The sequence below is a fragment of the Celerinatantimonas diazotrophica genome, from assembly GCF_004339545.1.
Taxonomy (GTDB): Bacteria; Pseudomonadota; Gammaproteobacteria; order Enterobacterales; family Celerinatantimonadaceae; genus Celerinatantimonas; species Celerinatantimonas diazotrophica.
In genome coordinates, this window is sequence record NZ_SMGD01000002.1 from 1 (window position 1) to 115,343 (window position 115,343).

Genomic DNA, 115,343 nt, shown 5'->3' on the forward strand with positions numbered 1-115,343 from the left:
TTCTTTGTGGAGAATAACTACACGGCACAACGTTTGCCTTGCCTAAATCCCTCTCAGATTTCTGCAAAACTAATCACAAAAGGTCAACAGTCCCTCGTGAAAGATTCAATCAGGGCATCATTACAATGTACTCGATACGCAAGTTCAGACTCAATTTATTTGAGATTTAGCTGATTCGCTATGATTGTCTACTAAAACAGCAAAAAAGTTGGTTACAACGATTGAATTAGCGCATTTTTGACTGTATAAAGCACTCGCCCATTGAGCGGTTAAAAAATCGGTTTTGCGCTCAACAGTACGGAGACACTTTATGAAACGTTCTGCTTTTATCTGGTCACTATCGATTGCGATGCTGACATCATTGACAACTTTCGCAACGCAAGCGAAAGATGAACCGGTTGTGCATATTTATAACTGGTCAGATTACATTGCCAAAGATACCTTGCCTAACTTTCAAAAAGCCACCGGTATTAAACCGGTTTATGATGTTTTTGACTCAAATGAAGTCTTAGAAGCCAAGATATTATCCGGCCACAGTGGCTATGATGTCGTTGTGCCCAGCAATGAATTTTTGGCCCAACAAGCCAAAGCGGGTGCCTTTTTAAAATTAGATAAAAGCAAACTGAGCAATTATAAAAATCTTGACCCTAAATTGATGAAACTGCTCTCTGAGGCTTCAGATCCAGGCAATCAGTATGCTATTCCGTACATGTGGGGAACCACTGGCATCGGCTATAATGTCAAAAAAATCAGAGAAATTTTAGGTCCGAATGCTCCGGTGGATAGCTGGGATCTGGTATTTAAACCCAAATACATGAAAAAACTACAGAAATGCGGCGTGTCATTTTTGAATTCACCCAACGAAATCATGTCGGCGGCTCTGAATTATCTGGGTAAAAATCCGAGCTCCACGAACCCAGACGATTACACAAAAGTTGCGCTACCGATGCTCAAAAAAATCCGCCCATATATTAGTGACATTAATTCATCACAATATATTAATGACTTAGCCAATGGCGACATCTGTGTTGCGATCGGTTGGTCCGGCGATATTTTGATGGCGGCAGAACGAGCGGAACAGGCCAAAAACGGCGTACAGATCAAATACTCGATCCCCAAAGAAGGAGCGATGATCTGGTTTGATTTGATGGCTATCCCTAAAGATGCCAACAACCCGAATAATGCACTGAAATTTATCAACTATATCTTGCGGCCTAAAGTCGAAGCAGCCAACAGTAACTTCGTCTGGTATGCCAACCCGGTTCCAGCATCCAAAAAATATCTCGACCCGGAAATAGCTAACGATAAAGGCATTTATCCAAGTGCCAGTGTTCGCGAGAAATTATTCGTCGCCAAAATGATCCCACTGCGGGTGGCTCGTGTGAGAACCCGTGCCTGGACCGACTTTTTACAAGATTAATTAATATTCTAAGGCCAGCCATGCTGGCCTTACCTGGAGTGTGCCGATGGTTTCAGCTACAACAACCCGTTCCTCAACAAACACTCCCCTGCTAGAGATTCGTGGATTAAGTAAATTATTCGATGGTCAGCCGGCCGTCGATGACGTCGATCTAACGATTGAACGGGGAGAATTATTTGCCCTGCTCGGTGCATCCGGCTGTGGAAAATCCACATTGCTACGAATGCTGGCTGGTTTTGAACGCCCCAGTCAGGGACAGATTATTCTCGATGGTGAGGATTTGGCTGATGTTCCGCCCCACCGTCGCCCAGTCAACATGATGTTTCAGTCCTACGCGCTGTTTCCGCATTTGAGTGTGGCGGGCAATATCGCGTTTGGCTTAAAACAGGATGGTTTAAACCGCAGCGAAATCGAAATATCCGTTAATAAAATGCTCAAACTGGTACGGATGGAAGATTATGCCAACCGTAAACCCCATCAACTCTCGGGCGGACAACGCCAGCGTGTTGCGCTCGCGCGTTCTCTGGCGAAAAAACCCAAGCTGTTGCTGCTGGATGAACCGATGGGAGCATTGGATAAAAAGCTGCGCGAACAAATGCAGTTAGAAGTCGTTGATATCCTAGAAAGTGTGGGTGCAACCTGTGTGATGGTAACCCATGACCAAGAAGAGGCCATGACCATGGCAACCCGACTCGCCGTCATGGATCGCGGTCAATTCATTCAAATTGGCACCCCTGAAGAGGTTTACGAATACCCAAACTCTCGCTACAGCGCGGAATTTATCGGCACAGTCAATATCTTTGACGGTGAGCTGCTCGAAGGATTACCCGATCAGGCCACGATCTGCTGTCATGACATCGAGCATCCGATCATTCTCAATCATGGTTTATCTGATGCGCCTGGATTACCATTAATGATTGCCATTCGTCCCGAAAAAATCGAGCTTTCAAGAACGTGTGAGCAAACGAACAACGTCTGTTATGGCATCGTTGAAGACATCGCTTACATGGGCGATATTTCGATCTACCATGTGCGCCTGCCGAGCAACTTATTGGTGCGCGCAACCGTCCCTAATACCTCACGCCATCGAGAAAACTTGCCTACTTGGGAAGAGCAGGTCTATCTCAGCTGGGATCCACAAAGTTGCGTGGTATTGAAGATATGAGGTTGGCTCGCTTTATCAAACATCATAGTCATTATGCACTGATACTGCCGCCTTATATCTGGCTGTTGCTGTTTTTTCTATTGCCGTTGGCTATTGTTTTAAAAATTAGCTTTTCGCAGGCGCAACTGGCGATCCCCCCATATACCGAGCTGATGCATTATGCCGACCAGCAATTACAGATTGTGCTGAACTTTGGCAACTATCTGTTTATGGTAAGCGACAGCTTGTATATCAACTCGTACCTGCGCTCGCTAGAAGTGGCCGCGATCTCAACTTGTTTGTGTTTGATTATCGGTTATCCAGTTGCCTGGGCGATTGTGCATTCTAAACCAGCGACGCGCAATATTTTGCTGATGCTGATCGTATTGCCATCGTGGACCAGTTTTTTAATTCGGGTATATGCCTGGATTGGCATTTTAAAAAACAATGGATTATTAAATAATGCGTTGATGATGGCTGGCGTGATTGACCATCCACTGCATATTATGCACACCAATTTGGCTGTCTACATTGGTATTGTGTATACCTACCTGCCCTTTATGGTGCTACCGCTCTATACCGCTTTAATGCGGGTGGATTACTCATTATTAGAAGCCGCTAGTGACCTCGGTGCTAAACCAGCCACCATTATCTGGCGTATTTTACTGCCACTGACGCGCGGTGGCATGATCGCCGGCTCAATGTTGGTCTTTATTCCAGCGGTTGGCGAATTTGTCATTCCAACCCTGCTCGGAGGCCCTAACTCTATCTTGATCGGCAAAGTGCTCTGGCAAGAATTTTTTAATAATCGCGACTGGCCAGTGGCATCTGCGGTAGCGATAGTTATGCTGCTGATTTTGATGGTGCCGATCTTAATCTTCCAGCACTTTCAAAAACGCGAATTGGAGACTTAACAATGAGTAATATTCCGGTCTCTAAAAGCAAATGGAAATGGCTGATCCTCTCACTGACGATGGCGTTTTTATATCTGCCAATCCTAATATTGATTTTCTACTCATTTAATGCCAGCCGCTTGGTGACTGTCTGGGCAGGCTTTTCAACCAAATGGTACGGAGCCCTGTTTCATGACTCAATGCTAATGCATGCAGTGCAACTGAGTCTGACTATCGGGGTACTCTCCGCCAGTGCGGCGGTGGTGTTGGGGACATTGTCAGCATTTGTGTTGGGGCGGTTCAATCGCTTCCCCGGTGACCAAGCATTTAGTTTTATGATCAGTGCTCCATTGGTCATGCCTGATGTCATTATGGGATTATCAATGCTGCTCATGTTTATTGCATTAGGACAGGTTTTTGATCTGTTTTCCGAGCGCGGCATGCTAACCATCTGGATTGCCCACGTCACTTTTTGTACATCCTATGTGTATGTGGTCGTCAGTTCTAGACTCAAAGAGGTGGATCGCTCTATCGAAGAAGCGGCAATGGACTTAGGTGCACCGCCGTGGAAGGTATTTGTGCTGATCACACTACCTAGTATTTTTCCGGCCATTGTCGCCGGCTGGTTATTGGCCTTTACCTTATCTCTTGACGATCTGGTCATCGCCAGTTTTGTCTCGGGACCGTCGGCAACTACGCTGCCGATTGCAGTATTTTCCAGCGTACGAATGGGAATAAGTCCAAAAATTAATGCACTGGCAACGATCATTGTCGCCGTTGTCTCGATCGCAACGTTGATTGCTTGGTGGCTAATGTCACGGGCTGAAAAACGCCACCAGCAAGCCATAAGAGCCGCCAAACAAGATGAACAACTAATGGCACCAGAACATCATCCGGATGTACTGTAATCTAATCAAGCCAAGCCTGCGCTTGGCTTGATTCAATTTAAGCTTGTGTCAAACGCGCTGAACTTTGCTCAGTCAAGTGCAGTTCTTTAAAGCGCAGTCCTACATTGCCCGCGATCAGTAAAACAGCACCTAAAATCTGATACATCGACAGACTCATCGACAAAAATAGCCAATTAATCAATGCCGCAAAAATAGGGAAGGTTTGCTCAGCGAGCGTTGTCACCTGAGCAGGAATTCGATTGAGCCCTTGATAGTAAAACCACATTCCTGCCAGACCACTTAACAGCGCCATTAAAATGAGCATCAACAGAGGCTTAGCAGCCATCTCTTGCAACTGACTGGTGTGCAACAAAGCTAACGGCACTAATACCACGAGTCCCATTAAAAAACGTCCCGACATAATCGCGTTAGCATCCATCTTTTGCACAGATAAATACTTACCGCAGACGGTCGCCGCGCCCCACGCGATCACAGCTATTAGCGTTAATCCATAACCATACCAAGATGCCATAGACGTCTTGCTAATCACCAATGATTGCGAGAACATCGCTCGTAAATCAGGCCAAATCATCACCACTGATCCCAGCAAAATCAACCCAGCCCAGCGAATAAAATAACCGTGAATCCGCTCGTTTAAAAACCAACTCGCTAACACAATCGCTACCACGGGTTGCAGTTTTTGCAGCAAGATCACAACCGTCGGGTTGAGATAATGAAAGGCTTGAGTAAAGGCTAATGTCCCAATTGCGGAACCAATCCCACCAATAAAGAATAGGGCGCCCCAAGAACGGACATTGAGCTGAAAAAACTGCTGACGATAACGCCATAACAGCGGTGCCGTGACGATTACTAGGGTTAAGTGCTCCATCAGCACAATTTGCAGAGTGCTAAAACCAAGGCCAAGTAGCGGGTAACGGATTAATGTGTCTAGTGCCCAAGTCAGGCACGCAAGCATAATAAAGAATATTCCTGTCATCTTAATTGCAGTCCATACAAAGTTGCAGATGTACAGGGACGATGATTGAATAGCCAAGCTCGCACAACTCCCCACTAGTAGGGTGCACGAATGGACAAATTGCAAAGCTTGGTCGATCTTCTTTCATCCGGACTGTAACCGTCGGCTCTGGAATCTCACCAGATCTGCTAGACCCTTAAAATCTGTGTTTTAAGGCGCTCGCGGGCTGTCTGTCGAGTAACAGAGTCACCGCCGGTGGGGAATTTCGCCCCGCCCCGAAGTTCGATATAATTTTTTACATACACTTATATTTAATCACGAAATTAAATAAAAGCAACGATTTCAATTGTTGTGATGCGCAATCTCTCAGACTTTAAACTGAGACAACATTTGGTCAAGATCATGAGCCTGCGATCTCAAATTTTCACTATCGCCAGCAATATTCTCCAGCTGTTCATCGATCACTTGGAGACGATGCATCGCTGAATTAACATTTTCACTCATCGACTGCGCCACAGTGCTCTGCTCAGAGGTCGCTGTAGCAATAGCACTATTGCGATCATTCAGATCGTTAACATTCTGTAGAATCGAGTTAAATTGCTCACCCGCCTGGCTGACCGCTTCATTACATTGCTCACCCACTTCAATCCCTTTTTGACTGCCATCAACCGCGGTTTGTGCTTGCGACTGCAATTGGAGGATCAACTGTTCAATATCATCGGTGGCTTGCTGGGTACGAGCTGCCAGTGCTCTAACCTCATCCGCAACAACAGCAAATCCACGACCAGAGTCTCCCGCTCGAGCGGCTTCAATAGCGGCATTGAGCGCCAACAAATTGGTCTGTTCAGAAATCCCATGAACTGTCACAACCATCTCTTGAATCGACTTGACCCCGTCACTAACCGATTGTACTGAATCACTTCCCTGACTGAGTTGCTCTTGTAGCTGAGAAATATTTTTCACCCCATCGAGAATAAGTGTCTGGCCCGTTTCACTATCACGACGAGTCTGGTCTGATTGTTGAGACGTTTCTTCAGTTGAAACATGCACCTGCTGGACACTAGCCACCATCTGTTCCATCGCACTGCCTAATTGTTCGACCTCATTCAACAGTTCAGTGACACTCTCATTGGTAATATTTAAACGCTGATCAATTTGTGATGAAGCCGCGCTCACCTGCTCACTCATATTCATTTGGGTTTTGATGGAGTCGCCCAGCTTCTGCTGGCAGTTTTGCAGATACGTCGAGAGTTCGGCAAACTCATCTTTACCCGGCAACTGACATGGATGGATAAAATGACCTTGCGCGAGATTTTCAATAGTGCTTCGCAACTGGCCCAAACGAGATTTGATATGCCGTGAGAGTAAAACAATGACAACCAAAATAAATACTGCACATAAGATGACGCCAGCAAAAATTTCAATCGACAACTCATATGATAACTGGTGCGCCAAATTCATATAAGAACCACCGACTAGCACTGCTTTACCAACGCCAAGTGGATAGAGATAAGAAGCTTTACGCTCACGCTTATTGCTTCCCGGACGCTGATACTCATATTCTACATATTTAGGCTCCCCTGTTTCGCTAGCTTGATGAGCTGCCTGAGTCAGGGTCATGCCATTGGCATTCAGCAGATGGACATTACTAGTAGGTTGATTCTTCCTCGAGGGATCAGCTGGATAAACAAGTAGTTTCTTTCCATCGGAGGAGAGCAAAAAGAAATAGCCGGAGTTATCTTTTCCCCAGCGTGCAGACATCATCATTTTTTCTAACGTCGCCGGATCATCTCTCACATTTCTGAGCATTTTTCCAGCAACAGAGACTTGGCGAATCAAATAATCTTTTTGAAACTCATAAGCTCGGTTACCCAATTGATTAACGGCCACAAGACTTGAAGCTAAGAGCAACACTACCAAAATAATATTAAACACAGCAATTAACGACGTTAATCGCAAACGATTGAACAAGGCCCAGATCATAAAAACGGCTCCATGTTATTGTGAAATACTTTACGAACTATGGTTCATTGCAAAAACAACAATAGGTGCATATTCAATCGCGCCAATGTGTTCTAGTGAACGGCTATATATATGAAATGAAGCATCTATTTTGAGCAAAAAAACATCCCATCTATTGCGTAATATAACATTACTATTTTTTAGATTGAAAAAGAATAAATAGATAAATAACTGATCAAAATTTAACTAAAAATCACGCAATTATGGGTTGCTCATCCTTCGCTTGTAGTGTTTAATCGCAACGCTTAACCAGCATTTTATATGGAATAAATACACAAGGTTTTTATGGTTCTCAAGGCATAAGCCGTGTGTGTCATTACTGACCACACGGGATAATGAAAGGTTACAAACAGATGATTCATACAATGGTAAAAAAACCTCTTTTTTACTCGCAGCTGTATTGCCCAGCATGCCCCGGTATAACACCGACCTCTTTTTTTCTTCCTCAATTTGCCTTAAGCGCTCTTAGTGCATGGGCCAGTATTGTATTTACAACTGACTATGCTTAATAAAGTCACTGCCTAGCAGCAGAGATAATGTTGATCTAAAAACTAGGAACTTGCTATGACATCTCGCTATTTTGAGACGCTCCATAATGGCTATGGACAATACTTTGATATTGACGATATTTTGTTTGAACAGAAAACCACGCAGTGGCATCTGATCATTTTCTCAAACCAGACGTTTGGCCGGGTAATGGCACTCGATGGAATCATTCAGACCACTGAGAAAGATGAGTTTATTTACCATGAAATGCTCACCCATGTCCCTCTATTTGCCCATGCTAATCCACGCCGAGTATTAATCATTGGCGGGGGCGACGGAGCGATGCTCAGGGAAGTCGTCAAGCATCAAACCGTTGAAGAGATCACGATGGTCGAGATCGACCAGTCGGTCGTCGATATGTGCCGCACCTATTTACCGAATCACAGCCGCGGTGCTTATGACGATCCGCGCGTCAATTTAGTGATTGATGATGGCGCCCAGTTTGTTGCCAACTGTGCTGATAGATTCGATGTCATTATCTCAGATTGCACCGACCCGGTAGGTCCCGGTGAAGTTCTATTTGCCAGTGAGTTTTACAGTCACTGCCAAGGGGTACTGAATCCTGGCGGAATTTTCGTTGCGCAAAATGGCGTGCCATTTATGCAACCCAGCGAAGTAACAACCACTGCGAAGCGGCTGAACTTAAGCTTTACAGACAGCACCTTTTATAGCGCCGCCGTTCCAACTTATGTGGGCGGAATGATGACGTTTGCCTGGGCCAGTGATGACCCGCAACTGCGTGAGGTCAGCTTTGATACATTGTGCCAACGATTTGCCAAAGCACAACTGACAACACGTTATTACACGCCACACATTCATCACGCGAGTTTTGCCTTGCCACGCTATCTGCTTGATGAACTCGGCAATCAATAGATTCATTTTTTTGAGAAGGATTAAACCTGTGGTTAAAGACCCTAACTGGAGTGCACAACAAAGTCGCCAACTCTATAACACGGCTTATTGGAGCCAAGGGTATTTTGATATCAACGAACAAGGACAGGTTGTTGTTTGCCCGAACCGACATCAGAGTGAAAATAATATCGCCTTAGACAATTTAGCCAATGAACTCACTCGTCAGGGCGTCTCACTGCCAGCATTAGTGCGTTTTCCGCAAATTCTCCATGACCGTGTCGATACTCTGTGTCACGCCTTTAATCAGGCCATTGAAAACTACCAATACGATAATAGTTATTTGGCGGTGTATCCGATTAAAGTCAATCAACAATGCAGTGTTGTTGAGGAAATCCTACGGAGTCAGGCTGCCAAGCAGAATCGCCAGTTAGGACTTGAAGCCGGCAGTAAGCCAGAACTGATGGCCGTGCTAGCCATGGCGCAACAAGCAAGTTCAGTCATTATCTGTAACGGCTATAAAGACCGCGAATATATCCGTCTGGCCTTGATCGGGGAAAAACTCGGTCATCGGGTGTATATCGTGCTGGAAAAACTCTCTGAGCTAGACATGGTGTTAACCGAAGCACGTAAGCTCAAAGTGACTCCTCGCCTAGGGCTTCGTGCCCGGCTTGCCTCTCAAGGCAAAGGCAAATGGCAATCCAGCGGTGGAGAGAAATCGAAATTTGGTCTGGCAGCAGCTCAGGTTCTCGAAGTCATTGATGTTTTGACCCAGAAAAATATGCTCGCCAGCCTACAGCTCTTGCATTTTCACCTAGGATCACAGATTGCCAACATTCGTGATGTTCGCCAAGGCGTCAGCGAAGCCGCACGTTTTTATTGTGAGCTGCGCACACTCGGCGCGTCGATTGAATGCGTCGATGTCGGTGGAGGGCTAGCGGTTGATTACGATGGCTCTCGCTCGCAAAGCAGCAGTTCGATGAACTATGGGCTAAGAGAATACGCCAACAATATTGTCTATTGCGTTGGGGATATCTGTTCACAGTACGAACAGCCAGTGCCAAAGTTAATTTCGGAATCAGGTCGCTCACTGAGCGCTCACCATGCGGTATTAATTACCGAAGTATTGGGTACTGAACGCTATCAACCCGCTGAGATCCAGTCCCCTGGCGAAGAAGCACCACAGCTATTAACCAATATGTGGGAAACTTGGCAAGAACTGAATTTGCGTAACGATCAAAAAGCCCTGGTTGAGATTTATCACGACACCCAAAACGACCTGCTGGAAGTACACACGCAATTCAATCTTGGGCTGTTGACACTGCGTCAGCGCGCTTGGGGAGAGCAACTCAATTTACGGATCTGTTATGAACTGCAATCCCGGCTAAATGAAAATAACCGGCGTCATCAACTCATCTTAGATGAACTGCGTGAACGCCTTGCAGATAAGTTCTTTATTAATTTTTCACTGTTCCAGTCGATCCCAGATGCTTGGGGAATTGATCAGGTCTTTCCAATCCTGCCTTTATCTCATCTGAACCGTCTAGAGCAAAACCGAGCGGTACTGCTCGATATCACCTGCGACAGTGATGGCGCAGTCGAACGCTATGTCGATGAAATGGGAGTCGAACCCACCATGCCCGTTCCGGCCTGGGATCCTCAGCAACCTTATATGATGGGCTTTTTCCTCGTCGGAGCCTATCAGGAAATTCTAGGTGATCTGCATAATCTATTTGGTGACACCGATTCGGCTGTTGTGACCCTATCGCCAACGGGGGATATGGTCATTGAGCAGATCACTCCCGGAGACACGGTTGAAGATGTCTTAAGCTATGTCAATTTAAGCAGCGACAGTTTTGTTCGCACCTATCGTGAACTGGTTCGCAAACACATCGATAAATCCCAGCAACGAGCCATTCTAGCAGAGCTTGAAGCAGGCGTGCGTGGTTATACCTATTTAGAAGATTTTTAACAGGAGCGAATCGGCTATGTTATTTTTTGAAGGCTCGGAAAAAAAACTGGAAATTGTCATGCGCCCGAAGAGCGACTCGCTGCGCGCTCTCGGGCACAAATACTGGCAGAAAATGGTCACGAAAGCTCGAGCAGATATTCTCTGCTCGATGTCGAATGATCAATGCGACGCATATTTGCTCAGTGAATCCAGTTTGTTCGTCTGGGATAATCGTTTTTTAATGTTAACCTGTGGCACGACCACGTTAGTGGATGCCGCAGCACATTTTATTCATGACCGCGGCCAACAAAATCTAGATTTTGTCAGTTATCAGCGCAAAAACGAATATCTACCACATCGCCAGCGAACCACCGTGAACGATGACCTGAAAAAATTTCGGACCCTGCTGGATATTAAGGCGCACCAGTTAGGTTATCTGGATACTCATCATCATTTTTTGTTTCATTATGCACACCCGGATTATCGTCCGCCCAGCCACGATATTACCGCAGAGCTATTGATGTACCATATTAGTGAACAGGCGGCTAACAAATTGCTTCATCCCCGTTCGATTGAATCTATCCGAGAGTTTTTAGCGCTCGATAAACTACTTGATGGTTTTATATTGGATGACTATCTCTTTGAACCGTTTGGCTATTCCGTTAACCTGCTCAAAGGTGATGACTATGCAACCATTCATATCACACCACAACAGTGCAGCTCCTACGTTAGCTTTGAAACCAGCCTCGATTTGAGCGGCAAGTATCGTTTCATTGTCGATGAGCTCTTAAAAAAACTACGTCCACGAGCTTGGGATTGCATTGGTTTTAATACCAAGCCTCAGGTTCCAGAACAACGCGATTACCTTCTGCTGGGTGAATGTCAGTTACCGCTTGAATGTGGTTATCAAGTTGATTTTAATTATTTTCTGGATGGTCATCAGACGCCGCTGACCATCCGTGAGCTGTAATACAACTCACAGTTGTTCATAAGGATAATACATGGCAACACTTGCAAATTTTACCGATTACTCTTTGTATTCAAATGCTTTTGGTTTTATGCGCCAAGCTCTTAACTTTGAGCCTCAAGCAAGCGATGCCGATGTCGTGATTACTGGTCTGCCATTTGATTTGGCGACTTCAGGTCGCAGTGGTTCCCGTCAGGGCCCCGGGGCTATCCGTCAGGCATCCGTGCACCTAGCTTGGGAGGAACCCCGCTGGCCATGGACATTTAATCTCTTTGAAAAGCTCGCGGTTGTGGATGCAGGCGATCTGGTGTTTGACACCGGCGATGCGGCACAATTTTGTCAACGGCTGAATGATTACAGTTTGGAACTGGCAAGAAATAATAAATTTCAGTTAAGTTTGGGAGGGGACCATTTTGTCACTTTACCACTGCTTCGCGCCCATGCGGCACACTACGGGAAAATGGCACTGATCCATTTTGACGCCCATACCGATACCTATGCGCAAGGCAGCCGTTACGATCATGGCACAATGTTCTATCATGCTCCCAACGAAGGGTTGATTGATCCGGCGCATTCTATCCAGATTGGTATCCGCACCACTTATAACGCAACCAACCATCCGTTTGCAGTCATTGATGCTAACCAAGCGAACGACATGTCGGTCCCAACCATTGTGCAGCAAATTGTTGAGCGAGTTGGCAATCTCCCCGTCTATCTAAGCTTTGACATCGATTGCTTAGACCCTGCTTTTGCGCCAGGGACAGGGACGCCAGTCTGTGGCGGTTTATCGAGCCATAAAGTGTTGAGTATTCTTCGCCAACTTGTTGGCCTAAATTGGGTGGGGATGGACATTGTCGAGGTCTCCCCAGCTTACGATACCAGTGAGATCACTGCTCTTGCTGCCGCCACAATTGGCTGTGAGTTGCTGCATGTGCTAGCTGCCACTCGCTCGTAAGAATACAGATTCTTCCGACCTATCAGGCTAGAGAACCCCTAGCCTGATTATTTTTTATCCAACCTATTGAAACAATTGCCAACAGCGGTTGACACTGCTATCAGTAATCGCGATGATGCCCCCCAAATTGGAGAAACTTAAAGATAAAGATGGCCAAAGCCATCCGAGAGAGCCGTATGACGAAAAAGTTTGGTTATTATGCCTTGTTGTTGTTGGTCATTCTCATTGTCTGCCAGATCATTAAATTTGCTTTAACCATTACCTTGTTTACTATGGCAGCTATTTTTATTGTGGCGATTATGGTTCGCATGCAGCTCAAACGGCTCAAAGCACGTTTTTCACGGCGCTCATAGTTCTTTTCATCCGGCTAACGCTCTAAAACAACTTCATTTAACAATCTGGCACTGGATTTGCTCTCAGTTATTTATCATTTATAAACGCACTGAATTTGTTATGCAGATCCAAGCCTACCAGCAACCCCACGTTCTGGCCGATAACGCTGAACCAACACAATACAAAGCCCCGCAATCGAATGCTGCACAAACCAGCTCAACTACAACACCTACGACTGCAACAAAGCCTGCTCAGCCAGTACATCAAGAGACCCGCATGGGGCAATTACTGGAACAACTAAAAGGGAATCGACAGGTTCAGCAATACGTCAAACAGATGATAGCAGCCATCGATAGTGGCAACTTTGATACGCAAAAATTTGCTCAAAAAGCTCCGGCAGCAATGCAACAACTTGCCAGCCAGTTCGGCATTAATTTGCCACAACAACTGAATACATTCCATCAGCAATTACTGCATGGTAGTGAGCCGCAAAGGCAAGTGCCACACTCCCCACAATTACGCTTTATTAAATTTGATGGCACTCACTCAGGGATTATGCACCAATTAGCTGGCGTCAATACCAACGCCTGAATCGCACACGCCCAACCAGGAATTTCGTATCTGTCAGATTGTTTCGCTGCACCGTCCGTGGTAAGTATATGAGTATTCGAACCGAACGTTGATACCATCTGATGACCAACCGTTGGATGGCAACACATATTCAGGAATCATCATGACTCTGCAGCTGCATAATTTTGTCAATGGCCATTTCCAACCCAGTAACAGTGGTCGATTTGGCACAGTTTACAACCCTGCCACGGGTGAAGTCTGTGCCGAGGTCGATTTAAGTAGCGCAGCTGAGGCAAATAGCGCGGCCGAAACCAGTGCTGTCAGCCAAAAGGCCTGGGCGAAAGTCACAGTGGATGAGCGCCTAGCCGTTCTTAAGCAATTTGGCCGATTACTCGCGCAACACCTGCCACAATGCGTCGAGCTAATGGTACAAGAGCACGGTAAACCGAATTCTCAGGCCGAACAAGAACTAACCCAAGCGTTGCAGATAATCGACTCATTAGAGGCTTTAATTCAAACCTGTAACTGGTCAGACCAAACCGATAACAACCAACCTTATACCCAACCGCTGGGGGTGTGTGTCGGGATAACAACCAGTGTATTACCCGCATTATCTGCGTTTTGGCTGTTTCCAATTGCGCTGTGTTGTGGCAACAGCTTCCTATTAAAACCATCTGAGCGAACCCCATCTATCGCGTTGAAATTTGCAGAATTATTGCAACAAGCTGGTTTACCTGATGGTCTGTTTCAAGTGATTCAAGGTGATAAAGAGGTCGTCGATGCTTTAATTTGCCACCCTCAAGTGATGGCGGTGAGCTTTATTGGCTCGACACAAATTGCCAAAGAAGTCTATCGTAAAGCCAGTGAAGCGGGCAAACGGGTCCAAGCGCTTGGTAGCGCGAAAAATCACTTACTGGTTGCAGATGATGCCGATTTACAGCAGGTCAGTGATGAGCTAATGAATGCTGCCTTTACCATGAGCGGCCAAAATTGCATGGCTGCTTCAGTAGTCGTCACGACCAGCGATGCCACCGCAGATGCTTTGATTGAGCGCCTGATCCCACGGATTGAAGCACTTAAAATTGGCCCCGGTAACGCTCACCCAGAAAACGATATGGGACCAGTCATCAGTGAAGCGCAGCTACTTAAAGTAAGGGGGTACATTGAACAAGGTGAAAAAGATGGTGCTCAGTTGCTGCTAGATGGTCGGCAGTTAAACTATGAAACAGGTTACTTTGTAGGAGGCAGCTTATTTGATCGGGTAACCCCTCAAATGCGTATCTATCGTGAGGAGATCTTAGGACCCATCGTTTTAGTAATGCGTGAGCAAAATTACGAACAAGCACTAGCTGTGATTAATGCTCACCCATTTGCCAATAGCAGTGCTATCTTTACTAACACAGAGCAGTTAGCAGCCGACTTTTGTCAGCGAGTTGAAACCGGTAATGTCGGGCTCAATGTTGCGTTAGCAGAACCGACCATCAATCAAAGTATCGGTGGTTGGAAGCAGTCATTATTTGGTCCTTTGGGAGTTTGCGGACCAGATGGACAACGATTTTTCACACGCCAAAAAGCAATCACCAAGCGATAAGGTAGAAAAATAGAGGCGTGCAGTGTGAATGGAGTTCAGAATGGAAATTGCGATTTTAAATTGTGACAAAGTTGACCGTGATTTAGCAGCGAAATACGGCGAATACGGTGACATGTTCGTCACGACTCTCAGTGAACGTCAAACAGGGCTTAAATTCACCCATTATGATGCTTTGCACCGACAACTACCCGATGAACAAAAGTACTTTGACGGTTATATTATTACCGGTAGTCGCCATAACAGTTATGACAATGATCCGTGGATTATTGAGCTGATAGAGTGGGTTCGCTCAGCTGACCGCTTAAAAAAACATGTCGCAGGAATTTGTTTTGGACATCAACTGATTGCACGAGCGTTAGGTGCAACAGTCAAAAAATCAGAAAAGGGCTGGGGCCTTGGCAGTACGACCGTGCAACTGCAGCATCGCCCCGACTGGTTAAACGAGATGCCACAACAACTCAAGCTGTGGGTCTCCCATCAGGATCAGGTGCAAAACTGCCCACCACAATGCCAAGTCATTGCCAAGAGTGATTTTTGTCCGATATTTATGCTCGCCAAACAATCCCACATATTTACCGTTCAAGGCCACCCTGAGTTTATCGAAAGCTATACTGAAGTATTATTGGAAAAACGCCGACCCTTTTTAACCAGCCAGCAATATAATAAGGCCAAGCAAAGTTTAAAGACTCAAGTTGATTCATCTGTGGTTTTAGACTGGATATTAGCAATGTTTGCGCAAAATGCTCCAAATGCTGGACAAAACTAAATCGGATCAGTACTTTTACGGCTTCTAGCCGATAGGCCGATATAGGACCTGTGACGTGTGGCAACTAAAAAGCTTATCGACGCGTAAGTTATTTATCCTCTACATCAGCCTGAGCGCCTTACTCATGGGCGGGGTTGGTGGTGTTGTTATTTATCGCCAGAGCGTTAAAGTCGTCGCCCAAATCCAAAAAGAGACCATTCAGGTCGAACTACAAACAGCCAAAAGTTATCTGCTTCAGTATATTAACAATCAAGAGATTGCTTATCGACGGATGACCTCGCTGCCAGAGGTTATCAACGCAGTCAGTGGCGCTCAGAAAATCGATACCCGCACCTTAACCGAGCGGTTGGCTCAGGCGCAAATTTTTACCCAAAAAGCGCAGCTGGCACTGTTTAACAGCCATAGCCAAGCCATTATTAATCAGCTGGATTTACCCAAAAATCAGGTCCTGAAAGTCGTTGGGCGAATTCTGACAGGGGTTCCTAGTGATGCGATATTGCAATTGGTGCAACGCGACCAACACCAGTTTTTTACCCTTTATCTGCCGGTAGTCGCCAAGCAGCGCATCATGGGCGTGATGGTCGCTAAACTTGATTTTAATCTGGCCTATTTTTTCTCGACCATTACCTCAAGCCATAATCGTTGGATCGGTTTAAGTCAACCATCGGCTGGGATCGATCTGTTTCCGCGTGATCGCAGCAAGTGGCAAGTCTATGAAGTCCCGCTGGGCTACTCTGATCTGATCATGAATTATGCAGTCAGCACGCATGCGCGCATCACTCAGCGTAACAATCTCCTTTACCGACTGGGGTTAATGCTTGCGCTCAGTGCACTTTTAGCTCTCGTTTTAATTTATCTACTGGGCCAACGCATGTTAGTGCGCCCCTTCCAAGAACTGGCCCGTAGCCGTGAGCAATTGGCCCGCCACAGTCAACTATTGGTTGAACGAGAAGCGGAAGCTAAGCAATTGGCTCAGGTTGCTCAGCACGCCCATGATGCCATTGTCATTTGTGATCCAAAGGGTCGAATCACATGGGTTAATGCAGCGTTTACTAATCTCACTGGCTACAACTTTGAAGAGGTGTACGGTAAATATCCAGGAACTCTTTTACAAGGCCCTGATAGCGATTATCAAACTCGTCAACGTATTAGCGAAGCACTTACCACGCACCAAAGCATCCGTACTGAAGTACTCAATTATCGCAAAGATGGGCACAGCTACTGGGTGGATATCGACATCACTCCGGTACTCAATAGCGAAGGGACATTAGAGAGCTTTATCGCCGTTCAGCGTGATATCACCGAGCAACGCCATCTCGAAGAATCCCTACGCCAAGCTTTAAGCCGAGCTAAAGATGCCAACACGGCCAAACTGCGGTTTTTAGCTCAAATGAGCCACGAAATTCGCACCCCAATGAATGGCGTACTCGGCATCGCTCAGTTACTTGAACAAACTGATCTTAACCCCCAACAACGCCATTACCTGGATGATTTGTACCACTCGGGCCAGCACATGATGGTGCTACTCAATGACATTCTGGATTTCTCGAAGATTGATGCCCAACAGTTACAACTAGAAGCAGCGCCCTTTTCACTGCCCGAGGTTCTTGATTGTGTAAGAAGCACTTATGCCGCTCTCTCGATACAGCAGGGCATTAAATTCACGGTAAAAAGCCAGATTAAAGAACCGAATATTATTGCCGATCGTTCTCGCATCCGGCAGATCATCTTAAATCTGGTGAGTAATTCAATGAAATTTACCCAGCAAGGATTCGTTGAGCTCACCGTGAAAGACATCTACATCCATCAACAGCTATATTTGGTGATCCGGATTAAAGACTCCGGAATAGGTATTGAGCCTAACCGGCAGGAGCAAATATTCGAAGCATTTACTCAAGCTGAGTCTTCAACGACTCGCCTCTATGGTGGTTCTGGGCTAGGACTAGCGATAGTTCGTCAACTCTGCCAAGCGATGGGAGGCGATATTCGGGTTCGTAGTAAACCGGGGAAAGGGGCGATATTTACGGCAACGTTGCAGGTCACACCAAGTAGTGCCTCACCAGAGCCAGAAAAAATCATAACCAGTCAATTTCAAGTGAACCAGATACCATTGCTCATTGCAGAAGATAATCGTACAAACGGCATGATTATCGAGGCCTTCTTCGCAAAACGTGGCTTTCAATGCACGCTCGTGATGAATGGCGCTCAGGCATTGGAAATCATACAAACACAAAATTACCCTATTATTTTAATGGATAACCACATGCCTGAGATTGACGGGATTGATGCAACTCGTCAGATTCGCCGTATGAAGGCGCCGGAATGCTATGCGCTAATCATTGGCTGTACCGCCGATGCCTATAGCGATACCCGCACGGAAATGCTCAGCGCCGGAGTAAATGATGTCTTAACCAAACCCCTGCAAAATGATGCTATCGATATTTTACTACATCGCTATGAACCGCACTTCCGGAAGTGGCAAATATGGCTCGAAAATACCCCCGAGTTAGGGCTCGCTGATTTGGCCGAAGCACCAGATTGGCTGACACGTCGTCCCTATTCATTTCGCAATATCGCTCTCAACTTTTTGCAACAACACACCTATCTGTGGGATCAACTCAACGCTGCGATTATTGATGAAAACTGGTTAGCCATTGATGAACGGCTTCGCGAACTCAACCATCAGGCCCAATTACTAGATGCAGAACAGCTTATGCAAGCCAGCCAACACTTTATACGGCATATCAGCAAACAGAAATTACCAGAGATGCACTGGCTGCGACAATTCCAGCATCTACAGCAGAATATCCACCAGAGACTTCATCAATGGCTTCAGCAAATTGAAAACGAATCGACTGATCCGTCTGAGACTTAACAAATTTAAACCATAAAAAGGGGCTGATGATCTCCATCAGCCCAACCACAACTGCAAACAAACTCTTTAGAATTCAAATGTGTCGCGCATCATTGCTTCAAATTCGGTACAACCACCAATCGGTTGCTTGTCAACAAATACCTGAGGAACTGTTTTAACCTCTTTACCGACAGACTTAGACAAATCGGCTTTCGTGATCCCTTCGTCATGGATATCAACATAACGATAGTCAAAATCGCCATGGCGGTTGGTGAGCTGCTCAGCAAGTTGTTTTGCTCGAGTACAAAAAGGACAACCAGGACGACCAAAAATCACAACGTGCATTATGAACTCCTATTAATATATAAATCAATATTTATGTAACTTTGTATTTACTATACCCTTTACGATGAACTGTTGATAATTGGATTTCTCTTGCTCATCTATTGACTACGCCTATAAATAATATAAGGACAAAAACGCAAATAAAAACCCCCGATAATATATCGGGGGGTGGAAAATTCAGGCTTTAGCCTGTTGTGGTTCAGGCTCTTCTGGCTGCTCATCAGGTGCTTTCACCGGAATACGAACAAAGAATCCCTGACCTGTCGCATAGCATCGATAATATTTTTTTGTCTCTTCCATAGTCTATGTTGCCTCCATTTTAATCGTGAAATCCTTGAAAAAGGTTCATCTAGGGGCTTACAAAAAAAGATCCCAACGACACAACGGGTAAATAGACTATTGTTTAGTGAATATCACAGAGATAAACATAAAATGGCTGGTTTTGCTAAAAAATAACCAACCATTTTGACAGAATCACCTGAACCGGGCACGCAAGCCATGATTTAGATCATGATATAAATATCTTTATGGCGAATCACCTCGCAGTGGAAATCGCTTCACGCCATATCGATATTAAATGCTGTTATCCAATTCTCCAGCAACCATCAACATTCGCATCAGGTGAGCAAGGCTACGAGCTTTCATTTTCGACATAATCCGAGAGCGGTGAATTTCAACTGTCCCTTGGGCAATATTCAAATCAATTGCGATCACTTTATTCGCTTTCCCTTGAGCCACCAACTCCATAACTTCTTTCTCTCGTTTGGTTAACGATTCAATACGCTCGCAGATTTCCTGCTTCATCGTCAAATCAACTCGGTTTTGCTCATCCAGCTCAAGTGCTTTTTCAATCTTGCTCAGCAGGTCAAATTCACGAAATGGCTTTTCCATGAAATCAAAGGCACCACGTTGCATCGCCTCGACGGCCATGGTGATATCGCCATGACCGGTAATAAAGATGATCGGCATGATACAGCGCTGCTCATTCAGTCGTTCCTGAAGCATCATTCCTGACATTCCCGGCATACGAATATCCAGTAATAGACAGCCATGAACATCTTGATAGGCTTCAAGAAATTCACTCGCATCAGCAAAACTCTGATAATCGTAGCCAACACTATCAACCATCAATTCAATCATATCGCGAATCGATGGGTCATCATCGACAATATAAATTAGCGGTTTTGCTTCTTCATTCATCTTTATCACCTTTATTATGGGCTATGACCCTTTATTCATGATTTTTTGCCGCAAGGGTGAGTTCAAAGCAAGCTCCCCCGTGAGAACAATTATAAGCAGTGAGCTGACCGTGATGCGCTTCCACAATCGCTCGACTAATCGCCAGTCCAATGCCCATGCCATCATCTTTGGTTGTTACAAATGGCGAGAACAATGTCTCCAAAACCTTGGCATCGATACCCGGACCGTTATCCATCACCTGAATACAAACTTTATCCGCATCTTCAAGCGTTTGCGCTATGATTTTAATAATTCGATCACTACGTTGCTCTTTGAGTGCATCAATCGCATTACGCAATAAATTTAACAAAACCTGCTGGATTTGGATCTTATCCACAAAAACTTCATCATTGTGCACTAAGGAAAGATCAAGATCGATCTCAATCGCGTATTGCTCAGCACTATGGCGAATAATCAAGACTGTTTCTTCAAGCAAGGCACTGACTGTAATCAGTTCCTGAGTGGTTCGACGTGAGCGAACAAACTCCCGGGTCCGACGAATAATTTCAGAGGCGCGCAGCGCTTCATTAGATATTTTAGTTAATGTCTCATCGACTCGATCGAGTTTGTGTTGAGAGATAAACCGTTTGCTAACATCGGCATACCCCGTAATTGAGGCAAGTGGCTGATTTAGCTCATGCGCCAGCGAAGTCGCCATCTCACCCATCGTCACCTGCCGATCCATATGCGCCAGTTGCTGCTGCATCACCGCCCGCTGTTCACTTTCAGCCAGACGCTGACGATTTTCTAACTCGAGACACTCTGCCATGTCATTATAGGCATCGACTAAATCGTCAAGTTCATCATTCTGCCGTTTTTTGCGCTGCAGCGTTAATGGCTGGCCGCTAAGATGCCCATCATCCCCACGGAGATAGGCTACTATCTGAATCAGATACTGACCGAGTAAAATATGGAAAATAAACAACATAAACAAGACGACCATCGCAGCCTTGAAAATATTCGAGATCAATAGGGTTAACGCATAACGGACCAAATCTTGTTGGATCTGATGAGTATCGATGACAACCGTCAAAGCACCCAATTTTTTGCGCTTGCCATGATCGACATGCGGCAGAGGGAAATGATATAAAAAACTATCCTTCGGCGCAGGATGCCCTACGGCAAAGTATTGGCCATCAGCCAGCGATAACCGCACTTCCATAATAAACGGTAAGTTAATCATCCCGTTTAACTGTAACTCGATAAGATCAGTGTTGTAGTCCCAAACACTTTCAGTTAACGCCGGAACCCAAGAATCTTGAATAATATCGGCAGACTGACGCACATTACTCATATCTAAACGATATTGCAGATACAACTGAACGCCGGTCACGGTTAGAGTTAACAGTGAACTAAATAAAACAATGGCCATGACTAGCCGCCGGGCCAAGCGACTATCCCGAAAAGACCAACTTTTACGAGCCAAAAGCAATTATTCCGTGTTATTGATTCAAAAACACTATCTTGCCAGAAGCCACCAAAGAATCCTATGACTAAATAGCCATCAAAATATTACAGATATATTTACTTAGTGAGATCACTTATGACGCTGGCGATTTTGGCAAGAGCGTGATGAATGGCGCATTTTAGAAACATCCACTAATAGCCAGAGCAAAATGATAACCCCAGCAAACGGAGCACCAAACTGCAAATAAAGGTCCATCAAACCAGCAAAATAGCACAGGACAGGGACAACACCCACTAAGACCAACAACAGTGCTATGTATGAGAACATCAGTTTATCACCTAAAAATCATTTATTTATTATAAACTTATTGGCTTTTATTAGCAATTCATTCGCCCTAAAAAGCGTTGCATTTTCACACAATCTTCATAGAAATGCATTACTAATCGCAGATTTGCAGATAACGAGTATTTAAATTGATAATCTATAAAAGAGTTAGTAACTTAACAGTATGACTTTAAATAAAGTTCTCACCTGAAGCGATGGTGTGGCACTAAAATAAAATCATGGTTTGTCCAATGCAGTGTTGTACGCATGGCACACCTTTAAAAAATGGCTAGTGTTAAAGCTAGCCTTAACCATTAGGACATCACTATGCAAATCGGAGTACTCAAAGAAAGCCGGGAAGGCGAATCTCGGGTCGGCGCAACTCCCAAAAGCGTCTTGCAACTGACCCAACTGGGATATGAAGTCATTGTCGAAAGTGGTGCTGGAGCACAAGCAAACTTTAACGATGAGGCCTATCAAAATGCCGGCGCAACGATCGGCGAGCGCCACAGCGTTTTATCTTGCGATATTATTCTAAAAGTTAATGCCCCAACTTATGAAGGCGATGACAGTGAGCTGGCATCAATGTCACCCAATACCACCGTCATCAGCTTTGTCTGGCCGAAACAAAATTCCCAATTGCTTGAACAGTGTCAGGCCAAATCGATTAATCTAATGGCCATGGATATGGTCCCTCGAATTTCACGGGCCCAATCTTTAGATGCTCGCAGCTCACTAGCCAACGTCGACGGCTATCGTTCTGTCATTGAAGCTGCCAACCACTTTGGCCGTTTCTTCACCGGGCAAATTACCGCCGCCGGGCGAATTCCACCCGCGAAGGTTCTCGTGATTGGAGCCGGGGTTGCCGGACTAGCCGCCATTGGTACAGCCAATAGCCTTGGCGCTCAAGTTCGTGCCTTTGATACGCGTCCAGAAGTAAAAGAACAAATTGCATCGATGGGCGCCGAATTTTTAACAGTCGATGTCAATGAGCTAGCTACCAGTGGTGATGGCTACGCTAAACAAATGAGTCAAGAATTTATCGATGCCGAAATGGCGCTGTTCCGCGAGCAAGCCGATGAAGTCGATATTATCATCACCACCGCACTGATCCCCGGTAAACCAGCGCCAAAACTTATTCTCAAGGATATGGTTGAGCGGATGCAACCGGGAAGCGTAATTGTTGACTTAGCTGCTGCCAATGGCGGTAACTGTGAACTAACTAAACCAGGTGAGATTGTCGTCGAACATGATGTCACCATTATTGGTTTAACTGAGTTATCCAATCAGGTTCCTGCTCAAGCCAGTCAGCTCTATGCCACTAATCTAGTCAATTTACTTAAACTACTTACTCCAGAAAAAGATGGGCAGATGGTGATTGATTTTGAAGATGAAGTGATCCGGGGCGTCACCGCAGTGCGCGATGCTGAAATCACCTTCCCACCACCAGAAATTAAAGTCAGTGCCGCACCTAAGGCACAACCCAGTGATCCGGTTCCGCCACCAGAGCCTAAACCTTCCCGCCCTTGGCTCAAACCCGTTATAGCGACGGTCGGAGCACTGCTATTTGGTTGGGTTGCCGCTAATGCACCGACTGAATTTGTCCAGCACTTTACCGTATTTATCTTAGCTTGCGTCGTCGGCTACTACGTGGTCTGGAACGTCACTCATTCGCTACATACCCCATTGATGAGTGTTACCAATGCGATTTCGGGGATCATTATTATCGGCGCCTTCGTGCAAATGAAGGCCACCAGTACCACCTTGATGCTAATTTTATCGACGCTTGCCGTATTAATTGCCAGCATCAATATTGTCGGTGGTTTTGCAGTTACCCAGCGGATGCTCAAAATGTTCCGCAAAGACGGCGAGTAAGGGAGGACTTATTATGTCACATGGATTACTCATCGGTGCTTATCTGATTGCGGCGCTATTATTTATTGCCAGTCTTGCTGGTCTTAGCCAACAACATACCGCTCGGCGTGGCAACTTGTTCGGTATTATCGGCATGGCAATTGCCATTATTGCCACATTGTGCAGTGCCCAGGTTTCAGCGGGCGGCTGGCTGATCCTCATCGCCATTATCATCGGCGCTGCGATTGGGCTGCGTTTAGCCATGAAAGTTGAAATGACGCAAATGCCTGAGCTGGTCGCGATGTTACACAGTTTTGTCGGACTAGCGGCAGTGCTAGTGGGTTTTGCCAGCGCCTTGGAACTGGGACATCATCTTGAGCAACTACAAATGGTGACCCATCAGTTAGACCAAGTTGCCAAGTTCTTAGGGAGTACCCAACAAACACAACAGGTTTTACATAGCGGTTCTAGTGCACTGATCATTCATCAGTGGGAAATATTTTTAGGTATTTTTATCGGCGCAGTCACCTTTACCGGGTCAATTGTCGCATTTGGTAAATTAAATGGACGGTTAAAAAGTGCCCCAAAATCACTGCCGGGTAAACACTGGCTCAATCTGGCGATGCTGATTGTCTCATTGATCCTCGGGCTGGTGTACGTCAGTCACGGGAGCTTGCTGGCCCTATTGGTTATCATGCTCATCGCCTTTGTGTTTGGCTATCACTTAGTTAGTGCCATTGGTGGTGCTGACATGCCGGTGGTGGTCTCGATGCTCAACTCATACTCAGGCTGGGCTGCTGCTGCATCCGGATTTATGTTAGGTAACGACCTTTTAATTATCACAGGAGCGTTGGTAGGTAGCTCTGGGGCAATTCTCTCTTACATTATGTGTAAAGCGATGAACCGCTCATTTGTCAGTGTGATTCTCGGTGGATTTGGTGTCGAAGGCGGCACAGTCAGTGATGCTGAGCAAGGCGAACACCGTGAAACAACCGCCAGTGAAGTTGCACAAATGCTGAGTGAAGCTCAGCGTGTTGTCATCGCACCGGGTTATGGGATGGCCGTAGCACAAGCGCAATATCCAGTAGCAGATATCACTCGCAAACTGCGTGACAAAGGCGTGGATGTGCGATTTGCCATTCATCCAGTTGCCGGACGGTTACCGGGGCATATGAACGTGCTATTAGCTGAAGCGAAAGTTCCTTACGATATTGTCTTTGAGATGGATGAAATCAACCCAGAATTTAGCCAAACAGATGTGGTTTTAGTGATTGGTGCCAATGATACTGTTAACCCGGCGGCAAAACAGCCTGGCAGTCCGATTGCTGGCATGCCTGTTCTGGAAGTCTGGGAAGCTCGCCAAGTGGTGGTCTTTAAGCGGTCCATGGCAACCGGCTATGCGGGCGTGCAAAATCCGCTGTTCTTTAAAGAGAATACACAGATGTTGTTTGGCGATGCCAAAGATAGCGTCGAGCAAATTCTAAAAGCACTGAGTTAACAACACTCAAAATTAGGCCAGTGCCCAAGTCAAATAGCGGAGCTGTTTACCACAACTCTTCGCTATCATCAGACTTGGGCATGTTTTAAAAGGCATAGCGAAGTAGTTGGCCTTCAAAGAATGATCGAATAAATTCGTCTTATTGCGCTCACTGCTGCAGTTTACCTTCAACTCTTTCGACTCTCTAACGCTGGGAGTATTCATCCCCATCAGTTTAGATATGGTAACCGGTAACTCGGCTAGTTTTTGCATCCCCACTGATGGACAACATCTGTGTGTCAGTAAGCAATCCTGAGCGGTTTTTAACACTTGCTCATAAAATCACAGATGCGCAATAGCCGCGAACAATTCGTGTATAACATAAAGCCCGCACTTGGCGGGCTTGGTATTACAAATAACAATCCAGTTTATTACATACTTAAACTGCCAGTTCTGCGTTCACCTTCTTGCCACATTTTAATGGCATTTGGGATCGCTTCATCATCAAACTGCGCAGTTAGTTGCAAGATCTTCCCAGTCAGCTGTAGCTCACGTTCATTGATCTTGGCATTGTCATTGAGTGACACGCCATAAGATGGGATCATTGTCTTAATCTTCGATTGCCAACGCTCGCTAGCAAATTGATCGGCGAAACAACGCTCCAGCAATTGCAACATAATTGCAGCCGAAGTGGATGCACCTGGAGATGCACCAAGTAGCGCACTTAATGAACCTTTTTCATCACAAATCAGTTCAGTACCAAAGCGCAACTGTCCCGATTGACCGGGTTCTTTTTTAATGATTTGCACCCGTTGACCCGCCTGCCATAACTTCCAATCTTCGGCTTTGGCCTGCGGGAAGAATTCTTTTAACGCCCGATAACGAGCATTATTACTTTGGCATAACTGCCCAATTAAATATCTGACCAGATCAAAATTGCGTAGTCCGACCTGCACCATAGGGCTCAAATTCGATAAATTCAGCGACCCAAAGAGATCCCATAACGACCCACTTTTTAAGAACTTACTAGAAAAACTAGCAAATGGGCCAAACAGCAATAAGTGCTTACCATCAATCACACGGGTATCCAAATGCGGCACTGACATCGGCGGCGCACCAATGGCAGCCTTGCCATACACTTTAGCTTGATGCTGGCGTACTAATTCTTGATTATCCGTCACTAAAAATTGGCCACCAACCGGGAAGCCTCCATACTGACGAGCCTCCGGGATCCCCGATTTTTGTAATAACTTAAGTGATGCCCCACCCGCGCCAATAAAAACATGCTTAGCATAAATAGTACGGCGCTTGTGTTTATTGTGTCGTTCGGCAACCGTGACTTGCCAACCGTCATCGGTACGATTGAGTTCACAAACCTCATGCCCAAGGTTGAGTTTAAAACTGTCATGTTGCAGTAACATCTGCACCATCTGTCGGGTCAGTGCCCCAAAGTTCACATCAGTTCCCAGAACCATCCGCGTGGCACCGACTGGCTGTGAAGGATCGCGCCCTTTCATCACGAGCGGAAGCCAGTTTTTGATCGTGTTATGATCTTCACTGTATTCCATTCCTTCAAATAAAGGACTGGTGGTCATAGCCAGATAGCGCTTGCGCAAAAATTGGACGTTTTTTTCACCCCACACAAAACTAAAATGAGGGACACTATTAATAAATGAATTCGGGTCGCTGATTAATCCAGACCGAACCAAATAGGCCCAAAACTGCCGAGAAAGTTGAAATTGCTCATCGATATTAATCGCTTTGGTGATATCAATCTCACCATTTTGATTTTCCGGAGTATAGTTCATCTCGGCTAATGCGGAATGGCCTGTTCCAGCATTATTCAAGCCGTTACTGCTTTCTTGCGCAACGCTATCGAGGCGCTCAAACAGTTCAATTTTCCAGTCCGGCTCTAGTTGACTTATAAAGGTACCCAGCGTTGCGCTCATAATGCCGCCACCGATCAGTACAACATCAACCCGATCTCGGCTGGGAGATTCAGAACTTGTAGAATTTGGCATTTTATTGGTTCACTCAAAAATATTGCAGTCTCTTTGCATCGCCAAAACTAAGACGATCCACAAGAAAAATCCCGGTGGATCAGGCCTAACAATTAACTTAACGAGAAACGTTGATAGTATGCTTTGGCATTAACACTCCAATCAGAATCGGAGCATCACATCATAAAGACACCGTTCTAAAGGTGTTGGATAATTGGTTAATATACCACCATTAATAGATGGCTCAAGTATTGATTCATTTTCGATACACTTATAGTCAATCTTGTTGAGTGTTCTTGATCGTCCATATTATTGATAATTCTACACCTTCACGGAAAAAAATAATTTTTGATTAATTTTAGAGCAGGCCAAATGTGCATTAAAGAAATGTGACACTCATCACATTTAACTATTCTTTATTCAAATCAATCGATTACCCAATTAAGCCACTTTTCCTGAAATTTCAGTTCATCGATCCTTTATATAGCAAGGATCTGATCAATCACAATAATTTGTTTTTTAGCAAGCATACAATGACTGCGTCATTTGATAATGATAAGGAGAACAACAATGACCAAAGTGTATGATCTTTACCATAACGAGTTACAACCCGGTCAACGAGTCCTGATTCGTGAAACAGGTGAAATCGATCAGATCGAGAAAATTAGTGCAGATAATCTCTCATCTTATGCCGCTGAGCATAATCAATGTGTGCAATTGAAACAGGGGGTTTGCGCTCCAATTGATATTGCCCGACTCGGTTAAACAACAAAGTATCTACGGCCAGAGCCTGCTGGTTCTGGCTGGCAAACCAGTTGTCACTTGAATCCACATCCATCTAGTTTACTGATTTTCCATCTTTATAGATAAAGCTGATTTTAATCAGCCAATTGCATATACTAATCTTAAATCCTGATCATATTTACAGTGGTTATGCAGCTGGAACAAACCCCGATAACGGTGCTTAAAGGTGTGGGTGCCAAGTTAGCCGAGAAACTACAGCGACTTGATATTACAACGCTGCAGGACCTGTTATTTCATTTGCCGCTACGCTACGAGGATCGCACCCACATTTGGCCGATCAGTGACTTGATGTCCGGTGTACACGTGTGTGTGTGTGGCATAATTGATAAAGTCGATACGCTTTATGCCCGACGCCGAATTCTAAGCTGTCGGATCAACGATGGTAGCGGAGCGTTAACTCTCGTCTTTTTTAACTTTAATCAAGGCCAAAAAAAGGCGATGCAACCCGGGTTGAAGCTGCGCGCATACGGCGAAATTCGCCGTGGTAAACATGGCTGGGAAATCGTCCACCCGGATTACCATATTTTCGATAGCGATGAAACGCCCGACCTGAACGAGCAGCTCACTCCCGTTTACCCAACCACTGAAGGGCTGCGACAAATTTCGCTGCGCCAGCTCAGCGAACAAGCCCTTAAACTCATTGAACAATATCCCCCTCAGCCGCTTATTCCAGAACAAACAGGGCTACTCAAATCTCTACCTCATCTGGATGAAGCGCTTAAGTTATTGCATCAGCCAGCACCAGACACGAATCTAGCTGATTTAGAAGATGGCAGCTATCCGCCGTTGCAACGACTTGTCATCGAAGAGTTATGTGCCCATCAATTAAGCCTATTGACTCTTCGTCAACAAGCACAACGTGAAACCGCTCTGGTCTTGCCGCCGGCACCTGAACTTGAGCAGCAATTTCTCTCACGGTTAGGTTTTAGCCCCACCCACGCTCAACGACGAGTAGCCAGTGAAATCAGCCACGACTTATCTCAAAGCTGGCCAATGATGCGGCTGGTACAAGGCGATGTTGGCAGCGGTAAAACACTCGTTGCAGCACTTGCGGCACTGCATGCACTCGCGCAAGGCCAACAGGTTGCCTTAATGGCTCCCACTGAAATACTGGCAGAACAGCATCTCAATAATTTTACCAATTGGCTGACGCCACTGGGATTCACGATCGATTGGTTAGCAGGGAAACAAAAAGCCAAAGCTCGTGAAGAAGCCCTTGCACGCATTGCCAGCGGACAGACACAAATGGTGATCGGCACCCATGCGATTTTTCAAGATCAGGTGGCCTTTGCTCATTTGGCGTTAGTGATCATTGATGAGCAACATCGTTTTGGGGTCCACCAGCGGCTCGCGCTTCGTGAAAAAGGCACCCACGGTTTTGTTCCGCATCAATTGGTGATGACCGCAACCCCTATTCCGCGGACACTGGCAATGACCGCTTATGCTGATTTATCATTATCGATCATCGATGAGCTCCCGCCTGGACGCACGCCAGTGACCACCGTGGTCGTCCCTGATACTCGGCGCGAAGAAGTGATCACGCGAGTTCATCAGGCTTGCCAGAGCGAAAACCGCCAAGCTTATTGGGTTTGTACTCTGATTGAAGAGTCGGAAGCACTACAATGCCAAGCCGCCGAAGATACCGCCGCTCAATTGCAGGAACAGCTTCCACAACTACGCATTGGTCTTGTTCATGGGCGAATGAAAGCCCAGGAAAAGCAGTGGGTTATGGATGAATTTAAAGCTCATCGACTGGATCTCCTGGTCGCAACCACCGTGATTGAAGTTGGCGTCGATGTGCCCAATGCGAGCTTGATGATTATTGAAAACCCAGAACGACTTGGGCTGGCTCAATTGCATCAGCTGCGCGGGCGAGTTGGTCGAGGACAGATAGCAAGTCACTGTGTATTGCTTTACCACAGCCCTCTGTCAAAAACAGCCACAGCACGACTCAGTGTATTACGCGATAGTAACGACGGGTTTGTTATCGCAGAACGCGACCTTGAAATTCGCGGTCCAGGAGAGATGCTCGGAACTCGTCAAACCGGGCTGGTGAGCTTTAAAATTGCCGATTTGATACGCGATCAGGCGCTGTTAGCACCCGCTCGAGAATTAGCCAACCAAGTCTTGAGTGAACATCCTGCACTGGTCAAGCCTCTGATTCGTCGCTGGTTAGGCCACCGCGATAAATATGTGCAAGCTTAAAGTAAGCACGCCCAGCGACTCAAGGCTTTATCTTTGACTTAAAGTTGCGCATAATATGAAAATTATTAATAATTTTTTTGTAATGGGGGGCAAGCATGCCTAAAGCTGTAATTGTGGGTGATATTGGAACGGCACACGATGGTTACTATGCAACACCGGTAACGGCTGGCTCAGGAACAGTCAAAATAGATCACATTCCGGCAGCGCGAGTGGGTGACCCATTAGCTCCTCATGACAAACCCCATAACCCCAAGCACCCACGCACCATTGCATCCGGTTCATCATCGGTCATTATTGACGGTAAAGCAGCTGCTATTACTGGTGGTAGCGTGGATTGTGGCGGCGTGACGATCGGTTCAACAAGTGTGAATATTGGGGCCTAAAATACTCCCCTCGTTAGGCTCTGCAAAAGCGAACCTTTTGATTGTTCGCCCTTTCGGAATCAGGCGGTTACAATGTTACACATGATTCAATATCAGCTGTCGCTAACCGCTTTCATCAAATCGCAGTCTGAATCTCTTTCGTCAACAGTCCCTAGCAATCCATCCAAAGCAAAATAAAGTTGCTTAATAAAGTCGCCATTGATACATGGCCGATAAAATTTAATAGTTCAGGTTCAATCAGTTGTGTAAAGAAACGAGGATTTTTAGCTGGTCGAGGTTAAATCGGCTATAAACGTAGACAAATAGCCGTTTTAATTTATGCTGTAGTTTTAATGTAATACATGATGCTGATTAAAGGCCTGAACCTTCATGAGATGGATACGAGATCTATTTTTTATCATCATATTGATCCTGCTTTGTGCAGTTACTTTTTTTATATTCTCGTTTAATCCGGATGACTACCAGAACCAGTTGCACAACTGGGCACTGCGCCAGGGCTGGCATATTAATTACCAACAAAGTCACTGGCAGTTTACAGACCCTTTTACCTGGCAGTTAGATAATGTATCACTTGCTAAAGCGGGCGATGTAGCGCTGCTGAGTCCCCATATTTCACTCACACTCAAACCACTAGCCCTATTTTCTGGCAAACTCGAGCTGGCGCAGTTAAATCTCACTCGGCCTAAAATAACATTTGCTTTAAATCGGCGTGCCTCTTGGCAACTTCATATTCCGGCCATCAGCCACTATCAAATCGATAACATCAATATTCAAAATGCGCAAATAAGCTGGCAAGACCGCCATGGAAAAATTCCATGGCAGCTCGAAAATGCTCAGCTTGAGATCCGCAACTGGCATCAACACGGCAACACACCATGGCAATTACGTGGTATTAGCGATGCACTTAAAACCCCAGAAGGGAAACTGACCCAACCGCAGTTTGATCTGCATATCAGCCATCATCAATGGCAAATCAAGCAGCTTAACTTTCAACTTGCTGGTGCCACTATTGAGACTGACGGGGCATATCATGCAGGGCAATTAGCGCTCAATCAGATGCAAATCGATGGCTTGAAACTGCAACCCGCACAACTCTCAGATGTCACGCTGCCGTCACTACCTGAATTTATTCAATCAGTTGATATTAATGACCTGGAGCTTAATTCGGCAAATCTGCAGACACAACTCAGTCATATCCCCTTAGTTGTCAATAACCTCAATGGTGATATTCGTCTGCTACACTGGCAACGCAATACACCGCAAGCACTAACGGGCAATTTCGATCTCACCATCAATAATATGTTGTTTAGTCAGCTCCCCATTGGGAATTTATCCTTGCAGGGCGCATTGAGTGGACAATCATTAGCGGTCAATCAGCTATCGGCCCAATTACAACCTGGCCAGCTGAACGCATCGTTTAATTACAACTGGCAAAAACAACCTAATCTTGATATTACCAGTTTAAATGCCAGCAATGCGGTCATTGCACTCTCTGATACGAGCGAACAAACGATTAAGACGCTCAGGAAAGTCTGGCCAGTTACATTAAAAGTCGATCAAGCGAGTTTTAATGATATGAAGTTGCTCTCCTACAACAGTGCATTGCCACTCTCAATTCGCAGTATGGAGCTTTCATTGAGCGACCTGAAGTTGTTAGATCAAGGTCAATTCGTGTCATTAAAACAGGCGCTTCACCCTGATACCAGTATCTTCTGGCAAGCACCCGATGTCGCTTTTCGCGGATTAATTATTAACAACGCCAGTGTCGATTTGGGGCCTGACCAGAATCCAGATCAAACCCATATCAACCTATATGGGGAGCTGCCTCAAGGGCAACTTCAATGGCAAGCGACACTGCAAAATCAGCAACCCAGCTTACCGTGGAATGGCAAATTATCTGTATTGATTTTAGATATCTCACCCCTATCGAGGCTCACCTCAAACAGCGATTTTAAACTCGGTGGGGATCTAGAAATCGACGGTCACTTATCAGGGGCTCTTAGCAAAGGGCTATCCAGTGTTAATGGCCAACTTTCTGCGAGTAGTTCACAGTTGGCATTTAACCGTAATCTGCAACCGCTATGGCAACAATTGCTCAAGGATCCCAAAACATCACTGCCGGCCCATCAAGAGCTACTGACTCAAGGAGTATCGGCACTATGGCAAGATCCTAAGCAAATTCCTGAAGGTACGACCTTATTTAATCAGGCCAAACTGAATGTGGATATCACTCAGGGGGTTATTCAGGTCGATCAAACACAGCTTTCCAGCCAACCCTATAACTGGTTAGTCAGCGGGCAAATTGATCTGAACAATCAGCAATACAATGCACTCAGCATTGGTGTTACCGATCAAGGCTGTGTGTTACTTAGCCAGCTGTTAGACGGGCCTTGGCGGGCCCCACAGGTTCGCATCGATCAATATCAAATCGACCAGAGTTATCTACCTCAAACGAATACGTTCGTCAAAGATAGCCAGAGTTCAGGAAAATGCCAGCTCAAACCAGTAGCATCGCCTGCTCAATGAGGCAGTCACGCAAAGGGTTGCTGCCGGCATCCTTACGCCAAACAAAATGAAACTGACGACTAATATTTAGCTCATCAACCGATAGGATTTTGAGTTGGCCATGCTTGACCCGTGGCAAAACAATTCGTTTAGGCAGACAACTGGCATATTGACCACTTTCAAGCAATGCCATAATCGTCGGAACATGCGTGAATTCACGCCAAATATTGAGCTTGTTGATATGTGTTGACACGCTACTGGTGAACGTTTCTCGAGTCCCGGAACCCGGTTCACGCAACACCCAACGCAACGCACTCAACTCATGCATTGCCACTGATTCTTGAGTTGCTAGCGAATGGCTCGCCCCTACCACGATCACCAACTCATCATCACACCAATGAACGCTTTTAATACGTGGCTCATCACAACGTCCTTCGATCACCCCAAGTTCCAACTCATGGTGCAATAGACGCAAGATCACCTGTTCACTGTTACTAACTAACGGCTCCAGTCGCAGTTGCGGGTACAACTCATCCAGCCGACAGACCAATGCCGGTAGCAACACTTCAGCAATCGTTTGGCTAATGCCCATTCGCAACAACCCTGACAATAGATGCCGGCCTTGAAAACCTTGCTCAATCTGAGTGGCATCATGTAATAGTCGTTTCGCCCGAGGCCGCAACCAATAACCCCAGGCATTTAGGATAAGTCGTCTGCCCGAGCGCTCAAATAGAGGATGTCCCAGTTGTTGTTCAAGCTGGGCAAGCGCCATACTGGCAGCGGACTGAGTCATCGCTAAATGTTCAGCGGCCAAACTCACACTGCCAAACTGAGCGACCGCATCGAACACAGCCATCTGTTTAAGTGAAAAACTCATATCAATTTTTCTGATTTAAAATATCAAAACTATTCGTTTCATAAATAAATAGCAAGTCCGTAGACTACTCAGTTCTATTTTTAGCATCTTAATAAAGGAATAATAGATGAAAACGCTCTTTCCCGGCCTAATGCTCACGTTAGTCACAGCGCTGATCGGGTCAGTCATTAGCCATTATGTCAGTCAATGGGTCGCCTTAAGCCCATTGATGGTCGGTCTGATATTAGGGATTATCATTGCTAATTCACCACTTGAAGGACGACTGCATCCAGCTGCTCAAGGGCTCGGATTTTCACAAAGTCGCTTATTGCGCCTCGGTGTGATGTTATTCGGTTTACATATTACGGTTTCAGAACTGATCGCAATTGGTTGGCCAGGTATCGGCTTGGCCGTCGTCATGGTCAGTTCCGTACTGATTGTTGGTTACTGGTTAGGGACACGCGTTTTTAAACTTCCTGCAGAACTAGCGCTATTGACTGCATCCGGAACAGGGATCTGCGGAGCTGCAGCCGTCATGGCTGTCGATCCTGTGATTAAACCCAAAGATGAATATGTGGTGGTTGCTGTGGCGACTGTTGTGATCTTTGGGACGTTAGCCATGTTTGGCTATCCATTAATCTTCCCATTCTTACATATGTCGCAAGATGCCTTTGCAGCACTGGCTGGCTCAACTACGCATGAAGTCGCACAGGTCGTCGTGATTGGCGAGAGTATCAGTCCACAGGCCGCGAACGTTGCCGTGATTGTCAAACTCGCGCGCGTGATGTTGCTAGCCCCCGTATTGCTGATTATCAGTTGGCTCTGGCAACGACGCACCGCCGCACAAAGCAATACCGGCACACAAAGTCGCGGCAAAATTACCATTCCATGGTTTGCCTTTGGCTTTATTGCGGTGGTTTTAATCAACGGTTATCTGCCGATCACACACAGTATTCGCAGTGCCCTGCTGGAATTTGACACATTAATTCTCGCAATGGCCATGTCCGCGCTAGGCTTTAATACTCGACTTAAAAACATCCGTGCCAGCAGCGCTAAAGCACTGCTTTTAGCACTGTGTCTGTTTGTGATGATGGTGACGATCTCTTCAACTCTGATCCACTTTTTCTGGCCGGCGACACTGTAGCCGTCGAAGTAAAAATAGCCCTTCAAACTCGGCGACCAGATGGTCGCTACTATAAAGCTCAACTGCAATTTTAAAGCGGGTCCGCGAGTGGCCCGCATTAAATGAGTTAGACATATTGACCACTTGAGAACGTTGCGTCTGAGCCGAACATTCACCTTGAATGGGTCGGCGATATTGGATCTGAGCATCGACTAAGGTAATTTCGGCATCCATATTCAGCTCTTCTAGCGCCAGCCACAAAAGCGACCAAGCGGTAAGTAATGCCTGACAATAACTGCTACCAGCAAACATCGACTCATATGCATTGGCATTGCCACCCAGTGACAGACGGGTTTCTAACAACTCATTATCATAACGCGTCAGTTTGAAGCCGATTTTTTCACTCAGTGGGATACGTTCGTAGATCTCCTGATAGAGCTTATGGCAAAGCGCAGCACTGCGCGTAAAATGACACGGCTCATCAAGATGTTTAACCATCTGTTGCTGAAAGAAGGTCGTCTTATAGTAATACGGCTCACCATCAGGTAAATAACCAGCCTGAGTAAAGAAATCTAGCGACTTTTGATCTCTGGCGGTCAATACAATTCGCCGCACCCCTTCCGAGAGTGCAGCTTGTTCGAGCGAGCGCATCACCATCAACCCAAAACCCTGCTTACGATAATCCGAACTCACTGCAATATGACGGATCAAGGCTTCTTCACTGTCGCTGATAAATAATCGGCCAATAGCGACAATCTCGCCTTGTTCATTGAGCACCATGCGATGTTGACTATACGCATCATAGGCATCGCGCTCACTGCCCAATGGCAGATGTAGCGGTTTGTTTAAAACTTCCCAGCGAAACTGAAAATATCGCTCTAACTGCTCATCGCTTTCTGGGGTTATAATCTGGTACTTCATGCCAAACTCCTTGCCCTTATGACTTATCGAGCACTAAACCTGTAGCCAAAATGTCATTGGCCCATCATTAACCAGCCCAACTTGCATATCCGCACCAAATTCGCCAGTGGCGACACGCAAGCCGAATGCTTCGCATTGCTGGCAAAATTGCTGATACAGTTGCTTAGCCAACTCAGGCTCGGCAGCTTTTGAAAAACCAGGACGCAAACCTTTGTGAGTATCAGCGCACAACGTAAATTGCGAAACCACCAATAACTCCCCGCCCGCTTGACTGACATTTAAGTTTGTTTTGCCATCACTATCGGCAAATACCCGATAGTGACAAACCTTGCGAGCCAGTTCTGCTGATTTTATCTCATCATCGTCCTGCTCAACTCCCAATAATACCAGTAGCCCGTTATCTATCGAGCCCACAGTTTGCCCAGCAACAATCACAGATGCTTGCATCACACGCTGAATTAAACCAATCATTACCTTTACTGCTCCTCATCATCACTGGGGTTTTCGTGCTCATATTCATCAAGCGCGGCACTGATTTCTGCACCAAATAACACAATAATCCAACTTAGATACACCCAGAAAAATAAGATAGGCACTGCGGCCAACGCCCCATAAATAGCTTGATACGAGTTAAACGATGCTAAATATAAAGCGAAGCCGCGTTTGCCCAGCTCAAATAAAATACCCGCAAACAATGCCCCCACAAAGGCATGGCCGATACGCACCCGTTTATTGGGCATAATCAAATACAATAACATAAAAGCAATGGTGGATAGCCCCACAGGCACAAATCGCAACACCCCCGCAAATGCCTCATTAGCAAAAAATTCGAGCGAAAAGATATAAGAACTCACCGCTAAACTCGCACCAACTAAGACAGGCCCGAGCGTTAAGATCATCCAGTAAGTAGGCAATGCCCGAATCAAACTGCGTGAACGAGTACGGCGCCAGATCCGATTCAACGCATTTTCAACCGATGCGATCAACATGACAGCCACCACTAACAAGAAAATACCGCCAATTGTCGTCGTACGGTTTGCATTCGCGACAAATCGATTGACCTGCATGCGGATCACATCTGAGGCCGCAGGGACAAAATTGCTAAATAACAAATCTTCTAAATGAGCCTGTACCCCGGAAAATGCAGGCACCGCACTGATAATGGCAAAGACGACAGCGATCATCGGCACGAGCGACAATAATGTCGTATAGGCCAACGCGCCAGCCATCGAGGTTAATCGATCTGAGCGAATTCGTTGCACTAGAAACACGACAAAAGGCCCGCCATGTAGTCGCCAATATTTAAACCATTGCCCTAACACACTGCGCATGATCCAAGATTCCTTATTATTGAGTCTCACCATATTAACTGAGCAAAGAGTCAGCGCCAATCATTGCCAGAGCCCATTGAATAATCCGGTTGTGAATCGAACGTTTTTTGAACTGGGTCACGTTTTTTGCTAAACTCGCGGCTCTTTTATCTAGCTCGTTAAAATTTTGTTGCAAAAATGACGTAAATCACGCGTTGCAACAGCTAACCGCTAGCCTTACTTGATGTAAATGGATATTTTCACAATGTTTAAATTCCCTAAGTTTAGCGGAACTACGGTGCGAACTGATCTCTTATCCGGAATCACCGTCGCCTTAGCCCTAGTTCCAGAAGCGGTTGCTTTTGCTTTTGTTGCACATGTTGGTCCACTCGTAGGTCTTTATGCGGCAGCGATCATTGGCTTTTTTACTGCTATTTTTGGCGGTCGCCCCGGAATGATCTCGGGCGCAACCGGATCCGTTGCAGTCGTTATTGCGGCCCTTGTCGCAACGCACGGTGAACAATATCTGTTTGCTGTGATTGTCTGCATGGGAGTCATACAAATCTTGGCTGGCGTGTTACGCCTTGGCAAATTTATTCGCATGGTTCCACTACCGGTCATGCACGGCTTTGTCAATGGTCTGGCAATTGTCATCTTTTTAGCTCAGTTAGGAAACTTTAAAGTCAAAGATGCTGCCGGCGTGAGCCATTGGATGCATGGCTCACAACTATGGACGATGTTAGGACTGGTGGCACTAACGATGGCCATCGTGCACTTTCTGCCAAAGCTTACCAAAGCTATTCCAGCATCCTTAGCGGCTATTGTGATTGTGACTTTGCTTTGTTACGGATTGGATCTACATACTCGCACTGTGGTGGATTTTCTACGTCAGATGACCGCCAATCCAGATGCAACGATCGCCGGTGGATGGCCAACGTTCCATATTCCGCAAGTTCCGCTGAATTGGGAAACGGTTAAAATCGTGCTGCCATATGCCTTTATTACCGCCGGGGTCGGGCTCATTGAATCGCTGTTAACACTGACGGTCATCGATGAAATGACCCAAACTCGCGGCCGCAGTAATCGCGAATGTATGGGCCAAGGACTGGGCAACATTGTTACAGGCTTCTTTGGTGGCATGGGCGGCTGTGCAATGATTGGTCAGAGCATGATTAACATCCGTTCCGGAGGGCGCGGACGTTTATCTGGCCTGACGGCAGCGATTGGCTTATTGTGCTTTATTCTGTTTGCCTCATCGCTGATTGAGATGATCCCAATTGCAGCGCTGGTAGGCGTCATGTTCATGGTGGTCATTGCCACATTCGAATGGTCGAGTATCCGTCTATATAACAAGATTCCAAAATCGGACTTTTTAGTCATTGTGCTGGTTTCTGTTGTAACCATCTTTACCGATCTGGCCACCGCGGTCTTTATTGGGGTGATTATTTCAGCATTGGTTTTTGCCTGGAAACATGCCAAACAAATTAGCGTCGAAACCCAAATGGAAGGTCAAAATAAAATTTATAATCTGCGTGGTCCGATCTTTTTCAGTTCGACGCACAACTTCCTGGAGCTATTTGATGTTCATCAGGATCCACAAGATGTCATTATCGATTTTGCGAATGCGCGCGTTTCCGATCATTCGGCTATTGAAGCCATTGATACCTTGGCTGATCGCTATCTAAAAGCAAATAAGCAACTGCACCTGCGCCACTTGAGTAGTGATTGTCGCAAATTGCTGAAAAAAGCTGGGAACCTAGTTGAAGTGAACGTGATTGAAGATCCACATTATCACGTTGCAGATGACGCACTAGCCTGACCATTAAGCTCCCTAGCCTCAACTAGGGAGCCTTCACAGCACTGTTTAACGCTAGTCAAAATCCCCATCACTGCTCATTATTCTGCGATTGTTTTGCCGATTTAGGATACGCCAAGGCGAGTTGCAGCCACGTTTGAATATTCTGGCCTAAATATTTATCACGGTGATAGCATAAATACAGTGTTCGAATAAAGCGTTTTGGACACTCAATCACCGCTAAGGCATCCCGATCGGGTCCGCATTCAACTAATTGACGAGAAGCAAAGCTCAACCCAAGTTGCTCAATGACGCAGCGACGCAGTGTTTCAAGGCTATCCACTTCTAATAACGGCGCAGGATAATCAATCAATGGAGCTAGTTGCTGTTCAAAGAAATCACGACTGCCTGACCCTTGCTCCCGTAAAATCCATGACTCTTGAGCCAATTGGGCAAAACTGACTAAAGAATGCGTCGCAAGTGGATGGCTCCGAGCAGCAATCACCACCATCTCATCATCGAACCAAGCTTGTTGATGTAACATCGGATCACGTGTCGGAGCCTCAACCATGGCAATATCTAACTCAAAACTGCGTAGTTTGGCAAAGAGTGTCTGGCTATTTTCGATGGTGACTCTTGGCAACCAACCCTGTTGTTGACTGAACTGCCCCAATAGTTCTGGCAGTTGTCGACTGGCGGTGGTCTTGGAGCTTCCAACTCGCAGTAATTGCGATGATTGACTAAATAAAGACTGGATTTCACGACTACGAACGAGCAGTTCATCCGCCTTAGGCTGTAACTGCCGGCCTTGCTCATTGAGCAATAAACGCCCCCGATATCGATCAAACAATGGCTGCTCTAAGCGAGCCTCCAGTTGCGCTAAATTCTGTGAGGCCGCACCTTTGGTCATAAATAGTTGGTCAGCCGCTGCCGCTAGTGTGCCATGTTGAGTTATCGCAACAAAGACTTGTAATTGCTTTAAAGTAATATCCATTATCGTATAGTTTAACTAAACAACTGGTTAAATATAACAAGATATTTTAAACAACTGAAGCACCCTATACTCAATGTCTGACCCATATTGAGAGATTCGAGCCATGTTTCAAACTATTCATCACCGGATGCAATACGTCCCCGCACCATTAGCAGGTCTGGCACTGGGATTTGCCAGTATCTGTTGGAGTTTAGAAAATACATTTGCATTCCATGGTTATAGCCAAATTTTTGGGGCTGTTGTTGCGTCGGGGCTTTTGTCATTGCTCGCGTATAAATTCTGCTTACACCCTCGGGCACTGCTCAATGATCTGTTACATCCGGTGGTCGGTAGTGTCGTGCCTACATTTGCCATGGCATTGATGGTTATTTCAAAGGCACTTGAGAAATTCTCGCCTCATGCCGCTGCTGCGCTGTGGTTACTGGCAGTGATCATCCATTTGAGCTTTCTTGCCGTATTTGTCGTCGTGCGTGTCCGTGTATTGAAAATCCACCATTTTGTTCCCAGTTGGTTTGTGCCCCCCGTCGGGATCATCGTTGCCGATGTCGCAGCACCAAGCCATTATTTTATCTATTTAAACCATGTGTTGTTATGGTTCGGCCTTATTAGCTACGCCTTGTTATTGCCTGTGATGTTCTATCGCTTCATCTTTTGTGCACAAGTATCCGATGCGGCTAAGCCGACCATCGCCATTTTAGCGGCGCCAGCAAGCTTGTCATTAGCAGGCTACCTGACCGTCGTTCATCAGCCTTCACTGTTGATCTGCGCTTTGTTGATGGGAATTGCTATCCTAATGACAGCGATTATCTATCTCGCCTTTTTCCATCTACTCCGCTTACCATTTAGCCCAGGTTATTCAGCATTTACGTTCCCGATGGCCATTGGTGCAACAGCCATTTATAAACTTTCTGCATTGGTCGCTCATTACCCAGGCGGACTGGTCTACAGTCAACAATTGCGTGTCCTTGCCAATGTTGAAGTGGCGATCGGCACTGTGGTGATTGCATATGTGTGCTGGCGTTATCTGGTGTGGTCTTGGCAATTATGGACTGCTCATCAAGGCCAGAGTTCAACACCCTACATCAAACAACGCGCACCACAAGATAACCTCGCCTAAGAGAGAAGAGAACCGAGTGAGTCACCAAGTTCTATGAAGATTAAGCCTCGTCAGCGCGATGCGCGGAGGCTTTTATAATGACCAAAAATGCGGCCTTAAGAACCTGCTTTAACCCGGCCAAAGAACCACAGTGACAACCCCATCAACACAAAGCACAGGACATATAAGCTCACTGCTGAACTATATTGTAAAATCAGCCCACCCAAGAGTGGCCCTAAGGCAAAACCGACCGCAGTAAAAGAGGCCACGCCAAAATAAGTACCACGAAGGTGATCCGGAGCAATTTGGTCAATCAAGACATTTAAGGATGGAAAGATGATCGACTCCCCCACACTTAAAAAGAATACGCCCAACAACCAACCGAATGGCCATTGCGATGAACTGAACATCAAAACCACTTGCGCCAGTAGCATCAAAATCACCCCAAGCCGAATTCGGATAATCAGTCGATAGTGACGCAAAAGTGATAACAGCGGAAATTGTAACAAGACAATTGTAACGGTATTTACGAGGATCAAATAACCAACCCAATGGCCAGCATGAGCTAAACCAGAACGACTGACAATCTGTGGCAGTGATGATTCGTATTGGGAATAAGCGATCAACATACAAATATCGGCAAGCAATAATAATGCAAAACCGTAATCGGCTCGAACCACTTTCAAAACTGCTCTTAAACGCAACTTACTTTGCTCTGTCGCTAATTTTTGAACCTTGGGGGTGTAATAACAAAATACCCAGCCCAGTGCGCCACCATAGATGAGATAAACAATTCCCGTGGCATAAAACAGTTGTTGTGGATGTAACAGACCCAAATAGATCCCGATAAGAGGCCCGATAGCACCGCCTGCATTGATCAAAAAATAGCGAATGTTCAATGCCACCTCACGCGCTTTAGGATGCGCTAAATAGTCACCAATCAGTGCCTTACCGGGAGCTTCGATACTCGGACGCATTAATCCCACCATCAGCATCAAGGTGAAAAATTGCCATAGCTGGTCGGCGGCACCAATCCCACTATAAGCCACTCCGGCTAAAGCACATCCACCCAACATAATCAGGCGCCGCCCCAATCGATCACTGAGATAACCCAACCAAGAACCAGAAAAAGCCCCCACGAATGCAGAAGCGGCTAAAATGGTCCCAACATATAATTCACTGGCCCCATAATCTCGATATAAAAAGACCACTAAAAATGGCCACGCCATAAAGTAGCTGACTCGGGAGATAAATGTGCCGATAAGCACGACCCAGACGATCAAAGGGAAAGATTTAAAATGTTGTGTCCAGTGAAGCGCTAGCTCCTTGGTTGGGGGGTGAGTCTGCTCCATAACGCTCCAAAGTTGCCTACATCAAGTGATAACACCGCCAAAGTGGCGCAAGTAGATAATGCAGACTACTGTATATTTATACACAAAACCAGTCTGATTAAGATAAAAAAAATGGCATGCTAATGCATGCCATTTTTATAGATAAATATCGCGCAGATGTTTAAGATTTAGGTCCGCGGTATGCTCGTTTACGATCCATCTCAGTCAGATGTTTTTTACGAATACGAGTGCTTTCAGGAGTCACTTCAACGAGTTCATCATCATCGATAAACTCAAGTGCTTGTTCAAGCGTCATAATCATAGGTGGAGTCAGCACTTGTGCTTCATCAGTACCAGAAGCACGAACGTTCGTCAGCTGCTTACCTTTCAGACAGTTTACAGTGAGGTCATTTTCACGGTTATGAATACCAATCACTTGGCCTTCATAAACTTCAGAGCCGTGAGAAATAAATAACCGACCACGATCTTGTAAGTTAAACAATGAATACGTAAGAGCTTTCCCAGTTGCATTAGAGATCAACACACCATTTTGACGTTGACCAATGCTTCCACCTTTATGTGGACCATAATGGTCAAATGTATGATACAACAAGCCACTTCCTGAAGTCAGAGTCATGAACTCAGTTTGGAAGCCAATCAAACCACGGCTTGGGATCATAAAGTCTAAACGAACCCGTCCTTTACCATCAGGCTGCATGTTGGTTAGATCTGCTTTACGATGACCTAACTGTTCCATGACACTCCCTTGATGTTCATCTTGGACATCAACGGTAACTGTTTCATAAGGTTCTAATATTTGGCCATTTTCTTCATGCAGAATCACTTCTGGACGAGAAACTGCCATCTCAAACCCTTCTCGACGCATGTTTTCAATCAACACGCTCAAGTGTAATTCCCCACGACCTGAAACACGGAATTTATCAGGATCTTCGGTTTCTTCAACGCGCAGAGCAACGTTATGCACTAATTCTTGTTCTAAACGCTCAAGAATATTCCGCGAAGTGACATATTTACCTTCACGGCCAGCAAATGGTGAAGTATTCACTTGGAATGTCATCGTAACGGTGGGTTCATCCACTTTCAACGCAGGCAATGCTTCAACATTATTAACATCACAAATGGTGTCGGAAATTTTAAGCTCACCTAGGCCAGTGACAGCAATAATATTACCCGCATGGGCAACGTCTGTTTCAGTACGCTCTAATCCTAGATAACTTAATACTTGGCCTACTTTACCATTACGGCGGCTACCATCAGCAGAAACAACGGTCACTTGCTGATTGGGACGAATGCTACCACGCTTAATTCGAGCAACACCGATAACGCCAACATAAGAGTTATAATCCAGCTGAGAGATCTGCATCTGCAGTGCCCCATCAGGATCAGCATTAGGTGGCTCAACATTATCAACAATCGCTTGGAACAGCGGTTCCATAGTGTCACTTGGCTGATCTAAGTCCAATGTTGCCCAACCATTAATTGCTGAGGCATAAACAACATGGAAATCAAGCTGCTCATCGGTTGCACCCAAGTTATCAAATAAGTCAAATACCTGATCCATGACCCAATCTGGACGAGCACCTGGTTTGTCGACTTTATTAATCACAACAATCGGTTTTAACCCTTGCGCGAAAGCCTTTTGTGTCACAAAACGCGTTTGGGGCATAGGGCCTTCTTGGGCATCAACCAACAATAATACTGAATCGGCCATCGACATCACACGTTCAACTTCGCCACCAAAATCAGCGTGTCCGGGAGTATCAACGATATTAATATGATAATCATGCCAATTCAGCGCGGTGTTTTTCGCTAAAATGGTAATCCCACGTTCTTTTTCAAGATCGTTAGAATCCATAATCCGTTCTTGAACTTCGCCGCGAGTCTGCAAAGTACCTGACTGTTGCAACAGTTTATCAACCAGGGTGGTTTTCCCATGGTCAACATGCGCAATAATTGCGATATTTCTTAACTTATTAATATCGTTAGACATAATAAACTTTCTGCCTCATTAATCTTAAATTTTCTGTACGCAAATCAGTACGCACTTGCAGCCACTTTTAGCGACTTAGATCACAAAATGGGCTAGATTATACCCTGAACAGCTGATAGGTGATATGAAAAGATGAAGGCTTAATCAACTTCTTTTGGTAAAACTGCAGCCAACCAGTTGAAATGGCGTGTTTGATGCTTACCAAAAGTTAACTGATAATGCAGTTGCGACCGGCTTTCTTGGCATTATATAGGCGTGTGTCAACCAATTCAAAAAGCTGCTCAATATGACTCACTTCATGAGAAAACCCCACCCCAATACTCACAGTAATTTGAGCAATGTTATCGATTTGCATCTGTTCAACCGACAACCGCAGCCGCTGTGCTAACTTTAAAACTTGTCCAACCGAGTGATAAAAAATAATTACCGCAAACTCTTCCCCACCCCAACGAGCAATAATGTCATTATGACGAAGTTCCTCACGTAACTTCTGGCTCAGGCCAATTAGCACTTGATCTCCCACCAGATGACCATACGTGTCATTAATCTGCTTAAAATGGTCCACATCAAGGATCAGCAACGCATAACTAACCGATTGCTTTAATTGCGAAAAATGGGTGATCTTCTTTTCGAAGCCTCTCCGGTTGAGTAATTGCGTTAAAGGGTCCAATTGCACTTGTTGCTCAAGTGTATTGGTATAAACAGCCTTCTCGCGAATCGAAACAATGCCCCACAGCAATATAATATAAATAATATGGGCCACAGCCATATTAAGAATCATCCCAAACGTTTCATCCAATGAATCATAACGACTCAGTACCCAGAAATGTCCAACCATAGTGATAACAAAGACAATGATTGTTAATAGCACTGCCCGCTGGCGAGAAAAAAATAGATAGGCCATCACATAATTTAGTGCCAACCATTGCACTGCACTGGATAATTCCTGATGCGGCAATAACTCGTGGTGGACAATACTGGAACTAATCAAATAGCCAGCAATAATGAAATAGCCTAAGTGCTGCAAGACATTAAGCGAGATTTTATAACTCAGCAAAAAAATTACGCCAAGCGAAACTATACAAATGGGATAACTCACCGCATCAAATCGGATGATAATGGCGCTATAGAAATCAATCGCCCAAATCATCGCAAAGCCTACCATCGCAAGTAGCACCAGCGAACGGAACATTTTTTTAGACAGCAAAACGGTGTTGTCATTGGATGAGAGTAATGTCTGCATACCTGCTAAACGCAATAAATAGTTAAAATTTTATCGTTATTATATAGCGATGTTCGTTAAATAAATGCATCATCGATAATGATATGACGTCATGAACGAATCGATCATGGCCCATGATTTAAAAATGTTGCACCATATTGGTTCATTACGTGATCTGATATGCCCCACAAATGGTCATTACGATGACAAAAGGCATCCGAGGATCCCGTCATAGCAGGTTTTTGAGCATTTGGCACGAAAATCGCTTCTATTTTGGGCATAACAATTCATTACCAACTTTTTATAGAGCCATCATTTATGATGACACCGGAGGTTACTACATGTCTGCAGAAGTTCTAGCTCTGATTAAAGAGCAAGAAGTAAAATTTATCGATCTACGCTTCACTGATACTAAGGGTAAAGAACAACACGTTTCTCTGCCTGTAAGCCAAATTGATGATGACTTTTTCACAGAAGGGAAAATGTTTGATGGTTCGTCAATCGCTGGTTGGAAAGGGATTAACGAATCTGACATGATTTTGATGCCAGACGCTAGTACTGCCGTTTTAGACCCATTCACAGAAGAAGCAACGCTGGATATCCGTTGTGATATTCTCGAACCAGCAACGATGGAAGGTTACGAACGTGACCCTCGTTCAATTGCTAAACGTGCCGAAGAATACATGCGCGCAGAAGGTATTGCCGACGACGTTCTATTTGGCCCTGAACCAGAATTCTTCTTGTTTGACGATGTTCGTTTCGATGCGCAAATGCAAGGCGCTTTTTACTCAATCGACGACTCTGAAGCAGCATGGAACTCAGGGAAACAATACGAAGATGGCAACACTGGCCATCGCCCAGGTGTTAAAGGCGGTTACTTCCCAGTTCCACCAGTTGATTCATCACAGGATATCCGTAGTGCAATGTGCCTACTGATGGATGAAATGGGTCTGGAAGTTGAAGCACATCACCACGAAGTAGCAACTGCAGGTCAAAACGAAATTGCATGTAAATTCAATACATTGGTGAAAAAAGCTGATGAACTGCAAATTTACAAATATGTTGTTCATAACGTTGCACATGCTTATGGTAAAACAGCGACCTTCATGCCAAAACCACTAGTGGGTGATAATGGTAGCGGTATGCACTGTCACCAATCATTAGCAAAAGATGGTCAAAACTTGTTTGCGGGTGACCTGTATGGCGGCCTGTCTGAAACAGCGCTGTTCTACATTGGTGGGATCATCAAACATGCCAAAGCAATTAACGCTTTTGCCAACGCTTCAACTAACTCTTACAAACGCCTCGTCCCAGGCTTCGAAGCACCCGTAATGCTGGCCTACTCAGCTCGTAACCGTAGTGCATCGATCCGTATCCCAGTTGTACCATCACCAAAAGCTCGTCGTATCGAAGTTCGCTTCCCTGACCCAACAGCTAACCCATACCTTGCATTTGCAGCGATGCTGATGGCTGGCCTGGACGGCATTAAAAATAAAATCCATCCTGGCGATGCAATGGATAAAGACTTGTATGACCTGCCTGCTGAAGAAGCAGCAGAAATTCCACAAGTTGCCGCTTCGCTTGAAGAAGCACTGACTGCGCTGGATGCAGACCGTGCATTCTTAACCGCTGGTGGTGTATTCAGTGATGATACCATTGATGCATACCTAGCACTGAAACAAGAAGAAGTGGTTAAATTGGCCATGACGACTCATCCAGTTGAGTTCCAAATGTACTACAGCTGCTAATAAGCTGGGGTTACATCTCACTATCGAAAGCCCCGCTTAGCCGGGGCTTTTTTGATCGAATCCAGGTCATCACTGGCTTTACGCTAAATCGGCAAGATTATTGCACTCTATTTAGATAGGGCATCATAATAGTGAACATGACTGCACAAAAATCATGCAAATAGGCATGAAGCTAGATATTTGTTATATATGGATATCACTGTAATCAAAACGCTGACGCCGTTGCACAACAATGGTGCGACGTTATGAAAGGAGGTCTACGTGTTAGAAGCATCCGGTATTAACCGCATTATGCTCGACAATATGGTTACCGGGATTATCTTGCTGGATAAGGAGCAAGCCGTCCAATACGTGAATACTGCGACCGAACAGTTGTTGGGGCAGAGTAAACGCCGCCTAGCGAATCAGCCATTTCCGAGTTTAATCAGCCACACAACTCTGAATCTGGATATATTAAATGACGTGTTAGAACACGGTCAAAGCTTTACCGATAGCGAAGTGACCGTGGTTGTTGATAACAAACCTGCGATGGTCGAATTTTCTGCGACTCGCATTTTAAACAAGGCGGAACCACTGCTGTTATTAGAGCTCAAACCGATTGACCAGCAGAAAAAAATCTCCCAAGAAGTTCATCAACATGTTCAGCAACAAGCGGCCAAAGAACTGGTCAGAGGATTGGCGCATGAGATTAAAAATCCACTCGGCGGATTACGTGGCGCGGCTCAACTGTTAGATCGCGAACTACCTGATGAGAATTTAAAAGAATTTACCAACATTATTATTGAACAAGCCGACCGATTGCGTAACTTAGTGGATCGCTTGCTTGGGCCACAACGTCTAGCCGAACGAGAACTGCGTAATATTCACTCCGTATTAGAAAAAGTTCGCCAACTCGTTGAGCTTGAATTACCTGAAGGGATAACCATTGAGCGGGATTACGACCCCAGTATTCCTGACTTTGAAATCGATCATGAACAGCTTCAGCAAGCATTTTTAAACATCGTAAAAAATGCAGTGCAAGCACTCAAACCTCGCGGTGAAGGCCACATTCAGTTAGTCACTCGAACCGCCCATCAGGTGAATATCGCAGGACAGCGCTATCGTCTGGTGGCAGAAATTCGAATCATTGACGATGGTCCCGGTATTCCTACTGAGTTAGCTGATACTCTGTTCTATCCAATGGTCACAGGACGAGATGGAGGTACAGGGTTAGGGCTCTCTATTTCTCAAAATTTGATTAATCAACATAAAGGCAGAATAGACTGCGCCAGCTGGCCTGGCCACACCGAGTTTGTCATTCATCTGCCTCTGCGTAAGTAAGGATTTCATCATGGCTGCAACTATTTGGATTGTCGATGACGACAGCTCCATTCGCTGGGTCTTAGAGAAAGCGTTAAGCGCTGTAGGCTATCAATGCATGAGTTTTGCTGACGGCGAACTGATGTTGAGCCAGTTAGAAGTGGAACACCCAGATATCATTGTCTCCGATATCCGGATGCCTGGATTAGATGGCATCGCACTACTTGAAAAAGTACACCAGTATAATCCGGCACTGCCGGTCATCATCATGACCGCCCATTCGGATCTCGATAGTGCAGTAACAGCCTACCAAAGCGGTGCTTTCGAATATTTGCCAAAGCCTTTTGATGTAGATGAAGCCGTGGTATTGGTTGAACGCGCCATTAGCTTTGCCCAGGAGCAGCAAAAACACCGACAAAAAGAGCGTCGTGAAGCAGGCCCTAATCAAGAAATGATTGGAGAGGCACCTGCGATGCAGGAAGTCTTTCGCGCGATTGGTCGGCTCTCACGCTCCAGCATTAGTGTGTTGATTAATGGTCAGTCGGGAACGGGGAAAGAGTTGGTCGCTCAAGCGTTACATCGGCATAGCCCACGCTGCCATATGCCTTTTATTGCGCTAAATATGGCCGCTATTCCGCATGATTTGATTGAATCAGAGCTATTTGGCCATGAGAAAGGCGCATTTACAGGCGCGAACCAAATTCGTCATGGCCGTTTTGAACAGGCCAATGGTGGCACACTATTTTTAGACGAAATTGGGGATATGCCATTAGAGATCCAAACCCGCTTACTTCGAGTCCTCGCCGATGGTCAGTTTTATCGCGTAGGGGGACACTCGTCTGTGCAAGTCGATGTTCGCATTATTGCTGCCACCCACCAGAATCTGGAACAAAAAGTTGCCAGTGGTGATTTTCGTGAAGACCTGTTTCATCGCCTCAACGTCATTCGTATTCAACTGCCGTCATTAAAAGATCGCCGTGAGGATATTCCAGCACTGGCCGATCACTTTTTGCGCAGTGCAGCGGAAGAGTTAAATGTCGAGCCGAAAAAGCTCAATAGCGATACTCAAAAGTACATCACACATCTGCCTTGGCCAGGCAATGTTCGTCAGCTTGAGAACGTCTGTCGTTGGTTAACGGTCATGGCGAGTGGCCAAGAGATTTTAGTCTCTGACTTACCACCGGAGTTGACCCAACACCAAGACTTGCATGAGCCCACCAGCAGCGAAGGCGATTGGCGGGTACTTCTGCAAAATTGGGTCGAAAAGCAGCTATTGGCGGGCAGTAGCGATATTTTGGCGCAAGCGGTTCCGGATTTTGAGCGGATCTTACTCACAACTGCGCTTAAACATACACATGGTCACAAGCAAGAAGCGGCTCGATTATTAGGTTGGGGACGTAATACGCTGACTCGAAAACTCAAAGAGTTAGATATGAACTAATTGAAGCATAGATAACGAAACGAACTGTAAAGTTAGAGCGTTAGGCGGCATTCAATGCCGCTTTTTTTCGCTCTAAATAACTCTTGAGAATTGTCGCTGGCAAAGTTGCTGACGAAAATAGACATCAAAACACATGGCAATATTACGAATTAGTAATCGCCCTCGAGCCGTCACCTGAATATTCGTATCACTTAGTTCAACTAAGCCATCTGCGATCAGCGGTTCTAGCAATGGCAAATCTTCTGCAAAATAATCGCCAAAGGTCAATTGATAGCGCTCTTCAATGCTCGAAAACTGTAACGCAAAATCACACATCAATGCCTTAATAACATCGCGGCGAATAATGTCATCGCGCGTCAGTGCAAGCCCCTTACACTGAGCATGCCCTAACTCATGTACCTGCTGATAATAATCTTTAAGTACTTTCTGGTTCTGGCTATAGTCATCACCCAGCATGCTAATCGCTGAGACGCCTAATCCTAATAGGTCACATTCACCCTGCGTGGTATAACCCTGAAAATTACGATGCAATTTACCTTCACGCTGGGCAATCGCTAGAGAATCATCTGGCAGTGCAAAATGATCCATCCCGATAAACTGATAACCACTTTGCGTTAAGTCTAAAATTGTCTCGCGTAAGATGGTGAGTTTCTGCTCGGGAGATGGCAGATCTTGTTCTTTGATTTTACGCTGTGAGGCAAAATGGCTGGGCAGATGCGCGTAGTTAAATACAGACAATCGCTCTGGATTAAGCGCTTTGATCTGCTGGAGCGTATGCGAAAAGCTTTCTGGCGTTTGATGCGGTAAACCATAGATCAAATCTAAATTAATCGAGCCAAATCCAACGGCTTTCGCACGTTCCAGCAGGGCTTCGATAAAAGCTTTATCCTGAACTCGATTCACCGCTTGCTGAACTTTGGGATTAAAATCTTGGATCCCCAAACTGAGCCGATTAAATCCCATTTCAGCAAGTAAATCCATGGTTTCAAGGGTAATTTCACGCGGGTCAACTTCAATGCTAATTTCAGCATCTTTGGCCACCTGAAAATGCTCTCTTAACATTCCCATCAGACGCCGCGTCTGTGAGTCATCTAAAAATGTTGGTGTACCGCCGCCCCAATGTAACTGCGTCACCTGCCGCGAGCGCATCAGCGGTGCAACGGTAGCCATCTCACGTTCAAGCACATCCAGATAATCATCGGCTTTACTCTGGTGGCGAGTCACCAATTTATTGCAACCACAGTAATAACAAAGCTTGTGACAAAATGGTATATGAACATACAACGATAACGGCCGCTCTGGGTAGCGAGTTGCAGCCTCTTTAAATTGGCTATATCCAAACGACTCATTAAACTCAAGTGCAGTTGGATAACTGGTGTAACGCGGCCCAGCATAATTATATTTTTCAATTAGCGGCTGGTCCCAATCGACTGCAAACTGACTCATGATCATTGTGCTCCTTTGGCTGCAAAACAACTTAATTGATGGAGTTCCTCATTGATGAGATCGGCAAATAATTGTTCTTGAGCAAGACGCCAATCATCTTGCTCCCGACGTTTGGCTTTACTTAACGCCATACGATCCTGGTGGGTCGGCAGATGGCCAATCGTTTTATATAAACCAAACAGACCGGGATAAAGAGCAGGCCAATCACGGGGGTGAGGTTCTGGATAAGCCATCAATAATTGGGTGATACGAATAGCCGCCTCACTATAGTCACACTGGCCCTGAGCCGTTGCTTTCGCAATCACTTCGACACTCTCGGCGATTTTATCCTGACGCGCCAAAATAGCCTGCGTTCGTTGCTCATCTCTTGCGTGCTTCTGGCTACGAATTTGATACAGCAGATACGCCAGATAACCAACTAACGAGGCAATGATAATCAGACCCAAAACAACCCAGATGATCATCGCCGAGAGCCTTGCTCGTCATCGCTGAAATCATCCCAATCGTCACTGTCAAAGCGGTCCCACTCATCACTGCTTTGCGGCTCGTCTATCTCCTCTTCATCGGTAATTCCCAGTTCATCCATCAGTTCACTGATACGCTCTAGACGTTGCTCTAGCCACTGATTTTCAGCATCACTTAATAACTCACCATCATCGGCTCTATCTAGCAATGCGGCCAGTTTAGGATCTTGTTCGAGCTTATCGAGCTCTTCACTGAATGATAACGTAGCCACCTTGGGTTTACGAATGGGCTCGACCGGCCCTGTTTTAGCCAAGCTTCCAGGCGCAACTAACTGCACCGGCTTTTTACTTCCAACACGGCGATCGGTTGCCTGAGATTTCTGACTTGAAGAACTAGCAGCTTGCTCATTTTTAGGCTGTTGGCGAGAACCGCTTTTATGCCCTTTGCCTTTTTTAACTTTATTGGTCGGCAGCTCTCTTTCTGATTTAAAATCAGCAGTCTTTCGTGGAGCCAATAACCCGCCTTTTCGATTTTTCTTTTTATGCGCCATGTCGTCTCAACTCTCACTCATATTGCAATGTGTAAGGTAGTTATAGCTTATCACAGCTAGGGGCTGTTGACCTTTGGTGATTAGTTTTGCAGAAATCTGAGAGGGATTTAGGCAAGGCAAACGTTGTGCCGTGTAGTTATTGGCCACAAAGAACGTTTAACGCTGGATAAATTCCTCTCAGATACTGCCCTTGGGGTTCATTTAAACGCATCCTGAACTTTGTTGCCCCCTGCTTGCTTAACTCATTAAGCGGCGCAGGGCGCGCCGCGTTCAAAATGCGTTTAATTTGAACAAAATTCAACCACCAAAGGTCAACAGTCCCTAGGCAAACCTTACGGGGTGTTTAAATGGAGAGCGATTTTAACACTTGAGTTACTCACAACAAACTCCATTTATCGATTTCTGATAGCGACAAACGCTACTGGTTTGCTAAACTCTGCCCACGGCAAGCAGGTCTTGCCATCAATCCGCATAAGGCGGCTCTTTTAAAAATAAGGAGTATGAAGCGTGACAGAGGATACGCTGAACTTTAGCCAAGCTCATTTTATAACCAGCGCCCCAACGATTCGAGCAATGCCTGCCGATGAAGGCATTGAAATTGCTTTTGCCGGACGTTCCAATGCCGGTAAATCCAGCGCTCTCAATACCCTTACCCGGCAAAAAAACCTAGCACGGACCAGTAAAACACCGGGGCGAACTCAGTTAATCAACGTCTTTGAGGTTGCACCACATAAACGACTGATTGATCTACCCGGTTACGGCTTTGCCAAAGTCCCCGAGCAGATGAAAATCCAATGGCAAGAAGCTCTTTCTGAATATTTGCAACATCGCGAGAGCCTGCGGGGACTCGTCGTCTTAATGGATATTCGCCATCCACTGCGCGATCTCGACCAATATTTAATCCAGTGGGCAGTCGATTGTAATATCCCTGTTTTAGCATTGCTCACAAAGGCCGATAAACTCAAACAAGGCGCTCGTAAAAGCACCTTGTTGAAATGTCGGGAAGCCGCACTGGCATTTTGTGGTGATGTTCAAATTGAGGTTTTTTCAGCACTGAAAAAAACCGGACTTCCGGTCCTTGAGCAGACACTGAATCACTGGCTCAGTGAAGCGAACATCCCACCGACCGAGCAAGTCTGATCGACATAAAAAAACCCGCAGCAATCGAGCTGTGGGCTATAAGTAATGTTCGGACTCTAACTGAAAAACACTATCTAACTCTATTATTCTGACACTCGTTTTCAGAGATGGTTCCATCCATTTGCGTCAATTTCTAGTTTTTATTCACACGACAGAATTAATCTCTAAGTTTGTTGAAAAAACAACCGAAATTTCAGTAATTTAATTACACTTAGGTATTAATATTACAGTTTATAATGTGTCAACTTTAATGTTAGAAATATGCGACAGAAATAACTTTAAAATTTTGAGTTCTGTGACGCAGACATAAAAAAAGCCCCGGTAGATTTCTACCGGGGCAGCTATAAAGCCTATTCAACTACGTGAAATAAAAGGTCTGAAAGATAGAACATCTTACCTCTGTACCCTACGCCTTTAAATATAAGACAGAATACGTAAAAAATAAAGTGCTTTTGTAATCTATTTTCAGAATTTTAATCCAGATGCCCAGCCGTATTTATCTAGATTAAAAGATCACTCTATCATCAGTCAATCATATAATTGTACATTACAAGTTAATGGGCTTCATCCCAATTATCGCCAACTCCCGCCTCCGCAATGAGTGGAATATTCAAGCTTACCGCCTGTTCCATGATCGCCTTGAGTTTTGGCATTTGTTCAGCAACATCATCTTCGGCTACTTCAAAAATAAGTTCATCGTGCACCTGCATGAGCATGCGCACCCGCTCTTCTAAGTGCTCATTACGAATATACTCAGCCACCGCAATCATCGCCTTTTTAATGATATCAGCCGCACTGCCTTGCATTGGTGCATTAATCGCAGCACGTTCGGCAGCTGCACGGCGGGCACCATTGCGGGATTTAATTTCGCTTAAATATAAGCGCCGACCAAAAATGGTTTCAACAAAACCATCTTCGCCTGCTTGCGCCCGGGTTTGCTCCATATAACGGTGCACACCTGGATAACGTTCAAAATAAGTATCCATATAATGCTGTGCATCCTTGCGAGCGATTCCCAGCTGGCGTGACAAACCAAATGCACTCATGCCATAAATCAGCCCAAAGTTAATCGCCTTGGCACTACGCCGTTGCTCGTTTGTGACCTGCTCTAACGTCTCACCAAACACCTCAGCAGCGGTTGCGCGGTGAATATCTTTGCCTTGGGCAAAGGCATTGATTAACCCCTCATCCGATGACAGATGAGCCATAATACGCAACTCAATTTGTGAGTAATCAATAGCGACCAGCTTAAAGCCCACCTCAGCGACAAATGCTTGGCGTATTTTTCGGCCCTCTTCATTACGAATAGGAATATTCTGCAGATTGGGATCACTTGAAGACAATCGCCCGGTGGCGGTCACCGCCTGATGATAAGAGGTGTGCAGGCGATTGGTCACCGGATCGATCAGTTTCGGCAACTTATCCGTATAAGTCGATTTAAGCTTACTCAAGCCACGATATTCTAAAATCGTCGCAGGCAGTGGGTAATCCAGAGCTAACTCCTGCAGTACTTCCTCAGCTGTCGACGGTGCGCCTTTTGGTGTTTTCTTGACCACAGGCAGCTGCATTTTTTCAAACAAAATCTGCTGCAACTGCTTGGGCGACCCTAAATTGAAACTCTCGCCAGCTAGTTCATGAGCTTTACTCTCGAGCTGGTCGATTCGCTCAGCTAAACGTTGACTATGCGCATTCAGCTGGTTGGCATCAATTTTAACGCCACAGCGTTCCATATCCGATAAAATCGAAACAAGTGGCAACTCGACCTCGGTAAATAGCTCAACCAACCGCGGCGCTTCACTCAGTTGTGGCCATATCGCTTGATGCAACTGTAATGTGACATCAGCATCTTCCGCCGCATACGGATACGCTTGGTCTAAATCAACCTGATTAAAAGTCAGCTGCTTGGCACCCTTGCCCGCAACATCTTCAAATTTAATGCATTGGTGTTTGAGGTACTTAAGTGCCAAAGAATCCATGTCATGACGACCTGAAGTACTGTTGAGCACATATGACTCCAGCATCGTATCATAGGCGATTCCTTTGAGATTGATGCCAGCACGAGCTAAGACACTCTTATCATATTTAAGATTTTGCCCTACTTTTTTAAGCTCGGCGTTTTCTAACAGTGGTTTTAGTTTGCTGAGCACTTGTTCTCGTTCAAGCTGCTGAGGGGCATCCGGATAATCATGACCAATCGGTAAATAAGCGGCTTCCCCCTCTTTAACCGCAAACGATAATCCAACTAAATCCGCCTGCATATAATTAAGCGATGTTGTTTCAGTATCCACGGCAACTAGCTCGGCGTTTTTTAATTTATCACACCAATGATCTAACTGCTCTGTGGTTAAAATAAGCTCATAATCCCCAGCTTTCATGGCAACATCTGGTGAGCCCTCATTGGCCGAATTTGCCTGAGCGGATTCGGTAGGCATAATCGCCGCCGCACCTTTGTCAGCATTATCGCGCTCTTTTGCTTCTAACAGCTGCGACAACCAGCGATTAAATTCCATCTGACCAAATAGCTCAACGAGTTTATCTTGGTCAGCCGGGCGAATGGTTAAATCATCACAGCTAAGTGATAACGGCACATTCGTGCGAATCGTCGCCAATTGATAAGAAAGCGGCAACTGGTCGGCAAACGCCCGCAAATTTTCCCCGATTTTACCTTTAATCTCATCCTGGTGAGCAAGCAGTGCATCCAGCGAACCATAGGCATCCAACCATTTGACGGCCGTTTTAGGGCCACATTTGGGAACCCCGGGAATGTTATCGACGTTATCCCCCATCAGCGCTAGATAATCGATGATCTGCGCAGGTGTGACACCATATTTCTCTTTTACCTTTTCAGCATCGAGCAAAGTATTCGTCATGGTATTAACCAGCATGATCTGGTCATCTACCAATTGCGCCATATCCTTATCCCCGGTACTGATCAGCACATTACGCCCGCTCTTAGAAGCCTGCTTGGCTAAAGTTCCAATAACATCATCTGCTTCGACCCCAGGTTCAACAATCAGCGGCAACCCCATCGCCTTAATGATGGCATGCAGGGGTTCTATCTGGGTACGCAGATCATCTGGCATCGGTGGTCGATTGGCCTTGTAATCTGAAAATAAATCATGTCGAAAATTTTTGCCTTTGGCATCAAAGATCACCGCAATTTGTTCAGGATTCACCTGATTAAGCAAACTGCGCAACATATTCACGACCCCATATACGGCGCCAGTGGCTTCACCTTTGGAATTAGTCAGATGAGGTGGTGCATAATATGCGCGAAAAAGGTAGGAAGAACCGTCAATTAAAACCAGCGGATTGTCAGCAATTGTTGCCATTAGCCATTCTCTATATCAAAGCAGGATATGCACGGCATAATGCCACAGCTGAGCTAAAAGCACCAAGGTATCAATACCATGCACAACTCGGAAAACCTGTGGATAACTCTGTTACTAAAAAAAAGAAAATCCTTCCACTTTTATAGCTAAAAAGTAGAATAAATAATAAACATTCATAAAAAACAACAAGTTAAAGAAGTTAATCAACTTCTTTAAACGGGGGATAATCTAACTTCGCGTGTGGAAAAACTCATTTCATGCATCCAATGCTAAGACTCTATCCCTTATGTTTCTGGTTCTTAACTTATTACTTGCCTCAATCGGCTATAGGCAGACGAAACCAATGTACTAATATCAATTAGTACCGTTAACCAATGGACAACTTTAACCACGAGGAACATCAATATAACGAGATAAGTAACTGCATAATTCACTGGCAGCGTCGCAAAAATGCTCGCTAACCTGCAGCTCAAACCATAGCGTAGACGTCAAATTGCAATAACGCAATAGCCAAAAATGCTGCAAATGGACCGGCCAAACGAGCCAATCGGCCCCATATTCAGGAGTAACTGGCTGATCAAAAGCGTCTTTTAGCCACTGAGTAATCACTCGTTCACTCAGCACATCAAATGGCAAAAGTTCGATCGTGGCCTCATTATCACGAATAATCCAGCGGCGAAATCGCATCATCGCTCCACTTTCATCCTCAGACATCTTAACCAGAGAGATTTACCGAAAAACACAACATTGGAAAAGCACGAATTCTCATTGACTCACAAGCTTAATATCAGTGTCCCTCACAAGGGGGGGCAAATTTACTACGAAAGGCGCAATGATCCAAGCGATCTGCCAATTATTTTTTACATGATGATTAAATAGATATCGAAATATTTGATTGCCGCTGTGATTCACTCTACTTTTAGCCCAACCAAGGCCGTTACCGATGAAGCAAATGAGCACAATCAATGAACTCGAGCTGTTTCTGATCGAAATAGAAATACCCATCTTGAGGGCGAGACTGCTCAAAGATCTGGTCATCATCCAGGTTGACTAATGTAGCCCGTAACACCGACCCTGTTAAAGCATGGCTGACCACAATCACATGCGCAGGGGTTGCCGGATCATTTAACCAACTCAATAGCCGTGTTTGCACGGCACTTAACGATTCAGCCTCCGGGGCATTAAGATACCAATCACGCATACTGGAAAACTCTGGATGCTCAGCCTTAATTCCAGAAGCCACTTTTGCTTCCCACTCACCCAACGAAAATTCCATTAACCGTTCGTCAGTGCCAATCTGGCCATCCTCTCGTGACAATGCCCGCGCAATCCAGCGGGCCGTTTGTATGGTGCGCCCAAGTGGGCTGGCAACGATCGCAAATGAACTGATATGGTCACGCTGAGCTAATGAGCTTCCCACCGCTTGCGCCTGACGCTCTCCCAAAGCGGTTAAGTCAGAGTTACACTGGCCCTGCAATCGCGAGGCTGCGTTATATTCGGTTTGTCCATGACGGACGATATACAACTGTTTGGCAGGCATGATAGACAACTCTTCAAACAAAACAACAGCCAACTAGTATACCGCGAAGTGCTTATCAACTCATCTGCGCTGCGAACACCTCAGCATAGACTAAAAATTATAACCATCCACGATGTTTAAAGTACCAATAAGGCGCAAAACCAGAGAGGATCATCAGCCCGATGGCCCATGGGTAACCATAGCTCCAGTGTAGCTCAGGCATAAACTTAAAGTTCATCCCATACAAACTCGCCACCAGCGTAGGCGGCAGAAAAACGACCGAGGCAATCGAGAAAATTTTGATGATCTTGTTCTGTTCGATATTAATAAATCCTTGGGTTGAATCCATCAAGAAGTTAATTTTATCGAACAAAAAGGTGGTGTGAGACATCAACGTATCCACATCTCGCATAATCTCGCGCAACGTTTCAGCGTATTCATGCTGAGTCCGTAAGTGACGCAATAAAAAGGAGATATCGCGCTGTGTATCCATCAAACACAAGCGAATTTTCCCGTTACTATCTTCTAAACGGGCGAGTTTTTCGATCACCGTATCGAGCTCGGTTTCATGCTCTTCTAAAACCAAGTGGCTGACCCCTTCGAGCTGGCGATGCAAATCTTCTAAGGTATCCGCGTGGTTTTCCACTTTATGCTCAAGCAGTGTTACCAAAAGCTCTGCTGGTGATTCAACAGCAATCTGAGCTCGACGCGCCCGCATCCGTAACAATCGAAAATCTGCAATCTCACCTTCGCGAACCGTGATCAGACGATTCTTTTGTAAAATACAGGCAACGGTGGTCGTACGATGACGCCCTTCACTCTGACTTAAAAAAAGTGAATGCACATGAATCCCCGCCTGATCGACAAAACATCGGGCCGATGCTTCAATCTCTTCAACATCATTCGATTCTGGCAGGTCAGTACTTAACAGACTCTGCAGCTGAAGGCGCTCCTCATCATTCGGTTCGTTCATGTCAATCCAGTCGGCTTCATGTAATAACTGCAAGACATTATCTTCGGTTGATTGAATCTCGTGAATCAATCCCCCTTGAATTCTAAAGAATCTCAGCATGCATCCTCTCCAATGTACTCGATATGCAACTCCAGCAGCGCAGTAGCGCGACCTTGTTTTAATTAATAATCATGTTGATGCCAATGTTTAGATCATAAGCTATTTTTATGACATCTTTGTATTTTTAACTTAAATCCGGGAGCCGCTTTTAAGCGGACAGTGGATTATTCTGATAACGGATAATCGCGTCAAGGAAAGCTTGCCCGTATCGTTCCAATTTTTTATGGCCCACACCCGAGATATTTAATAATTCTCGTTCATTGGTTGGCAGTTGCTGCACCATCTCAATTAATGAGGCATCGTTAAACACCACAAATGGCGGCACTTCTTCTTCATCAGCCAGTTGTTTACGCAACCTTCGAAGAAGGGCAAAGAGTCGTTTGTCATAAAATGTAACGGGTTTATGCCGTTTGGACGCTACATCAAGACGAGGAACAGCCAGCTCCAGTGCTACATCACCGCGCAAAACCGCGCGTGCGGCCTGGGTCAGCTGTAACACCGACCCGCGAGTAATATTTTGAGTCAATAACCCAAGATGAATCAGTTGGCGCAAGACACTCATCCAGTGGTCATGAGAGCGATTCTTACCAATACCATGAGTTGAAAGCTGCTGGTGTCCTTGCTCGACGATTCGCTGATTTAAGCTACCTCGCAATACCTCAATCACATAACCAATCCCATAGGATTGATTAAGCCGATACACACAGGAAAGCGCTTTTTGTGCATCTTCAAGGCCATCATAACGCTGAGGTGGATCTAAGCAGACATCGCAATTACCACACGGCTCGGCATGATAATCGCCAAAGTAGTTCAGCAGCACTTGGCGCCGACAGGTTTGTGCTTCAGCAAATGCCACCATCGCATTAAATTTGTGACTTTCCACCCGACGTTGGCGCTCATCGCTAGTTTCATCGATCATCCGCCGAATACGTGCCGCATCTGACGGATCATAAAACATCACCGCTTCAGTCGGCAAACCATCTCGGCCGCCACGTCCCGTTTCCTGATAATAAGCCTCAATATTCCGCGGGATATCATAATGAATCACATAGCGAACATTGGGTTTGTCGATCCCCATGCCGAATGCAACAGTTGCCACAACGATGCTCAGTTCGTCACGCTGAAACGCTTCTTGAACTCGTTGGCGTTCAGCTAAACCTAATCGAGCATGATAGGCTGCTGCCGAGTACCCTTGCCCGGTTAATTTAGACGCTAATTCTTCGACTCTTCGCCGGCTTGTACAATAGATAATACCGCATTCATCATGGTGTGCCTTGACGAAATCTTGCAATTGTTGCCAAGGACGATATTTTTCCTGAACGGTGTAGCGGATATTAGGCCGATCAAAACTAGCCTGATACAGAAACGGATTTTGCAGCTGTAACCGCGACAAAATATCTTCTCGAGTCGTTTGATCGGCTGTAGCCGTCAGCGCAATGACCGGTAACTGACTAAAACGAGCTTTAATCTGCCCCAAGGCACTATATTCAGGACGAAAATCATGTCCCCACTGCGAAATACAATGGGCTTCATCAATCGCTAAGAGCTTCACTTGCCATGATTCAAAATTACTTAAGAAGTCACCATGTAATAATCGCTCAGGGGAGACATATAACAATTTAATTTCACGACGAATTAACTGACCAAACAGCGCCTGAGTCTGTTCCCAACTCAACGTAGAATTTAAATATGCAGCATTGACGCCATTGCGCAACAACGCATCGACCTGATCTTTCATCAGCGAGATCAGCGGTGACACCACAACAGTCAGGCCATCGAGCAACATCGCCGGCACCTGATAACAGAGCGATTTACCGCCGCCGGTTGGCATCAATACCAACGAATCCCGACCAGCTAATACTTGCTCAACAATACTCGCCTGACCCGGGCGAAAATCATGGTAACCAAATACATTTTGCAGCACTTGTTGGGCAGATTTCATGACTGATTCTTTTACTTCTTGGCGTTGCGGAACTCAACTTTCATGAGGACCATCAAGCAGATAGGAACAGGTAAATGACACGACCGAAGGGCATCACAGCTTAGATGCATATAGTTTACCTTACCAGACTAAAACCGCAATCTCCTCAGCGAGCAAAAAAGCGAGCAAAAAATAGTCGAATAGAGCCAAATCAGCAGCTATACTTATTATCTGTTCTTTAGAAAATTCCGGGAGGTCGTTATGACAATGAGTCAGACCAATGCGCGTAATCAGATTGACGCGTACATTCGGGAGCTACTAGCCTACAGTGAAGAACAGCTTGATAAATTACCACATAATCAGGCACTCAAAATCTGGTTAGAAAAGGAAATCCAAGGCTACGAAGCAGGAGATCTGTTGCCTGAATGTCGACATATCGCCTGTCAACATCAGGGATTGTTTGCTAATCAACTGGGTCAACCGGGTCGCTTAGAATTTATTCGGCCCAGCGCGCTTGCAGCTAGAGATCGCTGCCATGTTCAGTATATGGCGCTGCGATCACCACTGTGTCAATATCTGGAAGTAACTCAGGTGGTTCGCCAACCATGGCCAGAGCAATTTATCGAGCGATATAAACACGACCTTATCCCAGGGTTAGTTTGCCTGCAGGCTTGGCAAATCATTGATACTCCACCTGTAAGCCGAATGTTAGCTGGTATGCTTGAACATCTGCGTCAATTATTACTAGATGCCGGTGATGAACATTTTGACGCTTTCAATGCTTTTTTATGTGAGTTGGGTGGTCATTACCCACTGCTCAAACCCCTTTGGGAATCAAGACCCACTCATAAATTAGGGTCTCAGGTATACTGCTAGATTTTATTGCTGGCATAGTGTTTTCCTGCTAGCTTTAGTCGTTTGACTAAAAATACTTATAAAACGCCAACACTATGCCACAGCCCAACACGCAGATTCGCCAAGGCGTTCTCTATGCTCTGAGCGCTTATGGTTTATGGGGAATTGCCCCTATTTATTTTAAACAGCTCGGCGCTATTGATGCTTTTGAGATTCTCTCCCATCGAGTCATCTGGTCTTGTGTATTTATCGCTATATTACTCTTTATTACCAAAGGCTGGGGCCAAGTGCATCGAGTGCTCCAGAATCCGCGTCAGTTACTGGTATTATTTCTTACATCACTGCTCATTGGCGCCAACTGGCTAACCTACATCTGGGCCATTAATAATGATCACCTGCTGGAGGCCAGTTTAGGTTATTTTATTAATCCACTGGTGAATGTAGTGGTCGGTATGATTTTCTTGCAGGAACGTTTTCGCCGCCTGCAATGGTTTGCGGTTATTTTAGCCGCATTAGGTGTTGCCGTTGAGATCATTAAATTTGGCTCCCTACCGTGGATCGCTATTACCTTGGCTTTCACTTTTAGCTTTTATGGCCTACTGCGTAAGCAGCTCAAGCTCGGGGCCTTGAGTGGATTGTGCATCGAAACCACCGTGTTATTACCGATAGCGCTCATTTATTTAACTGGCTTTGATCATTCCACTAGCAGAAATTTACTGAACAACCCTCTCCCACTCGATCTGTTGCTGATTAGCGCCGGCATTGTCACCACCGTTCCCTTGCTCTTTTTTGCCGGAGCGGCTACTCGCCTGCGTCTATCCACCCTTGGCTTTTTTCAGTATATCGCGCCCACTTTGATGTTCCTGCTCGCGGTCATTGGCTACTCTGAACCGTTTTCAATCGATAAACTTATCACTTTTGGTTTTATTTGGGTTGCGCTAGTGATCTTTGTTATCGATGCCACATTAGAGCGCCGCCGACGGATCGGCGCGCCCTAAAAAGGGACTTACAGTGGCTGGAGTCTTGCGAACGCAACGACCAGCCATTTACTTCCAGAGTGATCAAACTGGACCTGAACTCGGCTTTGAGCGCCGCTGCCTTCATATTGTAAAATCACCCCTTCGCCAAATTTAGGATGTAAAACCCGTTGTCCAAGCGATAACCCAGTACTGTCAAAAGAGGCCGCTGTCGCCGTATCAGAAAAACGCCCTCCGCCCATGGGTTGACTCACTTGCGTCGTCAAACGGATCTCTTCTAGGCAATCTTGTGGCAGTTCGCGAATGAAACGAGAGCGGCTATGGAACGACTCTTTACCGTATAATCGGCGGCTCTCAGCATGACATAAATACAGCTTACGCATGGCTCGCGTCATTCCGACATAAGCCAGGCGGCGCTCCTCTTCGAGCCGTCCCGCTTCCTCGGCTGATTGCTGTGAAGGAAACATCCCTTCCTCCATCCCCACTAAAAAGACAATGGGAAACTCCAACCCTTTAGCACTGTGTAATGTCATTAATTGCACAGCACTCTCATCCGCCTCAGCCTGATTATCACCCGCCTCAAGAGCCGCATGAGAGAGAAAAGCAACCAAAGGGGCAAGCTCTTCGCTGTTGGCATCCGGAACAAACTGGCGGGTGGCAGTGACCAGTTCCTGTAAGTTCTCAACGCGGGCTTCGGCTTTTTCACCTTTTTCATTTTGGTACATTGCCAACAAGCCACTATTGCGGATCACATAATCACTTTGGTCGGCTAACTCCATCTGACTGGTTTGAGCCGCCAAATTATCGACCAACTGAATGAACCCTTGCAACGCGTTGGCCGCTCGACTTGTTAATAACTTCTCACTCACTGCTTGGGCTGCACCATTCCACAGGCTCACTCGTCGCTCACGGGCGACCTGACGCAACAGTTCAAGCGTGCGTTGACCAATCCCGCGGGTCGGCGTATTGACGACTCTCTCAAATGAAGCATCGTCGTGCCGATTATTCATCAAGCGCAGATATGCCAGAGCATCTTTCACTTCCTGTCGCTCGAAGAATCGCACCCCACCATAAATGCGATAGGCCAGCTGTTCCTGCATCAATGCTTCTTCAAGCACACGGGACTGAGCGTTATTGCGATACAAAATGGCGCATTCTGAAAGCGCGGCACCGTTCTGTAAGTGGTGACGAATCTTAGCCACCACAAAGCGGGCTTCATCCACCTCATTAAATGCAGCATATACCGAAATCGGATCACCATCCGCCCCTTCGGTCCAAAGGTTTTTACCCAACCGCCCCTGATTATGTGCAATCAACTCATTTGCCGAGCGCAGAATCGTGGCACTACTACGATAATTCTGCTCCAACCGAATCACGTCGACATCGGCAAAATCATTGCGGAAGTTTTGAATATTCTCGACCCGTGCACCACGCCACCCATAAATCGACTGGTCATCATCGCCAACAATCATCACCTTCGACGAAGTGCCAGCAAGTAAGCGCAGCCAAGCGTACTGAATCGCGTTGGTATCTTGAAACTCATCGACCAAAATGTGCCGAAAGCGTTTCTGATAATGTTCTAAAATGGCTTTGTTATTACGTAAAAGCTCCAAGGCGCGCAGTAATAATTCGGCAAAATCCACCAATCCAGCGCGCTCACAAGCGTCCTGATAGGTGCGATAAATCTCCACCAGTTGACGTTCAATTGGGTTGGAACTCCAATCGATATGCTCAGGTCGCAGCCCTTCATCCTTTTGGCCGTTAATAAACCACATAGCCTGTTTCGGTGGCCACTGTTTCTCATCTAAGTTCATCCCGCGAATGATACGTTTAACCAATCGATATTGATCATCCGAATCGAGGATCTGAAAATCTTCCGGTAATTTGGCATCGCGATAGTGAGCGCGTAACAAGCGATGAGCGAGGCCATGAAACGTTCCGAGCCAGATACCCTGAAAACGTGCCCCCACCAGATCGGCTACACGGTGACGCATCTCTGCCGCTGCTTTATTAGTAAACGTCACGGCCATCAGTTCATAGGGCGAAACCCCTTCAACCTGCAATAAATAGGCAATCCGATGGACCAACACCCGTGTCTTACCACTGCCGGCCCCCGCCAAAACCAACATATTTTGTGCAGGTGCAGCAACCGCCTGCCGCTGCTTCTCATTCAGACCATCAAGCAGTAATGAAATATCCATGGGAGCCTATCGAACGTTAAAACATGTATGAATAGACAGTATACCAACTCTGCTACGGGGTTGCAGTGGCATATTTTTATCAGCTGGAACCAACCCTTCATCTACCATTTCTAAAGTCCAAAAGTAACATGTAGCATATCAATAAAAAAGTTCGTGACTTTAAATATCAATAGCGCTATAAATAATAAAATAGTTTATAGCATTATAATAATTGAATAGTAAATATGATTGGATCACAACTGATTCGATTCAATCACGCTGTAGCATTGCTGGTGCTATTGTAATGAGCTATTTTTTGAGGTTATAAATGGACAACTTGAAATCATTAAAAGCACTATTCATCCACTCTGTTATGTTTTTTTTCTTATATTTTATTGCAATAAACGTTATTGAACTAATTTTAAATCATAAAACACAACCGTACTCATTGAACTCATCATTTTTAGGTTCATTGATTTTCTTTTTACTAGAAACATATAAAACGAGAAGAATAAAAAATTGAATTTAAAATTCAACCTATAAAAAATCATGAGTAAATATTTTGTCATTAGAAGAAATTTTTTATCAATTTCTATACTTATCATTTTAAATAGAAGTATGACATATATTCTATTTAGCGAAAAAATGTCTGCCTATCCAATACCATCTTTAAACGCAATTAAATTTGCAATATCTATCAGCCGTATTGGGCTAAGTGTTTTTTTCTTCGCATTAGCTTTTAGATTATCGTGCTTCTTTTATTCAGAGCACTATACACGTCGTGCGCGAGCCCGTGAAATAGGTATGATTCGTCACTCATTAGTTTATGAAAGTCAATTTGTAAAAAAGTCAAACAATCCCTCAAATCGATTCATCCATAAACAGCTCTTAAGCAAGCAATACTCAACAAGTTACTTTAGAAGTGGTCTATATCACTCCAAAAATAATCCCATATACTTCATGATCAAACATATTCATCTCGTTAGAGATATTTTCCAAAAAACATGTCAACTTTAAAACAAGCCAAGAGATCTTGGCTGTATTATTTATGGTTCTTTTATAAAATTAACTAAAGAAGGTTTACAATCATGTTCAGAACATTTTTGTGTTTTATTTTACTGATCCTCCCTGTAACAAGTTTTGCCAACCTTACGGTAGTGGGGAATAATAACATTGCAAGTAATCAGGTGAAGGCTGTGAAAGTCATGTATATGGCTCCGATAAATAATTATTATATGTCTGAATTAATCGCTGCGATTAATCAAATCAATATTCAATATAAACAGGCTCAACATATCTATCTTTATATCAACACAATGGGCGGGGATATGAATAGTGCTGTGGCGGCATATCAGACGATTAAGAGTTCCGCTATCCCGGTCACCACGATCAATTTAGCAACCATTGCATCGGCGGGAAATGTCATTTTCTGTGCAGGTTCTTCACGGCTAGGGTTTAAACATAGTCAATTTATCTTTCATCCCATCTCTTGGGCATTTAAGGACCATAACAACAACCAAACATTAACCCCTGCAGGGTTAGCCAATATAGAAGAGATGTTAGAAAATACCCAACAGATGGTCACGCCGATTTATCAAAAATGTACTAATTTCACGCCCACAGAGATTAAAAAATTCTTTTATAGTGAAAGCGAAAGACATTATATCAGTGGCAACAAAGCCATTACTCATAAGTTGATCAGCGCTTATGCTACCAAGATGCAGAAAACTCCCGTGAACTATTACATTGCTGATTAAAGTATTTATGAAACGCTATCGCAGAGCCAATCATGGCGTGAAGCAACACTAGATAAGCAGGCCTCTATGCAACACCGAGCCCATAAGCCCCTGCTTTGACCGAAGCCATCATGAAATGCGCAATCATCACGATGGCTCCAACACAACGATTGAGTTGTGCTGATCATGCCTCAAACCAGCAATGCCTCTAACTCAGCAAGGTCGGTCACACTGACATGCGGTAAATGAACAGGACAAGGAGACTGCCGGTCATTCAACCAGACACTTTGATAACCATGACAGAGCGCGCCATAGACATCGGTATGCGGATCATCACCGACATGAGCAATCTGCTCTGGCGGCAACGACAAGGCTTCGGCGGTGGCTTGAAATAGATCAGGATAAGGCTTTTGACGATATTCGCCACCGGCATAATAGATATGGGTAAAATACTCGGCAATCCCAATGCGCTGAATGTCTACATTTCCATTGGTCATCGCCACCAGCGGATAACGTTGGGCCAATTTGGCCAACAATTGATGGCTACGTTCGGGCACACTAAAATCAGAGCGAACAGCAATAAAGGCTTCCATCAGCTCATTAGCGCGTTCCTTAGCATGTGCGACACCTTGCGTTTTTAAGCCCAGCGATAACCAAGCTCGGCGACACTCCGTCACATCATGAATCAGCATCGGATCGTGTTGGAGAACCTTATTCTTATAGATTGTCCAATTGATCCGCTGGCCTAATTCATCCGCTAATGTATCTTCCATCCAGACATTGGCTCGTTTGATCACCGGATGATTGTCATAGAGGGTATCATCCAAGTCAAAACTCAGCGCAACGGGGCGAGACCAACGACGATAAAACTGCATCTATTTTTTACTCCGTTTAGCGCGAGGATGAGCGGCATCATAAACCTTCGCCAGATGCTGAAAGTCTAGATGAGTATATACCTGAGTAGTAGACAGATTGGCATGCCCCAATAACTCTTGCACGACCCGTAAATCACCACTGCCCTCTAGCATATGGGTGGCAAACGAATGGCGCAATTTATGAGGATGGACATGGTTACCAATATGCTGTCGTTTCGCCCAGACATTTAACCGCTGTTGTACCGCGCGAGTCGTCATGCGCCGCTGGCGCATACTAACAAACAACGCTGGCTCTCCCACCGGGCAGATCTGACCACGAACTTTGAGCCATTTTTCAAGGGCTTGAACCGCTTTCGAGCCAAAAGGAACTAATCGTTGTTTACGCCCTTTACCCAATACCAGCAATTCTCGACGTTTTAGGTCAACATCATTAATATTCAGCCCCACGAGCTCGGCCAAACGTAATCCGGAAGCATAAAACAACTCCATAATGGCACGATCCCGCAGCCCTAATAACGAGTGATCATCAATATTAAGCAGTTGTTCTAATGCATCCACATCGAGATTTTTAGGCAATGGCCGTGCCTGCTTAGGCGCACTGAGCGAACGAGCCGGATTGACATCGATGATCCCCTGCTCCAGCATAAACTGATAAAAACTACGCAGTGCAGACAGTTTATTGGCAATCGAGCTGGCACTCAGGTTTTGCCGGTTCATACGCATCGCCATCTGCCGCAGGTCATTTAGACTAACCTTTGTCCAATCACCAATATCCATCTGCTGCAAAATCGCGCCTTGCTGGTTGAGGCTACGCTGATAGCCATCCAGAGTCGCCTCGCTATAGCGTCGCTCACTAGCAATATAGCGCAAGAAGCGATCAACCATTTTTTGCATTGATTCACTGAGCATCACAACCAACCAGTGTCGGTAATAACGTAGCAATCACCTCGCACAACTGTCCCAGCAACAACCCGTCCATGCCCGCCACATAATGATCTGCCTCATCGCTGGCGGCGGCTAGTACGCCCAACCGAGCCCTTTCACCAAGCGGCATAATGGCGACGGATTGCACCTGCTCTGGAGATGCAAATAGTAGCTGTAACTCCCCTCGCGTCAACCGCCCAAAATAGTGTCCCTCGTGGGACAATCGCGTGACCCACAAGTTTTCCATATGCTCGGCAGATAAACTAAATGATTCAAGCGGTTCACCAAGACTCAAATGCGCTTGGTTCAAGCGCAACGACAGTTGACTCAGTCCCAGCTGTTCAACCATCGCACTCTGTAATTTATCCTGTAGGGATGCAAAGTCAGGGCAATGTAACAATTGCGGTAACAAGTCGACATAGACCCTGAAGATCCGTTCATTTTGGCTAGCAACCCCTAATAGGTCGGAAATTTCCGTCTCTAATACGGCAATTTTGTCACGCATTCTCTCCAGCGAGAGTTCAACCAATGAAACGCTGCCACGTTGATGATGAGGAATTCTAAGCCGATCTGCCAGATATGGAAAACGGGTAAAAAAGTCCGGGTTCTGCTGCAAATATTCAGCAACCAGTTCATCATCAAGTAGTAATTGCTCCAGATTGACTTGACTCATAGATTAATCTGTCCATCAAAAACATGTTCCGCAGGCCCAGTCATTTTAACGCAGTGTCCTTCTCCGTCCCACTGGATAAGCAGACGCCCCCCTGGCAACTCTACTTCAACTTTGCTTGCCAATTTCCCTTGCAGTTGCCCCACGACTGCCGCAGCGCAGGCACCAGTACCACAAGCGAGCGTTTCGCCAACGCCACGCTCAAAGACTCGCAGTTTAATCTGCTCCTGATTCAAGATCTGCATAAAACCAATATTAGCACGTTGCGGGAAGCGTTCGTGATTCTCCAAAAGCGGGCCAATGCTCTGCACATCCGCTCCTTGAACATCATCCACTTCGACCACACAATGAGGATTGCCCATTGATACCACGCCACAAAAAAAGGTCTGATCCGCTTCGCGCAGCAAGTAGGTTTTTTCCACTTTATTCGCCCGAAACGGGACTTTACCCGGCTCCAAGATTGGAATCCCCATATTCACCGTCACACGCTCATCATTTTCGATGTGCAACATAATTTTGCCACTGCGAGTACTGACAGCGATATGCTTTTTGTTGGTTAGCCCTTTAAGGCGTACAAACCGGGCAAAACAACGGGCCCCATTGCCGCACTGTTCCACTTCACTGCCATCGGCGTTAAATATCCGATAGTGAAAATCCAGTTCGGGATCATAAGGCGGTTCAACGATCAGTAACTGATCAAACCCCACCCCAAAATTACGATCAGCTAAGCGGGCAATCATGTCATTGGAGAAAAAAGCGTTCTGAGTAACGTTATCCACCACCATAAAATCATTACCAAGACCATGCATCTTGGAAAAATTAATCAGCATTGATCCCCCTTATGATGGCAGCAGATGTTCGCCCAACCACAAGCTTGGGCGAGTTTCACGTTCTCGAACGACATAGGCTTGCTCACCATCAACCAAAATCTCAGCCGCCCTAGGTCGCGAGTTATAATTTGAGCTCATCACAAAACCATAGGCTCCTGCTGAGCGAACTGCCAGTATATCATGGGCCTGAATGGCTAATTTGCGTGATTTACCTAGAAAATCGCCGGTTTCGCAGACCGGTCCTACGACATCATATTCGCGCTCTGGAGCCTGCTGATTTTGCTGCACTGGCACGATATTCTGCCAAGCACCATAAAGAGCCGGACGAATCAGATCGTTCATCGCCGCATCGACCAAGGCAAAGTTTTTATCTTGCCCTAATTTCAGGTATTCCACCTTGGTCAATAAAACCCCCGCATTGGCCATGATTGCCCGTCCCGGTTCAAACAATAAAGTAATATTGCGAGACCCAAGACGCTCATGCAGCACCTTGGCATATTCTGAGGGTGCCGGTGGGACTTCATCGTGATAGGTAACACCCAGGCCCCCCCCCACATCAAGGTGAGCGATCGAAATGCCAACGTCGGCCAGCTGGTCAATTAACAACAACAGTTTATCAACAGCTTCAATAAAAGGCGCCAGTTCCGTCAATTGCGAACCAATATGGCAATCCACGCCATGGATTTCGATCCCCGGTAAACTCGCCGCTGTTTGATAAACGCTCAGCGCCTGTTCATAGGCGATGCCAAATTTATTTTCTTTAAGGCCGGTTGAGATATAAGGATGGGTTTTAGCATCAATATCAGGATTAATTCGCAGCGAAATAGGGGCTATCTGACCACGCGCAGTTGCCACTTCACTGATACGTTCTAATTCGCTCTGCGATTCGACATTAAAGCAAAAAATGCCGGCATCCAACGCTTGGGCAATTTCATCGGCCGTTTTCCCGACCCCAGAGAACACCACTTTGCTCGGATCCCCCCCCGCTTCTATGACCCTTGCCAACTCACCGCCAGAGACGATGTCAAACCCTGAGCCTAATCGCGCCAACAGGTTTAACACCCCTAAATTCGAATTGGCCTTGACCGCATAACAGATCAGATGTTCTCGTTCGCCAGCAGCGACATTAAACGCTTGCCAATGACGCTCAATCGTGGCTCGCGAATATACGTATAAAGGTGTTCCATGTTCTTTAGCAAGGCTCGCCAGAGAAACTTGCTCAGCACACAAAGTACCGTCCTGATAATTAAAGTAATCCAAAAGTCATCCCTCTTGAACGATTGACGCTAGTTATTCGTTTGCAGGTTGTGTCGTCGTATTCTGACTCACACTAGATTTAGCCGAAGGATGCGGTGAATACAGTGGTCCTTTCTGTCCACAACCAGCTAATCCGATCAATAAGCTGGCAATCAATATAATACGAGTTACCATAATATAAGTTTAATCCTGTAAGAAATCCCTTTATCATCGCATCCAAGGCGAGAAAAGCAATAGGATAACTAACATGACAGACAGTGAATTTCACCAATTAGCCGATGATTTTTTCGAGCGCATGGAACAAGCACTGGATGAACATCCGGGCGACATCGATTATGAAGGCGAAGGCGGGCTGTTAAAGCTACTATTTGAGAACGGCTCACACATGGTCATCAACAAGCAGGAACCCTTGCATCAAATCTGGGTAGCCACTAAATCTGATGGCCACCATTTTGAATACCAAGATAACCACTGGGTCGATAATCGTGGTGGTGGTGAGCTCAATGAATTTATCGTCAAGGCTATTGAGCAACAAAGTGGGGAAAGGCTAATACTTAGCTAATCGATTAAGCTTGAATCTGTTGCGCCGGATCTTGCGGCACTGGACTTCGATAAGGACGGACCATCATCGCGCCGTCCTGTTCGACAATGTCATAAAACTGCGGCAGATTAAAATCAATCGGAGCGGCTGTATTACTAAACTGATCGCGACTCGAAGTATAAAACCGATTGATCCCTTGTACTAACTCATCTTTAGAGCCATCGAACTGCTGATACACCTCAACCCGATTTTGTTCATCGACAATATAGATATTTAAATCACTACCAAGCTGCTCAAAGAAATACTGCACCAAGCCTTCGCTGGCTTGAGCGTTAACAATCGAAGGAATCGTCACTGCCTTATCCGCATCCAGACGCAACAACATCGACTCGAGTTTACTGCTCGAATGCTCGGTATAGAAATCGATACTGTTATCCAACGGTTTCACCGATACGCCACGCTCTTCGAAAAAGAGCCCGTATTTATGTTGGCCAAGTACCAATGTTTTTATTTTACGCCGCGCATCCGAGGCAGCTAAACGATAACTGACACACTCAACGAGTAATTTACGGTAGTTGGTCACAATCACTGAGCGGAAATGGTTGCTGTAACAAAACACATCAATATGCTCAGGAGGATTGGCATTGCGATGCATTTTGCTCAAAATGGTCACCAGCGAATCGGTCACCGCTTGCTCTGAGCTAAAATGCAGCGTTCTAACCTCATGCCAAGAATTGCGGTATACCAGATCAATAGAACCAATCAAGCATTCTGCGGGATCCCCAAAAGCAAAAATATCAGGCTCGGCGGCATCAAACTCGATCACTTTTCCGGCCCAGTTGGCCGTTGGGTCAGACTCTAAGTTGAGGAAAATCCCTAAATGACTAATTTCACACGGCCGCGTCAACGCCAAATTCGAAGCGGGCGGGACTTTAACCGGAAAGGCATGCCGGAGATCATCGGTAAATTCTTTTAATTTACTTTTATCCAGATCGCCTGCCTTAACTTTGACATGCAAGCGAGTATCGTTCACCAGCAGTTGATTGAAATATCCCCACGCGACTAATTTGCTAATATACGCGGAGTGCTCCAGCACTTTCTCACCGACCATCATTCGACTTTGCAAAGGCTGACGATACAAATACCACCCTGTTGCATTCGCACTGCCATTGGCCACTTGCACAAAAGAGAGATCGGCCTCAGCCAGCTCGGGGGAAATTTGCGGGTTAATCTGAGTGACTTTACCCGGCAAACTTTCAAAAGCAGCGTATAGTTTACGCGATAAAATACCAATATCTTCTGCGTTAATCGACTCGCTAATGTCATTTAAGCGAGCAAAATGAATCAGGTTTCGATAGCTGAGCATCAAGGCATCCAACAACTCCGAATAAGCCGCTTTGACCTCAACAACGCCCCAGCGCTGACGGGTATTCAGATAACGCAAGCGCTCATCATCCCAATTCCAATCACGCACCAACTGTTTCATCACCTGTCGCGGCCAATCATGATGGCCAAGCAAGTTTGGTAAACTGAAACGCTCGTTGTTTTTCAAATAAAAACAGCGCCGCACTAAATCCAACCGCTTGTAATCGCGAATGCGTTGCAAATATGCAGTCACCCGCTCGAGCATCATAAAATAGGCATCAATACGATAATCGAAGACATCACTGTGCTGAAAACGAGATTTCGTTTCGCAAGCCAACAACCGGGTATTAGGATAATCAGCCGAATACGACTCCATTAACACCAGTTTTAACACCGCTTTATAGGGAGAATCGATCCCTTTATAAAGCTGCCACAACGCAGAACCAAAATATTCTTCGGCTGGGATTTTATCCAGCCCACCTAAATCCAGCCAGTGTTCGTTATCAAAAACACCGTTGTCACGCTGCTGGGCGACAAACGCATCATAACTAATCGGCAAATCAGCGGGCACCGCATACCAAACCAGATGTTTCCCCGCGATGCGTAAACAAGTGCGATAAAATTCATCCAGTAATAGTAAATGTTGAGCACTGCCGCAATTATCAGCTGACAATTCACTAATGGCACCAGATTTAAACTGGTTTTCTTCGACCAGAAAAAAGTTCAGTTCGACCTGACGAGCCGCCGCCCACTCACTAATGGCACTGCATTTGGTCTGCAAAAGAGCGCGTTGCGCGATATTCAGCTCACTGCCATGACACACCCATATATCTAGATCGCTGTCGCTAGATTGACCCATCGACGCGGTACTGCCCATGCTATACAACCCCCAAATTTGTCGGGATTGCGGCTCTTCGGCATTACAGCCAAAATGTTTTTGCAGCATGATCTGATGGCGGGAACTACTCCGGTATAAACTGACACCACAAGGCGTTTCATCACCGACAAATCCAGGCATAGAAGGATGGTTAAAATGCAGCAACAGCGGGATCAGTTCAAATGTCTGACGGGCATTTGAACTCATACTTTGGACAGCAAAAGCTCGTCGCCAGTTACTATACTCAGTGGCCCGAGCTAAATATTTTTCGATATGTTGTTGCAAAACTGGACCTAAAGATTATTAAATGACCACGCTCAGAAATCCCGGTAGTAGAATAGGTGAATCACAATCACAGTGTGACGATGTTAACAGTTTATCTAATATTGGTAAATAAAACTGATGAAAAAACCACCACTAAAATGATGGATATCAATTCTCCCCATGAACTCATATAGATAGGGCATACAAGCAACGCGTCTTGATTACAGATGTTTTTATTTAAGCATGTTATGATGAAATGACTTTTGGCCTGCAAAAGTCAGCTATCGCGGCAACTACAATAATCCGTTACGGTATTTTTTCAAAAAATCGTTCAACCAGAGAGGACTTTCATCGTGTTTACGATTCGAATTGCTACGCGTCAAAGTGCATTGGCCCTTTGGCAAGCCCAATATGTTAAAGATGCGTTGCTTGCCCATCATGACGATATCCAGGTCGAATTTGTTCCGATCACGACACGTGGCGATAAGTTACTCGATACACCTCTGGCAAAAATTGGTGGTAAAGGCTTGTTTGTTAAAGAGTTGGAAGTGGCTATGCTCGAAGAGCGAGCCGATATTGCCGTACATTCCATGAAAGATGTACCAATGGCTTTTCCTGACGGACTTGCTTTGACGACTATCTGCCAACGAGGGAACCCATTTGACGCCTTGGTTAGCCACGACTTCAAATCACTTGCCCAATTGCCACAAGGGGCAATCGTCGGTACTTCTAGTTTGCGTCGGCAGAGCCAGCTCAAAGCATTTCGCCCCGATCTTGAAATAAAAACTCTCCGTGGCAATGTCGGGACTCGCCTTGGGAAATTGGATGCGGGAGAGTACAACGCTATTATTCTAGCCTGCGCGGGCCTTGAACGGCTAAAATTACAAGAGCGCATTACCTGTGTACTTGATGATAAACAGATGTTGCCCGCCTGTGGACAAGGGGCGGTCGGCATTGAATGTCGTAGTGATGATAGCCAACTGCACCAGTATCTGGCACCGTTGGCAGATGCCGATACCCATGATCAGGTACTGGCTGAACGAGCCATGAATACCCGCCTCAACGGTGGCTGTCAGGTTCCTATCGGTGGTTACGCGAGCATTGATGAACACAACCATTTAACGCTCAAAGGGCTGGTAGGAACGACCGATGGCAAAACCCTCATCCAAGGCGAAGTGCGTGGCCCAAGAGAAAATTATCAACAACTAGGTGAGCAACTAGCCGAAGAGTTATTAAACCGAGGCGCTCGCCAAATATTACAGGAACTTGGTGGTGATCCCGTTTAACATTCATCTGTTATTGACTCGCCCTCAACCAGCGTGTTCTCAAGATTGCCAACGGCTTCAATCACTTGGCTTTGATGCCAAGGCGGCCCCGCTCCTTGCATTTGAAGCCATGCCAACGTTAACGGGCGCCGCGTTGGACGATTATTTAGCAGGTTTTGATATCATCATCGCCCTCAGTCCACGCGTTTTTACATTTTTAACACCAACGCATTGGCCCAATAGCCGATATATCGCCATTGGCCAGAAAACCGCTAAAACTTGGCAAGCCTGCAATCTCAATGTCACGTGTCCAGAGCACGCCAATAGTGAAAGCCTCTTGGATATGCTGCAAAACCAAGCACCACCAACCGCGCGCATTCTTATTTTACGCGGAGAAACTTCGCGGAACTGGCTACCTGGACAGCTAACAGCCATTGGATTTCAGGTCAATGAATTGTGCTGTTATCGGCAAATTCCTCAGTCGATCACAGCAGTACAATTTCACCACTGGCAAACTACTAATATAAACTTCATTGTCTGCACCAGTGCATTGCAGGTCAGCACACTTATTCAACAAGCCCATTTAGCAACCATGCAAGACTGGCTCAGTGAATGTACTCTCATTGTCCCCAGCAAAAGAATTATACAAATGATCGATTTTCCGTTTCGCCATGTGTATAACTGTGGAGGGGCCCATGTTGATGCGCTTATCGATACTCTCAGATCTATTGTTTAAGGAACCTCTATGTCCGATCAATCATCTCAACCTATTGTAGAGCAACCGGAATCGAAGCCTTCTAAAGGACCATGGGTTCTTGCTGCTGTTGCGCTTATTGTATCGGTCGCGGTAGGCGGATATGGCTGGCAGCAGATACATGGAATGACCCAACAAGTGCAACAATTGAGTGAACAAAACGCCCAATTACAAAGCACTTTAAGCTCGGCACAAACCACTGCAGCCAAACAAGCCGCGCAGTTACGCGCCCAATTGGCGCAAAACCAGCAAGATCTGAAAACGCAGAGTAGTCAAAGCCGAATCGTGCTCAGCCAGATGCAAAACACGACGCAAGCACTCAAACAACAGCTGGCCAACCTGAATATTCATGACTTAAACCAATGGCGGCTGTACGAAGCCCAGTATTTAGTGCACTTAGCAGCCCGCAAAGCTTGGCTTGAAGGTGATATTACTTCAGCCATTGCGCTCCTTAAAAGCGCCGATAAAGGCATTGCGCAGTTACACGATCCCAAATATATTCCACTGCGCCGGGCCTTGGCCGATGACATCAATCAACTTGATTCACTACCCAAGGTTGATATTGAGGGCATCATGATTCAGATAAACAGCCTGCGTGAGCAGATTGCCCATCTGTCGCTCACTCGGGTGAATCTTCCCAAAGTGAGCGATGCAGCGGTGCCAAGTGAGCAAAAACCATCGTGGAAAACGCGACTGGCAGACAGCTGGCATAAATTTATCAATCAGTTTGTCACCGTTCGCCGCCGAGATAGTGATACCAAACCATTGCTCGCGCCAGAAAAAGCTTGGTACCTAAAACAAAATTTACAGCTACAATTACAGCAGGCGGCACTGGCAGCAGGAAATCATCAGTCCAAACTGTATAAGCAGAGTTTAACGCAGGCCAGTCAATGGCTGTCCCAATACTTTACGCACAACCCTGCGGCGGAGCATTTGGTAAACGCCATTGCTCAGTTGCAAAAACAATCCGTTGCAGCCGTTAAGCCGGGCCAGCTCAATAGTGTCGAACTGATCGACAAGGCCGTTGATCAGATTAGCCAGCAAGATTCGTCCAAGGAGGAGGCTAAATGATTCGGCTATTTTTATTACTTTTGGTCGTCGCCGCAGGCATGATTGCCGGGCCGTTACTGGAAGGTCATCAAGGTTACATTTTAATCGCCTTCGGCCATTACACCATTGAAATGTCAGTCGTAGGTGGCGTGACCGCGTTGGTTGTCATTTATATTCTAGTGCAACTGCTCAGTGCCTTAATTAAGCAACTCTGGCAAGTCTTTCCGGGATTGCGCTATGGCATGAAAAATCGCAAACAGGCGATAGCGCGTAAACAAACGCAGGAAGGTTTGCTATCACTGTATCAGGGTGATTATGAAAATGCGCATCAACAACTGGCAAAGTCAGCCAAAAGCAGTGATTCCCCCTCATTGAACTACCTGTCTGCCGCGCGCGCAGCTGCCAATCAAGGGGAACTCAAATTAAGCGACAAACTACTCGCAAAAGCCGATAAGAAAAGTGGCGATTCACAAACTCGTCAAGCGGTTTGGTTGGCAAGAGCCAAACTAAAACTGGAAAGTGGTGATATTGAAGCCACGCGCCAACTGTTAGAACAATTACCCAGCAATCAACAGCATCGCCCTTCGGCAATGCAAATTCATTATCAGTTGGCTAAAGCCGACCACGATTGGGACAAACAGTTAGAACTGTTAGAGCATTTAAGTAAATTCCAACCCGAACGCTGGCAAGAAGAGCTGGAATATAGCTATCGGGGGAAATTCAATCAACTGGCGAGCGCAAGTGAGGGCGAATTCGAAAGCTTTTGGCATAACCTCTCACGCAAGTTAAAACAGCAATCGTGGTTATTACGCGCCGTTTTACCGGCTTTGCTCAAATTACAGCGGACCGATCTCATCACCAGTCTGCTCAAAAAGCAGATCAAACAAAAAGATCCAACCAGCTTATCGATATTGCCACGCTTGCCCAAAGAACAAGCGACGCAGTTCATCAGTCAGCTGGAATCGTTAAGCAAAAATGACCCGCAAAATACCACCCTATTAACCGTACTGGGGGCCATTTACATTCTCAATAGCCAATTAGACCCTGCCAGCGAGGCGCTTAAAAAGAGCCAAGAGATTTCTCCCAGTGCCCGAAACTGCAAACTTTTAGGAGATATCAGTGCTGCTCGCCATGAATCTGAACAGGCACTGAGTTGGTATCAGCAAGCATTTCAGCTGCGCACAACCGAGACATCTAATTAAATAAATTCGTATGCATCGCCATGCAGCTGGCTGGCAATCAGACCTTTAGCGAAAAAGGCATCGCGAGCAACGGCGGCCATTTCAAAACGCCCTGCAACATATACATCGACGTCTTTAAGTGATGCAAAATCACTTAAGACCGCTTCGTGAACTAACCCTGTATGATACTGCCATTGCGCAATCGGCTGTTCAATCACTGGATTAAATTGAACCTGACCAGCATCGTGCCATTGTTGCGCCAACTCGTATAAATACAATCCACCGAGGTTCCGCCCCCCCCAATACAGATAGACATTCACCGAATGTGGCATCTGATTAAGGGCTTCAATCAACGCTTTGGCATAGGAAAATCCAGTCCCACCAACCATGATCAGAACATCCCGTTCTGGTGTCTGTTCGATCACTGACCGGCCAAACGGCATCTCAATATCAATCTGTCCTTCAGTGCGCATGCGCTCTAACACTTGACCAGCGTATAAGTTCTCTGGGGTAGCGCCAATATGCAACTGCAAATGTTGCTCTCCTGGGGCATTTGCGATTGTAAACGGGCGCTTATCATCATTTGCCATAACCACCTGCAGATATTGTCCAGCAATGTAGTCAAAGCTTTGCTGAGGTTTTAATACAACGTCATAAACATCATCTAAAATAGGACTCAGCAACTCAACTTGGCAATTCATCCGTTCCATGCAAACTCCATCATTTTAATCGTATCCCTATATTAACACTTCCGAGCATTAACTATTAGCATACGTTTTTATAACAACATTTAACTTTCAGTGCATTACACCCGATCACCGCAGACTAATCAATGCCTAGTGACGGCCAAATCGCATCGACTCGCTGTTTGACTTCTGCATCCATCTCAATGGCTTCCCCCCATTCACGATTGGTTTCACCAGGCCATTTATTAGTGGCGTCTAACCCCATTTTAGAACCCAGCCCGGTGACCGGGGAGGCAAAATCTAAATAATCGATCGGTGTATTTTCCATCAACACCGTGTCCCGAGCAGGATCCATACGGGTTGTAATCGCCCAGATCACATCTTGCCAATTGCGCGCATTAACATCGCTATCACAAACAATCACAAATTTAGTATACATAAACTGGCGTAGAAACGACCAAACCCCCATCATTACCCGCTTGGCATGACCGGGATATTGTTTTTTCATGGTCACGACAGCGAGCCGATAGGAGCACCCTTCTGGGGGGAGATAAAAATCGACAATCTCAGGAAACTGCTTTTGGATAATCGGTACAAAAACTTCATTCAGTGCTTTACCCATCACCGCCGGTTCATCAGGCGGCCGACCGGTATAGGTAGAGTGGTAGATCGGATCTTTGCGATGGGTCATATGTGTGATGGTAAATACTGGGAACGTATCCGTTTCATTATAGTAACCCGTGTGATCGCCATAGGGACCCTCGACGGCTTCTTCCCCCGGCATCAAATAACCTTCCAGCACAATCTCAGCGGTTGCCGGAACCTGCAGATCACAACTGATACATTTAACCACTTCCGTGCGCGAACCGCGCAGTAAACCAGCAAAGGCATATTCTGAGAGCGAGTCAGGTACTGGCGTCACAGCTCCCAGCGTCGTCGCCGGATCACATCCTAAAGCCACAGCAACCGGGTATGCTTTGCCCGGGTTGACCTCTTGCCATTCACGATAGTCCAGCGCCCCTCCCCGGTGCGAAAGCCAACGCATAATGAGCTTATTTTTACCCAACTTTTGCTGGCGATAAATGCCGATATTCTGACGCTTCTTAAACGGCCCCTTCGTCACAGTTAGCCCCCAGGTTACTAACGGAGCGGCATCTTTGGGCCAACAGGTTTGAATCGGTAATTGATCTAAATCGACGTCCTCCCCCGATAAGACAACCTCCTGACAAGGTGCTTTGCGGCGAGTTTTAGTCGGCATATTCAGAACCTGCTTAAAAATGGGCAGCTTCTCCATGATCTCCTGCAAACCGCGTGGTGGTTCGGGCTCTTTTAAGTAAGCCAGCCACTGACCGATATCACGAAGCTCACTGGTCTGCTCACGCCCCATGGCCAACGCTACTCGCTCTTCACTACCAAATAAATTGCCCAACACCGGCATCTTATGGCCTTTGACACTCTCAAACAAAAGTGCAGGCCCTTGTTTTTTAAGGGTTCTATCGCAGATTTCGGTCATTTCCAAATATGGATCAACCGTTTGGTGAATTCGCTTTAACAGTCCTCGTGATTCGAGCAAAGCGATAAATTCACGTAGATCTCGGTATTTCATTCTCTCCCCTTAAATCTGAATCAATTTATGAAGGTGCAGTACATTAAGCGCTTGTTGATGATATGGACCTTTCTCTTTTTGCTGGAGTAAGTATAAGCGCGCTTTAGGATATCGCTTAGCCAAAAGTGCCATTGCATCAAAGCTATAAAATATTAGGTGTTTGTTATCGAGTAGTTTCTTAAAGATGGACAATGCCTGTTGTGGATCATAGTGCGCCGCTATCGCATGCAGTGTATCCACACTATATTGATCGACTGGCCGAGCAAATAACAGAGCCAGTAGCTTTTCATCTTTAAGATGATAGGCAATCGCAGCCAGAACACTATTATCTGGGAAATAATAATGATGTTCAGTGATTTTTTGCCAGCTACGGCGTAGTTGCTTAGGATCCAGCTGTGAAAGTGCGTACACGACATTTTGCTGCTCGGAAAAGAGCGCTGGATTATCTTTGCTAAATATCTGCTGCCAGGGAAGTGTTCCTTCACGCAGTTGATTTGCATATTGCTGGCGACGCTTCACAATTCGCCAATGGTTTAAAATCGCCCGGGCAAGTGCTGGATAATCGTAGCGAGGACGCACAACTTGATAGCCATCTATTAACGTCGTCTCACTCAGTGTTGGTCGCTCTTTAGCAATGGTCTGCAACCACGGAATAAGCGCCTTAGCGGGTTTAGGATCTAATTGATAATATTGACTGAGCAACACATACAATAGTGGTTCACGCTTTTTTGCGGGCAAAATTGGAATGTGATACTGCAACCAAGACAGATTATGATTCACCAATGCCTGACTCGCTCGATTGAGCAATGGCAAACTGTCATCAAATGTTTTTTTACCCCACGCCAATGTTGATAGCGTCAGCAAAGCAAAGGCACATCCGATATAGAGCAGGTTTCGAGTCATGGTAAATAAGCGGCATCTATCGCAAAAAGCTTATCATAGCATGCTCTGGGCCGCTGCCCACGCATAGCGTGTTTAAATCCTGGCCAATAAAAAGACCGACTCGGTGGTCGGCCCATTATAAGCATCAACGATTATTTTTTCTTCATTGCATCAAAGAATTCATCGTTGGTTTTAGTCATTGCAAGTTTATCGATGAGAAACTCCATCGCATCAATTTCATCCATTGGATGAACAATTTTACGCAGGATCCACATCTTTTGTAATTCGTCGGCGGTGGTCAGTAACTCTTCGCGACGCGTCCCAGAACGGTTGATATCAATGGCAGGATAAACCCGTTTTTCAGCAATTTTACGACTTAAGTGCAGTTCCATATTACCGGTACCTTTGAACTCTTCGTAAATCACTTCGTCCATTTTCGAACCCGTATCGATCAATGCAGTCGCAATAATGGTAAGGCTTCCGCCCTCTTCAACATTACGCGCAGCACCAAAAAACCGCTTCGGACGGTGCAGCGCATTCGCATCAACACCACCGGTGAGCACTTTCCCTGAAGATGGAATAACGGTGTTATAAGCACGCGCTAAACGAGTGATAGAGTCAAGCAAAATCACCACATCTTTTTTGTGTTCAACTAAGCGTTTGGCTTTTTCAATCACCATTTCAGCCACCTGCACGTGGCGGTTGGCCGGCTCATCAAAGGTCGATGCGATAACTTCCCCTTTGACCAGACGCTGCATCTCGGTCACTTCTTCGGGACGTTCATCGATTAAGAGAACCATCAATTCGCATTCAGGATGGTTAAATACAATATTTTGGGCAATGTTCTGCAGCAACATCGTTTTACCCGCTTTAGGCGGAGCAACAAGTAGGCCACGCTGACCTTTGCCGATCGGTGATGCTAAATCCAGAACACGTGCTGTAATATCTTCAGTTGAACCATTGCCCCGCTCCATCCGTAGCCGTTTGGTTGCATGCAGCGGTGTTAAGTTCTCAAACAACACTTTGTTGCGAGAATTTTCCGGCTTGTCATGGTTCACTTCATTAATTTTCAATAACGCAAAATAGCGTTCACCATCTTTAGGCGGACGAATTTTTCCGGCAATAGTATCACCAGTGCGTAGGTTAAAACGGCGGATCTGACTTGGCGATACGTAAATATCATCAGGTCCAGCCATATAGGAACTGTCTGCACTACGCAAAAAGCCAAATCCATCTTGAAGGATTTCTAGCACGCCGTTGCCAAAAATATCTTCGCCACTTTTGGCGTGTGCTTTCAGGATTGAAAAGATTATGTCTTGTTTACGTAGTCGGGCAAGATTTTCCAGCCCCATCTTCTCGCCTAGCGAGACCAGATCGTGGACCGGCGTGTTTTTCAGCTCAGTTAGATTCATAATGGTGAGTTTCTTGATTGGTTAGAGATAAACCCCTAAACAGTGTTTATTTTTCAGATTTCGTTTAATCAAAAAGTAATGATAAGTGATTCGCTACAGACTGAAGTATGGAATGGGCCTTTGGGTCGGCACAGAAACTTCGAATAAATAAATTAGCACCGATGCAAGAGAAAATCCAGTAAATTTAATCAATAAAGCAGACTCATTAACTAAGTCTGCTTGGTTCTGGTCTTTATTAAGAATACAAATTAAATGTTTTCGTTAATAAATTCATGTAATTGCTGCTTTGATAGGGCACCAACTTTAGTCGCGGCCACATTACGATCTTTAAAGATCATCAAAGTAGGAATACCACGAATCCCATATTTAGGCGCTGTTTCAGCCTGTTCATCGATGTTCAGTTTAGCGATTTTTAGCTTACCAGAAAATTCCTCTGCGACTTCTTCGAGAATAGGTGCAATCATTTTGCATGGACCACACCATTCTGCCCAAAAGTCTACAAGGACTGGCCCCTCTGCATTGAGAACATCGTCTTCAAAGCCTGAATCAGTTACATGAACAATGTTGTCGCTCATCAGTTACTCCGGGTTACAATATGTAGGTCACAAAAAGTAAAAGTACTTTTCGTAATATTAGTCGTTCTATTTGAATAGATCCTGCTTATTATTGCAACCCTAACCTGATATGCTTTAGTAATGAGTAAAAAACACTTAACAGACCAGAAATTTGCCAATCTGGACCTCCAACCACAAGTGCTTAAAGCACTGGAGCAGCAAGGCTACGAATATTGCAGTGCTATTCAGGCAGAAAGTCTGCCGATTTTACTGCAAGGAAACGATATTGCCGGTCAGGCGCAAACCGGGACTGGCAAGACTTTAGCGTTCTTAATTGCCACATTTAACCACCTGCTGGTCACTCCCGAATTACCGCAGCGTCAAACCAATCAGCCTCGCGCGGTGGTGATGGCACCTACGCGGGAATTAGCCATTCAAATTCACCGTGATGCCAAAATACTGGCTAAAGAGACCGGACTAAAAATGGGGTTAGTCTACGGCGGTGAAGGTTATGAAAGCCAGCGCCAAGTTCTCGATGAAGGTGTAGATATACTGATCGGCACCACCGGGCGGATGCTCGATTACTACAAACAGGGGATTTTTGATCTTAAAGCCGTGCAAGTATTGGTGCTTGATGAAGCCGACCGGATGTTCGATTTAGGATTTATCAAAGATATTCGCTATTTAATCCATCGAATGAGTACTCCGAAAGAGCGATTAAACATGCTATTTTCCGCAACCTTGTCGTATAAGGTCAAAGAACTAGCATTCGAACACATGAATGAACCGAAACACATTGTGATCGAACCAGAACATATGACCAGTGAGCGGATCTCTGAAGAGCTATTTTATCCATCTAATAACGAAAAAATGGCGCTATTCCAAACTATCCTTGAAGAGGAATGGCCCGACAAAGCAATTGTGTTTGCCAATACCAAACATCGCTGTGAAGAGATTTGGGCCCACTTAAAAGCCGATGGCCATCGCGTCGGAATGCTTACGGGTGACATTGCTCAACGTAAACGCTCAAAAATCTTAGAGCAGTTTACCCAAGGCAGTATTGATATTCTGGTCGCAACCGATGTTGCAGCGCGTGGACTACATATTCCCCATGTTACGGTTGTCTTTAACTATGACCTGCCTGATGATGCAGAAGACTACGTTCACCGTATTGGCCGAACAGGTCGCGCGGGGGAAACCGGCAAAGCAATCAGCTTAGCCTGTGAAGAGTATGTCTTCAACTTGCCAGCTATCGAAGAGTACATCAAACATACGATCCCGGTCACCCAGCACAATCCTGAGGCAATTTTAGATGACCTGCCAGCCCCGGTAAAAATTCACCGTTCACGTAATAATAACCGTGGCGGTAGTAATAAAAAAAATGGTGACAGGTCCCGGCGCGGCAATTCTCGCAACCGTCGGCGCAGTAATAGTGGCTCGCACAACAGCCATGCCAAACAAGCTTAGGAGTCAAATGTGACGTCGCCCTTGTACGCTGCTATTGATTTAGGTTCGAACAGTTTCCATATGTTGATCGTACGCGAAGTCGATGGTGCCGTGCAGACCGTTGCGAAAATCAAGCGGAAAGTCCGTTTAGCTGCCGGGCTGGGTGAAGATAATCAGCTAGATGAGGCCGCGATGATGCGCGGTTGGCAGTGCTTAAGCCTGTTTGCCGAACAGTTACAGGATATCTCGCCACCAAATGTCGTGATTGTTGCCACAGCCACGCTGCGTCAGGCTGTCAATCGAGAGCAGTTTATCGGTAAGGCTGAGCGGATTTTAAACCATCCGATTCAGGTGATTAGTGGCGATCAGGAAGCCCAAATCATCTACCGAGGCGTCGCCTGCACCAGCAGCGGACGCGGTCAACGTCTGGTGATTGATATTGGTGGCGCCAGTACCGAACTCATTATTGGTGAGAAAAATCGGACCCTGCTACTTAACAGTCTCCATATGGGGTGCGTCACTTGGCTTAACCGCCATTTTAACTTGTCGGAACCCCTCACCAAAGAGCAGTTTAACCACGCGATCACGGCTGCCAAGGCAATCTTATCGCCTTATTTGAGTAGCTATCGACGTCTCGGTTGGCAAAGCTGTATCGGCGCCTCCGGTACGATTCAAGCCGTTCAGGAAATCATGTTGGCTCAGCAGTTAGGCGAGCCAATGACGCTGAAAAAGCTTTATCAACTACGCAATCAAGTATTAGCCTGTGGACAACTTGAACAGTTACAGTTAAATGGTTTGAGTGCTGATCGAACCCCTGTTTTTCCAAGTGGCTTGGCGATCTTAATCGCATTGTTTGAAGAGCTTAAAATTAAGCAGATGAGTTTGGCTGGCGGCGCTCTTCGTGAAGGATTGGTCTATGGATTGCTCAGTCAACAAAGCTCATCGAGTGTACGCACACAAACTGCGCAGAGTTTTCAAAAACGCCATCGAATCGATGCCAAACATGCGCAACTAGTATGTGATTATGCGCTCCAACTTGCCGCACAAGTCACCCCCGGATTGGATCACCATGAGCGGCAAATGTTGCGTTATTCTGCCATGTTTCACGAGGTCGGACTTAACATTGAATTTAAGCGCGCCCCAGAGCATGCTGCATATATTATCGATCACAGCGACCTGCCAGGTTTTAGTCTAGAACAGAAACATCTGATTTCGGCTATCTTGCTCAATCAACGTGACAGTTGGCAACTGATACCGCTCAAACGCCAGCGTGCCGTCACCTACTCACGCGCATTGATGTTAACCCGGATACTGCGTATCGCCATTATCTTAAGTATGCGCCGCTCTCAGCACCAGTGCTTATCGATTAATTTGCTCCAACAGATTGATAATCCAAACCACTGGACCCTCAATATGCCACCGGGTTGGTTAGATGATTATCCGTTGCGTAGCGCTGAATTACAGCTTGAACAACAGAATCAACCCGAGGCAGACCTCACTTTGGAAATTAACGAACTTATCGCCTAATGCAATAATCTGCTTGGTACAGTTGATTAAACGGCGAACTAAATTGCAACATAGCCTGAACCACTGGCAATGGTTCGTCATGAAGATTTGCCACCTGTGCCACGGTACAACCAAGCGAAAACGGGTACTGCCAGCCAAGATTTGCCATGGGTTCAAAGCCAAAACGCGGATAATAATCAGGCAACCCCATCACAACTAATGCATCGTAATTGCGCAGACGCAACTGTTCAATCCCCACCTTCACCATAGCCGAACCAATACCATCTCCTTGATATTTTGGAATCACAGCCATCGGCTCTAAAATCATCATTCGTAATTGTTCTTCGCCAGCCAACGAGATAGGACTTGCGAACAAATGGCCGCTAACATGTCCATCAACCTCAGCAATCAACGACAAAAATTCCGTTTGCACGGCGCGAATGGCTTCAACAAATTTCGCTTCTTGAGGGCGTTGAAATACCTGAATATAAATCTGGCGAATCGCATCATAATCGCTTGGTCGAGCAATACGAAATGTTGGGCTCAAACTACTCATTAAATCGTACTCCCTAATAACCGGTATCGGGATTGCTTCACAGACAAAAATCCTCCTTGATTGCTCCGATAGTCATCGAACACCATGGCTGTTATCAAAATCTATTTAAGCATAGAAGCTTTATCGCCGATTTGTTATAAACAATCCAACTTGGCAAGAACTTTGAATTTAGCACTGAAAGAGTTGGTACGTAAAACACAATTCCCCCACACACCAAGCAGCCTGTGATAAGATTTAGCGCTTTCGTCCTCTGGTATTGTTGGTAAAGGATTTAATCAGTCATGGGCTATGAATGGCTCGCTCTTATCTCAGCTGCACTCTGGGCTTTAACCAGCCTGATCTCTGTCACTCCGGCCCAACACTTAGGGGCATTTAGCTATAGCCGGTGGCGGATGGCTGTCGTCACTGTAATTTTAGCACTGTTAAGCCTATTTACGCAGGGCCTGAAGAGCATTCATGGTGTCGATTTTATTTGGCTTATCAGCTCCGGTGTGATTGGGATCTTCTTCGGTGATACAGCCTTGTTTGCCTGTATGAATCGAATTGGTCCACGTCGTGCACAACTTTTATTTACCTGCAATGCAATTTTTTCGCCCGTGTTTGGGATTCTGTTTTTTCACGAAACACTCTCGTTGACTCAACTCGCGGGGGCGACATTGTTATTAATCGGTGTCGCATTGGCAATTCTATTTGGTAGAAATCAATCCAATCGCTGGGAGGCTATCCGTGGTCCATTGATGATCGCCATTTTACTGGGATTAGCCTCAGCATTGGGTCAAAGTTTAGGCTCAGTCTTAGCCAAACCGGCGATGCACGCAAATACCGATGCCATATCAGCTTCCATGATTCGCATGGCTTCAGCATTGCTCGCGCATCTCATTTTATGGTGGCGAGCCCCCCAGTTGGCTCGCTCTATCCATCCCATGAACCGTTCCATTTTCAAATATGTCTTTGCCAATGGTTTTCTGGCAATGGCGGTGGGTATGACATTAATTTTATACGCACTACGCCATGGCGATGTTGGGTTAGTCGCACTATTTTCAGCCACAACACCGATCATGATCTTACCCATGCTGTGGTTCTATACCAAACAAGCCCCTACACGCAGTGCCTGGGTCGCTTCGGCGTTGGTCGTCGTTGGGACCGGATTTCTTTTATAATTCTACCAAAAGGTTAACAACCTAAACGACCTCTCAACAACGAAGCGATGATGAGCGGTCGTTACGCTTACCAATATGGTTGGACTATCTTCGCAACAGTGGTAGAGCACAGAGTTGACTCGTCCGCTAGAGCGGCTAAATGCTATGGATACAAACGGATTATTCCGTAAGACTTTACTGACATAATTTGACCATAACATTCAACCAACCCTAACGGCCAATGCACAATACATTCATCGAAGCACGCTGGAATATCGTCTTAATAAGGTTCACGATCTGACAGGGCTGGATATCCGCAATCACTTTTTTGATCACATGTTATGGTAGATCGGATTGCAACTTAACGAGGCACTCAGCCAACAATAATACAGTGCTTTCTTATTCATCCAGCCTTCATTAAACTAGCTTTACCATATTATTGATTAATGATTACTTGTGGAACAAAGCTCGCAAGCCAACGCTCATCAAGCACCACAACCCGATCGCACCGAAAAAAGGCTGTCTACTCTTGAAAAAGATAAGATGCGGCTTTGGAAAATGTACAATGACCATCATGCGCAACTCGATCAACTGACGCATAGACTGGATGAATTAAATCAAATGCAGGGTCAACAACTGCAGAGTGAACAACAATTCAATCAGCAAAGTGGGCAACTTCACCAAGAGTTAAAGCAGCTCTCATATACATTGAAACGCACTCGCAGACTATTATATCTGGCGGTCATTTTATTGTTGTTAGTGAGTATTAGTCAGGTTGACTGGCAGCCATTGTGGCATGCCAGTCAACAGGCATTTAGCTTACTGCAGGCTCGAATGGCCAGCTAGCGAATCTAGGATCGGACAATCAGGCAAATTGTTTCCGGCGCAGCACCCTACCAGTTGATGCAAGCTATCACGGAGTTTCGACAACTGTGCAATACGCTCTTCGATCTCATTTAAATGCGTTGTGGCAATGCGTCTCACATCTGATGAGGCCCTATTTTTATTGACATAAAGCGAAAGTAATTGCTCACATTGCTCTAAACTAAAACCGATTTTTCGACAATTCCCTAAAAACCGCAATTGGTCCAATTGGGCCTGACTGTAACTGCGATAACCATTATCCGCACGTCGCGCCCGAACCAATCCAATGTCATGATAATATCGAACCGTTTTTACCGATAAACCACATCGCTTTGCAACTTCGCCGATCTTCATGATTTTTCCCCCTGCCGCCTATCATCAAATGAAAGCACCCACTCAATGGCGGGATGGCCGCCAACGTGTCAAGCGAACGGAGTTAGTGACCACTGACACAGAACTAAGCGCCATCGCAGCCCCAGCAATCGCTGGGTTGAGCAAGCCACAAGCCGCTAACGGAATGCCAATTACGTTATAGCCAAATGCCCAAAATAAATTCTGTTGGATAATCCGCCAAGTTTGACGAGCCAGACTCACCGCATCGGCAACCAACAACGGTTCATCCCGCATCAACGCAACATCAGCACTCTCAATCGCTAGATCACTCCCGCTGCCCATCGCAATACCAACATCAGCCTGTGCTAAGGCAGGCGCATCGTTCACGCCATCCCCCACCATCAGCACATGATGGCCTTGCTGCTGACGAGTTTTGACCTCGTTAAGTTTATCTTGAGGTTTAAGTTCACCTTGCCAATCAGTGAGTCCCAATTGGTGCGCTAAAACATCGGCAACGCGCTGCTGGTCCCCCGTTAACATCACACTTGCGACACCAACACGCTGTAACTGGGCAATCGCGGCCGCGGCATCTTCACGAACCGGATCCGCCGTTGCGATAATCCCCTGTATTTTGCCATCAATCGCCACATAAATACTCGAACCACTGGCGTCCATCGCCGCCATTCGCTCTTGCCAACGCTCGCTGAGCGCGATGTTAAATTTCTCAAGCAGCGCCTGATTCCCAATCAGTATATTAGTCTGATCATCGTTATCAAGCTTGGCTGAAATACCCATACCAGGATAGCTATCGAAATGGTCCAACTCTATCAAGGGCTGGTCATTGGCCGCTAACATAGCTTTTGCCAACGGATGTTGACTGCCCTGTTGAGCACTCGCAACTAATTGCAATAACAGCGCTTGGTCGCCATCACACGCAACAGCATGAAGTTTCGGCTCACCCACTGTTAGCGTCCCTGTTTTATCAAAAATAACCTGGTCAACCTGCCGAGTTTTCTCCAATGCATCAATATTGCGATATAAAATACCATAGCGAGCACCACTGCCCGTCCCTGCCACTAACGCCGTTGGAATCGCTAATCCCAATGAACAAGGGCAGGCGATGACCAAAACAGAAATAGCAGCAATGCCACCATTGGCCCAATCGTCGAAAACGAAGCCCCAAACCAATAAGCTTACAACCGCAACGCACAATACAATCGGCACAAAATAAAAGCTGATTTTATCGGCCAATTTTTGCACAGGTGCTTTACCCGATTGGGCATCGCTGACCATCTGGATCATTCTTCCCAAAGTACTGTCTTCGTTGGCTCGGGTCACTTCGATTTTAACTAGCCCTTCACCATTAAGACTTCCCGCCAGAACATTGTCGCCTTCAGGGTGAGCAACCGGTTCACTTTCACCGGTAATGAGCGCCTCATTAAACGCTGAACTGCCCCAGCGAACGATCCCATCGGCAGGAACTTTTTCACCAGGTTTGATCAATAGCCAATCGCCCACTTTCAGGCTATCGACACTCACATCGACGCTATTATCACCATCAATCCGATGGGCCTGCATCGGTGCTTCATTAATGAGCTCGGAAACCGCTTTAGCCGCACGCGCTTTCGCCCGGGACTCAAGGTACCGCCCAAACACAATGAGCGTAATAATGACTGCCGCCCCATCAAAATACAGATGTTGCGAATAGCCAGTTAAATAAAGCCAGACACTATATCCATACGCAGCGAACGTTCCCATGGTTACCAGTGTATCCATGCTGCTCGAACGATTACGTAGCGCATGCCAGGCGCCTTTGATAAACGGCCAACCAATGACAAATTCCACCGGAGTCGCTAACAGCCACTGCCAGCCCCCCGGAAGAGCGGCGATAGGAACGATCATTGGCACCAGGAGCGGGATTGTCAGCACAATGCTCACGACCAATCGCCATGGAAAATCCGCGCTCGTTTTCGGTGCCTCAGGCTTTACCGCAGAAGAGTCGCCTTCTACTTCGTAGCCTGCATTTTCAATCGCCTGTCTAAGCGTACTCTCTAAGCCAAGGCCCGCAACAGTTGTGATATTGGCTTGGCCAAGCGCATAGTTCACTTCGGCATGAATCACCCCAGGAACTTTAGCCAGTGCGCGTTCCACCGCAGCAGAGCAACCTGCACAACGCATCCCTTTAATGTGCACTAAGCTCTCTTCAGTTGCTGCTGGGTAACCCGCTTTATCCAGAGCTTCAACAACCTCCCCTAATGAATTAAGGTCATCTAGTTCGATATGCGCTTGGTTAAGAGCTAGGTTCACACTAGCGGTTTTCACCACACCCAGATCATTGAGCGTTTGCTCGACTCGGCTTGAGCAGCCAGCACAACGCATCCCTTCAACAGGGATCGTTAATGAATCAGACATTGTCATCTCCTCATGGTCACTTTTGGACACGCATTCACTATAAACCTTCCCACAACAGTAAGGTCAAGTTGTTCTACAATCTAAAGAAGGAGCTATTTCAAGAGACCACTACAATGCAGCGCAAGATACGCGAGAGGAAGTCAGACTATTTCGCAACAAATCCCCCCGTAATCCACCTTAATTGGGACATTTTACTGCGTCATGAACCGCAAGAGGAACAGAGCCCAAATGTCAGCACATAAGAGCCTCAAAGATGCGGATAAAAATCGCTTTTATTCGTTCGTTATACAGCAAAAAACTTGCCAGAATATACTGATTTTATCTGGATAAAAGTTGATAATTTAGGACTTAAACGTCAGGAAATGTTAGAATGGTATAAAACTCGCTATATGCTTTTAAACATGATTCTGAGTCTATGGCACTGTATCAAAAGTAGCCTCAGATTAAGCTTTTGTGGTAATGCTCAATAAGTGTGATGATTCAGCCTCCAGAACGATTATTTTTTGGCCATGAATATTCAACATACCCTAGAGTTTATCCGCCTTCCAGTATAAAATAATCGGTCATTTCGAGATCTAATGGAGTTGCGTGTGAGTGTGTCGTTATGGCAGCAGATTGTCAGTCGATTGCAGGATGAATTACCGGCTACAGAATTTAGTATGTGGATCCGTCCGTTGCAAGTTGAACAGGCCGAGGAGCTGCTGACGTTATACGCGCCGAATCGATTTGTCTTAGACTGGGTGAAAGACAAATACGTGATTCGAGTCAACGCACTACTTGAAGAATATTGTGGTCACGATAAACCCAAGCTGCGTTTTGAAGTGGGCAGTCGCCCCGTTCGTCAGCAGCAATCGCAACCGAGTGAAGCAGCTTCGCCAGCACCAACTGCCTCAGTGGTTGCCAAACCCGTGTACCAAGAGCGAAGTTGGGATCGCGATAATAACAACTCGACTCATCACATTAACCATCGAAATAATATCAACCCCAAGCATAAGTTTGATAACTTCGTTGAAGGTAAATCAAACCAGTTGGCCCGAGCGGCGGCCTCTCAAGTAGCAAGCAATCCTGGTGGCGCGTATAACCCATTATTTTTATACGGTGGTACAGGCTTGGGGAAAACGCACTTATTACATGCTGTCGGCAACGGTATTTTAGAGCGCAAAAATAATTCTCGGGTGGTTTATATGCACTCAGAACGATTTGTGCAAGACATGGTGAAAGCACTGCAAAACAACGCGATTGAAGATTTTAAACGTTACTATCGTAGTGTCGATGCTCTGCTTATCGATGATATCCAGTTTTTTGCCAATAAGGAACGCTCCCAAGAGGAGTTCTTTCATACCTTCAACGCACTGCTTGAAGGGAATCAGCAGATTATTTTAACCAGTGATCGTTATCCTAAAGAGATTGACGGCGTTGAGGATCGGCTCAAGAGCCGTTTCGGCTGGGGGCTGACGGTTGCAATCGAACCACCGGAACTTGAAACTCGGGTGGCAATTTTGATGACTAAAGCTCAAGAAAATAATATTAGTCTGCCCGATGAAGTTGCGTTCTTTATTGCCAAGCGACTACGCTCTAATGTGCGCGAGTTAGAGGGCGCTTTAAACCGCGTGATCGCCAACGCCAACTTTACCGGACGATCGATCACCATTGACTTTGTCCGTGAAGCACTGCGCGATCTGTTAGCGTTACAAGAAAAACTGGTCACGATTGATAATATTCAAAAGACAGTCGCTGAATATTATAAAATTAAAGTAGCAGATCTATTGTCAAAGCGACGTTCACGCTCTGTGGCCCGCCCTCGTCAATTAGCCATGGCGTTGGCCAAAGAGCTCACCAACCACAGCTTGCCAGAGATTGGGGATGCATTTGGTGGTCGAGACCACACTACGGTACTCCATGCTTGTCGTAAGATTAATCAGCTACGCGAAGAAAGCCATGATATCAAAGAAGATTATCAGAACTTGATTCGTACTTTGTCCTCATAGGTAATATCATGCAATTTCAAATTAACCGGGAAGCGTTAATCAAACCTCTGCAATTGGTCAGTAGTGCCATTGGTGGACGACCAACAGTGCCAATTCTGGGAAATATCCTGCTTGTGGTTAGCGAAAATTCGCTCTCTCTGACCGGCACCGATATGGAAGTGGAACTGGTGGCTTCAGTTGGCGTTGAAAGTGCACAACAGCTAGGCTCGGTAACCGTTCCAGCCAAAAAATTTGTGGATATTTGTAAAGGATTGCCAGACGGCTGCTCGATTGAATGCAAGGCGCAAGGTGACCGATTGCAAATTCGCTCGGGACGTAGCCGCTTTTCACTAGCAACATTACCCGCTGAAGATTATCCCAATGTGGACAGTTGGCAGCCCCAACTTGATCTGTCAATCAACCAAGCCGTTCTAAAACAACTGATTGATAATACACAGTTTTCAATGGCTAGCCAGGATGTTCGATATTATCTTAATGGGATGTTATTTGAAACAGAAGGACAAACCCTAAAAACCGTAGGTTGTGATGGTCACCGCATCGCCGTCGCTTCGACTGATCTGGGGCAGCCGCTTGAAAGTCTTCAGGTCATTGTCCCACGTAAGGGCGTTTTAGAACTTATTCGTTTACTCGATCAAGATGACGCGATGGTCCAGATCCAAATTGGCACCAATAACATTCGAGCTAGCGTTGAAGGCTTTACCTTCACCTGTAAGCTGGTTGATGGCCGTTTCCCTGATTACAAACGAGTAATCCCGAGTGGTGGCAACAAAGTGCTCATTTCCGGACGTGAAGAATTGCGACAGGCATTCTCACGAGCTGCTATTTTATCGAATGAAAAGTTTCGGGGTGTACGTCTGCAACTCACCGCTCAGACGCTCACGATTACAGCCAATAATCCTGAGCAAGAAGAAGCCGAAGAAATTTTAGATGTTGCCTATCAGGGAGATGACCTGGAAATTGGTTTTAACGTGTCTTACCTGCTGGACGTGCTCAATGCACTTAAATCGGATCAAGTCCGTATTACCATGTCTGATAGTATTACCGGCTCGATTATTGAAGATAGTGAGCAAAGTGGTCAAGCCTTGTATGTCATTATGCCGATGCGTCTGTAGCGCAACCGTATTATTTCTTATTCATGGCAATTGATACATTAACAATGACCAATTTTCGCAATATTAGTCAGGAACAGATGCAGTTCAGCCCTAACTTAAATGTGATTGTTGGTGATAATGGCAGCGGTAAAACGAGTATCTTAGAGGCTTTGTATTTACTGGGATTTGGGCGCTCATTTCGAAGTTCACGGATCCGTCAGGTTGTTCAGCATCAACAGCCACAACTAGTTTTGTTTGCACAAGCTAATCAACATCGAATTGGCCTGTGCAAACAAATCTCAGGTGAAACACAATTGCGAATTGATGGTGAAACGGTTCGTACTCAGGCTGAATTATCAAAAATATTGCCGGTTCAGTTGATCCATCCTGAAGGATATAGCGTCGTCAACGGCAGTCCTCGTTACCGCCGCGCTTATCTTGACTGGGGAGTGTTTCACGAGGAACAACAGTTTCAAGCGCTCATGCACCGTTATAAGCGCTTACTAAAACAGCGCAATGCATTACTAAAACAACGGGCTAGCTACCAGCAATTATCGATCTGGGACAGAGAATTAGTGACTCAGGCTGAGTCCATTCGTCAAATGCGGCAAGCGTATTTTGCCCAACTTGTTCCAGAAATCCAGCAAATTGCTGAAGATTTTTTACCTGAGTACCGATTTGAATTTAATCTGTACCACGGGTGGAATCACGACTCAAGTTTGGCAGAAATACTTGAGCAAAACTACGAACGGGAAAAGCAAATGGGATTTACCCTCGCCGGGGCCCACAAAGCTGATATCCGAATAAAGACTGAGCAAGGGAACGCAGCTGAAACGATTTCCCGAGGCCAGTTAAAGTTGTTGGTTTGTGCCCTGCTATTAGCTCAAGGGCAACATACTTATCGTGTATTAAACAAACCAACTATTTATTTAATTGATGACTTCGCTGCTGAGCTTGATCCAACTAAGCGAGCGCTTCTAGCGCAATACTTGCAACGTAATAGCGCACAGGTATTTATTACCGCGATTGAGCCGCAAATATTAGAAGGCTTTGATTTAACCGATAGTTGTCTGTTTCACGTGAAACAAGGCAACATCACACAACAGTAAACGAGAGCGAAACATGGCTGAAAATAATTATGGTTCGTCAAGTATTAAGGTCTTGAAGGGTCTTGATGCAGTGAGAAAACGTCCTGGAATGTATATCGGTGACACCGATGATGGCACAGGACTACACCATATGGTCTTTGAGGTGGTCGATAACTCTATTGATGAAGCATTAGCAGGCTACTGTAAAGATATCGTCATCACAATTAACGGCGATGGTTCCGTTTCTGTCACCGATGATGGCCGAGGCATCCCGGTAGACTTACACGAAGAAGAAGGTGTTTCTGCAGCACAAGTTATTATGACAGTGCTTCATGCCGGTGGGAAATTTGACGACAACTCATATAAAGTTTCTGGTGGCCTACATGGTGTTGGGATCTCGGTTGTAAACGCCCTTTCCGACAAGCTGAAATTGGTTATCCGCCGTCAGGGACATGTTTATGAACAGTATTATCACTTGGGTGAACCAGTCGAAGCGTTAAAACCGATCGGTGATACAGAGCAAACCGGAACGGCCATCCGCTTTTGGCCAAGTCACACTATTTTCACGAAAACCGAATTTAGCTATGACATCTTGGCTAAACGTCTTAGAGAATTATCATTTCTAAACTCCGGCGTTTCGATTATTTTAAAAGATGAACGTGATGGCCGTGAAGACCACTTTATGTATGAAGGTGGTATAAGAGCATTTGTTGAATATCTAAATGCTAAAAAAACGCCCATTCATGACAAGCCATTTTACTTCACTATGGAACGTGAGGATGGGATCGTCGTCGAAGTTGCAATGCAGTGGAATGACAGCTTCCAGGAGAATATCTTCTGCTTTACCAATAATATTCCACAGCGCGATGGTGGCACGCACTTGGCCGGATTCCGCGCCGCCCTTACCCGAACACTCAACACCTACATGGATAAAGAGATCGGTAAAAAGAATAAGACCAATGCTGCGGGTGAAGATGCTCGAGAAGGGTTAACAGCAGTAGTTTCGGTCAAAGTTCCAGATCCGAAATTTTCTAGCCAAACAAAAGATAAGCTGGTTTCATCTGAAGTAAAAACCGCCGTAGAACAAGCAATGGGCGAAAAATTCAGTGAATTTTTACTTGAACAACCCGTCGCTGCCAAAGAAATTACCCAGAAAATTGTAGATGCAGCACGAGCTCGAGAAGCGGCACGAAAAGCCCGAGATATGACTCGCCGCAAAGGAGCTTTAGATTTAGCAGGCTTGCCTGGTAAACTTGCCGACTGTCAGGAAAAAGATCCCGGTCTTTCTGAACTGTACATTGTGGAAGGGGACTCAGCGGGAGGCAGTGCTAAACAAGCACGAAATCGCCGCAACCAAGCTGTTCTGCCACTGAAAGGTAAAATTCTTAACGTAGAAAAAGCACGTTTTGATAAAATGCTCTCCTCTCAGGAAGTAGCTACATTAATTACCGCACTCGGTTGTGGGATTGGCCGTGATGAATATAACCCTGATAAAACACGCTATCATAATATTATTATTATGACCGATGCGGATGTCGATGGCTCGCACATTCGCACATTGTTATTGACGTTCTTCTACCGTCAGATGCCAGAAATTATCGAGCGTGGCTATGTTTATATTGCACAGCCGCCGCTGTATAAAATGAAAAAAGGTAAGCAGGAAACCTATATCAAAGATGATATTGCTTTGGTTGAATACTTCACATCACTGGCTCTAGATGATTCAAGTCTACACGTGAGTGAACATGCTCCTGCTATCCAAGGTGCAACGCTCGAAGGAATGGTTCGTCAATATCGTACGGTGCAAAAAATGTTGGATCGCTTGGCACGCCGTTATCCACGCGACTTATTGAATCGAATGATTTACCAAGAGCCAATGCTACCTGAGCAGCTTAAGGATGAAGCGACTCTACGAGATTGGATGGAAGCACTAGTCACTCCCGTGAATAACAGTTTGCCAAAAGGCAATTTCTATAAAGTGGAGCTCGCTCGCCACAAAGAAGTTCCAATCTGGGAACCTAAAGTTAAGTATCGTATGCATGGTGTAGATACCGAATATCACTTTGAATATGAATTCTTTGAAAGTCACGAATATGAGCGCATCGTCGAACTTGGAAAAGTCATCGGCAATTTAATTGAACATGGTGCTTATGTGGAACGCGGTAATAAGCGGTATGAGGTCACCAGCTTTGAAGATGCACTAACGTGGTTAATGAATGATTCTAAAAAAGGAATTTCAGTACAGCGATACAAAGGTCTTGGCGAGATGAATCCAGAACAACTGTGGGAAACAACGATGGATCCAGATTCAAGACGTATGCTCCAAGTTACTGTTGACGATGCTGTTGCTTGTGACCAATTGTTTACAACATTGATGGGCGACCAAGTAGAACCTCGTCGAGAATTTATCGAAACAAATGCCCTGAATGTAGCAAACCTCGATATCTAAATTTTATATTCACACTAATAATTAACCGGGACTTTGTGCCCGGTTTTTATTTTCTCTAGCGCGATTTTCATCAAGCCTCCGCCCTTTCGACTTATACCGAGAGGAAATGTTGGCAACAGCCCTCTCTTCTTCAGCACTATCTATCTCTCTATCTCTTCGAACAATCCATGTAGTGATAACTCATTAATTGGATAATTGGATAGGACAGCGGGTTTCTCAAACTGACGACTGAAAATTAATTTATTTAAATTCAATAGATTAAAAACAAATTCAAGAAAATTTTAAAAATTTATCTTGAAAAAAACAGAGATGTACCCATTTTATAGATGTGATGCCAATAGGGTCACAAACAAAAATGAGTCTGACTGGATTAATTTAATCGGTCATTTCATTAATTGCTCAATATAAGAGGATTAATATTATGCGTACATTTGATTTCACACCACTTTATCGTAGTGCTATCGGCTTTGACCGCTTATCTGACTTAGTTGAAGCAGCAGCAAGTGCTTCTGCTCAAAATGGTAACGGCTATCCCCCATATAACATCGAATTAATAGGCGATGACCAATATCGTATTACGCTGGCCGTCGCTGGTTTTAAAGAAGAAGAACTTGATATTACCAGCCATGAAAACACCTTGATTGTAACAGGAAGCAAGAAGGCTGAAGATGATAGCGCGTCAGACAAAACCAACACCCGCAAATTCTTATACCAAGGGATTGCTGAACGAGGTTTCGAACGTCGTTACCAACTAGCCGATCATGTTAAAGTGAACTCTGCTAGTTTAGAAAATGGTTTGTTACACATTAATCTTGTGCGAGAAATACCTGAAGAATTGAAACCTAAAAAAATTACAATTCACTCAGGCCGCGAGCAGGATTTAATTGAAGGTTAAGTTAATAGATAATTAACTTACAGCTATCATATGACACACAGCCCAGCACCTATGCTGGGCTTTTTGTTATCTACTTAATAGAAACTCATTCATCTATTTAATTGGAAAATGGAAAATGTACAAGTCTACGGAAGTTAGCACTTCCCATATTCAGCATCGTTTCACGTGAAACAGATCAAGACTTAGCTTCGACTAAACTGGATATTCATATACTCCATTACTTTATGTGTTTCACGTGAAACTTTATTGAGAAAGACACACTACATTGGTATATGTTTCACGTGAAACTTTATTAAGAAGGACACACTACGTGTGATAAGTCCATCAACGCGTATGAAGTATGACGCCAAACAGAAGGACGATAGAATCCTTCTCAGATCAAATCACTAAACATGAGAGAACAAATGGCTCACTAATCTTTTTTTCGAATATAAACCACCGGTTCCTGCTCTCTAAGATCTAAAAAGAATTGATAAGTCCCATCGGTTTTAGGAATAAATTTAATACTGTTAAATTCAGCACAAGCATCAACAACACGTTTCTGCCCTACTTTTAAAATGGAACTATCGGTTTTATACCCAAAGTCTGTTCCACAGTGCCAATCTTTATCCCCAATTTTCCATTCATAGGGTCGACCATCTGCAATCAGATCCACCTCTGTCATCCATAATCCTTGCTGTCCAGAGACTGGATGCAATTGATATTGTTCATCAGCATCCCACCAAGTAAAAACACCACGCAAATAGATAGGACGATCAATCTGAACTCTACTGCCAGTAGCATACATCGATGGATGGCTACTACATCCGGCGAGCAACAAGGCTCCCACAAGGAATAATCCAAAATGGACATTTTTCATAATTGCCTTCTTTATCGATTTGATGGCTATAAATAAAACATTATACAATTGATAATAACAGATCTATTGCTAAGCACCAGTTTCATAAAAATAACTTATAAAACAAATAGATAAGAAAGGTTACAAGCGGTAAACGACATGCCAATGCCCTGACTATTCACGAAAATAGAGACCCGTAAAATAATTAACGACTGAAAGAGATATCCAAAAATGAGACAACAAACTAAATAGCCCTTTATTCTAAGAATAAAGGGCTATTTCATTAAAAAGAAACAAGAACAAGATACTATTTTTCAGCAAGCCACTGGGCAACTCGTTTCGAAAAATAAGTTAAGATACCGTCGGCCCCTGCCCGTTTAAAACACAACAACGACTCCATAATCGTTGCTTTTTCATCAAGCCAACCATTTTGGATCGCTGCCATCTGCATCGCGTATTCACCACTGACTTGATAAGCAAACGTTGGTACACCGAATGTATCTTTAGCTTGGCGGACGAGATCAAGATATGGCATTCCCGGTTTAATCATCACCATATCTGCACCTTCCTGGAGATCTAAAGCTATTTCCTGCAAGGCTTCAGCTCCATTGGCTGGATCCATCTGATAGGTCTTCTTATTGCCACCTTTAATATTAGAACTGGAACCAATTGCATCACGGAAAGGGCCATAGAAACACGACGCATATTTAGCTGAATAGGCCATCAATTGGGCATTAACGTGTCCAGCTTTTTCAAAGGCTTCCCGCATTGCCAGAATACGCCCATCCATCATGTCACTTGGCGAGATAATATCCGCTCCAGCATCTAAATGAGATAATGCCTGACGAACGAGCACATCCACAGAAACATCATTTAAGACATAGCCTTCGTCATCAATAATGCCATCTTGTCCATGCGTCGTATAAGGGTCTAATGCCACATCAGTCATCACACCAATCGTTTTGCATTCGGATTTAATGGCTCGGATCGCTCGCTGAATCAGCCCATTCGGATTATAAGCCTCTTCGGCATGCAGTGATTTTTTATCGGCTTCGACATAAGGAAACAGATCAATCACCGGAATACCAAGCGCCTCACATTCCTTAACTTCTTTAACCAGCTCATCAATGCTATAACGGAAAACACCAGGCATTGAAGCGACCTCTTCAACTCGGCCGCTGCCTTCTAAAACAAACATTGGATAGATCAGATCATCAACCGTTAACTGGTTTTCCGCCACTAGACGACGAGAAAAATCATGGGCACGAAGACGGCGCATCCGCCGCAGAGGAAACCGGCTTAACTCATTCATAAGAAAACTCCCACTTGAATTATTCGATCATTAAATAACACATCTCAGGATAGAAATACGCGCTGAAAATTATCCCGGATCTGAGCCTTGAGCTCGTTGACAGAAACCTGGCGAAGCTGGGCAACTACTTCATAAATATGAGGTAAGTAACATGGTTCATTACGCCGACTTTTGGGTTTATTAGGCAGATCTCTTGGCAAAAGATAAGGCGCATCTGTTTCTAAGAACAGTCGGTCAGCAGGAATCAACTTCACCAGCTCACGCAATGCCTTACCCCGTCGTTCATCACAAATCCACCCTGTGATACCAATATATAATCCAGCTTCTAAATAACGCTCTAAACTTTGCTCAGAACCGGTGAAACAATGCAGCACCGCAGCAGGTAAAGCTGTAAGTCGAGGTTCGAGAATAGCCATAAACTCGTCATAAGCATCACGCTCATGCAAGAGTACGGGTTTACGAAGTGTAGCGGCTAAATCAAGCTGCGAGATAAACACCTGACGTTGAACATCCCGAGGTGAATAGTTACGATTATAATCCAAACCACATTCACCCACAGCAACTACTTTTTCTGAATTTATTAACTCACTGATAATACTAAGGCTATCATTGTCAAATAACTCAGCTTGATGGGGGTGGCAGCCAACCGTGCTAAAACATTCCGGATAACGTGCTGTCATCGCAGTTAACCGGCGAGCTTCAGCGACTTCACTGGCAAGTAACAAAAAACGATCAACCCCCGCCTCTCGAGCTCTGGTGATCACCTCATCTCGGTCTTTTTCAAACTGACCGCTGGCCAGGTTTAAAGCTATATCAATCATCTATCGAGTCTGTCTCTTCAGCCTCATTTTTGCGAGTATAGAAACGAGCGAAAAACAGGCCTAATTCAAATAAAAACCACATCGGCAACGCTAACAGCGTTTGAGAAAAAATATCTGGTGGTGTTAGTAACATTCCGATGACAAAGACCGCTACAATGACATATGGCCGCTTAGCTGACAATGACTGCACAGAAGTTATTCCCGACCAGCAGATTAAAACAGTGGCAATTGGGATTTCAAATGCTGTACCAAAGGCAAAAAACAGCTTTAGTACAAAATTTAAATAACTCGAAATATCGGTCGCAATAGTGACACCAGCCGGGGCAACTGCAGTAAAAAACTTAAACGCCAGTGGAAACACAACAAAATAAGCAAATGCCATTCCTGCGTAAAACAACACCGTGCTCGCAACAACTAACGGCAAGACCATCTGTTTTTCTCTGCGGTACAAGCCAGGAGCGATAAACAACCAAACCTGAGATAGAATAAAAGGAATTGCGATAAAAAAGGAACAGACGATAGTCAGCTTAATCGGTGTTAAAAATGGTGCAGCAACACCGGTGGCGATCATCGTCCCATGGTGCGGTAAAACGGCCAGTAAGGGTTTGGCAACCCAGCTATAGATGGTATCACTAAAATAGACCAACGCAGCAAATATGACTAAAACAACCACAATGCACATTAACAAACGCCGCCGCAATTCCAGCAGATGAGTAATTAGAGGGGCAGACTCTGATTCCGATTCAGGAGCGTGGCTCATCACTATCCTTAGGCGTTAATTCTTTAGCTTCTTGTGAATCCGGGGAGACACTAGTAGGCGTATCTTGGGGGTGAATATCTTGGGGGTTGAGGCTATCTTTTAACTGGCCACCAATGGTGTATCCAGCCTGCCGTGCTTTTTCAACTTCTTCGCGAAGCTCTTTTAACTGGATCTCTTTTTCCAGATCATCTTTGACCTGGTTGGCCATAGACCGCAGCATATAAACCCAACGCATCAGCGCTCGAATCGCTTTCGGCAAACGCTCCGGACCTAAGACAATCAGTCCAATGACCGCGCATAAAACCAGCTCCCAGAAGCCAATATCAAACATAGCGATTTACGAGTTCGGTTTATGCGTATCGTCTTTATCATCCATGTTTTGACGCGTCTGTTCCGAATCGGTCTTTTCCTCTTTTTTGTCCTCATTGTTCATCGCGTCTTTAAAACCTTTAACCGCATGCCCAATGTCACCGCCCATCCCCCGCAGGCGTTTTGTACCGAATAACAACGCCACAATGAAGGCAATAACTAACAACTGCCAAATACTAATGCCACCCATAGCCTTCTCCTAACCACCTAGTTTAAAGTCAACGAAGCTTTCTAAAGCCCAAAGCGCCTAGAACAACCGTCAAGCCCGCCAATGCCGCACAAATTTCTGCATCAACATTATATAAAATCGCTGCACTTATTAAGCATGCCCCAGCACCTAACCCATAGAACAGGCTGGCCTGTTTCGCTTTTTGCCGTTTTAGATACAGCTGAGAAAGCTCACCGAAATTTTGCTGATGACGACGTGCCAATTGCAAATTTTCATAAATAAGCTCCGGCATCTCCGGAAATTTCTCCATCCAATAGGGAGATTTTGTTTTAATCGCATCAAATAGTGCCGCTGGCCCAACTTGGCGGCGGACCCATCTTTCTAAAAATGGCTTCGCCGTTTTCCATAAATCCAATTGTGGATATAACTGTCGTCCTAACCCTTCAACATATAACAGTGTTTTCTGTAACAATACCAGCTGCGGTTGCACCTGCATATTAAAACGTCGAGCTGTATTAAATAAATTGACCAACACATGGCCAAACGAAATCTCTGCCAGTGGTTTTTCAAAAATAGGCTCACAGACGGTACGAATAGCCGCTTCAAACTCACTGACATTGGTATCGACCGGTACCCAACCTGAATCGACGTGTAATTGCGCAACCATTCGATAATCACGATTGAAAAATGCCAGAAAATTTTCAGCCAAATAACGTTTGTCATCGCGGTTGAGAGTCCCGACTATGCCGCAATCGATCCCGATATACATTGGATCTTCGGGGTGCTCGTAGGAGACAAATACATTCCCTGGATGCATATCAGCATGAAAGAAACTATCGCGGAAAACCTGCGTGAAGAAAACTTCAACACCACGCTCAGCAAGTAGCTTAAGGTTGGTTCCTTGTTCAATTAAGCGATCCACATCCGAGACAGGAATGCCATATATTCGCTCCATCACCAACACATTTTTATGGCACAATTCACTATAGAATTCGGGAATATAAAGCTCTTTTGCACCTTCAAAATTACGCCGCAGCTGGATGCCATTTGCCGCTTCACGGATCAGATCCAGTTCATTAATGAGGGTACGCTGATACTCTTCTATCACTTCAACAGGACGCAAACGCCTCGCATCCGGGATCAATCGAAGTATGCGAGCGAAACGTCGCATCAAGCTGATGTCAGAATCAATGACATCTTCAATCCCCGGACGAATCACCTTCACCACGACCTCTGCACCATTTTCACAGAGTGTTGCACAATGCACCTGTGCAATTGAAGCCGAAGCTAAGGGAGTTACATCAAATTCACAAAAGATCTCATTGAGCGGTCTTCCGAGCGCCTTTTCAATGCGTTTTATCGCTTCTTCACCCGCAAAAGGCTTCACCTGATCTTGTAACAATGCTAAAGATTCTGCGACCTCTTTAGAGAGTATATCTCGACGAGTAGAGAGCATCTGGCCTAATTTGACAAACACCGGCCCCAGCGTTTCTAACGCCAGACGCAAACGCTCCCCAACGGGTCTATTTTTATATCGGTTTGGCCAAAAAAATAATAACCTTCTAGCTAAACGCATAGGCCACGGCCAGAACTTGCGAGGGATGGCTTCGTCAATGCCAAATCGGCATAGCGTATAAACAATGACCCAAAAACGCAGTACAGCCCTAATTCCCATATTGATCCGCCAGTTGCTTTAATCGCGCTTCAAATTGATCCAATTGAGATTTCAGCGCACTGATATCGCCAGCAAAATCATTGAACTGTGTTTTACCAACCCCAATACGCCATTCTTCGATAGCCAAATCGGCTCCTCTCGCCACACTTTGAGCCGAGCTTTGACGAACCATAGCCACCAATTTATGGACTTGCTGAACCAATAAATGGGCGGGGACATCACCAATCAATAGCGACAATCTCTGCTCAAAATCGGGCTGCACATCACTAAATAACGCGGCAAATTGCTGAATTAAACGAATATCCCCCGTCAGTTCTACTTCACCGGATTTAATCAGCTCAGGGAGGCTATTTGGATCGCGTAATTTCAACGAACTCAACGCAGAAGCCGTAAGTTGACTGTCAGGCTGACCTTCAAAATGATTCAGAATATCCAACTGATGGGATTCTATACTAAAATAAATAATCGGCAGTGGCGTAATTCTAACCGCCACGACACGCCCGTTGAGTTTACTTAACCGTTTGGATGAATGCTCATCCAAACTAAGATAGTGATTACTAACTAACTCCAGGCATGCAGACATTAATGGAGCAAAAGGCATAGCAACTCCTAAAATTTGTAACCCCGATGCAGCGCCACGATACCACCAGTCAAATTAAAATATTCGACATTTTCAAAACCCACTTGCTCCATCATGGATTTTAATTTTTCCTGACCTGGATGCATTCGAATCGACTCTGCCAGATACCGATAACTATCAGAATCATGCGCAATCAATTTACCCATGAAGGGCAATACCCGGAATGAGTATTGGTCATACACTTTACTTAAAAGTTTATATTGGGGCTTAGAAAACTCGAGAATCAACAATCGCCCACCGGGTTTAAGAACCCGAAACATCGATGCCAAAGCCTTATCTTTATCGGTAACATTTCGCAGACCGAAACTAATGGTAATAAGATCAAAGGTATTATCAGGAAACGGCAGTTCTTCAGCATTAGCCTGCACAAATCGGACGTTATCCGCAATACCTCGATTACGCAGCTTGGCTCGGCCTACTTTGAGCATCGAGTCATTAATATCAGCCAACACAACTTGTCCAGAAGGGCCAGTTAAACGAGAAAATTTTGCCGTTAGATCCCCCGTTCCACCTGCTAAATCGAGTACCATTTGCCCAGGACGGATACCGCTGCAATCGATTGTAAAACGCTTCCAGATGCGATGGATCCCCATCGACATCAGATCGTTCATAATGTCATATTTAGCGGCTACGGAGTGGAATACATCGGCGACCATGTCGGCCTTTTGAGATTTCTGGACTTGAGTATAGCCAAAGTCGGTCGTTTCGTCCTCATGCTTGTTCATACGAACTTGTCCTGACAAAGAAAGATATTTCGATAGTTTACTTGATGGGCAGCCCATAGCCAAATGGCTTCTAAGCTCTCAGGTATTAAACTGCGCTTGGCAAACAAAAAAGTGTGCCCCATGATACCGGACACACCCTTCTATTTTATTAAAAAACAACGCTGATTTTACAACATTTCACTGGTGATCAGTACAACTCCCTGATCGGAGATCGTAAAGCGTTTTGCATCGAGTTCTTTATCCACACCAATTTGCATGCCATCGGGAATAATACAATCTTCTCCAATAATCGCTTTCTTCACCAGACACCCTTTGCCTACTTTACTCCCTGGCAATAGGACACTGTCGTGAACCTCACTGCACTCTTCAATACGCACATCAAACGACAACAACGAGTGATGCACATAAGCACCTGAGACGATCACGCCAGCAGATAGTATGGAATCGACCGCATAGCCACGGCGATCATCATCATCGAAAACAAACTTCGCTCCCGGACGCTGCTTTTGATCGGTGATAATAGGCCAATCTTTATCATACATATTCAGCTGTGGTTCTGGAGCTAACAGATCCATACTGGCTTCATAATAAGCATCCAAATCCCCAACATCACGCCAGTAACCATTTTTCCCCGGATGTCCCGTGGGGCCGAAAACATAACCATAGACCCGCCGCTCAGAAAGCAATGATGGAATAATATTGTGGCCAAAATCATGTCCATAGCCGGGCTGGAGCAATGCTTTGCGTAATTCGCAGTCTAAAACGTCGGTATTAAAAATATAAATTCCCATTGAAACCAACGCCTGCTGTGGATCATGTGGGTCACTCTTAGGATGATCTGGCTTTTCATCAAAACTAAGCACGCGGCCATCCTTAGCCAGCCCCATGACACCAAACGATGATGCTTTCGCAATTGGCGTACGAAGACAAGCCACCGTTATCTCAGCATCGTTCTCTGCATGAAAGTTCACCATCCGTGAATAATCCATCTTATAAACATGATCACCACCTAGAATAAGGACGCGATCAAAGCGATTACTGTCAATGAGATCGAGATTCTGATAAACCGCATCAGCCGTGCCCCGATACCATTCTTCACCAGTACGCTGCTGAGCAGGAATAATGCTAATTTGTTCATCGAGAGCAGAATGAAAAAACTGCCATCCATGTTGCAAATGCATAATCAGATCTTGAGCCATATATTGAGTTAATATGCCTATTCGACGAATACCAGAATTTACGCAATTAGATAAAGTGAAATCGATGATACGATATTTGCCACCAAACGAAATAGCTGGCTTAGCGACACGATTAGTAAGATCACGCAAGCGAGTCCCTTTACCTCCGGCCAAAACCATTGCAGTGGTTCTGCGGATCAGTTGGTTACTCGACAGGTGAGAATAGCGGTTTTCTGACATAAACAGCTCCGTAATACGATCAGTGATCCCCTCTTACATCATCTTTAAAACCTGCTACAACCTAAATGCAGTTAGCGCAATAAAAGGGACAGCTCCCCCTCATGACTAATGTCATGCATAAGATGCTATGCATAAAGTAATGAGAAGACTTCTTTATGAGAGCTTAGTCTAAATATATGAATTCGTCGAAAAATCAACCGAATTAACGCTCTAATCGTGCGCTAGTATTCATAATTTCTAATTGCCATTGGAAATCGTGCCACATTGGCACGCTATTAGATTTAGCGGTTGGGGAAAACACTCTTGCGATTAAAACCTAAACTATTACAGTGTGTGTCACAAAACTGTCATCAAAAGGAAATATCCTTGTCATCATATTCATCTACTTTGCAAGACGTTAATTGAAAACGACTGAATGAATCAGACAATGATGTCGATTCTACAAAAAGCTCCCATTAGGAGGGATCATGAAATTGATGCGTACAACTGTCGCCGGCATTATGGCGGCTACATTGTCTCTGACTACGCTGTCAGCTATGGCTGCACAAACAATTACAGGTGCAGGTTCAAGTTTTGCTGGACCTATTTATTCTAAATGGGCAGCAGCATACAACAAAAAAACCGGTATTCAGCTGAACTATCAAAGCATTGGCTCATCTGGCGGAATTAAACAGATTAATGCAAAAACCGTTGACTTTGGCGCATCAGACAAGCCATTATCCGATGCAACTCTGGCTAAAGACGGTCTGGCTCAGTTTCCAACTGTTGTGGGCGGCATCGTTGTTGCAATTAACGTCCCTGGCGTAAAACCAAATCAAATGGTTCTTGATGGCAAAGTATTGGGTGATATCTACTTAGGTAAAATCAAAAAGTGGAATGATCCAGCAATTGAAAAATTGAATCCAAATCTGAAACTGCCTGATATGTCAATCGCAGTTGTGCGTCGTGCCGATGGTTCAGGGACTTCATTTGTCTTTACTGGCTATCTGTCAAAAGTAAATAGCCAGTGGAAATCACAAGTCGGTCAAGGTACAACTGTGAACTGGCCTGTTGGTTTAGGTGGCAAAGGGAATGATGGTGTAGCTGCATTTGTTCAGCGTGTTCGCGGTGCCATCGGTTATGTTGAATATGCTTACGCAAAACAGAACCACTTAACCTATACCAAAATGAAAAACCATGACGGCGAAATCTTAAGTCCAACTCGTGCTAACTTTAGTGCCGCTGCCGCTGGTGCTGACTGGTCAAGAACGTTCCAGCAGGACTTAACAGACAAAAAAGGATCGCACGCGTGGCCTATTACTTCAGGAACTTTCATTTTGATGCATACGCATCCTGAAAATCCTGCGCGAATTAAACAAGTCATGAAATTTGTTGATTTCGGATTCAAACATCCAGCATTAGCAAAATCATTAGACTATGCGCCACTGCCTAAATCAGTCATAAAAGTCATTCATCATGAATGGGCTACTAAATTTAAAGGCGCTAATGGAAAAGCAATCTGGTAAGTGACAATTCTTACCAATGCCTCTTCTAAACAAGTCATTCCCTTCCCTTACTTTAAGGGGAGGGAGTTTGTTTATATTAAATTAGCAATAAAATAATAGAGAGAGTTATGGTGCAACCGCTAAGAAAAGCGCCCAGCAAACTAACTGACCGCCTATTTGCTGCGATGGTTCGTATCGCTGCAATTGTGACACTGTTAGTCTTAGGTGGCATTATTGTGTCGCTGGTTATTTCGTCGATGCCAACCATCCGCGAATTTGGACTGTCATTCCTTTGGCTCAAAGAGTGGAATCCACCGGCAGATAAGTACGGCGCTCTGATCCCAATTTATGGCACATTGGTGACCTCTTTCATAGCCTTGCTTATTGCTGTTCCAGTGAGTTTTGGAATCGCATTATTCTTAACCGAGTTATCACCAAACTGGCTCAAACGTCCTTTAGGGATTGCTATTGAATTGTTAGCCGCAATTCCCAGTATCGTTTATGGGATGTGGGGATTATTTATCTTTTCCCCACTGTTTGCACAATATTTTCAACAACCGTTGGGAAACCTCCTCTCTAATGTCCCGTTAATCGGTTTCTTGTTCTCCGGTCCAGCATTCGGAATTGGGATTTTAACGGCAGGCGTGATCCTCGCAATTATGATTATTCCGTACATTTCATCGGTGATACGTGATGTATTTGAACGCACTCCCCCAATGATGAAAGAATCGGCCTATGGTCTTGGCTGTACGACTTGGGAAGTCATCTGGCATATCGTCTTACCCTTTACCAAAAATGGGGTCATTGGTGGTATTATGTTGGGTTTAGGACGTGCACTAGGGGAAACCATGGCGGTTACATTTGTCATCGGGAACACCTACAATATGTCGAGTTTTTCGCTGTATCAGCCTGGGAACAGTATTACCTCAGCGCTTGCTAATGAATTTGCCGAAGCCGCTCCTGGCCTTCATACCTCTGCCTTAATGGAATTAGGGCTCATCTTATTTGTCATCACCTTTATCGTTCTGGCGTTATCAAAATTGATGATTTTTCGCCTATCAAAAAATGAGGGGCGCAAATCATGAGCACAACTGCCGAATTACAAAAGCAAAAGATTGCCATTTCACGCACTAAAATGCAGGGCAAACGACGTCTTAAAAACCGTATCGCATTGTTCTTATCATTGCTAACAATGCTCTTTGGTCTATTTTGGCTGGCCTGGATTTTGTATTCAACGTTGACCAAAGGGGTTTCAGGACTAAGTTTACAACTGTTTACTGAATCGACCCCACCGCCGAATTCAACCGAAGGTGGGCTAGCAAATGCCATCGTCGGTAGTGGCTTGTTTGTATTTTGGTCCACTGTCATTGGTACGCCACTGGGCATTTTAGCTGGTATTTATCTAGCCGAATATGGCAAAGAATCACCGCTGGCGGGGGTGACACGTTTTATTAACGATATCCTCTTATCAGCACCATCGATCGTTGTAGGGTTATTTATTTACTCTATTGTGGTGATGAATACGGGTCATTTCTCAGGCTGGGCAGGGGTTCTATCTCTGGCACTATTACAGATCCCTATTATCGTGCGAACCACTGAAAACATGCTTAAACTGGTACCGAACAGTTTACGTGAAGCCGCCTATGCGCTGGGCACACCGAAATGGAAAATTATCCTGTCGATTACCTTAAAGTCATCGGTCTCAGGAATCATCACCGGGGTGCTGCTAGCGATCGCCCGAATTGCCGGAGAAACGGCACCATTGCTATTTACAGCATTGTCGAACCAGTTCTACAACACTGACTTAAGTAATCCAACCGCCAGTTTGCCAGTGATTATCTTTAACTTTGCGATGAGCGCCTTCAGTTCATGGCAACAATTAGCTTGGGCTGGCGTATTATTGATTACAGTCTTTGTATTACTACTGAATATTTTAGCTCGCGTTATTTTCGCAAAAAAACAGCGTGGATAAGCCGTTAGCCATCGGATCTACGAGATTAAGAGAGACGTTTGAATGAGTACTGAAACCCCGATCACCGATCCTAAAATTCAAGTGCGTGGCATGAATTTCTTCTACGGTAAATTCCATGCCCTCAAAGATATCAATATGGATGTTGCAACCAATAAAGTGACCGCTTTTATCGGCCCATCCGGATGTGGCAAATCCACGTTATTGCGCACATTTAACAAAATGTATGACCTTTACTCAGAGCAGCGCGCTGAAGGCGAGATCCTGCTCGATGGTCAAAATATTCTGGCCGAGAGTCAGGATGTGTCATTACTTCGAGCTCAAGTAGGGATGGTATTTCAAAAACCGACCCCCTTCCCAATGTCGATCTACGACAACATTGCCTTTGGGGTTCGCTTATTTGAGAAATTATCGCGTCCAGAAATGGATGAGCGTGTCCAGTGGGCTCTGGAAAAGGCTGCGCTGTGGACTGAAACGAAAGATAAGCTACACAACAGCGGTAACAGCCTTTCGGGTGGTCAGCAGCAACGTCTGTGTATTGCTCGTGGTATTGCAATTCGTCCAGAAGTGCTATTGTTGGATGAACCGTGCTCTGCATTGGACCCAATTTCAACGGGTCGCATTGAAGAGCTCATTAGTGAGCTAAAATCAGAGTATACCGTTGTCATCGTCACCCATAATATGCAACAAGCGGCTCGCTGCTCTGATTACACTGCCTTTATGTATTTAGGTGAGTTGATTGAATTTAACGACACCAATACATTGTTTACAACCCCCGGCCAACGGCAAACCGAAGACTATATAACTGGCCGTTATGGTTAACATCAGGAGCCTAAATAATGGATAACCTCAACATCAATAAACATATTTCGGCTCAATACAACGCTGAGCTGGAATCCGTACGCAACCAAGTTTTAACCATGGGCGGGCTGGTCGAGAAACAGCTAACCGATGCGATTAAGGCAATGAACAAAGGCGACGCCGAACTGGCACAAACCGTGATTGACAATGACCAAAAAGTCAACGCAATGGAAGTCAGCATCGACGAAGCCTGCACCCAGATTATTGCCAAGCGGCAGCCAACCGCTAGCGATTTACGGTTGATCATGGCGATTATTCGAACCGTTTCTGAGCTCGAACGCATTGGTGATGAAGCCGATAAAATCTGCCGTACGGCATTGGAAAAATTCTCCAATCAACACCAAACATTGTTAGTTAGCTTAGAGTCACTGGGCAATCATACTATTCAGATGCTCCACGATGTGCTGGATGTATTAGCCCGTTTGGACATTGAACAAGGGATCCAAGTTTACCGCGAAGACAAAAAGGTAGACCGTGAATATGAAGGTGTTGTGCGTCAGTTGATGACCTACATGATGGAAGATCCACGCACGATCCCCAATGTCATGACCGCCATGCTCTGTGCTCGAGCCATTGAACGTATCGGTGACCGAGTTCAGAATATCTGTGAGTTTGTATTCTATCTGGTCAAAGGCAAAGACTTCCGCCATGTCGACAGCGAATCATTAGAAAAACTGTTGTCAGATGTCACGCCACCAGCCCAAAAATAATGGACGGGGCAATCATTCTTCGATTGCCCCTGTTTTAACGCTCTGCTCTGTTTACCAACACCAGTGTGCTCTTAAATTCTATCCAACAACCAGCGTTCTTAACCATAATTAAGCTATTTCGTAGCCATATTTACTAGCTTTTGCGCTGCGTTTAATCATCCCTACTGTTTAGCCTTGAAGTCTATAGATATCCCGTATCAGCAATGTTAATGTGATAAATAACAAGTCATTCATATTGACGCAATTTCAAGTCACAACAGTAAACTTAAACGAGGACAGGCAGCGATGAATGTAGGTTTTGTGGGATGGCGCGGAATGGTTGGTTCCGTACTCATGCAACGAATGCAGGAAGAAAATGATTTTGCCAAAATCACCCCCGTATTTTTCACCACCTCACAAATTGGGCAAAAGGGACCAGAAATTGGTGGGAGTCAACCGTTAAAAGATGCCTCAGCGATTGCAGAACTCGCTAAGATGGATGTCATTGTTACCTGTCAAGGGGGCGATTACACCAAAGCCACTTACCCGCAATTACGTGAGTCAGGCTGGCAAGGCTATTGGATTGATGCCGCTTCAACCCTACGGATGGTTGATGAGTCGGTTATCATTCTTGATCCTGTCAACCGACATGTCATCGACAAAGCCTTGGCTGAAGGGACTAAAACATTCATCGGTGGCAACTGTACCGTTTCACTGATGCTGATTGCCTTAGCCGGTTTATTTGAAAAAGATCTCATCGAATGGGTCACGCCAATGACCTATCAAGCCGCATCTGGCGCAGGCGCACGCAATATGCGAGAACTGCTATCACAGATGGGCGAATTACACGATTGTGTTGCTGATGAGCTCAATTCGCCCTCTTCAGCTATCTTAGAAATTGATCGTAAAGTCGCAGCTAAAATGCGCGCGGACAGCTTTCCAACCGATCAATTTGGGGTCCCTCTGGCTGGTAGCTTAATTCCATGGATTGATGCCGAATTGCCCTCAGGCCAGAGTAAAGAAGAATGGAAAGCGCAAGCCGAAGCTAATAAAATTTTAGGTCAGAGTGATGCTCCAGTACCCATCGATGGCTTGTGTGTGCGCGTTGGCGCAATGCGCTGTCATGCTCAGGCTCTGACGATTAAACTGAAAAAGGACCTGCCGGTGAGCGAAATTGAATCCATTTTGGCAAACCATAATCCATGGGTAAAAGTCATCGCCAATGAAAAACAACTGAGCATGCAA

General features: G+C 45.4%; 100 protein-coding genes and 1 riboswitch (1 of these 101 running past the window's edge). Of the genes, 50 read left to right on the forward strand and 50 right to left on the reverse strand.

The genetic code is table 11. From position 1 onward, the window contains the following. Positions 1–310: 310 nt before the first annotated feature. Genes EV690_RS00750 through EV690_RS00765 form a run of 4 tightly spaced genes read left to right on the forward strand, consistent with a single transcriptional unit; the run spans position 311 to position 4,365 of the window. Positions 311–1,420 (forward strand): polyamine ABC transporter substrate-binding protein, encoded by a 1,110-nt coding sequence (locus tag EV690_RS00750; RefSeq protein ID WP_131911034.1) that lies wholly within the window; start codon positions 311–313, stop codon positions 1,418–1,420. Between the two features lie 46 nt (positions 1,421–1,466). Beyond that, positions 1,467–2,585 (forward strand): polyamine ABC transporter ATP-binding protein, encoded by a 1,119-nt coding sequence (potA, locus tag EV690_RS00755; RefSeq protein WP_131911035.1) that lies wholly within the window; start codon positions 1,467–1,469, stop codon positions 2,583–2,585. After that, on the forward strand, positions 2,582–3,478 hold the full coding sequence (gene potH / locus EV690_RS00760; protein WP_131911134.1) for a putrescine ABC transporter permease PotH: 897 nt from the start codon (positions 2,582–2,584) through the stop codon (positions 3,476–3,478). Before potA ends, potH begins: the two co-directional genes overlap by 4 nt. Positions 3,479–3,480: 2 nt before the next feature. After that, entirely contained in the window at positions 3,481–4,365 is an 885-nt protein-coding gene (locus tag EV690_RS00765; RefSeq protein WP_131911036.1) for an ABC transporter permease subunit, read from the forward strand. A 37-nt stretch (positions 4,366–4,402) separates the two neighbouring features. Here the strand turns inward: EV690_RS00765 and EV690_RS00770 are convergent, their stop codons facing one another. Beyond that, a complete protein-coding gene (locus EV690_RS00770; RefSeq protein ID WP_131911037.1) occupies positions 4,403–5,341 on the reverse strand; it encodes a DMT family transporter in 939 nt (312 codons plus the stop codon). 111 nt (positions 5,342–5,452) lie between these two features. Further along, a riboswitch (FMN riboswitch) is annotated at positions 5,453–5,607 on the reverse strand. A gap of 79 nt (positions 5,608–5,686) precedes the next feature. Next, positions 5,687–7,303, reverse strand: coding sequence for a methyl-accepting chemotaxis protein (locus EV690_RS00775; protein ID WP_131911038.1), 1,617 nt, complete (start codon positions 7,301–7,303; stop codon positions 5,687–5,689). 603 nt (positions 7,304–7,906) lie between these two features. Here EV690_RS00775 and speE point away from each other — a divergent pair. From speE to EV690_RS00815, 9 genes are all read left to right on the forward strand, one after another. Then, positions 7,907–8,761: a polyamine aminopropyltransferase gene (gene speE / locus EV690_RS00780; protein ID WP_131911039.1), complete on the forward strand. Its 855-nt coding sequence runs from the start codon at positions 7,907–7,909 to the stop codon at positions 8,759–8,761. A 28-nt stretch (positions 8,762–8,789) separates the two neighbouring features. Beyond that, positions 8,790–10,709: a biosynthetic arginine decarboxylase gene (gene speA / locus EV690_RS00785; RefSeq protein WP_224054948.1), complete on the forward strand. Its 1,920-nt coding sequence runs from the start codon at positions 8,790–8,792 to the stop codon at positions 10,707–10,709. A gap of 16 nt (positions 10,710–10,725) precedes the next feature. Then, complete coding sequence (locus EV690_RS00790) at positions 10,726–11,658, forward strand: adenosylmethionine decarboxylase (RefSeq protein WP_131911041.1); 933 nt, start codon at positions 10,726–10,728, stop codon at positions 11,656–11,658. Positions 11,659–11,689: 31 nt separating this feature from the next. After that, complete coding sequence (gene speB, locus EV690_RS00795) at positions 11,690–12,610, forward strand: agmatinase (protein ID WP_131911042.1); 921 nt, start codon at positions 11,690–11,692, stop codon at positions 12,608–12,610. A 176-nt stretch (positions 12,611–12,786) separates the two neighbouring features. Beyond that, positions 12,787–12,963: a hypothetical protein gene (locus EV690_RS18175; RefSeq protein ID WP_165872617.1), complete on the forward strand. Its 177-nt coding sequence runs from the start codon at positions 12,787–12,789 to the stop codon at positions 12,961–12,963. A 100-nt stretch (positions 12,964–13,063) separates the two neighbouring features. After that, positions 13,064–13,534: a hypothetical protein gene (locus EV690_RS00800; RefSeq protein ID WP_131911043.1), complete on the forward strand. Its 471-nt coding sequence runs from the start codon at positions 13,064–13,066 to the stop codon at positions 13,532–13,534. 142 nt (positions 13,535–13,676) lie between these two features. Continuing rightward, entirely contained in the window at positions 13,677–15,104 is a 1,428-nt protein-coding gene (gene mmsA / locus EV690_RS00805) for a CoA-acylating methylmalonate-semialdehyde dehydrogenase (RefSeq protein ID WP_131911044.1), read from the forward strand. 40 nt (positions 15,105–15,144) lie between these two features. Continuing rightward, positions 15,145–15,870 (forward strand): glutamine amidotransferase-related protein, encoded by a 726-nt coding sequence (locus EV690_RS00810; RefSeq protein ID WP_165872618.1) that lies wholly within the window; start codon positions 15,145–15,147, stop codon positions 15,868–15,870. 55 nt (positions 15,871–15,925) lie between these two features. Further along, positions 15,926–18,745: a PAS domain-containing hybrid sensor histidine kinase/response regulator gene (locus tag EV690_RS00815; protein ID WP_131911046.1), complete on the forward strand. Its 2,820-nt coding sequence runs from the start codon at positions 15,926–15,928 to the stop codon at positions 18,743–18,745. A 66-nt stretch (positions 18,746–18,811) separates the two neighbouring features. Here the strand turns inward: EV690_RS00815 and EV690_RS00820 are convergent, their stop codons facing one another. From EV690_RS00820 to EV690_RS00835, 5 genes are all read right to left on the reverse strand, one after another. Next, positions 18,812–19,069 (reverse strand): GrxA family glutaredoxin, encoded by a 258-nt coding sequence (locus EV690_RS00820; RefSeq protein WP_131911047.1) that lies wholly within the window; start codon positions 19,067–19,069, stop codon positions 18,812–18,814. A 177-nt stretch (positions 19,070–19,246) separates the two neighbouring features. Further along, positions 19,247–19,369, reverse strand: a complete 123-nt coding sequence (locus EV690_RS18520) for a hypothetical protein (RefSeq protein ID WP_263433840.1) — start codon at positions 19,367–19,369, stop codon at positions 19,247–19,249. Between the two features lie 273 nt (positions 19,370–19,642). Then, the gene (locus tag EV690_RS00825) at positions 19,643–20,269 is read right to left on the reverse strand and encodes a response regulator transcription factor (protein WP_131911048.1); all 627 of its coding nucleotides are present in this window, start codon (positions 20,267–20,269) and stop codon (positions 19,643–19,645) included. 31 nt (positions 20,270–20,300) lie between these two features. Further along, positions 20,301–21,734: a sensor histidine kinase gene (locus EV690_RS00830; protein WP_131911049.1), complete on the reverse strand. Its 1,434-nt coding sequence runs from the start codon at positions 21,732–21,734 to the stop codon at positions 20,301–20,303. 111 nt (positions 21,735–21,845) lie between these two features. Beyond that, on the reverse strand, positions 21,846–22,043 hold the full coding sequence (locus EV690_RS00835; protein ID WP_131911050.1) for a hypothetical protein: 198 nt from the start codon (positions 22,041–22,043) through the stop codon (positions 21,846–21,848). Between the two features lie 324 nt (positions 22,044–22,367). On the opposite strand from EV690_RS00835, the gene EV690_RS00840 reads away from it, so the two are divergent. Beyond that, the gene (locus EV690_RS00840; RefSeq protein WP_131911051.1) at positions 22,368–23,915 is read left to right on the forward strand and encodes a Re/Si-specific NAD(P)(+) transhydrogenase subunit alpha; all 1,548 of its coding nucleotides are present in this window, start codon (positions 22,368–22,370) and stop codon (positions 23,913–23,915) included. A gap of 13 nt (positions 23,916–23,928) precedes the next feature. Continuing rightward, complete coding sequence (pntB, locus tag EV690_RS00845; protein WP_131911052.1) at positions 23,929–25,392, forward strand: Re/Si-specific NAD(P)(+) transhydrogenase subunit beta; 1,464 nt, start codon at positions 23,929–23,931, stop codon at positions 25,390–25,392. Positions 25,393–25,802: 410 nt separating this feature from the next. On the opposite strand, the gene mqo is transcribed toward pntB, so the two are convergent. Continuing rightward, positions 25,803–27,392 carry a malate dehydrogenase (quinone) gene (gene mqo, locus EV690_RS00850; protein ID WP_131911053.1) on the reverse strand — a complete coding sequence of 530 codons (1,590 nt, stop codon included), beginning with the start codon at positions 27,390–27,392 and terminating at the stop codon, positions 25,803–25,805. Between the two features lie 549 nt (positions 27,393–27,941). On the opposite strand from mqo, the gene ydfZ reads away from it, so the two are divergent. The 4 genes from ydfZ (at position 27,942) to EV690_RS00870 (ending at position 33,289) form a co-directional block, all read left to right on the forward strand. Next, positions 27,942–28,136 (forward strand): putative selenium delivery protein YdfZ, encoded by a 195-nt coding sequence (gene ydfZ / locus EV690_RS00855; RefSeq protein ID WP_165872619.1) that lies wholly within the window; start codon positions 27,942–27,944, stop codon positions 28,134–28,136. A gap of 168 nt (positions 28,137–28,304) precedes the next feature. Beyond that, the gene (recG, locus tag EV690_RS00860; protein WP_131911055.1) at positions 28,305–30,380 is read left to right on the forward strand and encodes an ATP-dependent DNA helicase RecG; all 2,076 of its coding nucleotides are present in this window, start codon (positions 28,305–28,307) and stop codon (positions 30,378–30,380) included. A gap of 95 nt (positions 30,381–30,475) precedes the next feature. Continuing rightward, positions 30,476–30,763 carry a type VI secretion system PAAR protein gene (locus EV690_RS00865; protein WP_131911056.1) on the forward strand — a complete coding sequence of 96 codons (288 nt, stop codon included), beginning with the start codon at positions 30,476–30,478 and terminating at the stop codon, positions 30,761–30,763. Positions 30,764–31,132: 369 nt separating this feature from the next. Next, on the forward strand, positions 31,133–33,289 hold the full coding sequence (locus EV690_RS00870) for an AsmA-like C-terminal region-containing protein (RefSeq protein WP_131911057.1): 2,157 nt from the start codon (positions 31,133–31,135) through the stop codon (positions 33,287–33,289). On the opposite strand, the gene EV690_RS00875 is transcribed toward EV690_RS00870, so the two are convergent. Beyond that, positions 33,261–34,145, reverse strand: a complete 885-nt coding sequence (locus EV690_RS00875) for a LysR substrate-binding domain-containing protein (protein WP_131911058.1) — start codon at positions 34,143–34,145, stop codon at positions 33,261–33,263. The two genes, EV690_RS00870 and EV690_RS00875, sit on opposite strands and share 29 nt — an antisense overlap. 106 nt (positions 34,146–34,251) lie before the next feature. Between EV690_RS00875 and EV690_RS00880 the strand changes: the two genes are divergently transcribed. Then, positions 34,252–35,268, forward strand: a complete 1,017-nt coding sequence (locus EV690_RS00880) for a YeiH family protein (RefSeq protein WP_131911059.1) — start codon at positions 34,252–34,254, stop codon at positions 35,266–35,268. Here EV690_RS00880 and EV690_RS00885 read toward each other — a convergent pair. Genes EV690_RS00885 through EV690_RS00895 form a run of 3 tightly spaced genes read right to left on the reverse strand, consistent with a single transcriptional unit; the run spans position 35,230 to position 37,499 of the window. Further along, positions 35,230–36,168 carry a bifunctional GNAT family N-acetyltransferase/hotdog fold thioesterase gene (locus EV690_RS00885; RefSeq protein WP_131911060.1) on the reverse strand — a complete coding sequence of 313 codons (939 nt, stop codon included), beginning with the start codon at positions 36,166–36,168 and terminating at the stop codon, positions 35,230–35,232. The genes EV690_RS00880 and EV690_RS00885 overlap by 39 nt on opposite strands. A gap of 33 nt (positions 36,169–36,201) precedes the next feature. Continuing rightward, positions 36,202–36,639 carry a D-aminoacyl-tRNA deacylase gene (dtd, locus tag EV690_RS00890; protein WP_131911061.1) on the reverse strand — a complete coding sequence of 146 codons (438 nt, stop codon included), beginning with the start codon at positions 36,637–36,639 and terminating at the stop codon, positions 36,202–36,204. Positions 36,640–36,644: 5 nt separating this feature from the next. Further along, positions 36,645–37,499: a virulence factor BrkB family protein gene (locus EV690_RS00895; RefSeq protein WP_131911062.1), complete on the reverse strand. Its 855-nt coding sequence runs from the start codon at positions 37,497–37,499 to the stop codon at positions 36,645–36,647. A gap of 244 nt (positions 37,500–37,743) precedes the next feature. Here EV690_RS00895 and EV690_RS00900 point away from each other — a divergent pair, with 244 nt between their 5' ends. Beyond that, the gene (locus tag EV690_RS00900) at positions 37,744–39,297 is read left to right on the forward strand and encodes a SulP family inorganic anion transporter (protein WP_131911063.1); all 1,554 of its coding nucleotides are present in this window, start codon (positions 37,744–37,746) and stop codon (positions 39,295–39,297) included. Between the two features lie 67 nt (positions 39,298–39,364). On the opposite strand, the gene EV690_RS00905 is transcribed toward EV690_RS00900, so the two are convergent. After that, positions 39,365–40,267 (reverse strand): LysR substrate-binding domain-containing protein, encoded by a 903-nt coding sequence (locus EV690_RS00905; protein WP_131911064.1) that lies wholly within the window; start codon positions 40,265–40,267, stop codon positions 39,365–39,367. Between the two features lie 103 nt (positions 40,268–40,370). Between EV690_RS00905 and EV690_RS00910 the strand changes: the two genes are divergently transcribed. Then, entirely contained in the window at positions 40,371–41,384 is a 1,014-nt protein-coding gene (locus EV690_RS00910; protein WP_131911065.1) for a TDT family transporter, read from the forward strand. A 95-nt stretch (positions 41,385–41,479) separates the two neighbouring features. Here EV690_RS00910 and EV690_RS00915 read toward each other — a convergent pair whose 3' ends face one another. The 3 genes from EV690_RS00915 to EV690_RS00925 all read right to left on the reverse strand — a co-directional run bounded on the left by EV690_RS00915 (position 41,480) and on the right by EV690_RS00925 (position 45,948). Beyond that, positions 41,480–42,715 (reverse strand): MFS transporter, encoded by a 1,236-nt coding sequence (locus tag EV690_RS00915; protein WP_131911066.1) that lies wholly within the window; start codon positions 42,713–42,715, stop codon positions 41,480–41,482. A gap of 160 nt (positions 42,716–42,875) precedes the next feature. After that, the gene (typA, locus tag EV690_RS00920; RefSeq protein WP_165872620.1) at positions 42,876–44,705 is read right to left on the reverse strand and encodes a translational GTPase TypA; all 1,830 of its coding nucleotides are present in this window, start codon (positions 44,703–44,705) and stop codon (positions 42,876–42,878) included. Positions 44,706–44,913: 208 nt separating this feature from the next. Next, positions 44,914–45,948, reverse strand: coding sequence for a GGDEF domain-containing protein (locus EV690_RS00925; RefSeq protein ID WP_131911068.1), 1,035 nt, complete (start codon positions 45,946–45,948; stop codon positions 44,914–44,916). A gap of 320 nt (positions 45,949–46,268) precedes the next feature. Here EV690_RS00925 and glnA point away from each other — a divergent pair, with 320 nt between their 5' ends. The 3 genes from glnA to glnG all read left to right on the forward strand — a co-directional run bounded on the left by glnA (position 46,269) and on the right by glnG (position 50,415). Then, positions 46,269–47,675, forward strand: coding sequence for a glutamate--ammonia ligase (gene glnA, locus EV690_RS00930; protein ID WP_131911069.1), 1,407 nt, complete (start codon positions 46,269–46,271; stop codon positions 47,673–47,675). Between the two features lie 291 nt (positions 47,676–47,966). Next, positions 47,967–48,995, forward strand: a complete 1,029-nt coding sequence (gene glnL, locus EV690_RS00935) for a nitrogen regulation protein NR(II) (RefSeq protein WP_131911135.1) — start codon at positions 47,967–47,969, stop codon at positions 48,993–48,995. Between the two features lie 10 nt (positions 48,996–49,005). Continuing rightward, complete coding sequence (gene glnG / locus EV690_RS00940) at positions 49,006–50,415, forward strand: nitrogen regulation protein NR(I) (RefSeq protein ID WP_131911070.1); 1,410 nt, start codon at positions 49,006–49,008, stop codon at positions 50,413–50,415. A gap of 72 nt (positions 50,416–50,487) precedes the next feature. Here the strand turns inward: glnG and hemN are convergent, their stop codons facing one another. Genes hemN through yihI form a run of 3 tightly spaced genes read right to left on the reverse strand, consistent with a single transcriptional unit; the run spans position 50,488 to position 52,876 of the window. Further along, positions 50,488–51,861, reverse strand: coding sequence for an oxygen-independent coproporphyrinogen III oxidase (gene hemN, locus EV690_RS00945; protein WP_131911071.1), 1,374 nt, complete (start codon positions 51,859–51,861; stop codon positions 50,488–50,490). A 2-nt stretch (positions 51,862–51,863) separates the two neighbouring features. Further along, a complete protein-coding gene (locus EV690_RS00950) occupies positions 51,864–52,325 on the reverse strand; it encodes a DUF2489 domain-containing protein (protein ID WP_131911072.1) in 462 nt (153 codons plus the stop codon). Continuing rightward, a complete protein-coding gene (gene yihI / locus EV690_RS00955) occupies positions 52,322–52,876 on the reverse strand; it encodes a Der GTPase-activating protein YihI (protein WP_131911073.1) in 555 nt (184 codons plus the stop codon). Before yihI ends, EV690_RS00950 begins: the two co-directional genes overlap by 4 nt. A 507-nt stretch (positions 52,877–53,383) precedes the next feature. Between yihI and yihA the strand changes: the two genes are divergently transcribed. Further along, on the forward strand, positions 53,384–54,016 hold the full coding sequence (yihA, locus tag EV690_RS00960; protein ID WP_131911074.1) for a ribosome biogenesis GTP-binding protein YihA/YsxC: 633 nt from the start codon (positions 53,384–53,386) through the stop codon (positions 54,014–54,016). Positions 54,017–54,570: 554 nt separating this feature from the next. Here yihA and polA read toward each other — a convergent pair. From polA to recQ, 5 genes are all read right to left on the reverse strand, one after another. Beyond that, positions 54,571–57,348, reverse strand: coding sequence for a DNA polymerase I (polA, locus tag EV690_RS00965; protein WP_131911075.1), 2,778 nt, complete (start codon positions 57,346–57,348; stop codon positions 54,571–54,573). A 384-nt stretch (positions 57,349–57,732) separates the two neighbouring features. Further along, the gene (locus tag EV690_RS00970; RefSeq protein WP_131911076.1) at positions 57,733–58,038 is read right to left on the reverse strand and encodes a hypothetical protein; all 306 of its coding nucleotides are present in this window, start codon (positions 58,036–58,038) and stop codon (positions 57,733–57,735) included. Between the two features lie 247 nt (positions 58,039–58,285). Continuing rightward, positions 58,286–58,888: a histidine phosphatase family protein gene (locus EV690_RS00975; RefSeq protein WP_131911077.1), complete on the reverse strand. Its 603-nt coding sequence runs from the start codon at positions 58,886–58,888 to the stop codon at positions 58,286–58,288. Positions 58,889–58,985: 97 nt separating this feature from the next. Continuing rightward, complete coding sequence (gene corA / locus EV690_RS00980) at positions 58,986–59,939, reverse strand: magnesium/cobalt transporter CorA (protein WP_131911078.1); 954 nt, start codon at positions 59,937–59,939, stop codon at positions 58,986–58,988. A 148-nt stretch (positions 59,940–60,087) separates the two neighbouring features. Continuing rightward, positions 60,088–61,881 carry a DNA helicase RecQ gene (gene recQ / locus EV690_RS00985; protein WP_131911079.1) on the reverse strand — a complete coding sequence of 598 codons (1,794 nt, stop codon included), beginning with the start codon at positions 61,879–61,881 and terminating at the stop codon, positions 60,088–60,090. 240 nt (positions 61,882–62,121) lie between these two features. Between recQ and EV690_RS00990 the strand changes: the two genes are divergently transcribed. Next, positions 62,122–62,736: a hypothetical protein gene (locus tag EV690_RS00990; protein WP_131911080.1), complete on the forward strand. Its 615-nt coding sequence runs from the start codon at positions 62,122–62,124 to the stop codon at positions 62,734–62,736. Positions 62,737–62,810: 74 nt separating this feature from the next. Then, entirely contained in the window at positions 62,811–63,713 is a 903-nt protein-coding gene (rarD, locus tag EV690_RS00995; RefSeq protein ID WP_131911081.1) for an EamA family transporter RarD, read from the forward strand. Positions 63,714–63,721: 8 nt separating this feature from the next. On the opposite strand, the gene uvrD is transcribed toward rarD, so the two are convergent. Continuing rightward, the gene (gene uvrD, locus EV690_RS01000) at positions 63,722–65,893 is read right to left on the reverse strand and encodes a DNA helicase II (RefSeq protein ID WP_131911082.1); all 2,172 of its coding nucleotides are present in this window, start codon (positions 65,891–65,893) and stop codon (positions 63,722–63,724) included. Positions 65,894–66,960: 1,067 nt separating this feature from the next. On the opposite strand from uvrD, the gene EV690_RS01005 reads away from it, so the two are divergent. Next, on the forward strand, positions 66,961–67,629 hold the full coding sequence (locus EV690_RS01005; RefSeq protein WP_131911083.1) for an ATP-dependent Clp protease proteolytic subunit: 669 nt from the start codon (positions 66,961–66,963) through the stop codon (positions 67,627–67,629). Between the two features lie 170 nt (positions 67,630–67,799). Here EV690_RS01005 and EV690_RS01010 read toward each other — a convergent pair whose 3' ends face one another. From EV690_RS01010 to lptM, 6 genes are read right to left on the reverse strand one after another with little or no spacing between them, the layout of a single operon-like run. After that, entirely contained in the window at positions 67,800–68,483 is a 684-nt protein-coding gene (locus tag EV690_RS01010) for an HAD-IA family hydrolase (RefSeq protein ID WP_131911084.1), read from the reverse strand. Next, positions 68,484–69,392, reverse strand: coding sequence for a tyrosine recombinase XerC (xerC, locus tag EV690_RS01015; RefSeq protein ID WP_131911085.1), 909 nt, complete (start codon positions 69,390–69,392; stop codon positions 68,484–68,486). Beyond that, positions 69,382–70,080 (reverse strand): DUF484 family protein, encoded by a 699-nt coding sequence (locus EV690_RS01020; protein ID WP_131911086.1) that lies wholly within the window; start codon positions 70,078–70,080, stop codon positions 69,382–69,384. Before EV690_RS01020 ends, xerC begins: the two co-directional genes overlap by 11 nt. Continuing rightward, on the reverse strand, positions 70,077–70,907 hold the full coding sequence (dapF, locus tag EV690_RS01025) for a diaminopimelate epimerase (RefSeq protein ID WP_131911087.1): 831 nt from the start codon (positions 70,905–70,907) through the stop codon (positions 70,077–70,079). The genes EV690_RS01020 and dapF overlap by 4 nt, the downstream gene beginning before the upstream one ends. A 9-nt stretch (positions 70,908–70,916) precedes the next feature. Then, positions 70,917–72,167: a diaminopimelate decarboxylase gene (gene lysA / locus EV690_RS01030; RefSeq protein WP_131911088.1), complete on the reverse strand. Its 1,251-nt coding sequence runs from the start codon at positions 72,165–72,167 to the stop codon at positions 70,917–70,919. A gap of 30 nt (positions 72,168–72,197) precedes the next feature. Then, positions 72,198–72,338: an LPS translocon maturation chaperone LptM gene (gene lptM / locus EV690_RS01035; RefSeq protein WP_131911089.1), complete on the reverse strand. Its 141-nt coding sequence runs from the start codon at positions 72,336–72,338 to the stop codon at positions 72,198–72,200. 73 nt (positions 72,339–72,411) lie between these two features. Here lptM and cyaY point away from each other — a divergent pair, with 73 nt between their 5' ends. Next, a complete protein-coding gene (gene cyaY / locus EV690_RS01040) occupies positions 72,412–72,726 on the forward strand; it encodes an iron donor protein CyaY (RefSeq protein ID WP_131911090.1) in 315 nt (104 codons plus the stop codon). A gap of 4 nt (positions 72,727–72,730) precedes the next feature. On the opposite strand, the gene EV690_RS01045 is transcribed toward cyaY, so the two are convergent. Next, on the reverse strand, positions 72,731–75,232 hold the full coding sequence (locus tag EV690_RS01045) for a class I adenylate cyclase (protein WP_131911091.1): 2,502 nt from the start codon (positions 75,230–75,232) through the stop codon (positions 72,731–72,733). Between the two features lie 332 nt (positions 75,233–75,564). On the opposite strand from EV690_RS01045, the gene hemC reads away from it, so the two are divergent. The 4 genes from hemC to EV690_RS01065 are packed head-to-tail and all read left to right on the forward strand — an operon-like array spanning position 75,565 to position 79,482. Then, positions 75,565–76,497: a hydroxymethylbilane synthase gene (gene hemC, locus EV690_RS01050; RefSeq protein ID WP_224054949.1), complete on the forward strand. Its 933-nt coding sequence runs from the start codon at positions 75,565–75,567 to the stop codon at positions 76,495–76,497. Continuing rightward, positions 76,484–77,212, forward strand: coding sequence for a uroporphyrinogen-III synthase (locus tag EV690_RS01055; protein WP_165872621.1), 729 nt, complete (start codon positions 76,484–76,486; stop codon positions 77,210–77,212). Before hemC ends, EV690_RS01055 begins: the two co-directional genes overlap by 14 nt. 9 nt (positions 77,213–77,221) lie before the next feature. Further along, positions 77,222–78,301 (forward strand): uroporphyrinogen-III C-methyltransferase, encoded by a 1,080-nt coding sequence (locus EV690_RS01060; protein WP_131911094.1) that lies wholly within the window; start codon positions 77,222–77,224, stop codon positions 78,299–78,301. Continuing rightward, entirely contained in the window at positions 78,298–79,482 is a 1,185-nt protein-coding gene (locus EV690_RS01065; protein WP_131911095.1) for a heme biosynthesis HemY N-terminal domain-containing protein, read from the forward strand. Before EV690_RS01060 ends, EV690_RS01065 begins: the two co-directional genes overlap by 4 nt. Here EV690_RS01065 and fre read toward each other — a convergent pair. The 5 genes from fre to trxA all read right to left on the reverse strand — a co-directional run bounded on the left by fre (position 79,479) and on the right by trxA (position 84,622). Further along, positions 79,479–80,171, reverse strand: coding sequence for an NAD(P)H-flavin reductase (gene fre, locus EV690_RS01070; RefSeq protein ID WP_131911096.1), 693 nt, complete (start codon positions 80,169–80,171; stop codon positions 79,479–79,481). The two genes, EV690_RS01065 and fre, sit on opposite strands and share 4 nt — an antisense overlap. Positions 80,172–80,286: 115 nt before the next feature. Continuing rightward, on the reverse strand, positions 80,287–81,753 hold the full coding sequence (gene ubiD, locus EV690_RS01075; protein WP_131911097.1) for a 4-hydroxy-3-polyprenylbenzoate decarboxylase: 1,467 nt from the start codon (positions 81,751–81,753) through the stop codon (positions 80,287–80,289). Positions 81,754–81,762: 9 nt separating this feature from the next. Continuing rightward, on the reverse strand, positions 81,763–82,656 hold the full coding sequence (locus EV690_RS01080; RefSeq protein WP_131911098.1) for a hypothetical protein: 894 nt from the start codon (positions 82,654–82,656) through the stop codon (positions 81,763–81,765). Positions 82,657–82,787: 131 nt separating this feature from the next. After that, entirely contained in the window at positions 82,788–84,047 is a 1,260-nt protein-coding gene (gene rho / locus EV690_RS01085) for a transcription termination factor Rho (RefSeq protein WP_131911099.1), read from the reverse strand. Positions 84,048–84,295: 248 nt separating this feature from the next. Beyond that, positions 84,296–84,622 carry a thioredoxin TrxA gene (gene trxA / locus EV690_RS01090; RefSeq protein ID WP_131911100.1) on the reverse strand — a complete coding sequence of 109 codons (327 nt, stop codon included), beginning with the start codon at positions 84,620–84,622 and terminating at the stop codon, positions 84,296–84,298. Between the two features lie 120 nt (positions 84,623–84,742). Here trxA and rhlB point away from each other — a divergent pair, with 120 nt between their 5' ends. Together rhlB and gppA are read left to right on the forward strand one after the other, a co-directional pair. Beyond that, positions 84,743–86,068, forward strand: a complete 1,326-nt coding sequence (rhlB, locus tag EV690_RS01095; protein WP_131911101.1) for an ATP-dependent RNA helicase RhlB — start codon at positions 84,743–84,745, stop codon at positions 86,066–86,068. Between the two features lie 9 nt (positions 86,069–86,077). After that, complete coding sequence (gene gppA / locus EV690_RS01100; RefSeq protein WP_131911102.1) at positions 86,078–87,574, forward strand: guanosine-5'-triphosphate,3'-diphosphate diphosphatase; 1,497 nt, start codon at positions 86,078–86,080, stop codon at positions 87,572–87,574. Here gppA and EV690_RS01105 read toward each other — a convergent pair. Continuing rightward, entirely contained in the window at positions 87,564–88,109 is a 546-nt protein-coding gene (locus EV690_RS01105) for a GNAT family N-acetyltransferase (protein WP_131911103.1), read from the reverse strand. The genes gppA and EV690_RS01105 overlap by 11 nt on opposite strands. 281 nt (positions 88,110–88,390) lie before the next feature. Between EV690_RS01105 and EV690_RS01110 the strand changes: the two genes are divergently transcribed. The 3 genes from EV690_RS01110 (at position 88,391) to EV690_RS01120 (ending at position 90,094) form a co-directional block, all read left to right on the forward strand. Then, entirely contained in the window at positions 88,391–89,269 is an 879-nt protein-coding gene (locus EV690_RS01110) for a DMT family transporter (protein WP_131911104.1), read from the forward strand. Positions 89,270–89,467: 198 nt separating this feature from the next. Continuing rightward, positions 89,468–89,596 carry a helix-turn-helix domain-containing protein gene (locus EV690_RS18675; RefSeq protein ID WP_131911136.1) on the forward strand — a complete coding sequence of 43 codons (129 nt, stop codon included), beginning with the start codon at positions 89,468–89,470 and terminating at the stop codon, positions 89,594–89,596. 108 nt (positions 89,597–89,704) lie between these two features. Next, positions 89,705–90,094: a hypothetical protein gene (locus tag EV690_RS01120; RefSeq protein WP_131911105.1), complete on the forward strand. Its 390-nt coding sequence runs from the start codon at positions 89,705–89,707 to the stop codon at positions 90,092–90,094. On the opposite strand, the gene cueR is transcribed toward EV690_RS01120, so the two are convergent. After that, positions 90,068–90,466 (reverse strand): Cu(I)-responsive transcriptional regulator, encoded by a 399-nt coding sequence (cueR, locus tag EV690_RS01125; protein WP_131911106.1) that lies wholly within the window; start codon positions 90,464–90,466, stop codon positions 90,068–90,070. The genes EV690_RS01120 and cueR overlap by 27 nt on opposite strands. Before the next feature lie 42 nt (positions 90,467–90,508). Beyond that, complete coding sequence (locus tag EV690_RS01130) at positions 90,509–92,857, reverse strand: heavy metal translocating P-type ATPase (RefSeq protein WP_165872622.1); 2,349 nt, start codon at positions 92,855–92,857, stop codon at positions 90,509–90,511. 659 nt (positions 92,858–93,516) lie between these two features. Between EV690_RS01130 and dnaA the strand changes: the two genes are divergently transcribed. The 5 genes from dnaA to EV690_RS01155 all read left to right on the forward strand — a co-directional run bounded on the left by dnaA (position 93,517) and on the right by EV690_RS01155 (position 100,368). Beyond that, positions 93,517–94,845, forward strand: a complete 1,329-nt coding sequence (dnaA, locus tag EV690_RS01135; protein WP_396022836.1) for a chromosomal replication initiator protein DnaA — start codon at positions 93,517–93,519, stop codon at positions 94,843–94,845. Positions 94,846–94,853: 8 nt separating this feature from the next. Next, positions 94,854–95,957 (forward strand): DNA polymerase III subunit beta, encoded by a 1,104-nt coding sequence (gene dnaN / locus EV690_RS01140; protein WP_131911109.1) that lies wholly within the window; start codon positions 94,854–94,856, stop codon positions 95,955–95,957. 23 nt (positions 95,958–95,980) lie between these two features. Continuing rightward, complete coding sequence (gene recF, locus EV690_RS01145) at positions 95,981–97,045, forward strand: DNA replication/repair protein RecF (RefSeq protein WP_131911110.1); 1,065 nt, start codon at positions 95,981–95,983, stop codon at positions 97,043–97,045. A 13-nt stretch (positions 97,046–97,058) separates the two neighbouring features. Next, positions 97,059–99,473 carry a DNA topoisomerase (ATP-hydrolyzing) subunit B gene (gene gyrB / locus EV690_RS01150; RefSeq protein WP_131911111.1) on the forward strand — a complete coding sequence of 805 codons (2,415 nt, stop codon included), beginning with the start codon at positions 97,059–97,061 and terminating at the stop codon, positions 99,471–99,473. A gap of 421 nt (positions 99,474–99,894) precedes the next feature. Continuing rightward, the gene (locus EV690_RS01155; protein ID WP_131911112.1) at positions 99,895–100,368 is read left to right on the forward strand and encodes an Hsp20 family protein; all 474 of its coding nucleotides are present in this window, start codon (positions 99,895–99,897) and stop codon (positions 100,366–100,368) included. A gap of 412 nt (positions 100,369–100,780) precedes the next feature. On the opposite strand, the gene EV690_RS01160 is transcribed toward EV690_RS01155, so the two are convergent. The 10 genes from EV690_RS01160 to glgC all read right to left on the reverse strand — a co-directional run bounded on the left by EV690_RS01160 (position 100,781) and on the right by glgC (position 109,095). Further along, positions 100,781–101,227: a hypothetical protein gene (locus EV690_RS01160; protein WP_131911113.1), complete on the reverse strand. Its 447-nt coding sequence runs from the start codon at positions 101,225–101,227 to the stop codon at positions 100,781–100,783. A gap of 286 nt (positions 101,228–101,513) precedes the next feature. Continuing rightward, entirely contained in the window at positions 101,514–102,518 is a 1,005-nt protein-coding gene (gene hemB, locus EV690_RS01165) for a porphobilinogen synthase (RefSeq protein WP_131911114.1), read from the reverse strand. Positions 102,519–102,562: 44 nt separating this feature from the next. Next, on the reverse strand, positions 102,563–103,339 hold the full coding sequence (locus tag EV690_RS01170; protein WP_131911115.1) for a TatD family hydrolase: 777 nt from the start codon (positions 103,337–103,339) through the stop codon (positions 102,563–102,565). Next, positions 103,332–104,099 (reverse strand): twin-arginine translocase subunit TatC, encoded by a 768-nt coding sequence (tatC, locus tag EV690_RS01175; protein ID WP_131911116.1) that lies wholly within the window; start codon positions 104,097–104,099, stop codon positions 103,332–103,334. The genes EV690_RS01170 and tatC overlap by 8 nt, the downstream gene beginning before the upstream one ends. Next, positions 104,083–104,430, reverse strand: coding sequence for a Sec-independent protein translocase protein TatB (gene tatB / locus EV690_RS01180; protein ID WP_131911117.1), 348 nt, complete (start codon positions 104,428–104,430; stop codon positions 104,083–104,085). Before tatB ends, tatC begins: the two co-directional genes overlap by 17 nt. A 6-nt stretch (positions 104,431–104,436) precedes the next feature. Beyond that, positions 104,437–104,658, reverse strand: coding sequence for a twin-arginine translocase TatA/TatE family subunit (gene tatA, locus EV690_RS01185; RefSeq protein WP_131911118.1), 222 nt, complete (start codon positions 104,656–104,658; stop codon positions 104,437–104,439). 28 nt (positions 104,659–104,686) lie between these two features. Continuing rightward, on the reverse strand, positions 104,687–106,312 hold the full coding sequence (gene ubiB, locus EV690_RS01190) for a ubiquinone biosynthesis regulatory protein kinase UbiB (protein ID WP_131911119.1): 1,626 nt from the start codon (positions 106,310–106,312) through the stop codon (positions 104,687–104,689). Beyond that, entirely contained in the window at positions 106,302–106,913 is a 612-nt protein-coding gene (locus tag EV690_RS01195; RefSeq protein WP_131911120.1) for a ubiquinone biosynthesis accessory factor UbiJ, read from the reverse strand. Before EV690_RS01195 ends, ubiB begins: the two co-directional genes overlap by 11 nt. An 8-nt stretch (positions 106,914–106,921) precedes the next feature. Next, on the reverse strand, positions 106,922–107,677 hold the full coding sequence (ubiE, locus tag EV690_RS01200) for a bifunctional demethylmenaquinone methyltransferase/2-methoxy-6-polyprenyl-1,4-benzoquinol methylase UbiE (protein ID WP_131911121.1): 756 nt from the start codon (positions 107,675–107,677) through the stop codon (positions 106,922–106,924). A gap of 167 nt (positions 107,678–107,844) precedes the next feature. Further along, on the reverse strand, positions 107,845–109,095 hold the full coding sequence (gene glgC / locus EV690_RS01205) for a glucose-1-phosphate adenylyltransferase (RefSeq protein WP_131911122.1): 1,251 nt from the start codon (positions 109,093–109,095) through the stop codon (positions 107,845–107,847). Positions 109,096–109,562: 467 nt separating this feature from the next. Between glgC and pstS the strand changes: the two genes are divergently transcribed. The 6 genes from pstS to asd all read left to right on the forward strand — a co-directional run. Next, on the forward strand, positions 109,563–110,600 hold the full coding sequence (pstS, locus tag EV690_RS01210; protein ID WP_131911123.1) for a phosphate ABC transporter substrate-binding protein PstS: 1,038 nt from the start codon (positions 109,563–109,565) through the stop codon (positions 110,598–110,600). 107 nt (positions 110,601–110,707) lie between these two features. After that, positions 110,708–111,664, forward strand: a complete 957-nt coding sequence (pstC, locus tag EV690_RS01215) for a phosphate ABC transporter permease PstC (RefSeq protein WP_131911124.1) — start codon at positions 110,708–110,710, stop codon at positions 111,662–111,664. Beyond that, on the forward strand, positions 111,661–112,551 hold the full coding sequence (gene pstA, locus EV690_RS01220) for a phosphate ABC transporter permease PstA (RefSeq protein ID WP_131911125.1): 891 nt from the start codon (positions 111,661–111,663) through the stop codon (positions 112,549–112,551). Before pstC ends, pstA begins: the two co-directional genes overlap by 4 nt. Positions 112,552–112,593: 42 nt before the next feature. Further along, positions 112,594–113,370, forward strand: coding sequence for a phosphate ABC transporter ATP-binding protein PstB (gene pstB / locus EV690_RS01225; protein WP_131911126.1), 777 nt, complete (start codon positions 112,594–112,596; stop codon positions 113,368–113,370). Between the two features lie 17 nt (positions 113,371–113,387). Beyond that, positions 113,388–114,119, forward strand: a complete 732-nt coding sequence (gene phoU, locus EV690_RS01230; protein ID WP_131911127.1) for a phosphate signaling complex protein PhoU — start codon at positions 113,388–113,390, stop codon at positions 114,117–114,119. A gap of 285 nt (positions 114,120–114,404) precedes the next feature. After that, positions 114,405–115,343, forward strand: partial view of an aspartate-semialdehyde dehydrogenase gene (asd, locus tag EV690_RS01235; RefSeq protein ID WP_131911128.1) — the 5' portion only. Its footprint extends 168 nt past the window's final position; the window shows 939 of its 1,107 coding nt (coding positions 1–939); the start codon lies at positions 114,405–114,407; the stop codon falls past the right edge of the window.

Bases quoted from the DNA above. Each gene is read 5' to 3' on its own strand.
- phoU (WP_131911127.1), top strand. From the start codon at position 113,388: ATGGATAACCTCAACATCAATAAACATATTTCGGCTCAATACAACGCT.
- ubiE (WP_131911121.1), bottom strand. From the start codon at position 107,677: ATGAACAAGCATGAGGACGAAACGACCGACTTTGGCTATACTCAAGTC.
- recF (WP_131911110.1), top strand. From the start codon at position 95,981: ATGGCAATTGATACATTAACAATGACCAATTTTCGCAATATTAGTCAG.
- EV690_RS00875 (WP_131911058.1), bottom strand. From the start codon at position 34,145: ATGAGTTTTTCACTTAAACAGATGGCTGTGTTCGATGCGGTCGCTCAG.
- EV690_RS01160 (WP_131911113.1), bottom strand. From the start codon at position 101,227: ATGAAAAATGTCCATTTTGGATTATTCCTTGTGGGAGCCTTGTTGCTC.
- glnG (WP_131911070.1), top strand. From the start codon at position 49,006: ATGGCTGCAACTATTTGGATTGTCGATGACGACAGCTCCATTCGCTGG.
- EV690_RS01170 (WP_131911115.1), bottom strand. From the start codon at position 103,339: ATGATTGATATAGCTTTAAACCTGGCCAGCGGTCAGTTTGAAAAAGAC.
- EV690_RS01195 (WP_131911120.1), bottom strand. From the start codon at position 106,913: ATGCCTTTTGCTCCATTAATGTCTGCATGCCTGGAGTTAGTTAGTAAT.
- EV690_RS01060 (WP_131911094.1), top strand. From the start codon at position 77,222: ATGTCCGATCAATCATCTCAACCTATTGTAGAGCAACCGGAATCGAAG.
- EV690_RS00970 (WP_131911076.1), bottom strand. From the start codon at position 58,038: ATGATGCGATTTCGCCGCTGGATTATTCGTGATAATGAGGCCACGATC.
- EV690_RS01130 (WP_165872622.1), bottom strand. From the start codon at position 92,857: ATGTCTGATTCATTAACGATCCCTGTTGAAGGGATGCGTTGTGCTGGC.
- EV690_RS00750 (WP_131911034.1), top strand. From the start codon at position 311: ATGAAACGTTCTGCTTTTATCTGGTCACTATCGATTGCGATGCTGACA.
- EV690_RS00915 (WP_131911066.1), bottom strand. From the start codon at position 42,715: ATGGAGCAGACTCACCCCCCAACCAAGGAGCTAGCGCTTCACTGGACA.
- dtd (WP_131911061.1), bottom strand. From the start codon at position 36,639: ATGATTGGTTTAATTCAGCGTGTGATGCAAGCATCTGTGATTGTTGCT.
- xerC (WP_131911085.1), bottom strand. From the start codon at position 69,392: ATGCTCAGTGAATCAATGCAAAAAATGGTTGATCGCTTCTTGCGCTAT.
- EV690_RS01005 (WP_131911083.1), top strand. From the start codon at position 66,961: ATGTTCAGAACATTTTTGTGTTTTATTTTACTGATCCTCCCTGTAACA.
- potA (WP_131911035.1), top strand. From the start codon at position 1,467: ATGGTTTCAGCTACAACAACCCGTTCCTCAACAAACACTCCCCTGCTA.
- EV690_RS01105 (WP_131911103.1), bottom strand. From the start codon at position 88,109: ATGAGTAGTTTGAGCCCAACATTTCGTATTGCTCGACCAAGCGATTAT.
- yihI (WP_131911073.1), bottom strand. From the start codon at position 52,876: ATGGCGCATAAAAAGAAAAATCGAAAAGGCGGGTTATTGGCTCCACGA.
- EV690_RS00825 (WP_131911048.1), bottom strand. From the start codon at position 20,269: ATGAATGAAGAAGCAAAACCGCTAATTTATATTGTCGATGATGACCCA.
- EV690_RS00910 (WP_131911065.1), top strand. From the start codon at position 40,371: ATGTTTCAAACTATTCATCACCGGATGCAATACGTCCCCGCACCATTA.
- ydfZ (WP_165872619.1), top strand. From the start codon at position 27,942: ATGACCAAAGTGTATGATCTTTACCATAACGAGTTACAACCCGGTCAA.
- typA (WP_165872620.1), bottom strand. From the start codon at position 44,705: ATGTCTAACGATATTAATAAGTTAAGAAATATCGCAATTATTGCGCAT.
- polA (WP_131911075.1), bottom strand. From the start codon at position 57,348: ATGGCAACAATTGCTGACAATCCGCTGGTTTTAATTGACGGTTCTTCC.
- mqo (WP_131911053.1), bottom strand. From the start codon at position 27,392: ATGCCAAATTCTACAAGTTCTGAATCTCCCAGCCGAGATCGGGTTGAT.
- EV690_RS00880 (WP_131911059.1), top strand. From the start codon at position 34,252: ATGAAAACGCTCTTTCCCGGCCTAATGCTCACGTTAGTCACAGCGCTG.
- EV690_RS00835 (WP_131911050.1), bottom strand. From the start codon at position 22,043: ATGTTCTCATACATAGCACTGTTGTTGGTCTTAGTGGGTGTTGTCCCT.
- pstS (WP_131911123.1), top strand. From the start codon at position 109,563: ATGAAATTGATGCGTACAACTGTCGCCGGCATTATGGCGGCTACATTG.
- recQ (WP_131911079.1), bottom strand. From the start codon at position 61,881: ATGAAATCTGCCCAACAAGTGCTGCAAAATGTATTTGGTTACCATGAT.
- corA (WP_131911078.1), bottom strand. From the start codon at position 59,939: ATGCTGAGATTCTTTAGAATTCAAGGGGGATTGATTCACGAGATTCAA.
- glnA (WP_131911069.1), top strand. From the start codon at position 46,269: ATGTCTGCAGAAGTTCTAGCTCTGATTAAAGAGCAAGAAGTAAAATTT.
- cueR (WP_131911106.1), bottom strand. From the start codon at position 90,466: ATGAAGATCGGCGAAGTTGCAAAGCGATGTGGTTTATCGGTAAAAACG.
- EV690_RS01155 (WP_131911112.1), top strand. From the start codon at position 99,895: ATGCGTACATTTGATTTCACACCACTTTATCGTAGTGCTATCGGCTTT.
- EV690_RS01020 (WP_131911086.1), bottom strand. From the start codon at position 70,080: ATGAGTCAAGTCAATCTGGAGCAATTACTACTTGATGATGAACTGGTT.
- lptM (WP_131911089.1), bottom strand. From the start codon at position 72,338: ATGGTAACTCGTATTATATTGATTGCCAGCTTATTGATCGGATTAGCT.
- potH (WP_131911134.1), top strand. From the start codon at position 2,582: ATGAGGTTGGCTCGCTTTATCAAACATCATAGTCATTATGCACTGATA.
- gyrB (WP_131911111.1), top strand. From the start codon at position 97,059: ATGGCTGAAAATAATTATGGTTCGTCAAGTATTAAGGTCTTGAAGGGT.
- EV690_RS00770 (WP_131911037.1), bottom strand. From the start codon at position 5,341: ATGACAGGAATATTCTTTATTATGCTTGCGTGCCTGACTTGGGCACTA.
- dapF (WP_131911087.1), bottom strand. From the start codon at position 70,907: ATGCTGATTAATTTTTCCAAGATGCATGGTCTTGGTAATGATTTTATG.
- pstC (WP_131911124.1), top strand. From the start codon at position 110,708: ATGGTGCAACCGCTAAGAAAAGCGCCCAGCAAACTAACTGACCGCCTA.
- mmsA (WP_131911044.1), top strand. From the start codon at position 13,677: ATGACTCTGCAGCTGCATAATTTTGTCAATGGCCATTTCCAACCCAGT.
- EV690_RS01110 (WP_131911104.1), top strand. From the start codon at position 88,391: ATGGGCTATGAATGGCTCGCTCTTATCTCAGCTGCACTCTGGGCTTTA.
- pntB (WP_131911052.1), top strand. From the start codon at position 23,929: ATGTCACATGGATTACTCATCGGTGCTTATCTGATTGCGGCGCTATTA.
- EV690_RS00820 (WP_131911047.1), bottom strand. From the start codon at position 19,069: ATGCACGTTGTGATTTTTGGTCGTCCTGGTTGTCCTTTTTGTACTCGA.
- EV690_RS18520 (WP_263433840.1), bottom strand. From the start codon at position 19,369: ATGGAAGAGACAAAAAAATATTATCGATGCTATGCGACAGGTCAGGGA.
- rho (WP_131911099.1), bottom strand. From the start codon at position 84,047: ATGAATCTAACTGAGCTGAAAAACACGCCGGTCCACGATCTGGTCTCG.
- EV690_RS01065 (WP_131911095.1), top strand. From the start codon at position 78,298: ATGATTCGGCTATTTTTATTACTTTTGGTCGTCGCCGCAGGCATGATT.
- EV690_RS00810 (WP_165872618.1), top strand. From the start codon at position 15,145: ATGGAAATTGCGATTTTAAATTGTGACAAAGTTGACCGTGATTTAGCA.
- uvrD (WP_131911082.1), bottom strand. From the start codon at position 65,893: ATGGATATTTCATTACTGCTTGATGGTCTGAATGAGAAGCAGCGGCAG.
- speE (WP_131911039.1), top strand. From the start codon at position 7,907: ATGACATCTCGCTATTTTGAGACGCTCCATAATGGCTATGGACAATAC.
- EV690_RS00775 (WP_131911038.1), bottom strand. From the start codon at position 7,303: ATGATCTGGGCCTTGTTCAATCGTTTGCGATTAACGTCGTTAATTGCT.
- EV690_RS00800 (WP_131911043.1), top strand. From the start codon at position 13,064: ATGCAGATCCAAGCCTACCAGCAACCCCACGTTCTGGCCGATAACGCT.
- EV690_RS00990 (WP_131911080.1), top strand. From the start codon at position 62,122: ATGACAATGAGTCAGACCAATGCGCGTAATCAGATTGACGCGTACATT.
- tatC (WP_131911116.1), bottom strand. From the start codon at position 104,099: ATGAGCCACGCTCCTGAATCGGAATCAGAGTCTGCCCCTCTAATTACT.
- recG (WP_131911055.1), top strand. From the start codon at position 28,305: ATGCAGCTGGAACAAACCCCGATAACGGTGCTTAAAGGTGTGGGTGCC.
- tatB (WP_131911117.1), bottom strand. From the start codon at position 104,430: ATGTTTGATATTGGCTTCTGGGAGCTGGTTTTATGCGCGGTCATTGGA.
- fre (WP_131911096.1), bottom strand. From the start codon at position 80,171: ATGGAACGGATGAATTGCCAAGTTGAGTTGCTGAGTCCTATTTTAGAT.
- EV690_RS00865 (WP_131911056.1), top strand. From the start codon at position 30,476: ATGCCTAAAGCTGTAATTGTGGGTGATATTGGAACGGCACACGATGGT.
- EV690_RS00840 (WP_131911051.1), top strand. From the start codon at position 22,368: ATGCAAATCGGAGTACTCAAAGAAAGCCGGGAAGGCGAATCTCGGGTC.
- EV690_RS00870 (WP_131911057.1), top strand. From the start codon at position 31,133: ATGAGATGGATACGAGATCTATTTTTTATCATCATATTGATCCTGCTT.
- EV690_RS00895 (WP_131911062.1), bottom strand. From the start codon at position 37,499: ATGCGCAGTGTGTTAGGGCAATGGTTTAAATATTGGCGACTACATGGC.
- EV690_RS18175 (WP_165872617.1), top strand. From the start codon at position 12,787: ATGACGAAAAAGTTTGGTTATTATGCCTTGTTGTTGTTGGTCATTCTC.
- EV690_RS00975 (WP_131911077.1), bottom strand. From the start codon at position 58,888: ATGCCTGCCAAACAGTTGTATATCGTCCGTCATGGACAAACCGAATAT.
- rarD (WP_131911081.1), top strand. From the start codon at position 62,811: ATGCCACAGCCCAACACGCAGATTCGCCAAGGCGTTCTCTATGCTCTG.
- EV690_RS00765 (WP_131911036.1), top strand. From the start codon at position 3,481: ATGAGTAATATTCCGGTCTCTAAAAGCAAATGGAAATGGCTGATCCTC.
- glnL (WP_131911135.1), top strand. From the start codon at position 47,967: ATGCTCGACAATATGGTTACCGGGATTATCTTGCTGGATAAGGAGCAA.
- pstA (WP_131911125.1), top strand. From the start codon at position 111,661: ATGAGCACAACTGCCGAATTACAAAAGCAAAAGATTGCCATTTCACGC.
- EV690_RS00925 (WP_131911068.1), bottom strand. From the start codon at position 45,948: ATGCAGACATTACTCTCATCCAATGACAACACCGTTTTGCTGTCTAAA.
- EV690_RS00885 (WP_131911060.1), bottom strand. From the start codon at position 36,168: ATGAAGTACCAGATTATAACCCCAGAAAGCGATGAGCAGTTAGAGCGA.
- dnaA (WP_396022836.1), top strand. From the start codon at position 93,517: ATGTGGATCCGTCCGTTGCAAGTTGAACAGGCCGAGGAGCTGCTGACG.
- hemN (WP_131911071.1), bottom strand. From the start codon at position 51,861: ATGAGTCAGTTTGCAGTCGATTGGGACCAGCCGCTAATTGAAAAATAT.
- EV690_RS00790 (WP_131911041.1), top strand. From the start codon at position 10,726: ATGTTATTTTTTGAAGGCTCGGAAAAAAAACTGGAAATTGTCATGCGC.
- EV690_RS01010 (WP_131911084.1), bottom strand. From the start codon at position 68,483: ATGCAGTTTTATCGTCGTTGGTCTCGCCCCGTTGCGCTGAGTTTTGAC.
- cyaY (WP_131911090.1), top strand. From the start codon at position 72,412: ATGACAGACAGTGAATTTCACCAATTAGCCGATGATTTTTTCGAGCGC.
- rhlB (WP_131911101.1), top strand. From the start codon at position 84,743: ATGAGTAAAAAACACTTAACAGACCAGAAATTTGCCAATCTGGACCTC.
- EV690_RS00900 (WP_131911063.1), top strand. From the start codon at position 37,744: ATGTTTAAATTCCCTAAGTTTAGCGGAACTACGGTGCGAACTGATCTC.
- dnaN (WP_131911109.1), top strand. From the start codon at position 94,854: ATGCAATTTCAAATTAACCGGGAAGCGTTAATCAAACCTCTGCAATTG.
- pstB (WP_131911126.1), top strand. From the start codon at position 112,594: ATGAGTACTGAAACCCCGATCACCGATCCTAAAATTCAAGTGCGTGGC.
- EV690_RS00905 (WP_131911064.1), bottom strand. From the start codon at position 40,267: ATGGATATTACTTTAAAGCAATTACAAGTCTTTGTTGCGATAACTCAA.
- speB (WP_131911042.1), top strand. From the start codon at position 11,690: ATGGCAACACTTGCAAATTTTACCGATTACTCTTTGTATTCAAATGCT.
- EV690_RS01080 (WP_131911098.1), bottom strand. From the start codon at position 82,656: ATGACTCGAAACCTGCTCTATATCGGATGTGCCTTTGCTTTGCTGACG.
- trxA (WP_131911100.1), bottom strand. From the start codon at position 84,622: ATGAGCGACAACATTGTTCATGTAACTGATTCAGGCTTTGAAGACGAT.
- ubiD (WP_131911097.1), bottom strand. From the start codon at position 81,753: ATGAAATACCGAGATCTACGTGAATTTATCGCTTTGCTCGAATCACGA.
- ubiB (WP_131911119.1), bottom strand. From the start codon at position 106,312: ATGGGAATTAGGGCTGTACTGCGTTTTTGGGTCATTGTTTATACGCTA.
- hemB (WP_131911114.1), bottom strand. From the start codon at position 102,518: ATGAATGAGTTAAGCCGGTTTCCTCTGCGGCGGATGCGCCGTCTTCGT.
- glgC (WP_131911122.1), bottom strand. From the start codon at position 109,095: ATGTCAGAAAACCGCTATTCTCACCTGTCGAGTAACCAACTGATCCGC.
- EV690_RS00950 (WP_131911072.1), bottom strand. From the start codon at position 52,325: ATGATCATCTGGGTTGTTTTGGGTCTGATTATCATTGCCTCGTTAGTT.
- tatA (WP_131911118.1), bottom strand. From the start codon at position 104,658: ATGGGTGGCATTAGTATTTGGCAGTTGTTAGTTATTGCCTTCATTGTG.